Raw genomic sequence first — 115,343 nt, 5'->3', positions numbered from 1 at the left:
TTGCTGCCAATCATCAAGCAGAATTCGCTGAAGACACCAAACTCAACCGGGATGTCTTATCCGTTATGAACGATGATAGTCACATGAAAGAAGGAATAAACTGCACCAGTGGCTATTTTGAGATTAACACGGATAGTAAAATGCTATGTATTGAAACGACGGCCACAACCACCATCCCCTAATTAGGGGGCATTTTTAACTAATCTAATCGCCCTAATCGCTTTAACACTAACATTAACGCAGCATAGGCTCGACCTTCGCTAAACTCCGGTTGTTGAATCAACCGGTGCCAATCAGATAATGGCCAATAAATGACTTCTAAAGGCTCTGGCTCATCACCTTCTGCCTCACTGGGGCACAAATCCTCGGCTAAAATGATATGGGTTTGATGAGACATATAACTGGCCGCCAAAGTCACCGAATCCAGTAAAGTGACCAGGCCTGGTAAAAACCCCACTTCTTCTTGGCTTTCACGCAGCGCTGCCTCTCGCCAAGTTTCACCTGGGTCAATTTTTCCTTTTGGAAACCCCAGTTCATAACGTTCTACCCCCGCTGCATATTCGCGAATCAAAACCAAACTGTCATCGATAATCGGTACAATAAGCACAGCCCCATGCTGGGAGCTCACCAACCGCTCAAACTGAACTTGGGTTTGATTCTCAAATAAGAGTTCGAGCCCTTCCACCTGAAAGAGCTTTGTTTTCGCCAGTGCGGTTTTTGAGAGGATAGTAGGATTTTTTTTCATAGTTTAAATCATACGGAATTAGGCCTAAGAATGCGAGATAATTTGCCCCAGATGACTGCCCACAATATCCCTTGGCATAAGATTGATACCGTTTTGCTCGATATGGATGGTACGCTACTCGACTTGCATTTTGACTATCATTTTTGGATGGAGTTCGTTCCGAGTGTCTATGCCAAACAAAACAAATTATCATTAGAGCAAGCACAGCAGTTTATTACTGAAAAAATTCACTCGCAACAAGGCACTTTAAATTGGTATTGTTTGGACTATTGGACAGATCAGCTACAACTTCCCATTGCTCAACTCAAGCAAGAACTCAAACACCTCATTCAAGCCCATCCGGATGTCATCACTTTTTTAAAACGCCTGCAACAGCTTAACAAACAGGTGATTATGGTAACCAATGCCCACCCTGATAGCTTGGCGATTAAATTGGAAATGACCGAAATTGGGAACTATTTTGATCAGATGATTTCTTCTCATGACTTTGGCATTCCTAAAGAAGAGGCTGCCTTGTGGCAAGCGATTCAAGATCAATATCCATTTGATCCGACAAAAACGCTATTGATTGATGATAATTTACAAGCGCTCACCTCTGCACAGGCCTTTGGCATCGCTTATCCTTTGGCTGCGATTCATGTCAGCCCTAAAATGGATAAAATCGATCCTGGCAAATTTCCGTATTTTGAACATTTTTCAGAGATTATCCCTGATTGACTTTCCTTAAAAAACACTCTAACAAACTGAACAAAAATCAGCTTAATTGGAAATGGCAATCACATTATTAACATCATATCCGGTCAAAGCGGCTTCAAAGCAGTCCTCTAAATGTTCATCCAAAACAGCAACAACGTCCGAGTCGATTTTATGATTTTCAACCATTTGCTTCATAATGGCTAACGCTTCTTTTGCCGACAATGCTTTCCGGTATGGCCGGTTTTGCACCAATGCCTGAAAAATATCCGCAACCGCCAAAATACGGGCTGACAGCGAAATTTGTTCTGCCGATAAGTGATAAGGATAGCCGCTGCCATCTAAGGTTTCATGGTGCTGAGAGGCAAGCAACGCAATATGTTGGAACCCCGAAATTTGTTGCAAAATGATATTGGAATCAAACCCATGCCGATTCATTTGAATGCGTTCCCCCACATCCATCGCCGCCGGTTTATTTAAAATTTCGTCAGGCACCTTTAATTTCCCTAAATCATGGAACAATCCGGCTAACTCCAAATCATTCTGCTCTGATTCACTCAACCCTAATTGACTGGATAGTACACGGCTTACCTCGGCCACCCCAATTGAATGGGCTGCCGTATAAGGACTTTTAGCATCGACTGCCGCCGCAAACAGATAGGACAGTTGCTTTGCCTGCTCAAAGCTGAATTCAGTAGTTGGCGCATTGGCAATCCAACTGTGAAAATAACTTCTTAAAGCAAACTCTTCTAAAAAATACCAAAAGGCATCGTCTTCTGCCACCTGACAAAAAGCTTCAACCAGCTCTGGTGAAAAATTGACGCCCTGTAACCGCCTGAGCGTTCCAAAAATATGGATCCGTTTTTCAATTAATGGCGCTTTTGAAGTGGCCTGTAACGCATCGACTCTATCCACAAGGTATATTAAATTGGCATAGATAGCGATTGACTCATCCAAATCATCGGGGAGCGCATCCCAATGCGTATGATGATACCGAACCGGTAACGCACAAGCTTCATAATGGGCAACCTTCTTTAAAAGGAGGTAGCCTCTTTCGGCATGCCCTTGCGCATGCGTCCAGTCAAATTCATTAATCAAATGCCCATGTACTTTCGATGAAGACACTCCGCAATCGTGAAGCATTCCAATAAAAATAATGTGATCAATCAAATCAGGTGTCCAGCGAAGAGCCTCTCCAACCTTTGAAGCCATATAAGCGACACGCTTACCATGCAGTGTATCGTCAATTCCGACAAAATCCAAAGCTTCTGAAAGGGTAAAAGTCGCTTCTCTTAAATTGAGTTGATACATTAATGCTCCCAAGTTTATCGATGCTACTCAATAGCATCTAATTTTAGGCGTTTAATGATGGATGCCTATTCTTTATCCAACGCACTCAATAATTGTCGCTCAGTTGTTAAAGGTGTTCCTGCTTTTCTTGCTATGAATGCATAAGCAACGGGCACCAACAACAAACTAATCAAGGTAGAAAAACCCACTCCCCAAAGCAAAACAATACCTAAAATCTCGCGGGTTTCAGCCCCAGCACCCGATGACAATATCAAAGGTACTGCCCCCACCATAGTGGTCAGGGTTGTCATTAAAATAGGCCTTAATCTCAACTGCGTGGCCTTAACCAAAGCTGCTCCCATTGCCAACCCAGTATCTCGTAGTTGATTAGTAAACTCAACAATCAAAATACCGTTTTTGGTGGCTAAGCCCAATAGTAGCACTAAGGCAATTTGACTGTAAATATTTAAGCTCAACCCATAATAATGGAGTGCAAATACCCCGCCTGCAAAAGCCATCGGCACCGTCAACATAATCACCAAAGGCTGAATAAAGCTCTCAAACTGTGCGGCTAACACCAAATAGACAACCACTAACCCAAATAAAAACACGAAAAAGACCGAATAAGAAGCGGTTTGAAAGTCCTTAGACTGCCCTTTGTAGTCGATCATCGCATGCTCAGGTAGGGTGTCACGCGTTAGGTCATTCAGATAGGCTAATGCCTCCCCCAACGCCAAGTCATCATCCAACTTAGCTGATAACGTAATCGCTCTGACACGATTGTAACGATTTAAACTAGAGGCGCTGGCTTGATGAGACAAGGTCACCAGTTCTGATAAGGGAACCATCCCATCCTGTCCGGCAACGCTAAAATAAATTTGCTCTAAATCTGAAGGAGACTGGAACCACTTGGGGGCAGCCTTCAATAGCACATCGTACTCTTCGCCTTGTTGTTCAAAAGTCGTGACTCGCTTTGAACCCAATAATACTTGCAGTGTTGCCGTCACATCTTGATGCGAAACACCTAGTGCTCGAGCACGCGCATAATCCACTTTCAATCGCAATTGCGGTTTGGTAGGCTCATAATCCCAATCTAAATTGGTCAATCCAGGGTTAGTTTTTTCAATCGCTTCATTCATTAATCGTTGCCAAGACTCGAGCTCCTGATAGCTACCGCCTCCAATCACAAACTGCACTGGACTTTGAATACGTCCTCCAATACTGGAGCGCATCACTGGAATCGCCTTTACGCCAGATAAATCGGCCAAAGACTGACGAACTTCCTGCATAATCTCAAAGCCATTTCGCCGCTTCGCCCAGTCCTCCAATACAACGATCACAAAACCTGAATTAAACACCTCACTGGTTCCAAAAGAGCGCGGCGTTCGCACCAATAATCGCTTCACTTCGCCTTTTTCAACCAACGGCATTAAACGAGATTCCATTTCGGTCAGATAGCTTTGCATATAGTCAAAAGTAGCCCCTTCTGGGCCTTTCACCATAATAAAGAAGACACCTCGATCTTCTTTGGGCACATACTCCTGAGGCAGTTTTTGTCCCAGATAAATCAAACTCGATAACACGATGGAAAATAACAATAAAACCCACAGTGGCTGGCGAAGATTGGCTATCAATAGTTGTTGAAAGAAATGAGATTGACGCTTGGTTGGCTTGACCCTAATTTGAGGTGGCATCCGAATGGCATGGCTTGAAAGAGATCTAACCGGTTTTAATAGCTTAGAGGCCAGTGCAGGGGATAATGTCAAAGCGACCCAACTGGAAAAGATCACAGCCACCGCAAGCGTAATCGAAAACTCGGAAAACAGCCGACCAATATTACCCTCCAAAAACCCAATTGGCACAAATACCGACACTAATACCAAAGTGGTCGCCACCACAGCAAACCCGACCTGACGAGTCCCTAAGTAGGCAGCTGCAATCGGCTCAAACCCTTTATCTAAATATCGCTGTGTATTTTCTAAGACGACAATGGCATCGTCCACCACCAAACCAATCGCCAAAACCAGTGCCAACAAGGTCAATAGATTCACTGAAAAACCGAGCATCCACAACACCCAAAAAGTCGCCATCAAGGATACCGGCAGGGTCACGGCTGGCACCAATGCAGCGCGAATATTCTTTAAGAAAACTAACATCACCAAGACGACAAGTCCCAGTGCAATAAAAAGCGTTTTAAATACTTCGTCTACCGCTTGTTGTACAAAAACAGAAGCATCATAGCTGTCTTCCAGTGAAAGCCCCTCAGGCAAATCTCGGTTGACCAATGCTTTGCGTTGCCGTGCAAATTCAGCCACACTCAGCGTATTGGCATTCGACTGTTTAACAATGCCAATACCGACCATTGCATCTCCATTACCCCGAAACAACCGTCGACGCTCTATGGCGCCCATTTCCACCGTTGCAATATCTCCTAGGGTTAGCTGACCAATTTGACGATCTTGCTTAATAACCAGGCCTTTAAAGTCGTCTACCGTCCTTAGAGGTTTGTCCGCTTTGAGCGTCAACATGACATGACGCCCCTGCAATGCCCCAACGGGCAATTCGATATTGGACGCACGAATTTGCGTTTCAATATCAGACGCTGTTATTTGATATAACGCCATCTTTTGGGGATTTAACCAGATTCGCAGTGCAAACGACTGCCCGCCACCGACTCGCACCCGCGCCACACCATCCAACACGGAAAATCGATCCACGATATGACGCTCAGCAAAATCGGTTAATTCAGGGATGGTCAAGCGGTCGCTGGCAAGGTTAAACCACATAATCGGGCTTTCATCGCCTTCCACCTTTTCGACCTCAGGTGCATCGGCTTGCTCAGGCAAATTATCAACAATGCGCGACACCCGATCCCGAATATCATTTGCCGCCGCATCAATATCGCGATTGATACTAAATTCCACTTTTATTCGAGAACGGCCATCAGTGGATGTCGATGACATATAGTCGATACCGGAAATCCCAGCGATACGATCTTCAATGACTTTAGTAATCCGCTTTTCCACCACTTCTGCAGAAGCACCAAGATAATTGGTATCAATGGAAACAATTGGCGGATCGACATTAGGATATTCCCGAAGGCTCATTCGATCAAAAGCCATCAGCCCAAATGCCAACAGTAATAACGACACTACTGCAGCCAAAACAGGACGTTTTACGGCTGTATCAGACAACCACATTAGCGTAGGGTTCCCTTAAGCGACTTTTGCAATAAGCTTGCCTGATCCTGCCCAGTCTGCATCGCTTTTATAACGACTGGGCGTTTGAGCGAAATCCCCATCAGCCCCTGGCTAACGATTTTATCGCCTGCGGCTAAGCCTTGTAATATCTCGGTTAAGTTATGACCCTTCTGTCCTGTTTCAATCTCAACTTTCTCTAACCCATAAGATTCTGTTCCATTGGGTTGCAAACGATAGACAAATTGACGATCTCCCAGCATTTCAATAGCGCTATTCGGTATCTTTAAGCTGGCTTGTGCCTTTAAAACCAATTGTGCCTCAACCATCATATTGGTTTTCAACTTCGCCTTTGGATTATCCACCATCGCTCTGACTTGCACCATTCGCATCACCGGATCAACTCGCGGCGAAATAGCAGAAACGTGCCCTGTAAAGACCTCAGCGCGATAAGCTTCGGTTCGCACTTCAATCGGCTGTTCAAGATGAATCCCACTCAAATAACGTTCGGGCACCAATAAATCCAGAATCATTTGGCTGGTGTCGTCCAAACTCACAATTTTGGTGCCCGCTGTAACGAACGCCCCCTCGCTAAGTTGACGAAAGCCCAACTGTCCAGAAAAAGGGGCATATATTCGTCTATCAGCCACCTGCGCCTGAATGACCTTACGTTTGGCGGCTGCCGTTTTCCATAATCGGTAGCGCTCATCGATCAAAGAAACGGTCACACTCCCTTTACCTTCGATTCCCTTAACTCTATCGTACTGACGCTTGGCTTCGGCCTCTAATTCTTTTGACTCTTCAAGCAGCGCCAATTCTTCTTCTGCATTTTGCTCAACCAATAAAGCACTTTTACGAACCCATTCCCCTTCTTTGAAATAAATTGCAGTAATCACATCGGTTGCTTTCGCCACCACATCAATCGACGATTTTGCCTCTAAAGACCCCAATAACGTTTGCTTCACTGGGGAAGCGGTTTCAATAACCTCATAGGCGATAACCGGAACCGGAAAATGTGTTTTTGGTGCCGCTGTGCCGAAGGAAAGCCAAAGCACTCCAATGCCGAATACCCCCCATTTCAAAGCAAATTTCATATCTACTTTTCTCATTATGATTCACCCATGTGTTCTAAGCGGTCAACACCAAAATTCGTTTGAGCGTTATTATCAACCAATTTCACTCGAAAATATGAAACAAAAAAGAATATATCAGCAGTATGAATCATAGTGACAGCACTCATTCAAACGGTTGATCCCAATAAGCATTATCTTTAAGCTGTTCAACCAAAAAATCAATCAAGACCCGAGCTTTCTTGGAAAGAAACCGGTTTTGAGGGTAAAGGGCACAGGCATATTTCATTGGAATCTTATAGTCCAATAAAACCGGTTTAACTTGCCCTTGAGCTAAAGCTTGCCAAGCAATAAAAGTAGGCAACAATACAATACCATGACCCGATATGGCCATCTTCAACAAGAAGTTACCGTTATTGGCTATTAAACGACTGCTAAAGCTCCAGTTGATGCTTTCCCCCTGCGGAGAAATGAAACGCCAACTACTGGCTCCCTGCACGCCATATTGCAACAATTTATGCTGATGAAGATTCTCCAGTGATTTGGGGGCGCCATATTGTGCTAAATACTCAGGACTGGCACACAGTACAAACTGAATAGGCGCTATTTTTCGTGCCTGCAAGCTGGAATCTTTTAATTCAGTAATACGAAACGCTAAATCAAACCCTTCTTCCACCATATCCACTTCTCGATCTGAAAAGTCTAATTGCAATGTCAAATCAGGATGCCGTTTAGCGAAACGGTCAAATAGCGGAGATAAGTGCTCTAAACCAAAAGACAATGGAACCGCTAATCGCAAGGTCCCCGTTAAGTCGTTATTACCATTCGTTAGCGATTGATTCATTTCCGTCACACGATCCAACACGTCCAACGATTGTTGATAATACAATTGCCCCGCTTCGGTTAGGCTCGACTGACGTGTTGTGCGATTAATCAACTGCGTTGATAGCCGACTTTCTAAGTCCGCCAAACGTCGACTCACTGCTGATTTTGCCAAATGAAGTTGCTCAGCCGCCTTGCCTATTCCGCCGGCCTCGACCACCCGCACAAACACTTGCATATCTTCAAGCTGCCCCATCTTTAAGCTCCTTAAGGAAGTATTATTTTTCTAAAAATCAGAACAATCTTTTTAGATTTTGGCGGTTTTTTAAGCACAACACAAGCATTATGATGTGTGTTAACCGACTAACCATTAAAAGGCAACAAAATGACCATCAAAGAAATCACTCATATCACTCAGGGGATGCCGACCGCAGATGGCGCAGGTGTCAAACTGACACGTTACATTGGCACGCCTGAATTAAAAGAACTTGATCCCTTTTTAATGCTTGATTTTTTTGAATCCGACAATCCCGATGACTATATTGCTGGCTTCCCGCCGCATCCGCATCGCGGCTTTGAAACTGTGACTTATTTATTAAATGGTCGTATGCGGCACAAGGACAACCAAGGCAATGAAGGCGTTGTACTCCCCGGTGGGGTTCAGTGGATGACGGCAGGAAGCGGCGTTATTCACTCTGAAATGCCCGAACAAGAAAATGGTCTTTTACAAGGATTCCAGTTGTGGATAAACTTACCTAGCCATGCCAAAATGCAAGATCCACAATACCAAGATTTTGCGCCTGAAGCCATGCCAGTAGAACAACACCCTCACAGCCAAATTCGCGTTATTACCGGCACGACACCCAATGGCACCACTGGGCCAGTCAAGAATCATTATATAGACCCGTTGTATTTTGATGTTGAGCTTGACGCCAATCAAACGTTTACGCAGCCGTTCAAGAGTGAAGATAGCCAGGGGTTTATTTTTGTCATTGACGGCCGTCTCACCATCGGTGAGCAAAACCGACCCCTTAAACCCAAGCAGCTTGCCGTGTTATCAAAAGGGACTGAACTGCACGTATCTGCAATGGAAAACAGTCGCTTTTTGCTCATTGCTGGCAACCCGATTCAAGAACCCATTGCGCGTAGCGGCCCATTTGTAATGAATACCCAAGCAGAACTCAAGCAAGCTTTTGACGATTTCCGAAACAACCGTTTTTAACGTCAAAAACACCCAGGCCTGGTCATTCTTAGGGTAAAATAATGCCTATTTGACAACCCTAAAATTAGGATCCTTTTCCGTTTTGCAAAGCCAGCGCCAGCCCTCAAACTCACTTAGCACCGCAGACTATTTGCTGAAATTTGTTATTTTGCAGAACCAATTTCAGCAGGGCATTGGCAAGGCCTTCGCGTGGCTGGCATTACTGCTCGTGGTGTTATCCGCAAGCATCGTTATCTTGCGTTACGGCTTTGAATCGGGTTCCATTGCTTTACAAGAAAGTATTCTCTATACCCATGCCATTTTCTTTATGATGGGGATGGGCTATACCCTCCAGCAAGATGCGCATGTTCGAGTAGATGTATTTTACAGTCGTTTTACACCCCGCAATCAAGCCATAATCGATTTGATGGGCAGTTTGGTCTTTGCCCTTCCTGCTTTGATCTTTATCCTCTGGATTGGTTGGGACTATGTCAGTGATAGCTGGGCAATTCAAGAAAGCTCTGCAGAAGCGGGCGGCTTACCCTATTTATATTTACTCAAAAGTTTTATGATCATTATGGCACTATTGATGGTGTTGCAAGTGCTGTCAGTCATTGCACAAACTAGCTGCCAACTCCTTTATCCACAAGACCCAAAATTGATCCGATTCCTGGCTGAGAACCGCCCTCAACACGAGGAAAAGTTTTAATGGAATGGCTGTCACTCCTATTATTTGGTTGTGTATTCATAGCATTGCTAATGGGCTTTCCCGTTGCGCTGACTTTAGCGGGCACCTCTTTGCTGTTTGCGCTGGTTGCCGCACAGTTTGGCGCATTCGATATGGCCTTTCTTAACAGTATTCCCAATCGCCTATTCTCCATTATGACCAATGCCACCTTGATGGCCGTCCCGTTATTTGTCTTTATGGGCATTCTCTTAGAGAAATCCAAACTGGCCGAACAGCTCCTCACCACTATGGATGAGGTGATGCGAGGCTTCCGTGGCGGCTTGGGCATATCAGTTATCTTAGTCGGCACACTACTCGCCGCCAGTACGGGCATTGTCGGTGCCACCGTTGTGACGATGGGATTATTGGCCCTGCCAACCATGCTTAAACAAGGGTACTGCCCAAAACTCGCAACCGGGACCATTTGTGCCTCCGGCACCTTGGGCCAAATCATTCCCCCTTCCATTATTCTCATACTCTTGGGCGATGTTTTGTCTTCTGCCTATCAACAAGCACAGCTTAATCAGGGCATCTTTTCGCCTGAAACGCTATCGGTCGGTGATCTCTTTATAGGCGCACTCTTTCCAGGAATGTTGTTGGTTGTTGGCTATATGAGCTATGTACTCGCTATGGCCTTTTTCAAACCCGAGACCGTACCCGCCTCGCCTGAAAAACCGAATACCAGCAGCTTAGCGATCCGAGTATTAGAGAGTTTAATCCCCCCTTTGGCATTAATTTTATTAGTACTAGGCTCCATTCTTGGTGGATTTGCTACACCCACCGAAGCGGCGTCTCTTGGAGCCTTGGGGGCCTTATTGCTATCGGCTTTACGTAAGCGTCTCAACTTAGCCTTACTGCAAACTGTCATGCAAGACACCCTAAAACTCACCAGTATGATCTTCTTGATTTTTATCGGTGCCGCTTTCTTTTCACTTACTTTCCGAGGGTTGGGTGGCGACGAGCTCATTCACCAATTTTTAACCGACCTACCGGGTGGCATTTTTACCGCCGTACTATTGGTGATGGTCGTGATGTTTATAATGGGCTTCTTCCTCGATTTTATTGAAATCACCTATATTATCGTGCCAGTGGTTGCGCCAGTGTTATTGATGATGGGGGTTGACCCCATCTGGTTAGGGATTATGATTGCCATTAACCTACAAACCGCCTTTCTCACTCCGCCGTTTGGCTTTGCCCTCTTCTATTTAAAAGGGGTTGCGCCGCCGTCCGTTTCAACTGCTACCCTATACAAAGGTGTCACCCCTTTTATACTCATCCAATTAACTGTTATGGTTGTCTTAGCGATTTGGCCAACGCTGGCCACCTGGCTACCCAGCGTCCTTTAACTTTTTTTATAAAAGCCCTGCAAACCCTTTAAGATTCAGCTAATATGTAGAAATTATTGCTAATCTTTCAAACCCATACGGCATGAATGTAAATCACAATACGCCCAAATTGAGCCACGCGACACAGCAAGCACTCAAAATCATTAACCGCTTTGAAGAAGGGGTGATGATTTTAAACGAGCAATCTGAGCCGACGGTAATGAATTCCTCATTACAATCCTTATATCCCGGACTCCAGCAAACAGCAAAGCTATTTCAACACCTTTGTTTGTTTACTCAAAAACATCAAGGCCAATGCTTCAATCTCCAGGCCTGGTTAAAATCCTTATCCCTCGGTCAAGCTGCGCACCAAGATTCGGTTTGGCTAAAAACGCCAACATCCCCGTCCGCATTACCCATGCGCCTGCAGGCGGACTGGATTGAACTGGATGGTCAAGCGCACCAGTTACTCATTATGAGCAACCAAAGTTTAAACCTGAGAACCAAAGCCCACTCTCAATTAATGGAAGCCAGTGGCTCCGGCCAATTTATTACTAATCCGCAAGGCAAAATCACCCAACCCAATAGCCATTTCTGTCAGCTAACCGGGCTCAGCCAAGCAGATTTGGCAAACCTCAACTATATTGATTGGCTCAAACAGCAAGTGAGTTTTGCCTTACCATTTGATCATGTCATCAAAACCCTACTTGAACAGCAGTTTTGGACGGGAGAAATTCAACTTTATGCCACAGAGACAGCCACGCCAGCCATCCTCAGTTTATCGATGATTTTAGATGGCGCCAAAAATATTGAACACTTTGTCGGGGTTCTACAAGACAAAAGTGAATTACAATCGGCCAAACACCAAATTCAACAACTCAGCTACTACGACCAACTAACCGGGCTGCCCAATCAAAGCTACTTGCAAGAAACGCTGGACCAACTACTCACCACACCCAACACTGAGCAACCCCACTATGCGCTTCTTTTCATCAATCTTGATGAATTTAAAATGATTGATGACACCTTTGGCCGCCAAGTTGGCGACGAATTGCTGATTAAAGTCGCGAAAAAATGTCAAACCCAACTTCCCGAAAACGCTTTATTATCAAGGCTCAATGGTGGCAGCTTTGGCATTATCTACCCCAGTCATTGTCAAGATGAGGTCAATGCCAAACATCAGATTCAAGACTATTCTGAAACCCTAATTGAAATCATTAGTGACCGATATAAACTCCAGAAACACTCAATACATACCTCTGCTAGCATTGGCATTTGCCCTTTTTCACCCAATAACCCCGTCAACTTTGACAGTGAACAACTGATACGCTATGCCAATATGGCCATGCTACAAGCGCAAAAACAAGGTGGAAATCAGCCCTATATTTTTGAAGATACGTTGATTCAAAAAGCCCGTCGACGATTAGAACTCATTGAAGCCCTTAACCACTCAGAATTAGACGAAGAGTTTCAGCTCTATTTTCAAGCTCAGGTCAATGAAGCTCAGCAAATTGTCTCTGCGGAAACACTGATTCGTTGGGTTCACCCAGTTCTAGGACCCGTTCCTCCCGATAAGTTTATTCCTATTGCCGAAGAAGGCCGCCAAATCATTAAAATTGGTTTGTGGATACTTCACAAAGCGTTTATACAAGCTAAAGCCTGGAACACTCACTTTGACCCCATTCGCGTTTCCATCAATGTCAGCCCCGTTCAGTTCCATGAGCAAGGATTTATTGAAATGGTCATCGGCTTGATTAAGTTTACTCAGGTAGACCCAAGCATGATTACGTTAGAGCTTACCGAAGGCGTACTCATTAAAAACGCCCCTGTCGCACTTCAACGCATTCAGCACCTCATTAGCCTTGGGTTTGAAATTTCGATTGATGATTTCGGCACCGGCTACTCGTCATTAAGCTATTTACAAAAACTCCCCATTCACGAACTGAAAATTGATAAATGCTTTATACAAAATGTCCCAGGACAAGAAGAAGACGAAGCTTTGGTTAAAACCATTATTCAACTGGCTGAAAGTAAAAAATTGAAAGTCGTAGCTGAAGGGGTTGAAACCGCTGAACAAGCTCAGTTCCTAAAACACCAAGCGCATAACATCATTCAACAAGGCTATTATTACAGCCGCCCCATGCCTGCCAGCGACTTTGAACAAAAACTACTCCCTCGCGTTAGACGGGCTCTCAACGCCTAAAAACCACCAGGCCTGGTGGTTTTTACAGTTTTTTATTAACAAAATCAATTATCGTCACTCAAATACTGTACAATGCGCAATCTTAAAATGCCTGCCTTGGTCTGACATTCAGTTTATTTGGGAAAGCTTTACTGCGAATTTCATCATTTGCGTTGTAACAGGGTGGCATTATTTTTGACGTGTGTGCTCCAACCGTACCGTCGCTACTTATGTTTACAAAGGATTTTCCATGAATACAGAGATCAAATTTTCCGATCTAGGTCTAGCTACACCCATCTTAAAAACACTTGAAGAAATTGGTTACGAAACCCCATCGCCTATCCAAGAAAAAGCCATTCCGGTTTTATTAGAAGGTGGAGACATCTTAGGGATGGCTCAAACGGGTACCGGTAAAACCGCCGCCTTTGCCTTACCGATTTTATCCAAAATTGATATTCGCCAAAAAGACCCACAAGTATTGGTTTTGGCTCCTACTCGTGAATTAGCCATTCAGGTAGCTGAAGCCTTCCAAACCTTTTCACGCAATATTAAAGGGTTACACGTATTACCCGTATATGGTGGTTCTGAATATGGCACACAAATTCGCGCGCTCAAACGCGGCGTTCACGTTGTGGTCGGTACGCCTGGCCGTGTCATGGACCATATTAAAAAAGGCACCTTAAAGCTGGATAGCTTAACTAGCATGGTATTGGACGAAGCTGATGAAATGCTGCGCATGGGCTTTATTGATGATGTAGAGTGGATTTTAAAACACACCCCTAAGACACGTCAGATTGCATTATTTTCAGCCACCATGCCCAAAGAAGTACATCGCATTGCCAATACCTATTTGCAAAATCCAACCGAAGTGATTATCAAGCAAAAAGCGGCGACCGCCTCTTTAATTGATCAAAAATTCTGGCTGGTCAGCGGATTACACAAACTGGATGCACTAACCCGAATCTTGGAAGCCGAAGAATTTGATGGCATGATCATCTTTGTCCGCACCAAAACCGCCACCGTTGAACTGGCAGAAAAACTGGAAGCCAGAGGCTATGCCGCCGCAGCCTTAAATGGCGACATCGCTCAAAATCAGCGTGAACGTATTGTTGACCACTTGAAAAAAGGTAAACTTGACATTTTGATTGCCACAGACGTGGTCGCTCGTGGACTGGATGTTGACCGCATCAGTCACGTCATTAACTACGACATTCCTTATGACAATGAATCCTACGTTCACCGTATTGGCCGAACCGGCCGTGCCGGTCGTAGTGGAACCGCGATCTTGTTCGTTGCACCAAGAGAACGCCGTTTACTTCGCTCGATTGAAGCGACTACCAAAAAAGCCATTCCGCAAATGGAATTGCCGACCGCGCAAGAAATCAATAGTACTCGAATTACCCGTTTCAAAGATAAAATCATTGATGCTGCACAGGGATCCGACCTAGATTTCTTCCAAAAAATGGTCGAATCAATCGAATCTGACAACAATATTCCTGCCATAGAAATCGCAGCAGGCCTGGCCAAATTACTGCAAGGGGATGTGCCGTTTTTCTTAGATGAGAAGCCCATCAAGCAAAAATCTTTTGATGACCGTGACCAAAGGGATTCAAGAGGAAGAGGTCGCGGCGCCCGTAATAACGGTGACCGTGCTGAAAGAGGCGGGCCTCGAAGCCGTCGTCAAACCCCACCGAATGATGGCATGGCACGCTTTAGAATTGAAGTCGGCCGTCAACATGGCGTCAAGCCCGGCAATATCATTGGTTGCATAGCCAATGAAGCAGGCTTAGATGGCGAGTTTATTCAAAAACTCAATATTGAAGACAACTTCAGTACCGTTGATCTTCCTGTTGATATGCCGAAAGCCCTTGTGAATGAATTAAAAGGCGCATGGGTTTGTGGACAACAGCTTAAAATCGCCCCCGTCAAAGAAGGCGTACAAGTTGCCAAACGTCGTTTAAAACCCCGTAAGAAATAATCCACCTGACTCTTTAACCAGGTTCTGATCTCAGAACCTGGTTCCTTCAAACATCCCCCATAAATAATTTTATCATCTCAATTCAACAATTTAATTCAACTAAGTATTGTGATCTCATACAAAACACATTAATATCGTTTCTCTTTGCTGAACCAAAATGATATAGCTTAACAAACAACTACAACATCATCCTTGAATAGAAAAGTGTAAGTAAACACTGATAGAACAACCTAACAAGCGGCTAGATAAGATGCAAAGAAGGCCAAAACCAAATGCCTTTTGCACACTTTTGGATTATAATTTCTGTTTATTATTATCAACGATTAAACTCTATCCATTATGTCACCTTCATTTAGCACTTGTTTAAACCTATAAACTTATCCAAAGGAACGCCTTGATGCTTAAAACGATCCGCGCAAAATTGCTGGCGAGCTTTATTTTCATTACATTACTGGTCATCGGCATGTCGATTTTCAGTATTTCTCAAACCACAGACTCCGCCAATGGTTTTAAAGACTATCGTGAAATGGCTAGAGATACAGTATTGGCTGGACAGGTGCAAAGTAATATGCTCATGGTTCGGATGAGTGCCAAAACCTTTATGTCCAATCCAGGTGCTAAGGAAGTCGAACAGTTTAACCATTATTACAACACGGTTAACGACTATATTAAAACTGCCAAAGTTGAGATCCAAAAACCCGAACGTGCAAAAATGGTAACGGAACTGGATCAGAAGCTCCAAGCCTATAATGGCTATTTTGAAGCACTCCAAACACTTGCCAAACAACGTTTGGACATCATTGAAAACAACCTTAATAAGAATGGTCGATTAATCGAATTATTGATTTCTGGAATTCAACGAAGTGCTCATGAAGACAAAGAACATGCCGTAACCTATGCTGCATCTGCTAGCGTCCGAACCCTTTTACTCGGACGAATTTATGCGATTAAATTTATGGATGACACCCAAAAGTCTTACATGGACAGAGCGGTAGCTGAATTTAGAACACTGCAAAACCAACTTAAGAATCTTGAAGAGTCAATAAAAAACCCGGCTCGCAGGAAAGCTATTCAGCAAGTTTATACGTATATTGAGACCTATATTTCTGGTGTAAACGCACTTAATAAAGTATCCATCGATATTGATAATATCGTTAAAAACAATCTGGATGTCATCGGCCCTCAAGTTGCGCAGCTTGCAGAAAATATTAAAATTTCTATTAAAAAAGATCAGGATCGCATCGGGCCAGAAGTTCAATCCATGAATGACAGCATTATTACAGCCTTAATCGTCATTTCAATTATTATTACGTTGGTTGCCACGCTAATTGCGATCTTTATTCCCAAAGCCATTGCAACGGGCATTCAAAATATCCAAACCACTTTGGAAAGAATCACCGATTCGGGTGACTTCTCTGTTCGTGCAGACGATAAACGCGAAGATGAATTGGGGCACATGGGGCAATCAATTAATGCGTTACTCTCTGATATGCAAAACGCGATTATAGAAGCCAATAAGGTTATATCAGCTATTGCAGATGGAAACTTTGATCAAAGAGTCACCCTTGATCTTGCAGGTGATTTAAATACACTCAAACAAGGCATTAATAACTCCGCCGATTCCATCAATACCACTATGACAGAACTGGGACGCGTAATGGAAGCCATGAATAATGGTCAATTTAATGTTGCAGTTAATGCCGATCTGAAAGGGGACTTCTTAACCATGATGAACAATGTCCGTTCAACCATGGAAGCATTAAATGACAGTATTTCGGATATCGTCGTGGTGATGAATGCGATGCAAGAAGGTGAATTTAATAAACGTGTGGAAGCGGATGCCAGAGGAGAGTTACTCAGCCTCAAGCAAAGCATAAATCACTCAATGGATGCATTGGAAAATGCGATTGAAGATACCGTCTTTAATATTGAAGCCATTGCATCAGGTGATTTAACCCATAGTATCACCAATGAATACCACGGCCAGTTATTGCGCTTGAAAAATTCGATTAATCAATCAAACCAGCGACTCAGTGAAGTAGTCACCAAAGCACTCAACGCCACCTCAGTGGTAAGTGGTGCAGCAGAGGAAGTGTCTCAAGGTTCCATTAACCTAAGTCAACGGGTTCAGGAAAATGCTGCCGCAGCTGAAGAAACCTCTGCCACCATGGAAGAAATGAGTTCTGCCGTCACCAATAATACCGAACATGCTAAGGAAGCGACTTCTGTCGCGCATGAGGTTCAGCAGAAATCAAATGAAGGCGTTCAGGTCATGCAAAAGACCATTGAAGCCATGAATGCGATTCAGGAGTCCAGTCATAAGATTTCAGACATCGTTTCATTAATTGATGGCATTGCTTTTCAGACCAATCTATTGGCGCTGAATGCTGCGGTGGAAGCAGCGAGAGCTGGGGATCATGGCCGAGGTTTTGCGGTTGTAGCGGGTGAAGTTCGTTCTTTAGCACAAAAAGCAGCCGAGGCTGCAAAAGACATCACCAACCTTATCAATGAAAGCGTGACACGCATTGACGACGGCACAAAATTAGCCACTGAGTCTGGTGAAATGTTAACCACCATTAGCGCATCGGTTGATAATGTGACCAATATGATTGAGCAAATTGCTGATGCTTCTGCTCAACAAATGGCTGGGATTCAACAAGCTAATACTGCCATTACCCAAATTGACGAAGTGACACAACAAAATGCGGCACTCGTAGAAGAAACCTCTGCAGCGGCTGAAAGCTTGAGTGATCAAGCACGGATATTACAAGAAGATATGGCGTTCTTCACTGTCAAGAATTCAGGTCAAAGCACGGCTAGACTGGCTGCGCCAAAAGCAACACAACCCAAGGCCATCGCTCAACCGAAGCCATCTGCTTCTTTGCCAACAAAACCGGCACCGACCAGTCATGCTGACAAAGAGGATGAGTGGGATGATTTTTAATACAACCCATTAAGGCAAATATAAATAATAATTGCCTGGTTGTAAATCTAACACACTGCCTAATAACTGGCTATTCATCAGTGTCAGTTGTAGACCATCAGCTCGACTGTTAAGGGTTGGGCTGTAAGCATTGGCATTTTGATTTTTATTAAATCGATAACTCACTAATTGACAACGTTCACCTCCGCCCAATTGACAAGCTTTATTGGGCGCATCTGTTAAATAACCAACCGAATCAACCAGGCCTGCTGCCAGCGCTTGTTGACCCAAAAAGACTTTTGCCGTTTTAATGTCATCCATTTGATCCGCATTCAACTGCCGATGCTGCTGAACCAATCCATAAAACCGCTTCGCCATTTGATCAACCAGCGATTGCAAATAGAGATCATCTCCAGCTTTCGGTTGCCTAAATGGCGAGCCAATATCTTTGCTAGCACCACTGGTATAGGTTTTGACCCTAATGCCAATTTTTTCTGATAGTTCCAACACATTCGGCAAAAGCGTAATCACGCCAACCGAACCGGTTAAAGTGGTCGGTGACGCTTGAATATGATCGGCCGCTAAGGAAATATAATAGCCCCCTGAAGCGGCGACATCGAGCATTTGTACAAAGATCGCTTTCCCCGTTTGCTGCTTAAACTGCAATAATTCATGGTATAGCAAATCACTTGCCGTTACACCGCCACCCGGCGAATTAACCCGGATAAGCAAGGCCTTAATATCTGGATCTTGAGCTGCCTTTTCTAATTGCATAACCACAGAATCTAACAAGCCAGGGGCTTGTTGAAAGACCCCTGATTCTGGTTGATTTGAAATGGTGCCATCAATGGAAAGCAGTAGCACTTTCCCTTTCGCATCCTCCGGCTCTGACAGGACTTGCTCTTGCAAAGGTGCACCGTAATCAGGCCCTAAATGAATAGTGGCACAGCCATTTAATGCCATTATCAGCATGAATCCAAAGCCAGACTTTAGCCAATTTTCTATCATCATCCACTCGCCCCTCACTTTCAAGTTCTATAATATTAATCTGGATTCTTAGCAAACAGCAATAAAAAAAGGGCTAAAAAGCCCTTTTCTAAGATGAATATCAAGGAATATTATAAGCCTGAAATGTAAGCCGCTAAATCCGCAATATCCGCATCCGATAAACCGGCTGCTAGAGGCTTCATCATTGAAGACATAGGCCCGATATCACCGCCACTACGATAGGTTTGAAGCTTTTCAGTCAACGTCTCTGCAGCTTGTCCAGCTAACTTAGGACCCACACTTCCCTGAGCAGTCGCACCATGACAGCCAATACACTGTGCATAAAGAGTTTGACCGTTTTGTGCATTTCCAGCATAAGCTTGAGACGCCATTAAAGCACTTGAGAATAAAGCCGTTAAGATGATTTTTTTCATATCTGTTCTCCTAATTAAACATCAGTAATTGATTATATACTAATATATTATTTCGTCTATTAAAATTTGTTCAAAATAGCCATGCCTGGTTATTTTTAAGTCTTTTTCAATGGTTCTGTCATGATTATAGCGGGTTTTCCAGTAAAGAATCCTTGCACACAATCAACTTTTAACGCTTTTAATTTTAAAAATTGCGACTGGCTTTCCACCCTCTCTGCAACCACTTTAATACTGCGTTGATGCGCAAAGCCCACCAGGGTATTAATAACCAGCTCTGCATCCTTGCCATGGCTGGTCAGAACATCATCCTTTAAATGCGCAATCAGCTTACCATCTATTTTAATACAATCCGGCTGTAACTTTAAAAGCGCTTCAAAGTCCGTCACCCCATTTTCCAAATCATCAATCGCTACTTGAATGCCAAGCGCTTTGACCTCTTTCACAAACTCAATGGCTGCATCTAGATTTTTATGCGCCTCCTGCTCAGTAAACTCAAGTAACAACCGATCTGCACAACAATAGCTGTTACATAGATTCCGAAGATGATTCAGGATCTGCTCATTCACCATATCTTCGGCACAAATATTAATACTGAACATATCCGTTCGATCATGAAACGCTTTGAATGCCAAACTCATAATTCGCTGGCTTAACTGAGAATACAACCGGCTTTTTTTAGCGACCTCCAAAAAATAAGCGGGTTCAACCATTGCGCCATCTTTCTCCAACCGAACCAAACATTCGTAGCCCATATTTCCTTGATTTTGCAGATCATATATCGGTTGATATACCAGCAAGATACCCTTATCAGCTAATGCCTGTTTTAGGCTTTGCATCCAAATCGCATTTTCCTTATATTGATGACTGAATAAATAGGTTTCGTTTTGAGTTACAACAGAACGGCTGGTCTTTTTTGCAACTTTCAAAGCCATATCCGCTGCCGTCAGCGCACTATCTAAGCCTTCTGCAATCCCTGCTTTTAGCGAAATATGAATCGTGTGTCCGGCCACATCAAACGGCACATCAGAAAGTTCATCTACCCATTGACCAATCTTCGCTTCAAACCCCTCTACCGGCTGCTTCATCACAGAAGTCAGAGCAAATTCATCACCATGCATCCGATAAATCCGTAACGCAGGATCTTTAACCTTCGCTAAATAGTGCCCGACCTGCCGAATAAGTTCATTGCCAACCGCCATTCCAAAAAAATCATTGATCTCTTTGGAATCGTCAATATTTAACAGTGCAATTTTTTCAATCTGCTGGCCTTCTAAGTCTTGAATTAATTGATAGCGCGTCTTAAAGCCTGTCAAGTCATCCATCGTTCGATACTGTGTCAATCGCTCTTCTCGCTCAATCGCGTCGGTAATATCCTGCCGTGCCGCCAGATACTCAACCACCTCGCCGGCTTCGTTCTTGATAGGCAAAATCGCGATTTTAATCATAAAAAGATCGCCATTTTTTTTACGATTTTGCAATTGACCTGTCCACAATTTTCCAGACTGAATGGTTCGCCATAGCGCTTCATAGGTTTCCTGACTGGTATAACCGCCTTTCAAAATCGAATGCGGCTGCCCTATCAATTCATCTCGCCGATACCCAGTTGAATCTAAAAACTGGTCATTCACCTCGGTAATGATGCCATCCAAATCCGACTTAGAAACCAAACTGGTTTTACAGAGCAATTGAGCATATTGTGAGACTTGAAAAAGCTCTTGGCGTGTAGAATGCAGCTGCGTTTCGAGTGTTTGCCGAGATTGTTGTTGGGCTTCAACTTTCGTTCTAAGCAACTCATAAAAGAACCAACTTAAGCTAATAAACGCCAACAACCGTAATAAATGCCACCCCCACCAGGAGAAATCCCAAAGACTGGAAATCGCAAACGATAAATCAGAGGCCACCATCAAAAAGGCAAAGCCAGCAATCATTAAGTATTCCGTTGCATCATGTTTAAAATATTGCGCAATGAAATACACTCCAGACACCACAAACATCAATCCGGCCAACACATTAATCATCATTGCAAACAGGGTAAATTCGCCTTGACTATCGGTCATGGCGGGCACCAACTGATCAAATTGGATTGACAAAAAGGCAAATACCGCCATTACAACCAATACGGAGATTTTTCGTGGTACAGGAATTTTCCAGCTTATGCCTTGTGCAAAGACGCCAATCATCAGTAATAAACTAGCGAAAAATCCCGATATGGAATGAAACCATACAAATAAAGTTTCTACATTCATTGCCGCATGCACAAGATCTAAGATGGCTAATGCTAAAAACGCCCTTACCACCCAATGGAAAATTGGCTTCAACTGTCGATAGGACAGTGCCTCCGACATAATAACAGCCATAACGATCGCCAATACCGCCCCCATCACTTCCACTAATGAATGCAACGCAAACTGAATCCACTGACCCTCGATAAACACATAACCAAAATAATTGAAGACCAGAGGCACCCACAGGGTGATGAAAATCATAATAAAAATGTTTTTATAGTGCGTCAACATCGGCTTCTCCAGACAGGTTACTGAATAATACAACCTGATTACGTCCTGATTCTTTGGCATGATAAAGCGCTAAATCTGCTTGCTGATACAGCAGGTCGATACTGGCAAGCGATTGCAGTTTTCCTAAAGTAATGCCCACCGATATTGATAAATAACGGCTGGCAGCATTTTTGGGATGTTCAATGGCTAAGGCCAAAATGCTTTGCCTTACCTGCTCCGCAAAGGCCTTTAAATCTGATTCAGTGGTATTCACAACAAACGCCGCAAATTCCTCCCCGCCTAATCGGAAGAAAGGATGATCCGTCTGTTCACTTAAAGCCAAGCAACATTGACCGATTTGCTGTAACGCTTCATCCCCTGCAAGATGCCCACAGGAATCGTTATATTGTTTAAAAAAGTCGACATCAAGTAACACAAAACCGAGTCGTTCCACGTTATTGTGTTGCGCCACATCTTTTAGCAAAGTTTGTGATAACTCGTTATACTGATGACGGTTATACAACCCTGTTAAAGCATCGGTAATGGCTAAACGCGTAATTTTTTCTTCATTGGTACGATCCTGCCAAAATGTTTGTACTTGATGAATTTCATTTTTATCGTCCCAAATAGGGGTCACGGTGACTTCAAAATAGCGTGTATGCTGTTCTAAATCCAGCCACTCAACTCTTTCAACAGAGGTTTCACCTCTCTCAAAAACCTCTTGAATGACTCTCTTCAACTGACGCCATTGCTCCTCAGCTTTACACTGACCTGGATCAGCACATCCACACTGCAATATCCGCTCCAAAGGTTTTGTTTGCACAGCTGCTCTGTCAAAACCAAATAAGGTTAACCAGGCCTGGCTAGTTTCAGCCAGTTTGCCAGACTCATCAATGATTAAACTCGCGATAAACTGGTCCTGGATGTCATAAGATTGCTGTAGCTGCCACGCGACTCTTTGCCGTAATTCACTGGTTTCCTGTAATTTTTTTTCAATGGCTTTTTGTTCGGTGACATCGACCCCCATACTGCAAATCCCATAAATACCCGATTCCGGGCTTTCCAATAGAAAACGTAATACGAGAAAATCACGACCATAATAAGATTCTTCAAATTGCTTGGGGTCGCGACCAGAGAGTACCAAACTGTCGTGCTTACGAATCACCTGAGCTGTGGTAGGTGGAAAAATATCCAAATCATCTAATCCTTCCAAGCTCAAAGCTGATTTTCCCAATAAATCCGCTGCTTGTCGATTCACCATCGTATAGCGCCCATGCAAATCTTTATTCATAATCATCATTGGCGCATAATGCAAAATAAACCGCATCTCATTCTGGGTCGCAGCGAGATGTTGCGTTTTTTCCGCTACTTTTTCCGCCAGTTTTTCTGAATAGGCTTTAATTTCAGCTTGTTGCTCAGCCAAAAGAGCATTTTTTTTGGCTTGCTCTCGCAGCGTTTTAACCAATTGGAGTGACATATCATTAAAAACGCGACCCAACTGAGCAAATTCATTATTTCCCTTAATAGCGACTTGGTAACGTTTAGAAGCCGCCAATTGATCCGGCTTTAAGGTTTTATACGTTGAAAACCGTTTCATACCAGTCATCAATGCTTCAATCGGCTCATAGAGATAACCATAAAACAGCAAAGACAAAATACTGACAAAAATCAACGTTAATACAATCACAATGACGAAGAGTACATTCTGCTGATCCAAAGTTTTATAAACTTGATCCAGTGGCTTTTGATAGACCATACCCCAACCAAAATCGGGTAAATACGACCAAGCGGCAAAAACGTCTCCTCCATCTATTCCAATAGCTTTACCTGCCCCTGACTCGGAATGCATCGCACGTAAGATCGGTTGACTGGTTAAGGACTGAACTGGCAACGCCACCATTTGACGCCCACGGGCCATTTCAAGTGACGCTAAAATATCAACATACATCCGCCCATGCACTGCACCCACCCAAAATTTACCCGGAACGACACTTGCAGGCTTCTGTTCAAATATGGTTACCAAATCGCCGGTTTCAAGCTGTCCTGCAAAGTAGCCGATTAACCGACCATGATGAATCATCGGCATCACTAAGAAAAACCCTAACCGATCCGATGGCGGATAATAGTCGATGTTTGACATCTGAATATCAAGTAAATAGCGTGACATATTCCAAGCCTTTCCCAAAGGGGAGTCTCGCAATGGAAGTTGTGTTAAATCCTCGCCTAAGTCGGCTTCCTGCTCCAAGGTATAAAAAATTCGGCCGGTGGGTGAAATAAAAAATAAATCATAAAAGCCGCCCGATTCTTCCAAAAATTTAAGGTATTTTTGCTGGCTTAAATCTAATTGCGCCGTTACTTGCTGAAAGCTGGACGTTTGTTGCCAAATCGCCAAAGAGTCTGAGAAAGCCGTCTGCAAAGTTGGGTTTTGAGCATGCCCGACCATTGCGCCTTTCTTAACTTGTAGCCACTGTTGCAAGCGCTCCATACGATATTGCAACTCCATTTTGAATTGCAACTTGGATTCTGCTTCTATAATTGATTCGTTCTGTAGATGACTTAGCCATAACACCAATAACAATGGCACCACTGCCACCACCACAAACCAAGCGCCCAAAGGCAATACCATGTGGCGTTGAAAAAGCTGAAACACATAGCGGATGCCTGTTATCGGCTTATCCACCAGCCAGGAAAAAGCGCTACTCATTTTGCCCTCGGTTGTCACCTGGCGCTTTCATCAGTTTATAATACGGCTTGGGTTGTATTAGTCCACTTTGCCATACCACAGCGGAATGCCCCCTCTGATCATATTGTGCAATAAAATCAGATTTCCAAGTGTGGTGATTTTGGCTATCAACAAAAACCTTACCCGCTGGGCCAAAGTACCCCACTTTGGCGACCTGTTTCAGCATTATTTCTGGCTCAAAAGATTGAGCTCTTTCAACCGCCATTTTCCACAAATAGACATTGTTATATGCATTCACCATTGGAGAATTGACGGTTGCATCTGCACCATAACGTGCTTGATAACGAGAAATAAAGGCTTTATTTTCAGGTAAATCAATTGAAGGATGATAACCCCAGCTACTGTAATGCCCTGCGAATGAAATACCTTGTTCCTGCCAATAATATTGGGTTTCCGTATCTGACAAACTAAACGACATTACTGGAACAAAGCTTTCTAAATCGACTGACTGCTTCTCATTGAGCGCACTAAAAAATTTCGCATTGACTTGCCCATTTAAGGTGTTCACAATGACATCCGGTTTCAAGGCCAGTAAAGCATTTATATCAGGGGATTCATTATAGTCTAGCGGATAATAGACTTCTGCTAACACGGTCATGTCTAGCAGCTGTGCCTGAGCACGAATTAATTTATTGACAGCGCGCGGATACAGGTAATCTGACCCAACCAAAACCAGTCGTTTGCCAAGATATTGGTTGATCCAACTCAAGGCCGGAATCACCTGCTGGTTAGGAACTTCAGCCGAATAAATGATATTTGGAGAGCTTTCATTACCTTCATATTGAACGGGATAGAATAGGGCATGATGATTTTGTTCGATGACAGGGCGAACGGCTTGGCGGGAAGAAGTTGTCCAACAACCAAAGAGAGCGGAGACGGCATATTGTTGGATCAAAGATTCTGCTTGATAGGCGAACCGTTGCGGTTCAGAGGCTCCATCCAGCACAATCGCTTCGATTGGACGATTTAAGACGCCTCCCTTGGCATTGATTTCATCAATCGCCATTAAAGTTGCATTGATGACTGGACGCTCACTCACTGCCATGAACCCAGTCTGACTATGTAAAACCCCTATTTTTACTGAAGGATTTTGCGTAACGAGCACAGAGACCCACATCACTAACAAAAGCAATCCAAACCAAAAAAATTTCTGGCCGTGCATCAACACTACTTTTGACATAACTCACCTTCAAATTGATGGTAGCTATGAGGCCCTATTGAGGTCTCTACAAATTGCGAGCCTTTAAAAATGCCAGTTCCGACAAGTTGGTCCATTGACTCACTTGGGTTTTAAATGCTCGCTGAGAAGCCCACACTTTGGTTGCTAAGGGATCTTTGGCCGCCTCTTCTTCAACGACTTCTTCAGACAGATCTTTTAGCTTTTTCAACACTATATCAGGGAAATGACGCAATTGCACCTGATGTTTTTCCACTAAGGTTTGTAATGCCTGTTGATTTTTAGCCGTATATTCAGCCAACATTTCTAAATTGGCCACTTTCATCGCATTACGCACAATACTTTGTAAATCTGCTGGCAGCGCATTAAATGCTTTCTCATTAATCATACATTCCATGGTAGTGCCAGGCTCATGCCACCCAGGCGTATAATAATATTTGGCAACCTTATGGAACCCAAAAGCCAAATCATTATAAGGCCCAACCCATTCAGTGGCATCCAATGCACCTGATTGCATGGATGGGAATAGCTCACCACCCGGCAAGGTCACGGGCACGCCGCCAGCACGTTTCAAAACTTCACCGCCAAGGCCTGGAATTCGCATCTTTAGACCTTTTATATCGGCCAGGCTATTGATTTCTTTATTAAACCAACCGCCCATCTGCGTTCCAGAATTTCCCACGGGATTTGGAATCAATCCAAACGGTTTATAGGCTTCTTCCCAAAGCGCCATGCCGCCGCCCGAATAGAGCCAACCGTTCATTTCATCCGGCGTCAACCCAAACGGAACAGATGAGAAAAACACTGCAGACGGAATTTTGCCTTTCCAGTAATAGGCGCCAGCATGACCCAGTTGCGCATTGCCACGCGACACGGCATCAAACACTTCAAAAGCACCAACTAACTCGCCAGCGCCGAACACTTTGACTTCAATACGGCCACCTGATAGCTCATTAATCAATTCAGCAACACGATTCGCACCCGTTCCCAGGCCTGGGAAGTTTTTAGGCCAAGTGGTCACCATTTTCCAATGCACTGTTTCAAATGGCTTTGAAGCACTTTTCTCTGTTGCTTGAGATTCTGATTCTTTTTGACCACAGGCCGTCATCGCCGTGGCTGCCGTGGCACCCGCAACGGCACCTATAAACTCTCTTCTTTTCATTCTATCCTTCAATCCTTCAAAATGGTTTCGTACATTTACAAAGTTTCAGCCTTTGAACTTTGCTCATATAAATTGGTATAAAAGGCGTGGAATCGCTGTTTTTCAGGTTCAAGCATGTGATCGATTTCGATACCATATAACAACAACTCCTCGTCTTCCTCAAGCCGGGCAACCCGTAAACGCGTAAAATGAAACGTGTGGCCTTCAATTTGTATATAGCAATCTTTTAATTTTTGACCACTCCGAAAGTAAAATAAACCACTCTTACCTGCGTTCGGGCAATAAACACTGATTCCCACTTCAGAAACATCTCGTCCCTTAAGGACATCACCATTGAGATGAAAACTAAATGGGCGTTTCAACCTGGCCGATTTTCGTCTGTCTCGTTGATCTGGCAAGTAAACCATACGTTAAACTCTCAAAATAATCTTTTAGAAATTCTATTACAAAATACGCATTGGATGTTAAAAATCCGTCAATGCCTTGAAAAGAGGGAATTAGTCCCCATTAAAGCCAACATTAAAGCATTCGCAAAAGGGCGCAATCATGGAATACAAAGATTACTACGAAATTTTAGGTGTCGATCGCTCAGCTTCGGAAGCCGACATTAAAAAGGCCTACCGCAAACTGGCTGGGAAATATCACCCAGACAAACCCTCTGGAGATGAAACCAAATTTAAAGAAATCAGCGAAGCCTATGAGGTGCTTGGCGATAAAGAAAAACGTCAACTGTTTGACCAACTCGGCCCCAACTATCACAATGGCCAAAACTTCCAACCACCACCAGGATTTGATGATATTTTTGGTGGACAAGGCCATGGAGGTTTCGGAGGTGGACAAGCTGGCGACTTTAGTGACTTCTTCTCTTCACTATTTGGAGGGGGTGGCTTTGGTCAAGCCCAAGGCGGATTTGGCGGTTTTCAGCAATCGCAGGCCCAAAAAGGTAACGACCAAATCGTTAAGGTTTTAATTTCGCTTGAAGAAGCGGTGCAAGGCGCCCAAAAATCACTGACCATTCAAATGCCCAGTACCAATCAATTTGGCCAAATGGCGCATCACCCTAAAAACCTAAAAGTGAAAATTCCAGCGGGCGTTAAACAAGGCTCTCGTATTCGCTTAGCAGGTCAAGGTTCAGCAGGATTAGGGGGTGGCCCCAATGGCGATTTGCTACTAGAAGTTGACTTACAGAATCACCCTCTCTATAGAGTGGATGACGCCGATGTGATTTTAAATTTGCCACTTACACCATGGGAGGCGGCGCTTGGCACCAAGGTTGAAATCCCGACGTTAAAAGGCAAAGTGAATATGGCCATTCCCGCCGGTACTCAATCTGGTAGTAAATTACGCATTAAAGGGCGCGGTCTTGGCAAAGGTGATAAAGCGGGCGATCAATATATCGTCATACAAATTCACACGCCACCGGCAACGTCAGACGACGCAAAAGCCTTCTATGAAAAAATGGCGTCTGAGCTCCCATTCGATCCCAGAAGCCACTTTTAACTGCTCAACGCTCTTAAAAACCACCAGGCCTGGTGGTTTTTCAATGATTAAACGTATTTAAAACTCTAAGCGTGCTTTTAGCTGAAAATTTCTACCCGTATTGAGGGTATAGCCTTTATAAGTATTTAGGAAATCAACATAAGCAGTATCAAAGACATTATCCACCGATGCCGCAAGAGAGAGGGTCTGTTTATCTAGCGTCACTTGTGCTTGATAGCCTAAGTTCCACACAGTATAAGCATCCGTTGACGCCGTACCAAATGGCAAGCCATCAAATTGTGAAAATGGCTCGTAAAGGCCAGCAGCATTTTGGCTATCGACCCATTTCAACCCCACCGTGAATTTTTGATGATGTAAACCAGCCAAATCTTGAGGTTGATAATACAGTTTGATGCGAACGTTATTGGCTGGCATCAGAGGTAACGCTTGGTGATTTTCAATATCACGCCCTTGAATCCACTCCAAAGCCAAATCAGATGACCAGGCCTGGTTGAATTGGTGATTTAAGCTGAATTCAAAGCCGTTAATCACGGCATTGGTTTGCTCTGATTTCATTTCCGGAATACGATTTCCTGCCTCTGAAATGACGGTATTACCGGTATTGGCCAAGTATATATAGTTATCGACCCCGTTTTGATAGACTGTGGCCATCATTTGGCTTTTTGTGGTTTGCCACCTGAGTGATAAATCGGTATTGAATGACGTTTCCGCTTTTAAATTAGGATTACCCACTTGATAGGCCTGAACACCACCATGCTCTCCCCCCGCATACAATTCAAAAATACTGGGGGCACGGAAACCGGTGGCCACATTAGCGGCCAAAGTCCATGCTGAATCAAGTCGATAGCTTGACCCCAAAGAGCCACTAAACACCTCAAAGCTGCGACGATTGTTGGCACCATTAAAAATACCCTGTTCTACAAACTGAGTATTATTCCCGTCAAGGGGAGCTGATACAGTTTGCTGATCATAACGCGCCCCCACTTGAACTAGCCACTGATCGTATTTCGCCTCTTCAAACAGATAAACAGCGCGCTTACGCTCCTTAGCCGATGGCGTCAGTTCACCAGAACGTAAGTCCTGCTGTTTGTCACTCAAATCGAAGCCGAGTTCCCCTTTAAAATCGCCCATTTTAGGGTGTTCTAAAGCCAACTTCACATCATCTCGCTTGACCAATAAATCTAAATAGTGAGGCGTTCCTTTATCCTCTGCCATGCTTTCATACGGCAAATCATGTGAGGCTTCACGCGCATTCCGCGTATGCGTATAACTGGGCTTCACCACCCAATCATTTTCTAAGAACCATTCCACTTTTAACTGAGTTTCATCATTTTGCAACTGTTGCCCAGCCGGTAGTGCCTCTCGGTTATCATCAATGCCTAAATAATTCTGCTTTGACAGCCATTGTGTATGTCGTAATGCCACCGCTCCCCAATCTTGCTGATAACCAATGCCAACATTGGCTGCTGTGTTTTCAAAATTGGTAAAGGGTACATCACCCACGAATAGCGGACGACTGTCTTCAGCAATCGTCCCGGTCGCTATCGAAGTATTTGGCACGGTAAAATGATCCGACGAGCGTGTTGATAGGCCTGCCTGTATGGCAAAGTCTTTTGCGCCCACCCCCACTTTTGCCCCCCACATGGTTTCTCGGTTATTGCTGTTATATTCTGCCGCAGCTTCACCTGATAAGCTTTCACCATAAGGCAATTCTGCTTGAATCACATTGACAATACCACCCATCGCTTCAGCCCCATATAAAACACTTTGCGGGCCACGAATGACTTCAATGCGTTCAGCAAGATAAGGATCAACATTCGGTAAGTGCCTTGTCCCATAGGCTTGATAATCGGTAGATTGCCCATTCGATAAAATTTTAACGCGATTACCCGTCATTCCTCTGACGACTGGTTTTCCAGACTGTGTGCCAGCAGATTGATTATTAACCCCAGGAAGATGTTCCAACATTTGTCCTAAAGAACCACTTTCCGCAGCCATTTTATCCGTGCCCACCACCGTATTAATTTGCGATGGCACCTCAAAAATTTCATGTTGATGAACTGGAGAAGCTGAAACAGTCACGGCGGACAAGACGGTTTTTTTAACGGGTTGTGGTGTTAAGTTGTCGGCTTGCGCATATGCAGACACAGATCCACTGGCAATCGAAATCGCCAACGATATTTTTTTTAATGACATGATTTGTTCCTAATTGTAATTTTAACGGCAGTGCTTAGACGCGGCTCATGACGTGTACAGTCATCAACTCAAAACGTTTTGACACAACAAAAAAGTTAAATAAGACAATTAGGCTATTGGTGGCGCGCGACTTGAATAAACCGTTTCTGGTTTTTGAACAAAGGAGGTGAAGGGAGCAATCTGCCAAAACCCAGTGAGTCTTTTTGGCAAAACGATGGAAAAAGCTAATGCAACATCACTGGATTGATGCTCTACGCCATAAAAGACATCACACAGTTCACTGTGCTCATGGAACGGGTGAATCTCACTATGAACTACCGTTGCGAACTGAACTAACACCAACAATGCAGAAAGCAAAAGCAAGCGCCATTGGCTAAACAAAATTCGCTTAGAAAGTTTATGAGTCATGATCTGTTTGGCTTCGCATAGACAAGATTTGGCCTGACATTGTACAAGGGCTTTACCTTTTATACAAGCTAGCAAAAACCCTAAAAAAGAAATTGTTTTTAATCAAAAATCTATAAAAAGTCATTGCTTTGTAGCAAATTGGCTATATATTTTTGTCAAAAAAAAGCACAAAATGTGGGGATGAAAAGTATTTATGATATCCGACGGTTTAACGCACAGCTTTTGAGTGAATATTGTGGCAACATGGCATCGTTTTCTGAACGGATAGGTCGTGCACAAACTCAAGTGAGCCGACTCATGGGCAAAAACCCAACCCGCAATATTGGTGATAAATTAGCACGTCATATTGAGCGGTGTTTTTGCCTACCGGCCTACTGGCTAGACCGCCAACATCACCATGACATTGAAAGCCTTAACAGCAGTTTACAAAACTTCCTATTAAACGAAAATAAATTTAAAGACCTTAACATCATTATGGAAGTGATTCGTGGCGCGATTGATGCCGGAAAAGTCGATGAAGTGGTGTTTACCCAACTCGAAGAGATCGCCAAAAAACTTGAATAATCCTAAGAGTTTCGTTTGCGCCCCCTTTTCTCTCAATTCTCAGAACCCGAAATACAAATTTTTCACTTTATGCCATTTAGAATCCATGACGTTTGGTTTATGATGAACCTATTTGGCTCAAAGGAAAATCTACATGGCACTGTCTGAACTGGCTGGCAAACTAGCCCCCACCTCTCTCCTCGAAAACATCCCCAAATTAATGACTGATTACTACAACCTAATTCCCGATGCCGGTAATCCGGATCAAGCGGTTAGTTTTGGGACATCAGGACACAGAGGATGTGCCAGTCAAACCGCCTTTAACGAAAACCATATTGCTGCCATTGCCCAAGCCATCGTTGAATATCGTGACCAACAGGGCATCAGTGGCCCCATTTTCATTGGGATGGATACTCATGCCTTATCAGAAGCGGCACATGCTACCGCTATAGAAGTGTTTGCGGGCAATAGCCTCAATGTCATCATTCAGGGCAACGGTCGTTACACACCAACGCCAGTAGTTTCTCATGCCATTTTGACCTACAACCAAAATCGCACTCAAGACTTAGCCGATGGTGTCATTATCACCCCTTCGCACAATCCGCCGCAAGATGGGGGCTTTAAATACAATCCCCCCAATGGCGGGCCAGCCGATACCGATGCGACATCAGTCATTCAAGATCGCGCAAATGACATTTTAATAAATGACATGAACGCCATTAACCGTATGCCACTGGCAGAGGCTTTAGCCTCAGAGTTTGTTTCCGCTAATGACTTAATCATGCCCTACGTCAAAGACCTGGAAAACGTCGTTAACATGAAAGCCATTAAAGAGGCTGGACTCAAACTGGCGATTGATCCTATGGGCGGTGCAGCAGTTGATTACTGGCGACCAATTGCTGATTATTATGGGCTAGATTTAGAGATTATAAATCCAGATGTGGATGCGACCTTCCGCTTTATGCACGTCGATAAAGATGGCAAAATTCGCATGGACTGTTCATCGCCTTACGCCATGGCGGGATTAATTTCACTCAAGAACCGATTTGATCTCGCCTTTGGTAATGATCCAGATGTCGATCGCCACGGCATAGTCACCCAATCGGTTGGCTTAATGAATCCAAATCACTATCTAGCGGTTGCCATTCAATACCTTTGCACCCATCGCCCACAGTGGGCAGAGTCAGTCAAAATAGGCAAAACCTTAGTCTCTAGTTCCATGATTAATCGGGTCGTTACTGCCCTGGGCAAGAACCTATCGGAAGTGCCGGTTGGCTTTAAATGGTTTGTCGATGGACTCGTTTCCGGTGACTTTGCCTTTGGTGGAGAAGAATCCGCGGGTGCTTCATTCTTACGGATGGACGGCACCACCTGGAGCACCGATAAAGATGGCATTATTATGAACTTGCTTGCAGCCGAAATCACCGCCGTCACCGGCAAAGATCCAGGACAACTGTATCAAGCACTGACCGAACAATTTGGCAATCCTGTTTACAGCCGTATTGATGCACCTGCCAATCGCGAGCAAAAGGCTATTTTGAAAAATCTATCTCCTGAAATGGTTAAAGCAGATGCCTTAGCTGGCGAACCGATTTTGGATAAACTCACCCATGCACCCGGCAATGGTGCGGCAATTGGCGGTTTAAAAATTACCACCGAAAACGGTTGGTTTGCCGCCCGGCCTTCTGGCACAGAAGATATCTACAAAATCTACGCTGAGAGCTTTAAAGGCCAAGTTCATTTAGACCAAATTTTAAAGGAAGCCCAAGCCATTGTCTCAGCAGCTTTAGCAGGTTAATCACAACATTAACTTGATATTGTCAAAGCTCACCAAGTTGTTAAATGCACTCAGATCATCGGAGTGCATTTAACAAACCTCGAATTTTTTTCATTGAGTAAGCCTGCTTAAAGCACAATAAAATTTTGAATCATAGCCAACGCAAAACTGACCCATCCAACAATCAACACTAAACTCCCAATCAGAAAAGCATTACGCCTTCTTATCAGAAAATTACTTCCCAAGTGCTCCCAAGCATGCCAAAAACGCGTAACAACAAATACACAAGACAAAAACAACTGCCAAACGGTTACTTGCTGAGTGACAAAAAGCGTTATAACCAATAAATAGAACAACACCGGCAGCTCAAATAAATTTTGGTAGTGTTGCTCACACTGAATTAAATATGGCGGAAGCTTTGCGCCCCGATTAAACTGAAAATATTGAGGAACTAAACCATCCTGTTTAACCGCTTTCACCCTTAAAAAAAGCATTCTGACACCCACATAAAAAGTGAGGAACACAAGCAGTAAAAGCGGAAAGAAAATCAGTGGTTGTGCAATTTTTTGGGAAAATAATTGGGTAAATACGGCAGACATCTTAGGTTATCCTTTTAAATTAAAAACACACCAATGAAGTCTATTTCAATCCACAATATGTTCAAGATCATATTGTCACGTCTTGTAAGATAAGATGGAAAAACAACATTGAGAGGAAATAACATGGGATGGCCGGCCAATAAAAAACCACAAACACGCCAAAGGATTGTCGAAAGTGCTGCTCAGCTTTTTACAACTAAGGGATTCGATAATGTGTCGATAGATGAAATTATGAAAATGGCACAATTAACTCGCGGAAGCTTTTATAGCCACTTTCCTTCCAAGGAGGTGCTTTATGCTGAAGCCATTACTTCAGCTGCAACGCTAAGTGTCAGAGCTAAAATGCCTAATGAAGTGTTGAATGAAAAAGCCCTTTTACAGGTTCTAGTCAAAAACTACCTTAGCGAAACGCACCTCAATGATGAGCAAGTCCCATGCCCTCTAGCTTTTTTGACATCCGATGTAGCACATCAGAATGATGAAGTTCGTAATGCTTATACCAAGGCTTTTAGGCGGCTTTTAATTTATATCGCGCAACTAATGTCTGAATCGCCTAATAGTGAAAAAGTGCTTTCTCTAACCGCAATGATGATTGGCGGCGTCGCCGTTGCTAACTCACTGAATGACAAACAGACTCGCCAGAATTTACTATCCGCATGCGAAAAAAGCGCACAATCTATCATAAGAGAAAACGATTAATTTACAGAGGATTGACCTTGACAGAAATTATCACAAAACTGCCCAATACTGCCTGACAAGCGTGCTTACCCTCGCTTTTTCTGCAACCCAATATCTTGAAAAATCAGATCGCATTCAACAAGGAAATTTGACCAGGCCTGGGCGTTTTTTAGCTATAATCACAAGCTTTAGTTAAATTTCTAGCGAATAAAAACTGTACCCTATGTCGATTAAACTCACGTTCCACCAAATCACCGATGCCTTTGATGCCGGAAGCCTTACGCGTGGGAAAGCCTTATTTCGTGAAGGAAAGGCCAATCGCTATCAGGCCAGCCAGTCAACGCCAGAAGCGGGTTATCGACAGCTGCAATTAAAAGCAGAAGTGATTGGCAGTCGAGGACAAATTTATCAAACCGACATTTCCATTATAGAAGACGAAGAAACCGCACATATTCGCAGTGAATGCACCTGCCCCGTTCACATCAATTGCAAACATGCTGTCGCCGTCATTTTTCAGTATATACAAGACCAAAGTCAAACCAAGACGCATAATCAATTTGACAGTTGGTGGCAGTCATTAAATGCGGTTAGCACCTTGCCAGATCAACGCGAAGAATGGTTTAGTTTTCACCTTTTTAACGGCGAAGAAGGTTTTTATAGTCCCACGCATCTTCGTGGAAACCAAATTGAAATTCTGCGTCATCACTATACGCCCAAAGGAAAGTTAGCCAAACCCAAGCCTTACCGTTCTGAAACTTTTATTAACCGCATTGATCGTGGCGTGATGCCGATGGAATATCGTGCTATCGCAGAATTAATGCGACTGTGTGCCGAACATTTTTGGAACCCCAGCCATATCCGACTTCAAGGTTCTGCGGGTTTTTTACTGGCCAAAATGATGATTGAAAAAGGGGAAAGCTATTTCCAAAACCAACCCCAACCCTTGAGATGGCACCCAGACAGCTATCCGCTTGAACTCGGTTATACCTCCGATAAAGAACAACAAGCGAAATTAACGGTTTCGATACCCGATCAGCATTTTTTAATACTCAGTGAACCCCCTATTTTAATTGATATTAAGCAACATCGTGCGCAGGCAGTCGATTGCCCGGTTTCCACTCAAACGCTGGAACAACTTTTAAAGATGCCGTTTGCCAATACTCAGCAACTGGGACAATTAATGGAGCGCATTGAACAGGAACAAATGCTCCTTCCACAGACCAGCAAAACAGTGTCACTGCCCAAAATTCCCGGTTTGGAAACGCGAGAAATCCATACTTTGCCAACGCCTTACCTAGAAATGATTCAACCGCTACCGAATCCTGTTTTTCACTTTGTCTTCAAATATGGCGATTTTTATCTCAACCCTGAACCGCGTCAAGCCATTATTCAAGAACGTCATCAAGGAAAGAAAGTCATAGTGCATCGCAATTTAACCTTGGAGGATGCGGCCTTAAGCCAGCTGTTGCCGTGGCTCTCGGCGATGGCACCAGAGCAAGTTGATCCACCATCTCAAGCGACACTCTTTCAACTCAAAGCGGGCAGCACCGATAAGGCTGAAGGATTAGATAACTATATTGCCTTACAACAAGCCTTGCCAGATTTAGAAGCGCAAGGCTGGCTTCTCTCTGGCTTTGACGACCATCAAGTCGACATCGTTAAAATTGATCATATTCAAGTGCATTCCAAAACCCACTCAGATTGGTTTGAACTCAGCTTTAATATGACCCTCGGCGACCAAGTCATGCCAATGGCACCTATTCTACAAAAGCTACTCACAAGCTATCAAAGCAGTGATGATATGCCTGACCAGCTGCACTTTATCAGCAATGACCAAACTGTTTTGCAATTTGAAAAGTCACAACTCTCCCCGCTATTCAATAGCCTTATCCAACTTTATCAAGGCCGGCCCGTAACCGACAAGCTGCACTTAACCCCTTTTGATGCCCACTTGGTTGCAGGATTAGCCGATACGTCCTTAGAATGGATTGGCGCTCAGGACAGCCTGGCACTGGCACAAAAACTGAACGATTTTAAAGGCATCACCGCCACGAAGCCCCCCAAAGGACTGAAAGCGACCCTTCGCCCTTATCAACAATTTGGCTTGGATTGGCTTCATTTTTTACACCAACATGGTTTTAATGGCATTCTCGCCGATGATATGGGGCTGGGCAAAACCGTACAAACATTGAGCTGGTGTTTAACTTTAAAAGAAAACGGTCATTTAAATCAGCCGATTTTGCTGATTGTGCCCACATCATTGATTGGTAATTGGAAACGAGAAGCACAGCAATTCACCCCCGATTTAAACCTCTTAGCCTTGCATGGCTCAGAACGGTTTAGTCAATTTGAACAGATTAAATCAGCCGATATTGTTTTGACGAGTTATCCACTAGTTCAGCGAGATGAAGACCTCCTCAGTGAATTTGAATTTGAGTACCTCATCCTTGATGAAGCGCAGAAAATCAAAAACCCCCGCACCAAGCTTTATCTCGGCTTACAGTCGCTCAAAAGCCGCCATCGCCTGTGCTTAACAGGCACGCCTGTAGAAAATCATTTAGGCGAACTTTGGTCGATTTTTAACTTTTTAATGCCAGGGTTTTTAGGCAACCTCAAACAGTTTAAAGCGCACTATCAAAAGCCCATTGAAATTGACCGGACACCAGGAATACAGTCACAGCTGAACCAAAAGGTGGCGCCTTTCTTACTCAGACGCACCAAACATCAGGTCGTCAAGGAGCTGCCTGATAAAACCGAGATTATTAAAACGGTCGAATTTGAACAAGACCAAGCCAACCTATATGAAACCATCCGCTTAACCATGGAAGACAAGGTTCGCCAAGCGGTTGCGGAAAAGGGGTTGGCACAATCGCAAATTACTTTGCTAGATGCTTTACTCAAACTGCGTCAAGTGTGCTGTGACCCAGGCCTAGTTAAAATTGACGCGGCCAAACAGGTTAAACACTCTGCCAAACTTGAATTACTGATGGATCTGCTCACTGAGTTATTAGAAGGCCAACACCGTGTCATTATCTTTTCACAATTTGCTGAGATGCTAAAACGCATTGCTTCCGAACTGAACAAGCACAAAATCGAATATAGCCTGCTCACAGGCCAAACCCACAAACGTGAAGAAGCGATAAATCGCTTTAAAGACGGTGACGTCTCTATCTTTTTAATTAGCCTTAAAGCCGGTGGGGTTGGGCTCAATTTAACCGAAGCCGATACGGTAATTCATTATGACCCTTGGTGGAATCCGGCGGTTGAAAACCAAGCAACGGATCGCGCCTATCGAATCGGTCAAAATAAGGAAGTGTTTGTCTATAAATTAGTGGTTGCCAATACGATTGAGCAAAAGATTTTACAAATGCAAGCCAATAAGCAAGCCTTGCAAGATCAACTCTATCAGCAAAACCAAAGCGATGAGGCTGGACAGATCCACCTGCAAGCTCAAGACCTACTGAACCTGCTCACCCCCATTTAACCAGATACGTTTGCTGTCTGGCGCTTGTCATTTTTTGGTGACAAACTTGTCATATTCTGCTCATCCGGCTGTCATCTGCTAGTCAACTTCAGTCGTCATAATAAGCGCACTTGTTATGATGGATTGACTGTTATGTTAGATATTCAAAAGACTATTCTTGAAAAATACCCCGATTTCCCCTCCAAGCCGGGGGGTAAGAAGTTAATTCAATTCTTACAAAAACTCACATACGAAAAGGAAATCAATCAATTCATTGAAGAAAATCAACATCTTCGTGGTTTTGCGTTTTTAGATAAGTGTCTGAATCACTTCAACTTTAGTTACCAGGTTAACCATCGTGCTTTAGATGCTATCCCTTCTGAAGGCAGAGTCATTATGGTTGCTAACCACCCCATCGGTTCTTTAGATGGACTGGCTCTCCTTAAGATGATCAGAAGCATTCGACCAGATGTGCGCATTGTCGCCAATGAATTGTTAAGCCATGTTGAACCATTTCAATCGCTCTTTTTAAGTGTTGACAATATGTCTTCCAAAGCCAATCACAAAGCGCATTTTAAAGCGATGATTGCCGCATTGGAAAACGAAGAAGCCGTCATTATTTTTCCGGCTGGCGAGGTATCGCGTATTCGACCCAATGGCGTGCGAGATAGCCAATGGAAACATGGGTTTTTAAAACTGGCTAAAAAAACACAGTCTCCCATTTTGCCTATCTATATTGATGCACGTAACTCTATATTATTTTATGGACTCTCCACTCTGTATAAACCACTAGGCACCTTGATGCTCGTTCAAGAGATGTTTAATAAAAAAAATCAGCAAGTTGCGTTTCATGTCGGCGCACTGGTGCCGTGGAAATCGTTAGCAGACTGCAATTGGCCCTATCCTAAAATGGCCAAATATTTCCGCAAACACATTTATCGTCTCAATGATCCTCAGGTGGCGGCTGAAAATTTTGTCTTTAAAACCGAAAATACCCTAGCGCACCCTGTTAATCGAACCGCTCTGAAGAAGGACCTAAAAAATGGCGAATTACTCGGTGAAACAGCAGATGGCAAAAAAATATTCCTATTCGATTATGAAGCCGATTCCGCAGTGATGCAAGAGATTGGCCGTCTACGAGAATTGACTTTTCGCACGGTTGAAGAAGGCACAGGCGATGCGTTTGATTTAGATAAGTATGACGCCAGTTATCGCCATCTGGTGTTGTGGGATGAAGAAGATTTAGAAATTGTAGGTGCTTATCGGTTGGGTGACTGTCGTAAGATTGTCGAAGAAAAAGGGCTTTCTGGACTGTATACCAGTACCCTTTTCACTTTAAAACCCGAAATGACGCCTTATCTAAACAATGCGTTAGAACTTGGCAGAAGTTTTGTGCAACCCCGTTATTGGGGAAAACGTAGCTTAGACTATCTCTGGTATGGCATTGGGGCTTATGTCAATCGTCATCCCGAAACGACATACCTGTTTGGCCCTGTCAGCTTATCGGATGCCTTCCCTACCCGAGCAAAAGAACTGATTGTTGCCTTTTTCCAAACGCAAATGGGCTCAAAACAGGATTTGGCCATCGGCAAACGCCCGTTTATTCCCAGCCCAGAAATCAAAGCCATTGCCGAGCAAGATTTTGATGAGGATTACAACACCAGCTACAAAAAGCTAAATATTCTCTTGTCTGAAGAAGGCGTCAAAGTGCCAACCTTATTTAAACAATACGCCGATCTCTGCGAACCGGGTGGTTGTCGTTTTATTGATTTTAGCGTTGATCCTGACTTTAATGATTGCATCGATAGCTTGATCCTAATCGAAATTGATAAAATCAAACCCAAAAAACAAGCCCGTTATTTGAAAAACAATGCCACAACGCTGAAGACTGCATAATGCAAACCGAACATACGCCGTCATTTCTCAAGCATTCAGAGATTGATTAATTCCTAAAAATCGAGCAAAATCTTTACGGGTGAATTTCCATCCAACCTTCTTGCTTACATAAGGAACACATTATGAAAAAACTTTCCATTTGGCTGTGCTCTAGCCTACTCTTACTCGCTCACTTTTCCGCACATGCCCAAACCGCGGCTGATGCCATTGAAGTGGATGATGCTTATGTCAGAATCGCACCGCCAAATGCACTAGCGACCGCTGCCTTTATGGAATTGGAAAACGAATCTAATGATGATCACGCACTGGTTTCAGCAAAAACGACCATTAACCAAACAACCGAATTGCACACCCATATCAATGATAATGGTGTCATGAAAATGCGTCAGGTCTCACAAATCGACCTTCCTGCAGATCAAGAAGTCAAATTGCAACCGGGCGGATTTCACATTATGTTAATTGGGCTAAATGCGCCTATCCAAGAAGGCCAGCACATTCAAATCGAGTTAAAATTTGAAGATGGCTCAACCAAAACCATTAGCGCCAAAAGCCGCTCTATGATGAAAATGGATGAAATGAACCATAGTCACGACCACGAACATCATCACTAAAACACCCAATGCAAACCGTTACATACCTTTCTAGTCGGTGTAGCGGTTCCTATGGAAACGCCCTCTCAACACCATTCCCTTATTTTTCCAAGGATATAATTCCACACGTAATTAGTGATTATTGATACCCCTGATAAATTTTTTTTGTTTGATAATTATCCTTCGTTACGCATAATGAATCGACTTATATTATTGGCGCTAGACCAAATATATAAATAACATCATTTCAAAAACATCAATCATTAAATAGCGAGAGATCTATGAAAAAAATGTATTTATCCCCTTTATTTGTTGCCATGTTTGGTTTGACCGCATGTGGTGGTACTTCAAGCTCAAGCACCACTGACGCTGCAGCTGATGGTCATGCAACACATACTTCAACATGGAGTTACGAAGGCTGGAACGGGCCAACTTACTGGGGAGATTTAATTGGTCATGACGGGACTTTATACCCAACCTGTGGTACAGGAACCACGCAATCGCCTATCAACTTAACGGCTGCGGATCAACAAGCCCTAACCAATATCACTTTTAACTATACAAATAATACTGATACGGTTATCAATAATGGTCACACGGTCCAAGTGAACGCGTCTGATACAGCAACCAGTTCAATCACGGTTGATGGAAAAACCTATAAGGTTTTACAAGTGCATTTCCATTCACCCAGTGAGCACGAAGTGGATGGCAAATTGGCTGATGCCGAATTCCATATTGTTCACCAAGCGGATGATGATTCTTTAGCGGTTGTTGGGATCTTACTAAATGGCGGTGCATCAACTGAAAATGCTGGCTATGCTTCATTAATCACCCAGTTTGCTGAAACAAAAGGGCATGAATATTCTGAAGTGAATCTAACCAGTGCCATTGACTTTAACGACCTGCTTCCGGCTGCTGGCTCAAGAGCAACTTACCGTTACACGGGGTCTTTAACGACTCCACCTTGTAGCGAAAATGTTAAGTGGCACGTAATGACCTCTGCGATTGATGTTACTGACGCTCAAATTACTGCACTTAAAGAGTACTTTGATGGTAATAACCGTCCAGTTAATGCAATCGACAAACACGTATTGATTCAAGATACCACTGCAGCACAATAAGCTGACATCCTTTTCCTTTGCCCAGTCAGTACTGGGCAGGGAAATTTTCAAAATTTCACCAGGCCTGGTGAAAAAATATAAAATTTCTTCCCCCCTCCCTTGAATTTTTCAAATCACGCCTCAAAATTAAACTGTTAAACCCGTTAGTAAACCAACCCATGGAGGGATTTAAAATGAGTTTATTTTTAAGAAGCTTAGAACCCTTTAAAGAACTCAGGGACATCGAAAACCGTTTAGCACAAATATCTCCAAAATCGACCACGGCCAATGTGGCTGCTTTTACACCGACTGTCAACACTCGCGAAGGCGATTATGCCTATCACATAGAAGTGGATTTACCCGGCGTCAACAAGGAAGATATTCATGTTGAAGTCAAAGAAAACCGTTTGACTATCTCTGGCGAACGCAAGACCAAAGAAGAGGTCTCAGAAGACAACTATCATCGCATTGAAAGTAGCTATGGAAAATTTGAACGCAGCTTCACCTTGCCAGAAGATGTCGATGCTGAAAATGTGGATGCCAGTTGCGAAAATGGGGTTTTAGAAGTAGTGCTTCCTAAAAAAGAGCGTACACCCAGCAAAATGATACAGGTGAAATAACATCATCTTACCTCTCCTGTGAATTAAGCCACCCTTGCGGTGGCTTTTTTATATCAGCAAGCGATTCAATTTGAAATTCATCTCATGACGATTTAAGCTAGCATGGCATATCTTATAAAGGCACCCCGATATGACACTTAAAATCACTAGTTTGTTACTTGTCTTTTTATGCTTGTTATGGATATTTGCTTACTTCTGGGCACCTTATCAGTGGCAATTTCAACATCAACGTTTGCTTGATCAGCTCTCACTCTCCAATACCGATTTTGACCATGATCAATTTGATCCGAAGCAACTCGAAGCATTACCCGCACCCGTTAAACGGTATTTCAATAAAGTCCTCAAACCGCGACAACCGATAGTGACCTCAGTCAAACTTAGCCATGATGGCCAATTCAATATGGGCGAAGCTGTCGACAACTGGAAACCTTTCCAATCGGAGCAATGGATTTCAGTTCAGAACCCTGGCTTTTTATGGGATGCTCGCATTCGGTTTTTGCCTGGAATAAACTTCTTTGTTCGTGATGGCTATATCACTGGAAAAGGCCTTTTAACGGCTAAACTATGGGGCGGCATAACCGTTATGTCAGCCCCCTCAACCCCAGAATTGAATCAAGGCGAATTAATGCGGTATCTAGCTGAAGCGGCTTGGTATCCAACGGCATTACTGCCCAGTGAAGGCGTTCATTGGCAGGCAATTGATGCGCATCAAGCTCAAGCCACCTTAAAACAAGGCGAGACGGAAGTCACATTGGTTTATAGCTTTAATGAAAACGATCTAATTGAAACCGTTAGCGCAGCCAATCGTTATCGAGAAATAAACGGTCAACAAGTTGCCACACCCTGGCAGGGCCGATTTTGGGATTATCAATGGCGAAACGGCATGCTGATTCCCTTGTCTGGCGAAGTCGCTTGGCAACTGCCCGAGGGCAATAAACCCTATTGGCGTGCTCGTATTCAGGAGATTACCCACCAATTTACACCTTAAGGGAATGGTTGGCTTGCACGCAAGCCATCGCGCTGACGGAAGATTATTTTACATTGCACAAAAGTGTTGGATTTTCTTCAGCTGACAGGGCAATTTTTTCAAGTGCATTTTGCACTTCATCGCTGGCATGTTCCATCTGCTGTAAACAAGCAACACCCTTGTCATAATCCTCAGCTTCATAATACTCTAGAGCTTGCCGACCTTGACTATGAACTTCCTGATGCACCGTTTCAAGTTCCTTATAACCCGGCAATTTTGAATAACAATGCACGCCTTCACCTTGGTAATACCATTTTCCTAAGCGGCAATTATGGTGATCCGACAAGTCATTCGCTTTCATATGAGACACGCCCATAAAGACTTTATAAATTTCCATTTTAAAAACCATGTGATCCACTTTTGCGGAACTCACAAAGCTACGCAATGCACTGGTAGAAATAACCTCTTCCATTCGGCTATTGGTATTAATGAGTTTAGAAATGCTTTCATTGGCTTGGTCACCTTGACTACAAAGCGAACGCGCTTCATTCGACAACGCCAAAATATTTTCTTGAGAGTCTTTCACTTCATGCTGAATCACCGAAACCAACTTTGAAATATCCGAAGTCGCCTTGGCCGTTTTCGAACTCAAGACGCGAACTTCGTCGGCCACTACGGCAAAACCGCGTCCAGACTCACCTGCTCTGGCTGCTTCAATGGCCGCATTCAACGCCAATAAATTAGTTTGCTCGGAAATGCCTTCAATCAGCGAAACGATACCGCCAATTTCTTCAGCTCGATTCTCCAACGCTGCCACTAGGTTAGACGCGCTGAGTGCCACTTCGCTTAGATGGTTTATGCCCTGAGTAATAATGGATAAATCGGATTGTGCCGACTGGCTAACGCTAATCGACCCCATCACATCTTCATGGCCCGTTTTTAAACGTTCGCCCAGTTGTGACATGGTTCCTTGAAACATCACCACCCCTTTTGCATAGTGATCCAACGCATGAAACAGCGACTGGGCACTATCGGAAAACCGAGTTTGATCTGTTTGAGATTGGTTCGTTTGCAATTCAGCCTGGGTTGAAGATAGCTGCGCTCTTAATGCCTGAACATCATTTTGCAATGCGTTTACTTGACTCTCTTTTTCATCTAATTGCTGTTTTAACTGCGTAATTTTTTGTTTGAGTGCGTTATTTTGAAACAGTCCGAACATAATGGCTTCTCCTTGTAATGGCAGGCTTAAAGCAAAACAAGTGCCATTTCGACCAGGCCTGGTTATTTTTCAAGATAATGAGCACGAATGCGCGCGATTAAGCCACGATAGTCGGTTGGTGCTTGCGTTGGCGACAGCAACCATTCAAATAGCTGCTGATCATTTTCCAATAACAACCGTTCAAATAACTGACATTCCTGAAGCAGACTCCTATCGTCTGTCGGTTTATTGGCAAGTTGTTGCCAATATGCCATCAATAAGACTTCCACTTCAGCCAACCCGCGTCGACAATTCAGTTGCATGGCTTTGAAATGCAAGGGATGTAGCGTCTTTGACACGGTTAATCCACTTGCTTTTTGAGCATTAAAGACTTGAGTTCTTGAATGGCCTGACTGGGGTTCAACCCTTTCGGGCAACTGGCCGTACAGTTTTGGATATTACGACATCGGAAGGTTTTATAAGGATCATCCAGGTTTTCAAGACGCTCCCGAGTGGTAATATCTCGACTATCCACCACAAAACGCCTAGCCGCCAATAATGCTGCTGGACCATGAAACTTGTCAGGATTCCACCAAAATGACGGACAACTGGTACTACAGCAACCACATAAAATACATTCATAGCTGCCATCCAACTTTTCCCGCTCTGCTGGGCTTTGTAACAGCTCGTGATCTAAATCAATCGAAACACCCGCTGGGGTTGGTTTTAGATATGGCTCTACCGCATGATAATGTTCATAAAACAATGTCATATCAATCACCAAATCCCGAATCACTGGCAAGCCTGGCAAAGGTCGAATCGTCACGGGTTGTGTTAATTCGGACACCCGTGTGATACAGCTAAGCCTGTTTTCGCCATTCACATTCATACCATCCGACCCACAAACCCCTTCGCCACAAGAACTTCTAAAGGTTAAGCTGGGATCTTGTTCTCGCAATTTCTCCAATGCGCCCAGCAACATCATTTCATCACCAATTAACGCATCGTCTAATTCATAATCCTGACAATAAGGTTGTTCGTCCGCTTCAGGATTGTATCGATAAATAGAAAAACGCATAATCAGCTCCTCAGAAAACAATTAATCATGGCTTAATAAACACGAGCTTTGGGTTTAAAACCCTCTACCGTCAAGGCGGTTAAAGTCACAGGTTTATAACGCACTTGATGGTTTTCAATAAAATATAGGCTGTGTTTTAGCCAGTCGACATCATTTCGTTCGGTAAAATCAATCCTAGAGTGAGCGCCTCGGCTCTCTTCTCGCAACACTGCACTGTGTGCCGTAGCGTAGGCCAATGTCATCAAGTTTTCCAACTCCAACGCTTCAATACGATCCAAATTAAACGCTCGGCTATGATCTGACAGCACCGCCTGATGAATGCGGTGCTCAATCGGTTCCAGTTTGGCTATTAAAGCCTGCATGGTTTCAGCATTTCGAAACACCCCACAGCCCTCTTGCATGGCGGCTTGTAGATCTGACTTAATCACCCCTGTCGGGTCTTTAACGTCGTTACTCGATTGATTTTCCCATTTTTGTAAACGGGCGGCAATCCGGCTTAAATCCAACGGTTGATCAAAAAAGTCACTGGGTTTCTGATTTTGTAAAACACGGTCTATCTCTTGCGCTGCCGCTCGCCCAAACACCACGATATCCAATAACGAATTCCCCCCCAACCGATTTGCACCATGCACCGAAACGCAGGCACATTCTCCGACTGCATACAACCCTGTCACAGGGATGGATTCCCCCTGCTCATTCAATGTCAAAACCTGACCTTTAAAGTTGGTCGGAATCCCACCCATCATATAATGTGCAGTCGGATAAACTGGAATGGGATCGGTACACATATCCAATCCGGCAAAGGTTAAGGCAAGATCCCGAATCCCTGGTAAGCGTTTTTTAATGATCTCTGCATCCAAATGCGTTAAATCCAATAACACATGATCTTTATTGGGTCCGCATCCTCGACCTTCTTTAACCTCAATCGCTATCGCTCGTGCCACGACATCACGGGACGCTAAATCCTTAACGTGTGGCGCATAGTTCACCATAAAGGCTTCACCCTGTGCATTTCTTAACACTCCGCCTTCACCACGCGCCGCTTCGGATAATAGCATGCCTTTATTGGCAACGCCTGTTGGATGAAATTGCCAAAATTCCATATCTTGCAGTGGCAGACCAGCTCTTGCGACCATAGCCAAGCCATCCCCAGTATTAATTTTGGCATTGGTATTGGTTTTAAAAAGCTGGCAGGCCCCACCTGTGGCGATCATCACTGCGTGGGCTCGAATCAATTGATATTCACCCGTTTGCATATTCATCACCACCATACCCGCAATGCGCTGCGGGTCATCTTTTACCAAATCGATGGCAAAATATTCATTAAAAAAGGTCGTGCCAGCTTGGATATTTTGCTGATAGAGGGTTTGTAAAATGGCATGCCCAGTACGATCCGCCGCCGCACAGGTTCGTGATGCCTGACTTTCCCCAAAATTTCGGCTTTGTCCACCAAAAGGACGTTGATATATTTTGCCTTGATCGGTACGGGAAAAAGGCACGCCAAAATGCTCTAACTCACGCACAATCTCTGAGGCCTCTCGGCACATAAACTCAATCGCATCTTGATCGCCTAAGTAATCGCTGCCCTTAATGGTGTCATACATGTGCCAATGCCAGTTGTCTTCCGTGTTATTACCCAAGGCCGCATTAATGCCACCTTGTGCGGCTACTGTATGGGAACGTGTAGGAAACACTTTTGACACCACCGCCACTCGTTGAGACGATTGAGACAACTGTAACGCAGCACGTAATCCAGCCCCACCTGCACCGACGATGACAACATCAAAATGAAAGCTATCGATATTTTCAAACGCAACCATATTTGGTTTAACCTCTAGTTTTTCATCAAATAAAGGGTTAAATATAACAAGTTCAACAAAATAACCATTAGACCCAATCCCAAAACACTCAACCCAGCTAAAACCGCTTTACGAGGTAAGTAATCCATCAAGACATCTCGCATCCCCACCCAAGCGTGAACTAACAGCAGCAATAACGCTAACAGGGTCATTACCCAAAATTCGACAGCGAAAACTGCCTGCTTGAACGCTGCCAAAGTGGCAAACGATTGCTGACTTAAATACCAAGCCGCTAATGGAAAGTAAATTAATAAATAGAAAGCACTGATACGCTGCCATAAATGCGCTTTTAAGCCCGTTAAAATGCCCGACATTACCACAGCCTCCAAATCACCCAAACCGACCAAATGACAAAAATGACCAATACCCCTTGTCCTGACAATCTCGAACGATCCAATCGCGTCATCAATTGCGCAACATCATGCTCCATTAACAAATGCCGTAAACCTGTTAACCAGTGAAAACTCAAGCCCAATAATCCAGCAGTCGCCACAATTTTGCCAAGAGGATGACTCAACCAAGCCCTAGTTTGTTGATAAGATTCTGGTTGAAGCAGTAACAAATTCAACCACACTAATCCAAGAATCAGACTCATAAGAACGAAAACACCACTGATACGATGCAAAATAGACAAGATAGCATTGAGAGGAAATCGGAAAGCCCGTAAATTCAAATAAACAGGTTTATTGCCAGGATGATGATACATGGGAGACTCCTAGAATAATGCGACATTTCTGCTTGAGTATACCGCAATCAGCCAGACAATAATGAACGATTTTTGGAGCATATTCCCCCTAAAACACGGCTATTTTTTTAAGAATACTTTGCCAGAATACAGTAAAGTAAAGAAACAATAATCGGCAAAAAACGATCATACCCAAAGGGCACGACGAGCCCGATCATTTTTATGGAGAATTGGCATGAAAGCATCTGACCTATTTATCAAAGCCTTAGAAGCCGAAGGCGTTAAAATGATTTTTGGGATTCCAGGCGAAGAAAATCTCGACCTGTTGAATTCAATTAAAAACTCCAACATCCAACTTGTGCTCACTCGCCACGAGCAAGCCGCCGGATTTATGGCGGCCACTTATGGTCGATTAACGGGCAATGTCGGCGTGTGCTTATCAACGCTCGGGCCAGGGGCTGCCAATTTAGTCACCGCTGCAGCCTACGCAAACCTGGGGGCCATGCCCATGCTGATGATTACAGGACAGAAGCCTGTTAAAACCAGTAAGCAAGGCCAATTTCAAATTGTGGATGTGGTGGATATGATGCGTCCCATCACCAAGTACACTTATCAAATTAGCAGTGGTCATAATGTCGCCGCGCGAGTTCGCGAAGCCTTTCGTATGGCCAAAACCGAACGACCCGGTGCTACCCACTTAGAACTCCCCGAAGATGTTGCTCGTGAAACTTCATTGGGTCATGTCATCGAACAGGGTGAACATCGACGCCCCATTGCCGAAGCCAAAGCCATTCGCAATGCCATTCAAATGATTGAACAAGCCAAACGCCCACTGATTTTAATTGGCGCAGGTGCAAACCGTAAAACCGCAGGGCGGATGATCCGACAATTTATCGACAAAACGGCCATTCCTTTTTTCACCACCCAATTGGGTAAAGGGGTGGTTGATGAGCGTCATCACCTATACCTTGGCTGCGCCGCATTATCCGATGGCGACTTTTTGCACAATGCCATCCGTGATACCGATTTAATTATCAATGTGGGTCATGATGTGGTCGAAAAACCGCCATTCTTTATGACCGAAAATGGCTTCAAAGTGCTGCATATTAACTACACCAATGCCCAAGTTGATCCGGTCTACTTTCCGCAGGCTGATGTCATCGGTGATATTGGCAATAGTCTTTATCAACTCAAGGAAGCCATCACACGTCAAGCACATTGGGATTTCAAGCCTTTTTTAGCTGCTAAAATTTATATTGATGAGAATTTGCAAGAAGGCTCAGAAGATGACCGGTTTCCAGTTTATCCGCAACGACTGGTCAAAGATATCCGTCGAGTTATGCCAGAAGAGGGCATTATCTGCTTAGATAATGGTGTCTATAAGATTTGGTTTGCTCGTAATTATCTAGCCTACCAACAAAATACCGTGTTACTCGATAACGCACTTGCAACGATGGGCGCAGGACTGCCCTCTGCTATTGCTGCTAAACTGGTCTTCCCTGAGTCAAAAGTCATGGCTATTTGTGGCGATGGCGGCTTTATGATGAATTCTCAAGAAATGGAAACTGCTGTTCGTCTCAAATTGGATTTGGTGGTACTGGTTTTACGAGATGATGCCTATGGCATGATTAAGTGGAAACAAGCTAATATGCAGCTGGATGAGTTCGGACTTGATTTTGGCAACCCCGACTTTGTGCTTTATGCACAAAGCTATGGTGCTCACGGTCACCGAATTCAGAGTACGGACAACCTTATTCCCACCATTGAACACGCCTTTGAATGTGGCGGTGTTCACCTCATAGAGGTTCCAATGGATTATTCCGAAAACGACTATATTTTGAACACCCTAATTAAAGAGCAAAGCCAACAACGCTATCAAGAAATCCATAAGGCCCCATGAGAATCTATTTTTTTAAACCTTAACTCTCACGTTTTTCAATTGGCGTTTCCGGCTCATTTCCTGCAAGGTCAATCGTTTCTGAAACGGTTGGCGTCGTAGGCGCATTTGGCTTTGGCCAATCCCCCATCGGATAAGGCTGCTGTTCAGTGTTATACGTCAAAAACAATAATATTTGGTATTGATATTGGCTCAAACTATCGCCGAATGTCAGTAATTTTTGGTTAGTATCAGACGTAAAAACAACATTTACAAACTGTACTAAAACAACCACAAAAGTCACAAATTTTGCGATACCCAAGAAAAACATAAAAATCAGCATATACAACCCGCGCATCCAAACACTGCGATCTTTATAAGGCTTTGAAGAATCATCACTCATGCCACACTCCTTTGGGATTATTTCAACCTCGCTCTAGACTGAAAGTATAACACTGTTATTTGATTTTCTTGATAACAGATGCCGGAAACAATCTCACAGATCGATAACCTCTACTAGATTAGCTTGGTATCCTCATATCTACAATGGCTAGCTCCATTTATAACACTTTTAGAGCGACTTTAAACGCAGCCGGAGTGCATTGCCGATAACACTGACTGACGATAGTGACATGGCGGCGGCGGCAATAATGGGCGACAATAGTATGCCAAAAAACGGATATAGGATTCCGGTCGCCACCGAAACACCAATCGCATTATAGATAAAGGCAAAAAACAAGTTTTGGCGGATATTGCGCATGGTGGCCACGGACAATTTTCGTGCGCGCACAATGCTGGTCAAATCGCCTTTTAGCAAGGTGATGCCAGCACTTTCCATCGCCACATCTGTCCCGGTACTCATCGCAATACCAACATCAGCTGCCGCCAAGGCAGGGGCATCATTCGTGCCATCTCCAGCCATCGCAACCACACGCCCTTGCTGCTGTAATTGCTTGACAATGCGCCCCTTATCATCGGGCAAGATTTCGGCTTCCACTTCTTCGATATGTAGGGTTTTGGCAACCGCTTCAGCGGTATGACGATTATCCCCTGTCAATAAAATAATGCGAATACCCAAGCTGTGCAAAGCGTTGATGGCACTGGGCGTCGTTTCCTTAATTGGGTCAGCAATCGCTAAAATCCCAGCCAGTTTCCGATCCACCGCCATATAAATCACGATGGCGCCTTCCGCTCTCAATCCCTGAGCTTTCTTAGACACGGATGATACATCAACCGACTGTTGTTTCATTAGTTGCGCACTCCCTAAAACAACCTCTTGACCATGAATACGTCCAATGACACCCAGCCCCGTTGGTGCCTCAAAATGTTCTGCAGCGCTTAAATCCAGTCCTTTTTGCTTGGCCGCCATGACAATTGCATAGCCCAGCGGGTGTTCACTCCCCTGTTCAAGTGATGCAGCGAGCGCCAATAACTGTTCTTCAGAAAAATCGCCCACCGTCTCAATGTGAGTTACCGTCGGCTTGCCTTCGGTTAAGGTACCCGTTTTATCAATCACCAAAGTATCGACCTTTTCCAAACGCTCCAAAGCTTCGGCATTTTTAATCAATACGCCAACTTGCGCACCTTTGCCGACGCCTACCATAATCGACATAGGGGTTGCCAAGCCAAGTGCACAAGGACAAGCGATAATCAGCACACTCACCGCAGCGATCAAAGCATAACTCAATGCCGGATCAGGCCCCCAAACCAGCCAAGCCTTAAAGGTCAAAACCGAAACCAAAATCACCGTTGGCACAAACCAACCAGCAACCTTGTCAGCCAGCTGTTGAATGGGCGCTCGGCTACGTTGCGCTTCTTCAACAGAATGCACAATTTGCGATAGCACCGTCTCCCGACCGATGCGCTCGGCTTTCATAATAAAACTGCCGTTTTGATTCAGGGTGCCACCGATCACTTTCATATCCTGCGATTTTTTAACAGGCATCGACTCACCGGTGATCATGGATTCATCAACCGTACTGCTACCTTCTGTCACCACCCCATCTAATGGCACCTTATCTCCAGGGCGAACTCGTAGTAAATCCCCTAGCTGTATTTGATCTAAACCGACCGTTTCTTCATCTTGCCCATTAAGTCGATGGGCGGTTTTAGGTGCCAGATCCAGCAGTGCTCTAATAGCGCTGCTCGTTTGCGCACGAGCTTTTAACTCTAAGATCTGGCCTAATAACACCAGCACAATAATCACCGCTGACGCCTCAAAATATACAGGGACCACGCCATCCTTCAAGAGCGTTTCAGGAAAAAATCCCGGCAGTAAAGTTGCCACCACACTGTAAATCCAAGCAACCCCCGTCCCTATTGCAATCAGTGTAAACATATTGAGATGGCCCGATTTCAATGATGCCCAGCCACGTTCCAAAAAAGGTTCCCCTGCCCATAACACTACAGGCGTTGCCAAGATCAGTTGAATCCAATTGAACAAAACGGCACTGATGAAGGGGTGAAAATCAATAAAATGATTGCCCATTTCTAATAGAAACATCGGCAAGGTTAAGATCAACCCGATCCAAAATCGATGTCGAAAATCGGTCAACTCAGGGTTTTCGGTATCGTCACGGTAAGTTTTAGCTTCTAACGCCATGCCGCAAATAGGACACGTTCCCGGCTCATTCTGGCGAATTTCAGGATGCATCGGACAGGTAAAAACCACATTCATTTCGGATGACGTTGTCACTGATTGTTGACAGCTTTCCTTGGAATGACAAACCGTTTGTTGTGAATGGTGATGATGCGGTACGGACATAACAACCTCCTTTACCATTGGTTAAGGTGTTCTAGCGCGTTTGATGCAAAAACCACCAGGCCTGACCCAGTGCGATGCCACCGTCATTCAGTGGCGTATTTTGTTGAAAATAGAACTTTTGAGATTGATTCTCAAAATACTTTATAAGTTGTTGTAGTAACACTTTATTTTGAAAAACTCCACCGGAGACGACTACCGGTAAATCTGGATTTTGTTTGGCCAAATGAGCGACTAAATTGACCTGCATATTGATAAATTGGCTGACCATCCTTGACTGACTGATCCCTGCTTGCTGATCGAATAGTAGGTGTTCAACCATCTGGCTTAGGTCAATTTTCTGATCGCTTACCTTAAAATCATACGCCTCTTTGATTGAAAAATCATACTGTTCTGCCATAAGCAATCCATTCTGACCTTCATAGCCTAACTGTTGTTTCAAGCCAATCAAACTGGCCACGCCATCCCAAACTCGCCCCATCGAACTGGTCATCGGACAATTAATCTTTTGTTGATACAACTGATAAAGTTGGCGGATTTCCAATTCGCTAAAGGCTTTGAGCGTTGGCAACTTCATATCCAACACAGTTTCAAGCGCATATCGTTCAAATAGCCAAGCCAAGGCGATGCGACGCGGTTGACGAATAGCCTTTTCACCCCCCAATAACACCATTGGTTGTAAATGACAAAGCCGCTCAAATCCTTGGATGGACGCGAGCATTACTTCTCCACCCCAAAGGGTTTTATCCAAACCATAGCCGCTGCCATCCCAGCTGAAACCCAACACTGGCTCAGTCAGACCATGTTCTGCCATGCCCGCCAACAGATGCGCATAATGATGTTGCACTTTATTAACAGAATGCTCAGATTCGGCCTGTTGTTGTGCCCATTTAGAGCTGACATAATTCGGATGCGGATCACAAACCCATGTTTGAGGTGCAACGCCTGTCCATTGACTCAGCCGATGAATTTGGGTGTTGAATTGCTGTTGCGCCGCTAGAGCATGCAGGTCACCCCCTTCGACAGATAATAAAACCTGGTTATTGCGCCCCATCGCAAAGGTGCTTTTTTGTTGTGCCCCAACAGCCAAAAATGGCCAGGCCTGTCGTGCCCCGTGGGTAGGGTCGTTTTTCGCCGGAATGGACAATGAAAAAGGCGCTAACCCCCGAGCCATTCGCAAGGTCACCGTTTTACCCGCAACACTTTGCACCACACTGTCATCACAGGGATTTTCAATGTCACGGTTAAAGTCTAAAACCCCATCCACCAGTGACGTTTGGCCGAATTGCCGAAACACCGCATCGGCATGCGTTAAGATCGGCTCGCCAGATAGATTGGCACTGGTCGCCACCAAGGGGGTTGAGACAGACTCGAACAATAACTGTTGTAGCGGCGTACAGGCTAAAAAGAGGCCAATACATGTCAACCCTGGCGCAATGCTATCACTGAGCGACTGTGCTAACACCGAATCTTGACGACGTTTCACTAGGACAATAGGGTGGGCTGGCGAACACAACAAAGATTTTTCGTGCGCCGACATATCGGCCAATTGTTGTGCCATTTCCAAATCACGACACAAAATTGCAAACGGTTTTTCTAGACGGTGCTTGCATTGGCGTAATTTTTCAACAGCCACCGTTTGCGTCGCATCCGCCAATAAATGAAAGCCACCAACCCCCTTAAAAGCCACCAGGCCTGCTTGTTCTAATCTATTTTTGAGTTGCAGAACCGCCTCTAGGCCTTTGTAAATTAAGCACTGTTTCGCATTATAATAAGCCAGCTCTGGCCCACAATCTGGACAGCAAATGCCTTGGGTATGAAAGCGGCGATTGGTCGGATCTTGATACTCCTGTTGGCAGCATTCGCACAATGGAAACGCCACCATAGCGGTATTGGCGCGATCATAGGGCATGGCACGCAACATCGAATAGCGCGGCCCACAGTCCGAACAACTGATAAAAGGATCTTGATAACGACGATTCGTTGGATCATGAAACTCTGCCAAACAGGCATCGCAGAGTGCTAAATCGACTGGAATTTCTAGCGAAGACGGTACGGATTCATCGGATTGACTGGGTAAAATTTGAAACTGTTGAAAGTCTGCCAGCGGTAAGGCCTTTTGCGATATCTGGTCAATCTGAGCTTGCGGCGGTAGTTGGTGCTGTAATCGTTGTTGAAATTCGTCCAGCTGACTTTCCAACCCTTGCAGGTGTAATACCACCGATTGTCCAGCATTATAGACTGATCCCAACAAGTCTAACTGTTGCGCCTGTTGAAAGACCCAAGGCCGGAACCCCACGCCTTGAACCTTACCGGTCAGAATAGTGTATTGGTGTTTAACGTCATTCACAGGCAAGCGGTGGTTTTAAACTGATTTAAGGTTTGATAATTTTCAAGAATCTCCGCTAAGCCATGGCTGGACGGCTTGGAGGTCACGGCAATATGCCATTGACGAAGTTGTTCTTTTCCTGTCTCGATTAAATGCAACAGGGTATTTTCAACCGCCTCAGTCAAGCCAATCGCCACCGAATCAATATCTTCAGGCACCATTGCGATAATTTGAATCTCAGCCATACCGCCCACTAAAGCGCCCATTTCCAGAGTTTGAAGCACTTCTACTTCATGTGCCGTTTGTCGACAAGCGCCCATTGCTTGTAGCTCTGAGGCGGGCATCGAATAAACCGTACCCGGTGGAGAATCGTCACTAACACTGAGCGCATCCAACACTATGACCCGTTCATAGCGTTGGAAATAACTTAACAAGTTCATTCCCAGCGTACCGCCATCAATCACGTCTACCCCAGGTGAAAAATCATAGTTTTCAGCCAAAAACTGGCTGGCATAAATGCCTAAACCGTCGTCTCGGAATAGAATATTGCCAACCCCAATAATGGCAACCTTAGCGGCATTTTCCATGCGTTAGCTCAGTGCTGGCACACGATATTCAGCCAAAGATTGACCACGTGCATCCATTACATGCACCGCACAGGCCAGGCAGGGGTCAAATGAATGAACGACGCGCAACACCTCCAAAGGCTGTTGTGGGTCGGCTAGGGTTAACCCCACAATTGACTCCTCATAAGGCCCGCGTAAGCCCTGGTGATCTTTTGGCGACGCATTCCAAGTCGTCGGAACCACCGCCTGATAATTTTTCACTTTTGCTTCATCAATACACACAAAATGGCTCAAGGTGCCACGTGGAACCTCTAAAATTGCACGACCTTGCGTTTGTTGTGGCAAGTCTTCAAATACATATTTTGCCCAGGTTTCTTCATCATAATATTTAATATTTTCAGCCAGTTCACTAACAAACTTAAAAACCATATCACAAACAACTTCAGCTTCAACCGCCCGAGCCGCATTGCGACCAAGGGTACTAGAGAAGTCGAGCAAATGTATTCCGGTTGCATCCATAAATTGCTGCATATAGGGTTTGATATAACGTGCGTTTTGCTGATATCCAATAATCATCCGCGCTGCTGGCCCCACTTCCATCGGTTGCCCTTGATAACGTGGAGCTTTAATCCAGCTATATTTGCCTTCGGTTTTTAAGGTGCCATCCGCATTTAAATCCGTATAGTCCGGTTCGGTGGTTTCGTCATAAGGCGAAGTCGGCCCGGCATCTTGATACCAAGAACGCGAGGCTTCTTCGGTAATATGAGCATCATTAAACGGCTCAACCTGGTCAAAATCATGCCCCCAAATCACGCCACTGGCAAATAAGGGTTCACCATCAGCAAACGCATAACCGCCAGAACTCATAAAATGGCCATGACCTCGGCCTTCGCCAGCTTTCATCGAATCTTGATAAGCGGCGGTTACCATTTTCATATCAGGCAGATAAGCCCGTTTAACAAATTCCTGAGTGTCTTTAATCACAAATAAATAATCATTCAGCCGTTGCGGGTTAAGCATATCCATCACACTGGTAACGCCACCCACAACCAAGTTTTGCGGGTGAGGCGTTTTCCCTCCAAAAATGGCAATCGCCCGACTCACCTCACGCTGAACGCGTAAGGCTTCTAGGTAATGATTCATATGAATCAAATTTTCTTCCGGCGTGAGCTTATATTGAGCATGCCCCCAATAACCATTGGCAAACAAGCCCAACCGACCTGCCGCTACGAAATCCGCTAATTTTTTCTGAACCGCTTTAAGGTCCCCTTGACTACAATGATAAGGATGATCATGCCACTGATGTGCAAGCTGACTGGCTTTTTCGCAATCCGCGTCTAAGGCGCTGACCACATCAACATAGTCGAGCGAATGTAAATGATAGTAATGAACAATATGATCTTGCACAAACAACGCCAATGACACGAGATTGCGCACAATTTCAGCGTTTTTTGGGATTTGAATTTGATAGGCATCTTCAACCGAACTGATCGATGCACGATAATGTGAATTCGTACACACCCCACAAATCCGCTGTGCAATCAAGCCTGTGTCACGAGGGTCTCGCCCTTTTAAAATGGTTTCTATGCCTCGAAATAATTGCCCTGAAGCCCAAGCTTCGGTTACTTGATTATTTTCGTCCACCTCGACTTCAACCCGCAAGTGCCCCTCAATTCGGGTCACGGGATCAATTACAATTTTTTGGCTTTTAGCTGTTGGCTGAGTCATTTTACCGCCCCCATAATTTTGTCAATGTTAATCACCTTACGGTTATTTGCCAACTCATCAAAAGCAACCTTACCTTTACCACAAGCAATACAGCCGTGCCCGACTTGCACTGGCCAAGACGTGCCTTCATTGAATTTCACCATGGAACAATTGATGTCGGCATAAGGCCCTTTACAGCCCATTTCAAACAAACACCAGCCTTTTTTAGCCCCTTCATCACCCCACTCCAAAACAAATTCACCAGCATCATAATGGCCTCGTCGCTCGCAGTTATCATGCACCCTCGGCGCATAAGCCCATAACGGTTTATTATTGTCATCCAGCTCCGGCATTTCGCCAAACATGACATAATGCAGTAACGTCCCCACCACATTTATCGGATTCACTGGACAGCCAGGCAGGTTAATCACATCACTACGACCGAGCGCTTCGCCAACTCCGACGGCACCCGTTGGATTCGGTGCGGCCGCCACGACGCCGCCATCCAACGCACAAGACCCCACTGCAAAAATGGCACTGGCTTTTTGTGCCACACGCTTCAGTAAATCAACCCCCGTTTCGCCTTTGGGACCAATCCGCAAATATTTACCATCCATCCCCAAAGGCACTGCACCTTCAACCACCAGCATAAATTCGCCAGCATCTTGTTCCAACAATTCATCCAGTCGATCTTCAGAATGCGGGCCGGATGCGGCCATTAACAACTCATGATAGTCCAATGAAATAAACTTCAGAATCAGTTCATCAATGCTGGGGTTCACCGTTTTTATAAAGGCTTCCGAATTCCCACTGCAATCCGCCAATTCCAACCAAATCACTGGAATTTTATTAAGCTGTTGCACACCTTGCTTTACTGCGCCATCAAAGCTGCTGGGCAAATCGAGATTCAAGGCCATCATCGAAACCCAGCCATTGAAATCCTGCACCTTATCAAACGCTTTTAAAGCGGTATCTAAATCCGCATTTTCCAAATTTTGGTCTGGGTGCAATCGCTTAAATTTATCCAGCCGTTTTTGAACCTTTGCCAACTGTGCGGCTTCCTTCTCCGCGGCACGCTGTTGTTGTTTACACTGAACGGCTGCCGCATCCACATGGGCACAAGCGACTAAATTCGCCACGTCTTTTTTACAGCGCCCACACACCCGACCCGCTTGGCTAAAAGCCTGCAACTCACCAAAGTTGGTCACCGCATTGTCTTCAATCACACCAATCAGATCATTTTCGTAAGCACCGGTACAACTGCACACCAAACGCCCTCGGCCACTTTCATGGCGATTGTTATATAAATAGGCGGCATCGACATCTTCTTTTTCAATAATCAGTTGTTTTAAATAAAGCGCATCCACATTTGAATTCACACCAATAAAGCGCATCAGCTTTTCATTATTCAAAATATATTGATCAATGCGACCTTCTTTTTTGGAGCGCAGTAACACCACTTCGTTATTCTCATCGCCAATATCATAGTCGGGCGCCCGCACGTCGGTAAAATGAAACGACCCGACTTTTAGACCATCAATCGCTACTTCCCGATGATAGGGTTCGGGTGTTTTGTTAAAAATATCCGCAACCGCCACATCCGCCTGATTACGACACTCCAATGCATGTCCTGCAACGAAGCCGCTTTCATCAATTTGCGCGGCTTCACCCACTGCATAAATGAACGGATCGGAAGTCCGCATCATTCGATCCACCAATATCCCGCGATCACAGCCTAAAGTAGCTTTAGCAAATTCAATATTGGGCTGAATCCCAATCCCAAAAATCAAAAACGGATTTTCAATACAGTGCTTTTTCGTCTGAAGGGTGACAATGTGTCCATCTTGGATATCTTGTTCGACAATTTCATCTTCAAAAGAAATGACAATGCGCGGATCGGCTTCAAAGGTTTGTTGCATCAACATTACGCTGGAAGGGTCTAAGTCGGGTGAATACAGACTGGTATCTCGAACCAGCAGATAAACCTTTTTCGGTTGAGGCATGCCCATGAGCGTATCCAGCAATTCCAAACCAATCGGCCCAGCTCCGACAATCACCAGCTCGCGATTTTCCATGTTCTGAGCGATTTTGAAACTGTCATCCGCGCTGCGAAAGGTGACCGCATTATCCAACCCATCAATATCAAACAGGGTGCGAGGTAAAGAACCGCTGGCGATAATGACATAATCGTAGTCATAACGCCGTTCCCCACAAATGACTTGCTTATTTTTAGGGTCTAGTCCCGTGGCGGCATGATCCAACTTCACCGTCACATTCGGGTTTAATTCTAAGGTAATGTCCTGAAGATTAGACTCCCCGGAAACCAAATCACATAAGTGAATACGGTCGTAAGGTGCGTATTGTTCTTTAGACAGAATCAACACCTCGACACTGTCATCTTGCGCCAAAATCTGATTTGCCAAATAATCTGCGGCAATTCCTCCGCCAATAATCACAACCCGCATCACTCCCCCCTTTTGCCCCGTTAGGAATCCATTTCCAATTTCATTAACATGAGCGCATCGCCATCCACAATCGTTAGCAGACTGTCTTTACAAGTTGCACATGACTCGCCAAACCCGCTCATTTCATAGCGTTCACCGCACTGTTGACACTGCCCAACTAATGACTGGTGCTGTAACACCAATTGGGCTTGCTGACAAAGTACGCTACTTTCTTTAAACGTATCAAAGGCGGTTTGCAATAAATACGGCTCTACCCCACTCAATACGCCGATTTTGACCTCCACTCGCCGAATGGTGGTGGCCTGATGCTCCGCCGCTAAGCTTTCACATTGTTCCATTAGCGCTTGCACAATGGAATATTCATGCATTCATATTCACCTGAGTTTCCACCCTAACAAATCCGAGGCAGAAGTTCACCTTGAGGCGGCTCTAATACCCGTTGAGCGCCCCAAGGACTGGTTAAAATGACCAGGCCCGTCGTGCCCTTTGGGTATGGTTGGAATTCCAGCACCTCACCAATCATAGCTGCATTTTTACAGAACGCAAATTGATGCAATATCGCCAACGCCTCATCCGCCACCTCGGCAGGGACACTTAAAACAAATGTCCCCTCATTGGCAAAATCAAACGCTTCAAATCCCAGCAGTTCACAAATGCCTTGAACCGATTCCGAAATCGGCAATTTCGCCTCTTGGACGTCAATCGATACCGCTGATGCCTGCGCCCATTCATTCAACACCGCGGCCAAACCACCGCGTGTTGCATCGCGCAGCGCATGAAGCGGAATACCCGCCGCCAATAAAGCAGCGACCGCCGGCCAAACACTATTGCAATCACTTTCAATGGGGGCTTGTAGCTGTAAGGTTTCTCGCTCTGCCAAAATGACCGCACCATGACGACCAATATCCCCTGAAACCAATATCACATCCCCAGGTTGCAACCCTTGCGCAGACGGTCTAATTTGATCAGACATTAATTCCCCAATCCCTGAGGTATTAATAAACAGTTGGTCGACCGCCCCTTTGGGCACCACTTTGGTATCGCCACAAACTACCTTTGCGCCCGTCTTTTTGAGTTCCAGCGCCATACTGCTGACAATCCGTTCTAAAGACTGAAAAGGCAACCCTTCCTCAATCATAAAGGCACAACTTAAATATAAAGGCTTGGCCGCCATCATCGCCAAATCATTCACCGTGCCCGCCACCGCCAACTTGCCAATATCCCCGCCTTTAAAAAAAATCGGGCTCACCGTAAAGCTGTCAGTGGTAAACGCTAAGGCACCATTGGCTTCAAAAACGGCGGCATCTTCTGCTTGCCTTAATAACTCATTATCAAAGTGCGCATAAAACAATTGTTGTATCAGCTGTTGCGTCTCAACACCGCCACCGCCATGGCTCAAACTAATATGACCTTTATTCATCTTGATATCTCTTGTGCGCGGCTAGGCATCTTCGGTACATTCGCATAGCGATAATAAGCATGGCAAGCCCCTTCACTAGACACCATACAACTACCCAATGGTCGTTGCGGGTCACAGCCTTTACCAAAAACCCGGCAGTCTTTCGGCTGGGCAATACCGCGCAGAATATCACCACAAATACACAATTTATGATCGTCCAAAGCCTCGTTAGACAAATGATCGGCAAAGACCTGTTCCGTATCCCACTGTGCAAACTCAGGTCGCAATTGCAGTGCACTGTTGGGAATCTCTCCCAGCCCTCGCCAGCGAAACGTCGCTCTTGGTACTAAAAACTGTTCAATCAATTGCTGTGCTTTTAGATTGCCTTCCCAATTAACCGCTCGGCTATATTGAATCTGCAAGTGCGGCTTGTTCTCCAAAACCTGCTCAACAATCATTAATAAACTTTGCATCACATCCACCGGTTCAAAGCCACTCACCACTATGGGTAACCCATAGCTATCCACCAACGGTTGATAAATTTTGGCACCCGCAATCACACTCACATGAGAAGGCCCAATCAGTGCCCCAATCCGACAATCGTCATCACCCAGCAAAGCCGACACCGCAGGCGGTACCAAAACATGATTTATATGAAAAAATAAATTGGTCAGCCTCAGTTGCTGCGCCTGTTGCAATACTGCCGCGGTCATCGGCGTGGTAGTTTCAAACCCAATCGCAAAGAAAATAACCTGTTTATCTGGGTTCTGCTGGGCAATTTGAATGGCATCCATTGGCGTGTAAAGCGCTCGCACATCATGCCCTTTTGCGCGCACTTTTGCCAAAGACGTTTTAGACCCTGGCACCCGAATCATATCGCCCAACGTCAGCAAAATGGTGTTATCCATTTTCGCTAACGCAATTGCCTGATCAATTCGCTCCTTAGGCATAATGCACACAGGACACCCCGGGCCATGAATAAACTCAATCTGCTCTGGTAAAAGTGACTTCAACCCATATTTCATAACGGTATGCGTATGCCCGCCGCACACCTCCATCACCCGCAAGGGGCACGACAACTGTTTCGCCTTTTCGGCAATTTGTTGCGCCAAAGCATGCATGGTCTGCGGATCACGAAACCCTTGATACAATTGCTGCAATGCTAAAGTGTGCCCCTTAGTTTGACTCATGCGGTGCATCCATTAAAGCGATCATCTCTTGATACAAGGCCAAACTTTCCAACGCATCGGCTTCATCAATTTTATTCATCGCAAAACCGACATGAATCAACACATAATCGCCCAATTCAACGGCTTCCGGCATCAACGCCAAACTAACTTGGCGCTGCACACCCATCGTCTCGACAGTCGCCGCGTCGCCCGCATGAATTTCAACGACTTTTGATGGAACCGACAAACACATTTGTTACCCCTCCCAAGGGATCGACACGCTCTGATTATCCGCGCATTTTTCGTTTAAACTCAATCCAATCTACCAAGCGTTTCGTTGCCTCTTCATCTCGATGAGACCATTCCAAAATATCCACATTCGGCTTCAAACGTCTGGCCATTGCCTTGGCCGCGGCCACATCAAAATCAAAGTGTGGCAATAAATCCACCTTTGTCAAAATCACCAAATCCGCCTTATGAAACATCACCGGATACTTCTCAATCTTGTCATCGCCTTCCGGTACCGACAGCAAGACCACATTCAAATGGGTTCCCACATCATAACTGGCCGGACACACCAAATTGCCGACATTCTCAACAAAGCATACATCCAAGTTCGCTAACGGCATGTGGTGCAAGCCCTTATGCACCATAAACGCATCCAGATGACAGGCTGTGCCCGTTTGAATTTGAAACGCCTCTATGCCCTTCGCCTTCAAACGATCCGCATCTCGCGCCGTTTCCAAATCGCCTTCAATCACCCCAAACTCAAAAGGCCTTTCAGAAAACGTCGCTAAGCTTTCAAGCAAACTGGTTTTACCACTGCCTGGGCTACTCATTAAATTAATGGCCAACACCCCTTCCTTCTCAAAATGGGCGCGGTTATGATCGGCTTCATGGTCATTCTTATGTAAGATATTCTGAATCACCGCCACCGTATTGGCATCATTCAATTGCGGATTATCATGAACAGGATGAAACGGGGTTTGTGGCGACAGCGCCTCGCGATCGGTTAAAGAACAACCACAATCTTCACACATGCAACATTCCTTTATGTGTTTAAAACTCTATTTGATTTGTGTGTCTACGACTATACATTGAAGTGCCGATTAATGCGCTAGAAAAGCGCATAACTCGTTTAGTGTAGCATTTTGATGAAGTGAATCAAGTGACATATTTTGACAATGGGAACTGGCACTTTATCGCCCACATTAAGCGCAATTAAAGTGCCAAAGATTTAACGATTTAAGAAGACTCCTTACCGCCTTTTATCAACAGCCAGACCGCAAAAGACATTTCGCCGAAAATACTCGGAATCGCAACCAACGCCAAGAATATAGAAGCATAATCATCATAGTTCGGCATCATAAAATGCGCAGCCGTATCCACCATATACATCACCCCCGCAATCACGAGAAATATTGCAATGATTTTAGGTCTGCCAATAATATTGCCCAACAGAATCAGATGAACGCCAAAAAAGAACAACCCGATCAGCCAAATCGTATTAAAAATATCAACCTGCCTGAGAATTTCTGCACTCTCAGTCGCCGCTAACGCCATTGGCAATGCAAAAATCGCCGCCCCCATAATGGCCGCATGCATCATTCTAAATAACGCACTCAACCCAGACAAAGGATGCGATTTAAATAACTCATAAAGCACCCAAGCCACAACCACATCGAAGACGACCGTAATCATAAACGCCAAAATGCCCGCGCGAGCAAAAGTTCCATTTTCAACAACCGTATTCACTGGGTCATTCAACAGAGATTCGATCACAAAGAAATTCGCAAAGATGGCTGCGAAGAAAATAATAAAGTAACTGACACCGCCAATTAATGAAAGTGTTCTAGCATTTAACGTGGTATTCATCCTGGATTACCTCAAAAATATGGAAACATCATTTTAATAAATAACAACAACTTATATAATTAATTTTCGCTTTATTAGTTTAATTGAACCTGCGATATTCCTAACAATTAAAAAATTACTGACGTTTATGGTTCTCTAATAATTAAAAATGCGATACATTCAGCATTCCATTCGTATATGGAACACTTAATAGGTGACTTTAATAGACGATTCGTCTTGACAGAAGAACCGCTTTTGACATGAAAACCAACCAGGCCTGGTCAAATTAACTTGATCTTACTCTGAAATCAATCACTTCTCATTTTGAGTTATGTCTTTACGCCTGCTTGACCAGTTGTTGGTAAAGCTCGAATAGATGTTTTACCCGATCCAGTGGGGTTTTGAAGCCTTTGGGGTTGTAGAGTTTATCGACAGCTTTATCCAGCGCTTTATGAGCTTTTCGTAAAGCAGACGGCATCAAATCAGGATCGTATAAGTCGGCACGACTGGTATTGGAGTCTTTGTCAAATTCTGCTTGGCGCGCATCCAGTATCGCTTGTGCCAGCTTTTCGATTTGCTCTTTTTGTTGGTCGTTAGTTTGCGGCCAAGGGAAATTGTTGTACACCAGTTTAGCTGAATAACGATAATCGCTTTTTAAGCGTCCTGCGACAGTGCGCATCCAGTCCATATGTATCTGGCTAGTTAAAATTCCAAATTCATAAAGTGTGGCATTGGGAATCATTTGGTTTGCATCACTGCAGATGGTGTCTTGATCAAAAAAACCCATTGGCACATAAGAACGACGTTCAGATGAAACTCTTGGCAGAAGAATATAGGTTCCATCAGTTGGCTGGCGAACTTCATCAAATAACCAAGGTATTTCAGCTGACTGTTGGGTTTTTGCTTTGGTACTGGCTAAACGCATTTTCTTAACACCATCAATACGTTGCTTAACTTCAGGGATTTGCATTAAATCACGTAGTTCTTTGGTGCTGGCATTGGCAAACCATAAACAATAACGTTCGCCATTATTTAAAAACTCTTGTGAACCCAGAATCGGTTTTATCCATTGCAGCAGGCCTGGTTGTTTAGCCAATAAGTCATTTTTTTCGTCAGGAGTTAAAAACAAAAATCCGCCATCTACAGGTTTGTTGCCATACACCATCGGGCTTACATCGACTAATGGCTTGCTTCGTCCGAGCACAACTGCATTAGGCGCATCCACCAAATAAGGATTAACGTTCTCTACGGTTAAGCGATTTGGCGCCCCCTTTATGTCAGGATAGTCATAAAGCCATTTTTCAGAACGGTCAAAATGGGCAAAACCAACAATAATGCAATGTACCGACGCTTTGCCTTTGGCATCGTTATCCCAAGCAAAAGTGCGGTGCGCAAAATTGATTTTAATACCCATGTCTAACATGGGTTGCCATAACACGCCCGTTTGTTCGCCCATGCAAATGGAATTGGTCGAAACAAAGGCAGTTTGAATTGTTGTGTTATTTGTAAATTTAGCGGCCTTGTAAAACCAACCAGCGACAAAATCGAGTGACTTCCAGCTTTTAACCTCTGGTAAAAACACCTGTTGCTGGCTGGCTTCTTGAGTCTTGTTGCGGAAGTTTTTACCCACAAACGGCGGATTGCCAATAATGTAATTGAGGTTTTGTGGTTCAACCACCTGCGACCAATCCAGTTCCAACGCATTCGCATGATGAATATTGGCGTGTTCTTTGAGTGGGAGTAAATCGGGTTCTTCGCCAAAGGTTTTGGCGAATTCGACATTCATTTGGTGTTGGGTCAACCACATCGCCACTTCGGCAATGCGTGTCGGCCATTCGTCTATTTCAATGCCATAAAAGTTATTCAGAGGTATGCTGGGTTGGATTTCTAGCCCTAAGGCCATGGAACCGCCGTGTTGTGCGTGTAACACTTTGAGTTCTAAGCGGCGCAGTTCGCGATAAGTAATAATCAAGAAATTGCCGCACCCGCAAGCTGGATCGAGAAAATTGAGTGAACGTAATTTATTAGAAAATTCAATCAGACGATCATTGCGTTTTTTCTGTTGTTTGAGCTTGAGAATATCATCGAGTTCGTTTTTTAAATCGGTAAGGAAAAGCGGTTCAATCACCTTGAAAATATTTTATTCGCTGGTGTAGTGCGCGCCAAGGTTTCGACGGGCTTGCTTATCCATAATCGATTGAAACAAACTGCCGAATACTGCCGGACTGATGTCTTTCCAATTGAAATAACAGCACTCAATCAGCTGGGTGCGCATTTCGGCATCAAAACTGGGCATGTCGATACGTTCGCGAAATAGGTGACCGTTTACATAAGGGAAAGCGGCTTGTTCATCTGGCAGGTTTTTATTGCGCTGATCATCGGGCTTGTCCAAGACCTGAAAGATTTTTTGCAGATGCATTTCGGTGTCGTTGCCAGTGTCTGCGGTAAAACGCAGTAGATAGTGAATAAACTGGCGAGGATTAAACACACCCGTGTCTTCGGCAAACATACAGAACAGGATGCGCACCATAAAGACTTGTAAGTCATGGCCGACATAGCCGCTTTTTTCGAGTGAGTCATGCAATTGTCCGAGTAATAGAGCGGCACGTTCGTTAAGTTCGTACTCGGTGATGTCTTGCTTTTCTTTGCCGAGCATAAAACTGAATAAGTCGAGGTTATCGACTAGGTCGGCTAGTTGAATGGTGTAGTCGTGTTTTTGATCCAAATCGTAAAGTTTGAAGGTGTTGAGGTCACAAACCATGACATAACGTGGCAGTTCTTCATCTTTTAGACCTCTAAAATAACCCATGCCTTGTTGGTAGGCGCTTTCTAGGTTTTGGCCTTGGGATTTCATTTCAACCAGTAATACGCCTGGCCAAAATAAGTCGATGCGTTTGGTGCCTTTTTCATCCACTTTAACTGGACGTTCAAAACTGGCAACACGGCGGCGCGGTATACCAAAGATTGCAAAAAAATCGTTGAGAAAACTTTGCGATTCAGCGTTTTCTTTTTGAGCTTCGGAATAGGTTTGAACAAACCTATGTGCGTTGGTGCGCATATCGCGGATGGAAAGAGCCATGAATAATCCAGATTTAAAATAAGGGTTAATGTTAACGCTACTGTTAGATTTATGCTAGTTAAAGCCTCATCCAATATGAAGAGTTAAATGGCGATCATGCAAAAAGCACTAGTTGTGATGTTAATGCCGTTTTAAAGTGTAGCGTACTACCTGTTCTTACATTTGAAAGCTGATTTCGGCGAATAGGCGGTCATTGTTTTTGATTAAATCCCACATCAAATGATCTCCGCCTAAATAGTCAATGGCGCCGACGCTGATTTTATGGGCATCGGTTAGGTCATAGTCTAGCCAAATTCGGTGGAACCCACCTTCTTGTCCTTCATTGCCAAACAGCGTTATTAAGTAGGTGAGTTTGGCTAGGTCATGATTAAAATCGCGCGACGCACGAAACGCCGTTTGCCAGTTATGCTGTTTGACCATATCGGGAAACGTCTGCATGGCGGAGTCATAGTCTTGAATCCAACGGTCGGCAATTTCCAGTGAAAAACTCCAATCGGGAATGCTTAAATATTCAAACCCGATTAGGGCATCAATTCGGTTTTTTCGTTGACTCACGGTGTTGTATTGCAAGTTTTGAATCAGCGCCATTTCGGTTTTGAGCAACCAGTCTTGCACCACTACATTGGTTGCGAATCCGGTCATTTGAATATTGCCGTATTCGCGCTGTTGTTTGTTATCGGTAAAGTGCCAACGACTGTCTTGCACTTCGGCGGCGTAGAGTGATAAATCCCAGCCACTGAACCGCCCTTCCACTGCTGCACCGAATGTGGTTTGCCAACTGGATTCCGTTGAGATACCCGGATAGGATTGCGCCGTGGGCAGTTGCAGGTTTTGTATTGGAAAAAACTCCCCCTGAATAGCGGCTTCTTTGGGAGGGCGCTGCTCATGCATGGCTAATAGCGAAAAATCCCAATCCCCCCAAAAATAACTGAGTTTGGTCATGGTCACCGGCAATCGCAGGTTTTCAATATCGGTTAGGCCGGGTTGGCGATTATCTAATGGATTGATGACGTCGGTAATACGAATATTGTCAGACGTCCCCCAAACTTCAATTTGGCGACCGACTTTAAGGTCTATCTGGTCAGAAAGTTGACCTTGCAGATAGGTATCAAACAATTCGATTTCAGACTCATACCTATCGAGTTGATCTTTAGAATAATCATCTCTGCCTTTAAGGGTATAAATTGGATCATAAAAGCCTTGCAGCGTCATTTTAGCCTGCCAAGTGTCCCAGTCTTTTTCTACGGCTAGCTTACCTTGAAGTCGCGCTTGGTTGAGGCCACTAAAATCCATTTCATTGGCGTTAGGGGCTTTATGCGCATAAGCCAGTTGAGTTGAAAACAATAGCTCTCCAGTCACGAGCCAATCATTTGATGCGGCGGGTGCATCCTTTAAACCTTGAGTGGATGCTCTTTGTGTCGCTAACGCATCAAATCCGCCTAATGCTTGATCGAGTTCATTCATCTCTGGTTCGACATGACTGTTGTCAAATCCGCCCAGCGCATTTTCGAGGTCGTTATCGGCCGTTTGAGCAGCCTGAGCATAGATTGGAGCGATTAGTAGCTGACCAATCAATAGCACGCTAGCGCCCTTTAACGCAAACTTCATGGGTTATAAGCCTTTTTCAATACGACGCACGGTGAACATTTCATCACCAAACGCTTGATTAAATAGCACATTTTGAAAGCGTAAAAGAGTTTGATGTAAGGTCACTTTATTTTTGGTGGTGGCCATACTAATCTCGGTGCCAACCCAAATCCCATCAATCTGCTCCAGTTTTTTGATGTCCATATATTTAATTTTGCCATCGGTTTGAAAATGAATGGCTCTGACCACTACAAAGTTATCTTTGCGCACAAACATATAGGACTTTTGATAGCCAGTTTCGTCAATGGTTCTTTGATGTTTGGGAACAGCTTCCATAATCCACACGGGTTGCCCGCGAACCTCTGACTCTTTGGCGATTCGATATTGGTAATCGGCAATATCTCTTTGGGTCATATCCGCATAGGTAAAATCTGATCCCATAAAGGAGTTGCTTTTATCGCTGCTGACAATGCGTTTGGTTTTGCGTAATTCCGGCAAATACAGCCATTGGTCATCGTCTTTTTCTGAGTCGGCATAATCGTAGGTTAAAAATGCACTGTTGCGAACATCGGCGGGTGCAGTAAAGAAAATGGCACTATGGGTATCTTCACCCACATCCATTTCAAATTTTTGCATCTGCCGAGTACGTTTTTGGCCTTGTTGGTCAATCAGGATCATTTCCATTTCAGCCGTGCCTTTGTCACCATCATCACGTTGATCGACCTTGTGTGCAATTTGATCAGCGGTTAATGCAAATGCCAGGCTACCATAAATAGCCAATAGCATGACTAAACTCGTTTTCATTAGGGTTTTCATTAGGCTTTCTCTCCATTACTCTCTAGCGTTTGTGAAGTGGGGGTTTCAGGGCAGGTTAGTGCCATCAATGCCGGAGCCAATAGGAAAACGGCAATCAAGGCAACGGCAAAGGCAATGGCTGTTAACAGACCGAATAAAAACAGATTCGACATACTGGCAAACAAATACAACATAAAGCCGATAAACAATACCAGGGTGGTAATCATCATTGCGCGCCCGCTAGAGGTTAAGGTCATTTCGACGCTCTGACGATTGGAGTAGCCCTGCAAATGATAACGCCGGAAGTTGTGCATAAAATGCACGATATCATCCACGGCAATCCCGATAACGATGGCACCAATCAACATGGTAAATAAATCCAGAGGCAGGCCAAATACCACCATCACCGCTAGAATAAATAACACGGGCAGCAAGTTGGGAATCATTGCCAATAACCCCAGTTTCACGCTCGATAGCAATAACATCAGCATGGCGGCAATTACCACAAATGCAATCACATAGCTTTCTCCCGAACTGGTCACCGCCGCAGAAGACGTTTTTGCTAAGAGTGGAATCATGCCCGTTGCGGTCACAGTAATGTCTGCGGGCAAATGCTGTTTTAGCGTTTCAGACACTTGTTGCAACAAAGCATCATAAGCAAAGGCATCCACCCAAGGCGTTTTCACCGTTATTCTGGCTAATGAAAATTGGGAATCAACGAAATCCTGCAAATCATCCGACCCAGAGTTTTCAAACAACAGGATTTCTTGCGGAATCAGTTTTTCGTTTTCCGCCAAGCGATAATATTCTGGTCGATTTTCATTTAGGGCCTGGTGAATTTCTTTTAGCACGTCCACTAAACTCAAGGCTTTTCCAACGGAAGCATGATCGGTTTGAAGGGTTTGTAAATCGTTCACAGAGGCTTCAATCGCTTTTAAAACGGCTAAATTGTATAGACCATTTTGTTGATGGGTATCCAGTAACAATTCCAGCGAGATAGAACCTTGCATTCGATCATCAATCGTCTCTGTTGCCACACGCGTTGGGTGATTTTCTGGGAACCAAATCAGTGGATTATGTGAATAGCTGACCTTGGAAGCCAAACCAATACTGGTCAGCATAATCAACAGTGACACTACCACAATCGACTTGGCATGATCTTGTGAAAAATTGGCCACCCATTTTAAAAATTGATCCAATCGGTCGTGATGCTCCTTGTGTTCAGCCACTACTTTACGCCGAATCGGCAAGGCCAAAATCAATGCCGGCAATAACACCAAGGTAAAGACCAGCGCAATCATCACCCCCAATGCTGAGAAAATCCCTAAGTCGGATGCTGGTGCAACCGAAGATGGCGCAAACGAAGCCATCCCTGCGGCGGTGGTTAATGAAGTCATAATAACTGCTAAACCGGAATGTTCCAGCGTATGGACAATGGCGGCTTTTTTATTACCGTAGACATCAAAGTGTTTATAAAATATCGCTAAAATATGGATGGCGGCACCGATACCGACGGCCAATAAAAACGAGGGCATTACCTGAGTCATGACTTTAATCGGCGTACCACTCCAAGCCATTAAGCCTAGCGTACCCAGCACCGCTAAAAACACACTAAATAGCGGTAAGACCACACCGGAGACCCGTCTAAATAACAAGGCAAGGATTAAGGCGATAGCACTCAAAATCATTACAATAAATTTTTGCATATCGCCCATAATTGAACTTTTCAAAAAAGCAGTAACCGACGGCGAACCCGCTACATAGATTTTAAAATCGTCTGTTTCGTATTGCTTAACGATGTCTGCCACCGCAAGCACCATTTCACTGTTTTCTTTATCGCTGATAAAGTCAGGTTTGTTTTGTGTGCTGGTTGGCGCACCGTTCACGTTAGGAACCGCTTCATCAAAGCCTGCAAAGGCATCTTCTAAATCCAAATTCTCGGTTGACATCGGCTCGGTGTCACTGACTTTTTGAGTATTGCTTTCATCACCCTTTGAGGTATAGGTATTCGATTCCAGAACCAGCACCGTGAAATTTCCGGATGGGTTCACTAATAAGTTTTGATACAACGGATTAGCTAATGCCTGTTGTTTAATGACATTAGCCTCATGTTGCGTTTGTGGCCACTCTGCCATTAAATCGTCCACCACCAATCGATCACCCTGCCCTTGGGTTTGGCGCGCATTAATAAGAGAGGTGATTTCAAACAAATGCGGAACTTGTGTTTCCAACGCATGATGCAAATCACGCAGCTGGGTCAGATGATCAAGCTGAAAAATGTCATCGGTTTCAATGGCTACCACAATCTTCTCATCCCGACCAAATTGATTACGAAACGCATCATAAGCAATGCGAGCAGGATCAGATGCATGCAAGAAACCTTCTGTTGAGGTATCCACTTTCATTTGCGGTAGGTGCGATGCAGAAATCGCCACCATTAATAAAGAAAGCACCACAAACAGCTTTGGGTATTTCGCCAATAAAACCCCAAAACGACCCAATTGTTTTTCAGTGTAAAGATTCACGCGTTTAATCATTTTTAGTTTTCTCCAAAATATAACCAAATAGTTTAACTATTTAGTTATATTTAAGCAATAACGATTTTTACGATTTTTTTAAACTGCAAAAAGCGCAGCGCAAAGAACCGCGTTTTACGACAATATATTAGGCTTTTAACAAGGCGTTTCGTACAAGCGTCGAAATTTCGACAATGGCTTGGTCTAAACTCGGGTCAACTTGAATGTCAGAATCGATGCTGCGGCGCATCGGTTCGCTGGTATTGAAAAAGCAGATACTGCCAATAATCATAAAATGAATGGTGAGCGGATTAGCCGAATGAAATAACGCAGCCTGTTCTCCGGCATCCAGGATTTGCTTCAAACAGTGTAGCAGTCGCTGCATTTGTGCTCTCGCAGGAACGGGCATGTGGGTGCCACCTGATGCAATTTCACGCATCAGCGCAGCAGGCATTTGTTTGTTTTGATAGGTGGCTTTGGCAAAGGTTTCGATCAATGCATCCAGTTTAGCAACCAGGTCTTTCTCTGCATCCACCGCTACGATGACTTGATCCACAATCGTTTGAAATAAGCGTGTTAATACCACTTCATATAGATTGGCTTTGTCTTTAAAGTGATAATAAATACTGGCTTTATTGGCACCACTTCGGGCACACAAATCATCCATTTTGGCACCATCAAACCCCTGTTCTGCGAACAATTCGGTTGCCGTCTCTAAAATTTTTAAGGCCGTCTTATTTTTGGGGATCAACAAAGGTTTGTCCTCTTTTTTATTGGCTCGGTTAAATAACCAATCAGTTACATTGGCTAAAATCATACCACCCCAACCCGACTTTTCAAACCGAATCCGATTTCACTGCCGACAAAGCTTGCCGTATTTATGGCAATATCGTATCCTCAGTGTAATGAGAATTGAATCGAAATGAATGATAGAGTGATCTTTTTTTGATGACGCTAAAAATATTAGTCGCAGCCTTGTTCTCGGCGATTTTGATCTGGTTTTACAGCAGTGGATTAGAGCAACTTTTAACCCCGCCAAGTAATCTCAGCTCGGTTAAGAGTGCGCCAACTCAAAATACCGAGACCTCTCCAACCGTTTGGTCTGAAACTGAAATCCAGCGCCAAGAGCAACACGCTATACAGTTGATCAACCAATTGCGCCAATCGCTAAATTTACCGCCATTTGCACCGAACCCAATCTTATCGAATACGGCTCGCCAACATGCCTTGTATAGCGTGCAAAATGACCAACAAAGCCACCAACAACAACCAGGCCTGGCCAATTTTAGCGGCGAAACACCCAAACAACGGGCGTTTTCCAGCGGCTACCACAGTCCTGTTCGAGAGGTCATTGCCTACAACAAACCATCTGCCGATTTGTTAATTGGCGACTTAATGTCGGCCATTTATCATCGCTTAACGCTGTTAAACTTTACCCACACCCAAATCGGTCTGGGTATAGCGGATGATCAACATGGCAAAGTCAAAACGGCTTTGGTTGCGCAAACGGGCAATGCCGACTTGAATCAACTGTGCCAATCGCCCCAAGCGGCAAAACTCGGTCGTTATTATTATCAAGATCTTTGTCAGTCGGGAATCAGAGTCAGCCAAAAAGCCTATCAAATGGCGCTTAATGTGCCGGCCATGGCCGCACCTAAATTAATTCATTGGCCAGCAAACCATGCGGAGGTTGCCCCGGTCTTTTATGAAGAAGAGCCCGACCCGCTCCCCAATTGCAATGTTTCCGGTTATCCGGTGCATGTGCAAATCAATCCCATTTATAAAGGGCGTATTCAGTTTATTAACAACAGTTTTAAGCTTTATCAGCTTAGTGATTCCGGAAAACGCGCCGTGACAGCGGAGGCCATTTTGACCAATCTAACGGATCCGAATGATCGCTATCCGCACCTTCAAAATTCGAAACCAGAATGGATTGCTTTGTTTCCCAAACATCGGCTACATTGGAATCAAACCTATCAAGCAGAAATGGATTGGCAAGAAGGTGGTCAGCGCCATCATTTGCACTGGCAGTTTCACACCCCAAAACAACCAGGCCTGGTGATTATTCCGTCCACCTCACCCAAATCCGTGTCTGTTTCAATTTCGCCAGGTCAAACCCGCACTTTGTATTTTGCGCCAGCAGGCTGTCAGGGCGAACCACAAGCCAGTATTAAAACCCGAACGCCAAGGGGGTTGCAGCTTAAAACCCACTTTGTGGATGGCGAGACGTTGCAAGTGCAATTGGTTTCAGCCAATCACGGCGAGCGGTTTTCGGTTTATTACCAACCAACCGACACCTGGGTTCACTTTCAGGTCAACCAGCGTTAGATCCATTAGACAGAACTCGACCTTTGTGCTAAATTTCTAATACATTGTTATTCATTCTTATTCAGACAAAACAAGCCGACACCCTTGACGCTCAATACCCAAAACTGGTCTGCCCAACTGCACCAACAACTTCAACGCCATTATCATCGAGCGTGTGTAGTGGTGTGTGGAGATGCGTCCTGGCGCTGGCAACAACTGCAAGATTTAATTCCCACTGGCCAACAGGGATTGATTGTCGGTGAACCCAATACGGATTCTTGGCTATCCAAGCTGCCGCAAGCAAGTTCCATCGGGGTCAAGTCTCTCAAACATCAACTTGGACAAGAAACTGACTTTGCGATTTTTGATGCTGAACTGGGGTTTGATGCCGATGCTCTAGCCATCATCATCGGCATGATTCGCGCGGGGGGCTGTTGTTATATTTGTTTACCGCCGAAAGCGGCATTTTTATCTCAACCGAATCCGGCTGTACGCCCCTATTTAAATGCGCCCTTATCACTTGATGAGTCCTTAAAAGGCTTCCAAAGCTACTTATGGGATAACTTGCAAAACCGTGCGCTTTGGCTATTTCCAGAAACCGATCTGCCGGATTTAAGCCATTGGGTTGACACAACGACACCGTCGAAAACACCCCTACCGACTAACGACCAACAACAAGCAATTAAAGCCATTCATCACCTGGCATTTGGTCATCGAAAACGGCCATTGGTATTAACAGCAGATCGTGGTCGAGGTAAGTCTTATACCTTAGGGTTGGCGTGCTTAACATTGCTGACAGAAGGGAAACAGCATATCACCCTGACCGCGGCAAGACGCCCACAATTGGAAAACGCTATTGTTGCCATGGAAGCAAGCTTGAAAATCCCCAATAATTCATGGTCAACAAAAGGACTGACATTCGTAGAAAAACGCCCATACCTAAAGGGCACGACGGGCCTGGCTGTTTTTAGTTTAAACGGCCAGCGGTTAACGGTGCAGTTTCAAGCACCCGATGCGCTATTAGCTTCCCAAACCCCTTTAGCAACCGATGTATTGATGGTTGATGAAGCTGCGCATTTACCTTTACCGATGATACAGGCCTTACTACACAAACATTCTCGTGTCCTACTTTCAACCACCCAACAAGGCTATGAAGGCTCTGGACGCGGGTTCACTTTAAAACTCAGTGAATACCTGCAGCAACATTTCCCTGATTGGAAATCCATCACTCTGACACAACCGATTCGCTGGAACGCACAAGACCCTTTAGAAGACACCCTAAACCAATTACTGGGCTTTCAAAATGGTTCTGCACAACCTTCAACTGACCTCAAAACGCCCAATATGGCCTCTGCCGCCCCTCAGTTTTATCCAATCACCCCCATGGCGATTTTAGATAAACCAGATGGGCATGCTTATCTTTACAGCCTATTCCAACTACTGAGCCAAGCACATTATCAAACCCGCCCTAATGACTTGATGCAATTGCTTGAAGTGCCCAACCAACAGCTTTGGGTTGCCAAAACGGATAATGATCTCATTGGCGTATTGCGCGCCCTCCATGAAGGGAATTTACCGGTATCTAGCGCTCAGCAACGACAACAAGGTCATTTGTTTCCACAACTGATGGCGAAGAACAGTCACCAAGCCCAATGGCTCAGCTTAAAAACCTTACGTATCCAGAGGCTTGCCATTGACGCTGAATGGCAAAACCAAGGAATGGGGAGCCAACTGTTAACGCATTTTATGTCCGCTTTGCAAAACGAAACGAAGTTGGATGCTTTTACCACCAGCTTTGGAGCCAGCCCAGGCCTGGTTAAATTTTGGGGGAAGGCGGGGTTTGTGCCGGTACATTTAGGGGGTCAAAAAGACAAAGCCAGCGGCTTTCACAGCGTGGCGATGATTGCGCCTTTGTCTACATCCGCAAACGCCCTCACACAACAATGCGGGTTTGCACGCCAGTTTGTTTGGCAATTAACGGATGGATTCCAGCAACTCGATTTTGAACTGGTTTATGAACTACTAATGCTATTGCAACCGTTTTTGCCGCAAACAGAGTCCTTTCCAGAGAATTACTTGGCAGGGCAACCTTTTGAGGCGATTTCATGGCGGTTGCGGGAATGGACGTTATCAAATCCAAGTTGTTTAAAACACCCAGGCCTGGGCGATTTTTGGTGTCAAAAGGTGTTACAAAACCACCCTTGGTCAAATCTGCCAATGCCTCGTAAGGCATTGGAATCGCAATTCAAAGCCGCGTTATTGGAAATGCAAACAGCCGCTGACTAGTTACCAAATACCACGGTTTTATTGCCATGAATCAACACTCGATCTTCTAGATGATAACGAAGGCCACGCGATAGCACGGTTTTTTCAACATCTCTACCCAAACGGCGCATATCTTCAATCGTATGTGAATGGCTAACGCGAATCACGTCTTGCTCAATAATCGGGCCGGCATCTAGGGCTTCGGTTACATAATGACAGGTGGCACCAATCAATTTGACCCCGCGTTCATAGGCTTGATGGTACGGTTTAGCACCGACAAAAGACGGTAAAAAACTGTGATGGATATTAATCACCTTGCCCGCATAATCGACACACATTTTGGGTGGTAGAATTTGCATATAGCGCGCTAAAACAATCACATCAATGCCATACTGTTCAACTTGAGCTTGGGCTTCAGCAAAGGCGTCCAGCTTGGTATCAGGCGTAACCGGAATGTGATGAAACGGAATGTCATACCATTCGACCATGCGTCGTAAATCATCGTGATTGGCAATCACACAAGCCACTTCGCCTGGCAGATCTTCTTCATGCCAGCGATACAGTAAGTCGGCTAAGCAGTGGGATTCTTTGGAGGCAAACAGCGCGATTTTTTTCTTTTGACCCGAGTCGGTGACTTGCCAATCCATATCGAATTGTTCGGCAATCGGGGCAAACTTCTGTTTAAACCCTTCCAAATCACTTTTTAGCGAGGAAGCCAAGATTTCATGGCGCATAAAAAACCATTGATTAATGGCATCGGTATGATGATTGGCTTCAACAATGGAACCGCCTTCAGAGGCGATGAATCCGGCAACTTTGGCCACAATCCCCACTTGATCAGGGCAAGAAATAATCAGGCGAAATACACGACTCATAACAGACTTCTCAATATTAGGATGCCTCACAAACTGGCACAATTAATTTAAGGTCGTTATCTTACCAAATTCTTGACTGAGGGTTGGTGACATAATGTCTGCCAAAGTCACCCCTTCTAAATATTGCAGGTATTGTTGAGTGGCCTGTTGCAAGTGTTTTTTTAATTGGCAATGACTGCGAATAAAACAAATGGGCTCATTACAATTGACCGCTTCAAGATTGTTTTCCATTAATTCAACAATTTCACGCAACTGAATTTGGTGAAGCGGCTTTGCCAATCTTACCCCGCCTTTTTGGCCACGCACCGCTTCAACATAGCCATGATGAACCAGTTTTTGCACAATCTTGGTGACATGACTTTTTGAAATTTGAAAGCGGTCAACAATCTTTTGAATCTGTAGTAATTGCGGGCTGGGCGTTGCGGCCAAGGCCATGAGCACACGAAAGGCATAGTCAGTTTGTTTGGTCAATTGCATAATGGTCGCTCATAGTGTGATTCGATTCAGGCAAGGTCTGTTCTTTAAGCAATTATAGTTGACAAGCCACAAAAGATTCAAATAAGATGCACCTTTAAACATTCATATTAAATGAATCTTTTATTATTATCTTTTAATCGAGACCTAAATGACGATCAAGACTGGCTATTTTTTTGAACGCGCCTTCCGCCCTTTTTTCTTAGGTGCTGTCACCTTTGCGGTTATCGCCATGCTGACTTGGTGGTTTCAATCTCCTAGCTTTAGTGGCGCATTTTCAAATATTGAAGCGATTCACTGGCATGGTCATGAAATGGTATTTGGCTATGCTCTGGCGACGGTCACAGGGTTTTTACTGACAGCAGTTATGAATTGGAGCGGCATGAATAGCGCTTCTGGCTGGCCGTTGGCGATGGCCTTTCTGTTCTGGTGTTTGGCGCGTTTAGGGTTATTATTTTCATTGCCAATCGCGTGGATCGCATTGTTTGATTTGGGGTTTAATTTGTTATTGGTGGCGTTATTTGCCTGGCCGGTATGGCAAAAGTCATTATGGGCACAGACAGGCTTGTTGAGCAAGTTTACGCTACTACTGCTGGTCAATATGCTGTTTTACGCTCAAGCATTGGGGTGGCAAACATCTCCAATTTGGGGCTGGCAACTGACCTTGTCCAATACCGTGATTATGGGATTATTTCTAGTTATCGCCATTAACCTCACCATGATCGGTCGCACTCTGCCCTTTTTTACCGAAAGAACCCTACAGTTGTCGCCCCTATCGGAAACGCGATGGCTCAATCGTTTAGCGTTGATTGGATTGATTGGCGTCCTTATCTGCGCCGTCATTGCCCCTAACCACTGGCTCATGACAGCTATCGCCTTGCCAACCGCAATGGTTTTTGCGCTGCGAGGCAACCACTGGTATCACCCAAACATTTGGAAAGCACCGCTATTATGGCCTTTGCATCTAGCGTATGGTTTTATGACACTCGGGATTGCGCTTTATGGTCTTGCGGGACTCAATATCATCCACCCGACCTATGCGCTACATGCCATGACCGCTGGCGGCATCGGATTACTGTGCTCAGCGATGGTCGCGCGCATCAGTTTAGGCCATACCAACCGCAATGTATTTGAGCCTCCCAAGGGCTTAAAGTGGGTCTTCATTAGTTTGGCTATCGCCGCGATGTTTCGGGTATTACTCCCCGTAATCAGTCCCGAGTTTTTGAGCCTTTGGCTACAACTGAGTCAATGGAGTTGGATACTGGGATTTGGGTTGTTATTATCGCTCTATTGGCGCGTCCTCAGCCAACCCAGTTTGAGAAATCCACACAATTTATTTTAAACGCACGATTTGCTCTCAGGAGGTATTTATGAAAACCTTAGCACCCTATTTTATGCTTGTTTTATGCTTTATTTCGACCCAGGCCTGGTCAGAATCCACTGATGATCGCGAGATTATCTGGGTCACCGATGCTGAAAAAACCGCATTGTTAACGGAAATGCGCAACTTTTTAGGTGCCAGTCAACAAATTCTTGCCGCCGCCTTATCAGAAGAGGTTGATGCGATTGAAGCGGCAGCACGCCCTGTTGGCGTTAAGCTTATGAAAAATACACCTGATGCATTAAAAGCAAAGTTACCCAAGGGCTTTGGCCAGCTAGGCTCCAAAACGCATTTAGGATTTGAAAACATTGCCGATGAAGCTTCCGGCATGGGCGATACCACCCTTATTCTTCAGCAACTGGCAACATTGCAAACCCACTGTATCGCTTGCCATGCCCGTTACCAATTTAAGGTGGCACAAATCAAAAAATAACTCGATGACTTCAGTGAATTAAGCAAGGAAAGTGACAAAGTCTTGGTTTATATCTAAACGTCGTTATAATCATCGATAGGTGATTCAATATAGCTATTCAGGAGACCATTATGTCGAATGTCACAGGCAAGCAGATAGATATTCCAGAGAGTTTTATTCTTAGTACTAGCACAGATCTAAACGGCGTTATCGTTTCTGCCAGCCCAGACTTTTGTACCATTTCCGGTCGAACCCCAGAAGAAATGCTGGGACAGCCCCATAGCATTGTTCGTCATCCTGATTCCCCATCACAAATTTTTAGTGACATGTGGTCAACCCTGTCGAAAGGCCACCCTTGGCAGGCTGCCGTTAAAAATCTGGCTAAAAGTGGTGATCACTATTGGGTAGTAGCCAATGCCTCACCGATCTTTGAAAATGGTCAAATTACCGGCTATATCTCGGTTCGTCGTGCAGCAACCCCCGAACAAATCCAAGCAGGTGAACAAGCCTATCAAGACATAGCTGCTGGTAAAAAGAAATTAAAGGGGGGTCATCTTGTCCCCGCCAAAATGCCTTTACGTGAACGTTTTTCACTCTTCACCCACTTCAAGGTCAGTGTCGCCAATAAATTTTTAATGGCCTTTTTACCCATTCTACTGTTGGGTGTTATTCAAGGCGGTATGTCTCTTTACACGGCTTATGAACACAAAGCAGAGTATGAGTTGACCAATCAACAAATGCCACTGGTCACTTTAATTAGTGAACTCACTCACGAATCGCAAAAAGAACGTGGGGCATCCGCTGGTTATTTGGGTAGCAAAGGAAAAAGTTTTAAGGATGAATTGGCAAAACAGAGACAACTTTTTGATCAGAAAAACCAAGCCTTACAAAAAACGCTGGCAGAATCTCCTGAATTGGTTACCGACCAAATAAGGAACGTAATTGAAGCATTACAGACGCAAATTGCGCTTGTCGAAAAAACTCGACCACAAATTGACCAGTTACAAATCAATCCAGCAAAAGCGATCGGCAATTACAGCAAACTCAATAGCCATTCCATTGAAATCATCAGCCTCCTAAGCCGTAACGTCAAAGATAAAGATGAAGCCAAAATGCTCTATGCCATGCAAACGATGGAGCAGTATAAGGAGATGGCAGGCATTGAAAGAGCCGTGCTCTCAAATACCTTTGCCGCCAATCAGTTTGCGCCAGGGTTTTATGAAAAATTTATAAAATTAATGGGTAATCAAGATCGTTATGCTAAAACCTTCCAAGACTATGCCCCCAAGACGCTCGCAAACTCCTTAAATGATTTAACACACTCTGCTGAATTTAAAAAAACCCAAGCCTATCGAGATATTGCATTAAAGCAGAATTATAGCGGTAATTTTAATCAATCCGCGACCGACTGGTACCAAGCGCAAACTGCCAAAATCTCGTTATTGAATGCGTTTGTGCAGATTTTAAATTTGAATATTTCTGAATTAACGGCGCAAAAAGCGGCTGAGCAGCAAAATGTTTTTTGGTGGACCTTTAGCTTAGTGGTGTTAGCGGTCATGCTATCTCTTATTATCGGCTATCAAGTTTTCAGAACGGTGATTGGAACCCTACGTCAAATTAACCGCGTGGTCAGCGAGATCATTGAATCTGGCCGCTTAGCCGACCGAGTTCGCATCCAAGATACCGGTGATGAACTCTCCGCGGTGGCCAATGCCTTTGATAATATGATTGGTAATATGGAAAGATCGATTTTTGCAGTCAGCGAAGTAATGGATCAAATTGCCCGCGGTCATTTTGACCACCGAGTGTCTGATCCGCTAGTAGGTGATATGGACACTTTGAAACGCGGCGTCAACCATGCCGCAGACAGTGTGGAAAAAACCATGCAAGCGCTACATGAAGTCATGGGCGGCTTAGCCAATGGTGACTTTAGCGTGCGCATGGATGACCGGGTTCCTGAAAATCTGCGAAATTCGGTCAATGGCACCTTATCGACGATGGATACCGCTATGCAATCCATGGAAGAAGTGATGACCAAGCTATCACAAGGTCACTTTAATGAGCGCATTAATCTGAATCTGAAAGGTAGCTTTAAAAATCTTGCCGATAATATGAATCGTTCACTGGATGAACTACAGGGTGCGATTACCGAAATAAACCAAGTCACCAATGCCTTGGCTCAAGGCGATTTAACCGCACAATCAACAACCACCCTTGGCGGTGACCTAGAAACCTTACGCCAAGCGGTTAATGGGGCGGTTCAGGCGTTAGCTGTCACCATTCAAGAGATTCAGCAGGCCACACAACAAGTAGCCCAAGCCTCAAATGAAGTAGATTCCGGCACTCAAAGCCTAAATGACCGTACCCAACAACAAGCGGCTTCTTTGGAGGAAACCGCAGCCAGCATGGAACAAATGACCAGCTCAGTACAGCAATCCGCTGAAAATGCAGGAGAAGCCAGTGAGTTGGCTTCGGCTCTAAAAACCAAGGCGGAAAACGGATCAAAAGTCATGCAGCAAACCATTGATGCCATGTTTGGTATCCGTGAGGCCAGTGAAAAAATCAATGACATTGTTGGCTTGATCGATTCGATTGCTTTCCAAACTAACCTCTTAGCACTGAATGCGGCAGTTGAAGCGGCTCGCGCGGGAGATCATGGGCGAGGATTTGCCGTTGTTGCAGGTGAAGTTCGTAGCTTAGCTCAAAAATCAGCCGATGCGGCGAACGACATTAAACGCTTGATCGGACACACCACCGAACAAATCAGCTCAGGTTCGGAACTGGTTGAAGCCTCCGGTGCGGCACTGGATGAAATCAATCATGGCATTGAGTCCGTGACCCAACTGGTTGCCGGCATAGCGGAAGCCGCAAACGACCAATCGAAAGGGATTGGACAGGTCAATATTGCGATTAGCAGTATAGACAGCACGACTCAGCAAAATGCGGCCTTGGTTGAAGAAACTTCGGCTAATACTGAAACGTTAAAAGAAAACAGTCAACGCATGGAACAAGCCGTATCACGCTTTAACTTAACCAAAAAACTAACTTAACCCTAACAACACCAGGCAACTAAAAATTGAGTTGCCTGGATAACGTCTTACAGCCCTACGCTATCGCTTAACCCCTAAAGCGCTATAGAACCAATTCGGGTCAACACCTTGCCCTCAGCACAGTTTCTGCTATACTCCCGACTAATTTTATTTCTTAAACTTATTGAATTTCCTTATGAAAATTGTGTCTTTTAATGTTAACAGCGTGCGTATGCGCATTCATCAGCTCCAAGCTTTAACCGATCAGTATCAACCTGACATCATTGGTTTGCAAGAAACCAAGGTTCAGGATCATGAATTTCCGATCAGCGATATTGAACAAATGGGCTATAAAGCGGTCTTTATGGGGCAAAAAACGCATTACGGAGTCGCGTTACTGTACAAAGCCGACCTTGAGTTGGTTGATTGCCAATATGGTTGGTCTCATGATACCGATGACGCTCAGAAACGGATGATTATCGGTGATTTCAAGGATGCCTCGGGTAATGACATTCGAGTGGTCAATGGCTATTTTCCTCAGGGAGAAAATCGCAGTCATCCAACTAAATTTCCAGCCAAAGAACGCTTTTATCAAGACTTAATGGCCTACCTAAATGATTCTTGTAGCCCAGACCAAAACCTGGTGGTCATTGGCGACTTTAATATCTCTCCGGAAGATATTGATATTGGTATTGGCGAACCCAACCGTAAGCGCTGGTTAAGAGACGGAAAAACCAGCTTCCTACCTGAGGAGCGCGAGTGGTGGTCAACCCTTCTTGAATGGGGGCTAAAAGATAGTTATCGCGTTATTCATCCAACCGAAGACCGTATCTTTAGCTGGTTTGACTATCGCTCAAAAGGATTTAATGATGACCCGAAACGTGGTTTAAGAATTGATACCGTATTAGCTACCGCACCTTTAATTGCCAAAACCACTGACAGCGGCGTTGCTTATGACATTCGCGCGATGGAAAAACCTTCTGACCATGCGCCGGTTTGGTCTGATTTTAATTTATAAAACACCTTTAGAGAATTGACCCATGACAAAACAATTTGAAATGGCCAGCACGGCTTTACAAAAAATGACTTTAGTTCAAAGTGAAAAACTGACTGACAACACCTTAATGATGCTGCTCAAGCCTTTTTCTTCTTTTGCGTTTCAAGGGGGTCAATATGTAATGATGGGCATGGATAAAGAAGAACTAAAGCCCTTCTCCATTGCGTCTGCCTGTCGAGACGATGAATTGATCGAACTGCATATACGTGACACTGATCATTCTGAATGGATGCAAAATTTATTTGCCTTAGAAACTGGTGCCGTTTTATGGGTTTCGGTCGCCACCAATCAATACGAATTGGCCTCTCCTAAGAAACTAAAAGACAAAACGGTCATTTTGATTGCAGGGGGAACCGGCTATGCTCCAATGCGAGCGCTATTGGATGAATTATTGAAAAGACCCAACCCGCCTAAAGTGGAATTTTACTGGGGCGCAAAAACGGAAGAAGAGCTCTATCGAGATGCTGACATGAAACAGCTAGCTGACCAACATGAGAATGTCACTTATATCCCCGTATTATCGGGCATTCAGGGTGTTGCAGAAAGAGGTGTTCACCGTCGAGTTTTAACCGATCACCTTGATTTAACTAATGTCCATATCTATTTATGTGGACCTTGGGCGATGTTCGAAGCCGCCAAAAAAGACTTTATTGCGGCTGGACTGACGCCTGAGCAATTTAATTAATCATTTAGCCTTTCTTAGAGCGAATGCGCAATGTTTGCAATTGCTCTAAGGTCATCCCTTCGACTTCAACTTTACCACTTTCTATTGCTTTGATGGGAACACCTTCTTTCGGCAATTTCGGCAGTTCAAAATGCGTTACCCAAGGCACATTATGCTGATACATATAGTGTCCTTCTTCTAATTCGATAGCTGATAAATTGTAAATCAACTCAAAAACGTGATCGGCAAATTGTGGCTCAACAATGACCTTCAACATATCCATTTCTTGCCAGGCTTCTTCCGCTACCAACGCATTTTGATTTCGAATCACTAAGGTTTCTGTCAGCAATATATTCTCATCAAACAGCTGCTCAACAATGGACTGGGCTGCACCTCTCCCTAAAATACAGACGATGAGTTTCGCTGGGCGACAGTGGTCTTGATTTAACACATCCTTCCCCTATTCTGACAACACTTCTGCTACATTAAGCTTTTGATGGGACTTAGCGCGCCTTTGTTCAATCTTTTCAAGCACATGTGGAGGAATATAAGTCGCGGCCTTTTCTAAAGGCGTCACATAAATAATGCCCATGCCTGGGGTATCCAGTTTCCCGGCAATAAACATTTCTGTAAAAACCTCTTCCTCCTGCTGCTTTGAAACCATAATCTGAACCACTTCTTTTTCAGCATCCACGGTAATACTTAATAGCCCTAAGCGTTCACGAACCCCTGCACCACGCCCATAATGGATAGACGCGCCCTGTGCACCAGCCCCTCTGGCTGCTTCAACCACCACATTACCCTGCCCTCTTGGCACCATACAGGTAATCAATGACACTTCCGTCAAAATGGTCATTTCTTTTTGAAAACTCATTTGTCCCCCTTTGATTTAGCCTGACTCGTCACATTTTTCAGCAAACCGTTATCCAATGTCACGGAACTTTCAATAGCCTCTTTTTCCAAGCGGTAACTGCGATATCGCGTCCATAGACCAACAATCAGCACACATAAAATCGGACCAATTGACGCCATCGCCAAAATGCCAAATCCTTCTATTGCTCCAACCGCTTGGCCCAACCCCAAGCCCATTGCTAAAACCAATGGCACCGTAACAGGACCGGTGGTCACGCCAGCACTATCCCAAGCCACATTTACAAATTCTTCAGTGGACAGCAGGGTCAGCAACAACGCGAATAAATATAACGGCAATAGCATCCAAGCTAAAGACCAGTCAAAAATGATTTTCACCACCCCTAACGCGATACCACCACCGACGCCCAAAGCGACGGCCATCATTAGCGTTTGTTTTTTAAAGGCCCCATTGGTGAGCCGTTCAACCGTCAACCCCAATGCATTCAATGCAGGTTCGGCAATCGTCGCACCAAACCCTAAAATAAACGCGAAGATAATGGTAATGGCAATCCCTAAACTAAACCAATATAAGGGGGAATCGGAAATGGCATCAATGCCGGTAAAGGCAGCCGGAATTAAGGAACCGGCCTGTGTTCCCAAAGCTGCTAGGCCATAGGTTAACCCCAAATTAAATATCACCATCCCTATTACCGAAAAACCAATGCCCAATAAAACTACTTTCACATCGGGAATTCGATCTTTTAACAACAAAAACAACACAAGCCCTAAAAACAACACTAATGGGACGATGGCTCGAATACCGTTAATCACTTCCACAAACGGGGTTTTTTCATACCAAGCCGGCGATGAAGCTTGAGCCATTTGTACGCCTTGCAGTATCTGATCTAGTGGAACCGTTTCATAAATATAAATTCCTAAGAGTTGCACACCAATAATTGGGAACAATGAGGCCAAAGTGACAATCCCAAATCCGGACAATGACTGGTTACCACTCCCCGCCGCCGCCGCGATCCCGATCCCCAATGCCAAAACCAAAGGCACAGTCACTGGACCGGTGGTCACAGCGCCACTATCCCATGCCAAACCCACAATACGACTGAGTTCGGGAATTTGCATCGAATAAAGCGTAATCAGCAATGTCGGGATCACTGATAACAAAATCAACGGCTTCAGGCTCCAATCAAAGATAAACCGCAAGGTGCCAAGCACTGCAGCCAACCCAACCCCTCCCCCAACGACGAGCACCAAAATATCGGACCAATCAGTTAATAACGTATATAAATAAGGCGCTATCATGGGATCGACATTAGAGCCTGCTGTCTTTAAAGCACCGATTGCGGGTTCGGCAAATGTCACACCAATCCCTAATAAGAAGACAATCAATAACACCACCGGCAAGGTAGATTTTTTGGGTAGCTTATTACCAATGGTTTCACCAAATGGCATCAACCCTAACCGAAGACCTTCCATAAACAGCATCAACCCTAAAATGACTGCCAGTAAACCGCCCACAACCAAAGAGGCATCCATAATATGCTGGCGTAATATCAAGGTTTGAAATAAAACCAAATATAAGGCCAGGGGTAAAACGGCCTTAAGTTGTTCTGACACCTTTTGCTTCAGGTAAGGGGTGAGTAACCGTTGGACATCGGTTCTCGTCACCTCAATTTTTTGATAAGCCGCTTCGGGGGACTTTGTCAGTTCATTATAGGTTATGACTTTGGTGTTAAAGCGTTCCTGCTGAACCAGTTCGTGAAAAGGGATTTTCTTCATGAATCTTCAACTCACTGTTTCAATTGTATCACCAGTTGCTCAATCGCTTGAGCACGGTGACTAAGAGAATTTTTTAATGATTTTGATAATTCAGCTACCGAGCAACCTTGGTCAGCCATCCAAATAATGGGGTCATAACCAAATCCACCCGTGCCCTTAGGTTCGCTCATAACCGAACCACACCATTTCCCCAATCCAATAACAGGGGTAGGGTCTAAAGGATGACGAACAAAAACCATTGCACAATAATAGCAGGCTTGACGATTCTGACTATTCGATTGCGCCAATTCGGCTAACAATTTTTCATTATTACGTTGATCTGACGCTGGTAAGCCTTGATAGCCTTCCGAGTAACGTGCTGAATAAATTCCAGGTTGTCCGCCTAAAGCATCCACCTCTAACCCAGAGTCATCGGCAATCGCCGGAAACCCGGTTTTTTCACTGGCAAACCGGGCCTTTATCAAAGCATTTTCAATAAACGTCAACCCATCCTCTACCGCTTCTTCAGTAAAAAACTGCTTTTGCGGCACTATCGCCATTCCTAACGGGGACAATAGCGTTTGCATTTCGGCCAACTTGCCAGCATTTCCGGTTGCCAATACCACAGTTTGCATTTATGCCTCCAAACAGGCTTTTTGTATAGAAATTAACTCAGCAATGCCTTTTTGCCCCAAGGCTAACATGGCATTCATTTCCATCATTGAAAATGGTGCCGCTTCGGCTGTGCCTTGTACCTCAATAAATTCACCCTTTTCTGTCATTACCAAATTCATATCCGTCTCAGCGTTAGAATCTTCTGCATAATCCAAATCCAAAACCGGGTGACCTTGATAGATACCGACCGAAACAGATCCGACGCCATGCAAAATAGGAGTTGTATTCAATAACCCCTTTTCCAATAGCTTTTGAATGGCCAGTGATATCGCAACAAACCCACCGGTAATGGATGCCGTACGGGTGCCACCATCCGCTTGAATCACATCACAGTCTACCAAAACGGTTCTTTCACCCAGCGCCGTCAAATCCACAGCAGCTCGCAGGGATCGACCAATCAAACGTTGAATTTCAACCGTGCGCGCCCCTTGTTTTCCAGCACTGGCTTCTCGGCGCATGCGGTTATCGGTAGAACGCGGTAACATCCCGTATTCTGCCGTAATCCAACCTTGTGATTTTCCACGTAGAAATGGGGGCACTTTTTCTTCGACAGTTGCATTACAAATAACCTTGGTATCGCCAAACTCAACCAATACCGATCCTTCCGCATGCTTGGTAAAATGCTTGGTAAATTGAATTTGCCGTAACTGATCTAATGCTCTCCCACTTGGCCGCATGCACATCTCCTAAAATTGTTACTATAACCATATTTAAAAACGAAATAAATTATACATTAATGCATGACTCGGACATGGCTTTCCCCCTACAGCGGGTCATAAGCTTTATTTCTTGACATCAATCAATATTTTTATTTGAATTTTTCCTTAAACGTCAGTATAGTTCGGAATGTTGTCAGGAATAACAACTTATCAGAGGAAATATAAATGAGCAATTTAATACAAATGATTGGCGTTCTAGCAATCGCAGTTGTCATCCCATTACTTGTTTTATTGGGTATTTGGGCAGACGTTTTACCTCAATCTTTACAAGTCGCAATTGGCATGTTCGGCGTCATTTTCGCAGCAACATTTATTGTTGGCGGAAATCTATACCTTATGTATAGTGACATCAAAACCAAGCGCTATTCAAAGTAAAATTGCGCTGTGGATCAAAAAACCCAGTTTTACTGGGTTTTTTTTCACCTGCAGAATGGAGATAATATCTAAACCTACCTTGTCACTCTCCTCAACACCAGTCAAAACTTTTGTATAATACGTTCGATATATATTTTTTCTAACTCTAGTGACCAAATTGTGAGTCCAAAGCCCTAAATGAACGCTGACACGCCAGAGCAACCAACGCCCCCCCCAAAAAAGCCGAAACGCCGTTTTTTTAGACGCTTATTTTGGTTATTTTTTTGGTTTGGGATGGTGTTAACCCCCCTTGCAGCAGGCACGGCCTATTATATTAAAATTTATCCTACCTTACCGGATGCGTCTGAACTTGAAGATGTCACTTACCAAGTCCCATTAAAAATCGTAACCCAAGATGGGAAACTGATTAGTGAAATCGGTACAAAAAAACGCATCCCACTCACCTATCCCGAAATCCCACTAACGATGACCCAAGCGATTATCTCAGCAGAAGATGAAAACTTCTTTAATCATGGCGGAGTGGATTACAAGGGGATCGCGCGTGCAGTCTATGAACTCATTACGACAGGTAGTAAAAAATCTGGCGGTTCGACCATTACCATGCAAGTTGCGCGCAACTTTTTCCTCAGTAAAAAGAAAACTTACTTAAGGAAGTTCAATGAAATCGTGTTGTCTTACAAGATTGAACATCAGATCAGTAAGCAACAAATCCTAGCACTGTATCTCAACAAAATCTTTTTGGGCTACCGCTCCTATGGGGTTGCCGCCGCAGCGAGAACTTATTACAACAAAGATCTAGCGAACCTTTCATTGGACGAGTTCGCGATGATTGCCGGTTTACCAAAGGCACCGTCACGCTATAACCCAATCTACAACCCCAAAAGAGCTCAAATTCGTCGTAATTATGTATTAAGACGCATGTATGACAATGGCTATATTTCTTTGACCGAAATGCAAGCCGCCCAGGCGGTTCCAGTTCATGCAAAACTCTCCAGTGCAAACATCGACATTGAAGCCGGCTATGTTGCTGAAATGGCACGCCGATTTGCGCTTGACCGATTTGGCAAAGAAGCCCTAAAAAATGGCTTAACTGTTATGACGACAATTGATAGTCAGCTTCAAGCCGTCGCCAATTCAGCCATCCGAGACGGTTTACAAGACTATGAACGTCGTCACGGTTATCGCGGGGTTATCCGTCATCTGCCACCAACCTTACTGACCGATCCAGAACAGTTGCTAGATGAGCTAGATAACACTGAAAAATTTGGCTCACTCGAAGTTGGCGTGATCAAAACCGTGGCGACCGAAACAGCCGAAGTCATGATGCAAAACGAGCAAATCATTACCTTGCAGCTTGAAGACATTCAATGGGCGGCTCCCTACATTGACACTAATAAAACGGGCGACACGCCATCCGACCTTAACAGCATATTTAAAGCGGGCGATGTTATTTATTTACAATATTTAAATAATCACTGGCAACTGGCACAGAACCCACTCACCGAAGCTGGCCTGATTTCAATCAATCCCAAAGATGGCCGCATTTTTGCACTCGTGGGTGGCTTTGATTATTTCAAGAGCAAGTTTAACCGCGTCACCCAAGCCCATCGCCAAGTCGGCTCTAATATTAAACCCTTTTTATATTCCAGTGCGTTAGAAAAAGGATTTACCGCCGCCAGCATTATTAACGATGCGCCTGTGGTGTTTCACGATGCCGCTTTAGAAGAATCTTGGCGCCCTGAAAACTATTCTGGACGCTTTTATGGCCCGACTCGGTTGCGCAATGCTCTAGCCCATTCTCGAAACCTGGTTTCCATTCGGTTATTACAACAAATTGGCGTTGGCTACGCACTGGACTATTTTGCCCGTTTTGGCTTCCCCGAAGAACGCTTAAATGCCCACCGTGACCTCTCTTTGGCTTTGGGGTCGGTTCAGCTTACGCCTTGGCAAGTAGTCAAGGGGTATGCCGCATTTGCCAATGGTGGCTACGGAATTGATCCCTATTTAATTGATACCATCACCGATTTTGATGGCAATATTCTCTATAAAGCACAGCCACTCACTGCTTGTGAAAATCAATGTTTTGAGGGCATTCCAAATAATGCGCCGAGTATCATTACCCCACAGAATGCTTATATCATGACCACGCTCATGCAAGATGTTATCAATTTTGGGTCTGGGCGCAAAGCTAAGGTACTGAACCGCAATGACATTGCCGGTAAAACGGGCACCACCAATGATCAAAAAGACGCTTGGTTTTCAGGATTTAGCCCAGATATTGCCACCACCGTTTGGGTAGGCTTTGATCAACCCAAAAGCTTAGGTCGCTCCGAAGTGGGAGGGCGCGCAGCCTTGCCGATTTGGATTGACTATATGCGTGAAGCCCTTCAACCTTATCCTAATGCGCCATTTGCCATTCCCGAAGGGCTGGTTAATATCCCGATTGATCCTGCGACAGGCCAAGCCGTATTAGCCGACGAACCGAATGCCTTTTTTGAAGTCTTCCGTGAAGCTTATGCGCCAGTGATTCCCGACCTTTCTGAAAAACGTATTGAAGAGATGACTCAAGAACTATTTGAATAGAAAAATGTAACTTTCCGTAATGAGGTAAAGGCAATGGATTGGACACGACTTAGCGAAACAATCAGTCAAACACTTCAAAAACCTTTTCATATTGTCAATGCAAGCGAACTCAGTGGCGGGGATATACACGCTGCATACCGATTGCATACCTCGGATGGCGATTACTTTTTAAAACTCAACCAACTCAATTGCGCTCCCTTATTACAAACCGAAGCGACCAGCTTAAAAACGATCTTACAAACCAATAGCATTCATGTTCCGAAGGTTATAGCCCAAGGCACTTTATCTGGGAGCCCCCCGCAGGCCTGGTTACTTTTGAGCTATATTGCGTTATCTCATAAAGGAGACGACGCTCAGCGCGGTAAAGATTTAGCGTTATTGCATCATCAAATTAACCCGGATCGTCAATTTGGTTGGTTTGAAGATAACTATATTGGTCGGACTCCTCAGCCCAATACTTGGCACGATAACTGGGTAGAATTTTATGGTCAGCAACGCCTGCTGCCCCAACTTAAGCTGGCCGCCAAAAACCAAGCACCCAAACCGCTATTGGCCGATGGCGTTGAACTCATCAAACAGTTACCCCATTTTTTTCAAGCTTACCAACCCGAAGCGTCCTTGCTACATGGTGACCTTTGGGCGGGAAATAGTGGTTTTACCCAAACAGGTAATCCTGTTTTTTTTGATCCAGCCAGCTATTACGGCGACCGAGAAACTGACCTGGCCATGACGGAACTGTTTGGGGGCTATGGCACCGAATTTTATCAAGGCTACCAACAGGTTTTCCCGTTGAACCCAGGCTACGAGCAACGTAAAACGCTTTATCAACTGTATCATGTCCTCAACCATTTCAACCTATATGGTAAAAGCTATTTACACCAAGCTGAGCGAATGATTCAAAGCTTGCTTAACGCATGCTAAAATACCACCGAATTTTACGAATTAACTTCTTTTAATCATGGACGCAACTATGAAATTTATTCTTCTTGGCGCACCCGGCGCAGGTAAAGGCACCCAAGCCCAATTTTTAACCAAACAATTCAATATCCCCCAAATTTCAACGGGAGACATGCTTCGTGCCGCCATCAAAGCACAAACGCCGATGGGAAAAATGGCCAAAGAATTTATGGATGCGGGTAAGCTGGTGACAGATGAAATCATTATTGGTCTGGTTCAAGACCGTATTCAAGAAACCGATTGCGCGAATGGTTTTTTGCTTGATGGTTTTCCAAGAACGGTTCCGCAAGCCGATGCCTTAAAAACAGCGGGCGTTGAAATTGATGCCATTATTGAAATTGACGTGCCAGATGAGGAAATTGTCAATCGCATGGCCGGTCGCCGTGTTCACCCTGGTTCGGGACGCACCTACCACTTAACCTATAATCCTCCAAAAGTTGCCGGTAAGGATGATGAAACCGGTGAAGACTTGATTCAACGGGATGATGACCAAGCAGAAGTGGTATTGGATCGCCTTAAAGTCTATCATGCCCAAACAGCACCTTTAGTGGATTATTACCGTGCTGAATCAGATCAAAATACTCACTTAAAATATATCAAAGTCGATGGGACTCAACCCATTAGTGATGTCGAAAACGCCATCTTAACATCGCTTAACTAAGACTGAGCAAAGACCTAAAAAGGGCGTCAAGGCGCCCTTTTTTATTTTAATTGTTCCTCTATCCGCAACACTCATTCCCCGCAATCGTTGTTTTTAGCTGAGTCTATTCTACCTATAATGAAGTTTCTCTAGACATTTAAAGGAACGCTCATGGCAACTCTATTACGGATTGACAGCAGTGCACGTCAACAAACCTCTGTTTCTAAAAACTTGGCAGATCAAGCTGAAAACAGCTGGCTAAAAAAGCACCCTAACGGCATTATCGAACGCCTAGATACCAATTCAGCACAAATCCCCCATATCACGGAAACCGTGATCAATGCCATGTACACCCCCAGTGACAAGCGTAGCGCCGACCAACAACACGCTCTGGCACTCTCAGATCAATTAATTGAACAGCTGAAACGTGCGGATACCCTGCTCATCAGTACCCCTATGTACAATTTTTCCATTCCTTCCAGCCTGAAAGCCTATCTCGACTTGGTGTTGCGCGTTGGCGAAACGTTTGTCTATACCGACCAAGGGCCAAAAGGATTACTGCCAAATAAAGAGGCCATTATTGTGGTGGCCACTGGTGGCAATTACACGCGCGCCCCCCTCAATGAGATGGACTTTGTAACGCCTTACTTAAAAGTTGCAATGAACTTTATTGGCATTGAACAGATATCAACATTTGTGGCGCCTGGTCAAGGGGGGGCGGCTGAAAAAGCACAAGCAGCTCAACAGCAGGCGCTTTCAGAGATCATCACAGCAATGGAGTCCGATCTCTAAAAGCCCTTTTCTATTCGTTCAAGATTATAAATCTAACTGGCATTTAAACGGGTTTCGTATATAATGCAACGCTTTAATAATTGACTTGAACCCAAACTGGGTGCAAGCGCTTTTATTTGCCGAGGGGTGGCCAACCGGCCTGAGATCCAATTTGGGGAACCCTTAAACCTGATCCAGATAATACTGGCGTAGGAACAGGCTGCATCTCTACTAACTTGTTATAAAGTTATGTCTTTTGCTTTCCTGTCCTTTTTTGATTTTTTTCTGTAAGAAACCGTTGTTTTTTAATCCACGCATTGACTTGGATTACGGTTTCATAATCAAGGATAGATAATGATTTTTCGTAATACCCAACTTCCAGCAATTTTACCGCTGACCTTACTGTTCACTGGCTTAAGTTCCTTAACCACGCTTCAAGCCGCGGATACCGACAAGCCTCTCATAATGGCGCCCGTTAAAGTTGAAGCTGACCTTCGTGGCACTGAATCAGATAACTTAGCCGCCAGTCATACGATTATTGACGCTCAGACCCTTCAACAAGAAGGTGCCAGTCACTTTGATAATATATTGCTGCAAACGCCAAATGTGAATTTTTCCGGTCAAAGCTCACGTGCACGTCACATTCAAATTCGAGGCATGGGCGAGTTAGATGATTATACGGGGGCCCCCAACCCGAGCGTTGGTATGTCGATTGATGGGATTGATTTCAGTGGCATTGGCATGACGGCCACTCTATTTGATGTCAAACAAGTGGAAGTGCTCAGAGGCGCACAAAGCAGTCGCTATGGCAACAGTGCCATTGCCGGTCTGATTCATATCCAATCAAACGATCCCACACCTTATCGTGAAAGCCGTATTGAAACCACGGTTGGTTCAGATCAATTACGTGAAATCGGACTCGTCACCAGTGGTCCTTTTTCCAGTGCCGAAAACAGTGGTCAATATCGTATTGCCGTGCAAAAACATCTTAGCGATGGCTTTATGAAAAACGATTATTTAAACCGTACCGATACCAATGGCAAAGACGAACTGAATGTTCGGGGTAAATTACGGTTTTTCCCAAGTGAAACCAGCCAATTGGATGTAACGTTGCTGCATGCTAACCTGGATAATGGTTATGATGCCTGGTCTTTAGATAACACCTTTACCACCCATTCTGACGAGCCCGGCAAAGACACTCAAAAAAGCAATGCTGGTGCGATTAAATACCAATGGTTTGGCGACAAAATGACCTTGGTCAGTATCACTACACTCGGCCAATCCGATATGACCTACAGCTATGATGGCGACTGGGCATACAATGGTTACCATGCCTCTGGGGATAACACCTTTTTCTATCAAAACTTAAAAGATCGCCAAACCTTAAGCCAAGAAGTTCGTTTGATTTCTGAACCGAAAGCCAAGCTGTTTAACGACAGCACTGACTGGTTAGTCGGCGCTTATATTGCCAAAATGGATGAAGCCAATCACACAACGGATAATTACGGAACCGATTTAAGCAGTGATTATCAAGTGATTAAAACGGCTGGGTTTGGACAATTGGACACCCAAGTCGCCGAAAACACCACCTTATCAACCGGCTTGCGTATTGAACAGCATCAAGCTCAATACGATAATAACAATGCCGAATCTTACCGTCCGAGTGACAGCATGGTCGGCGCCAATGTTAGCCTGACTCAGCACTTTAGTCCACAGCGTTCGGCTTATATCACCTTATCTCAAGGTTATAAAGCGGGCGGGGTAAACACCGGACTGGCGATTGCTGAAGAAGCCTTGCGAAACTTCGATAGCGAAACCGTGATCAATACCGAAATTGGCTATCAAGCCAAAGCTTTTGATAACAAGCTATCGACCCATATTGCCTTGTTCCACATGAACCGCAAACAACCGCAATTCGAAGGTTATACCTATGTTGGCACCAACTATGTGTACTACACCGAAAATTTCGATTCGGCGACCAATAGTGGTTTAGAAGCGGACTTGAAATGGCAGATGACGCCAAAATGGCAACTTTTCTCCACGCTAGGCTTGCTCAACACCACCGTTAAAGGCACTTCCGCATCAGGCGCCTTTAGCATCAGTAACCGCGAACAGGCACATGCGCCCAATTATCAAGCAACGATCGGCACCCACTATCGCCATCCTACTGGCTACTTTGCGCGCTTAGAAGCGACGGCGGTGGATGCATTCTATTTTGATACCCCGCATTCACAAAAATCTCAACCTTATCAATTGGTGAATGCACGTATTGGTTATCAAACCAAAGAATGGGAAGTGGCACTTTGGGCCAAGAACTTGACGGATGAGCGTTACGCAACCCGTGGTTTTTACTTTGCTAATGAACCCACCTGGAGCATCACCGAACAATATATTCGCCTAGGGAATCCGCGTCAGATTGGTCTGACCGCCAGTATGAACTTTTAGGCATAGCAGGATAAAAACGACAGGCCTGGTCGTTTTTATCCTATTTTGGGTTCAAACTTAACCAACAATCTGTGAGAAATACAACATGAAAGCTTCTATCGACATCAGTATGTACCCGCTTCAAGATCACTATTGTCCTGCTATCTTGGCCTTTATTGCCGACCTAGAAAAACGCCCCAATATTCATATTGAAAGAAATGCCCTTAGCACACAAATCTTTGGGGACTATCGCACGCTAATGAATGCACTAACCGAGGATGTTGAATGGGTGCTCAAACAAAACCCTAAAACCATTTTTGTGATTAAACTGCTCGGCACCGACCGATCCAAAGCGGATATAGATAACTGTGGAAACAGCTAATCTAATCGATGAAATTCTAACCGTACTTAAGGCACTTTCTGGTTGGGAAGCCATTGCAACCCTGCTTGGCATTGCCTATGTGATTTTAGCCATTCGCCAATCCATTTGGGCGTGGCCCAGTGCCTTTGTTAGCACGCTAATCTATACCATTTTATTTTGGCAAGCCCAACTGCCTTTGCAATCGCTACTCAACGCTTACTATCTGGCGATGGCGGTTTACGGTTTCTGGCTTTGGCATCAACCCCCGCAATCCGATAAAGCCATCGCCGTTCACACCCAGAACTTTGGGTTTCACCTATCCTTTTTATTGCTCGGGTGTTTGCTCACTTGGGGAATTGGGAGCTATTTGCAAAGTGGTGACTATTCAGCGTCGCCCTATTTGGATGCTGGAGTCATGATCTTTTCGGTACTGAACACCTACTTGATGGCACGCAAACTCCTCGAAAACTGGCTATTTTGGCTGGTGATTAACTCTGCCGCCATGTACCTTTACTGGCTGAGTGGCTTCTATCTAACCATTGTGATGTTTATGCTCTACTTTGTGCTGGCCATCATCGGTTATCTCACTTGGAGAAAGGAACTTCACACCCATCAAACCGCTTGATTAATCAAACCAAGTGGGTAAATCCAGCCAGGCCTGGGCGTTTTGTTCGCCAAATACCTGTAACTGGGAGAGGACGGCTCGATAGACTTGACGCACAGGCGCAAGGATGGGAGGACGACCTGGGTAAGCTTGAAGAAACCAACGCGCTTGTTGTTCCGTCAATAAGCCTTCTAATAACACCCACTCTAACGCGACAGGGCCAAAAACCACTGCATCCAAATCAGTTAGAGCTAACTGCCCATCGGCCACCAAAAACTGATCCCAGCGTAAATCCGGCATAATCACACCAAACTGTTCCGGCATAAACGCTTCTGGCTGTTCGCTCAATTGTTGCAGACTTTGCTGTTTGAGTTGCCGATCCCAGTTTGATGCCTCCGGTAAGGTTTGCAAATAGTCATGCAAGTGCGCAGGCCAGCTCTGGCGTTCGCCTTGTGGCTGTTGTATGCAACCAAATCTGGCGTTGGAAAGTTGGTGCCAACTATAGAGATGCTTTGCAAGCTGTTCGACTATCGCCTGATCAACTTGTTCAGTTTGAACCCCTTGCCCAGCTAAAAAACTGGATCGAACGGCATCGGCCTGACCTTGGTCATTAAAAAACGTCTCTAACCAACGCGGTAACCGGATAGACGTATGCTGCGCCAACCAAGGATAACTGGTTTCAAAAAGGGCAATTTGCTGGCTTAAGCTGACACCAAATAAGCGGTCGATTCCTTGCCAAAAAGGGCTTTGTTGAGCCTGATCTCTCAGCCCTTTGACCACTTCAATGCGATCACCGAACTTTTGCAATACAATATGATGACTGCTGTCAGAAAACGGACTGGGCAATACGTTCAAAGTATTCAGCTGATCGCTTTGCAATCTTTCGGTAAGCTGTTTTAGATTCATCTTGTGTTCTATAACTCTTAAAGCTAGCAGGCAACAGTAAAGGATGATGTTTTACCTTATAACACGTTACAATAGCAAGTAGTTATCGAAAATTCGGCATGGAAGAACAAACCAGTGAAAGACATGAGTGAACCTTTAACAACGGCACTGACAAGTTTACCGGAACTGCTAAAAAAGGATTTAGACCAACCACTATGCGTCTGCAACCAGGTCATTAAACTGGATATTATCAAAACCATTGTTGCGGGTGCAAATACCCTTGAACAAGTTCAACAACAAACCTATGCCTCTGATGGAAACGGCTGCTGTCGCCGTCAGGTTGAAAGCTTGCTAAAACACCTTTGTGAAAGAGACTCTGCCGATGCCAACTGCTGCTAACCCCTCCCCTGTTTTTCAAGTCAATCAGATTACCAAAACCTATCAGATGGGGGAAGTTGCCGTCCACGCGTTACGAGGCGTTTCACTGGAACTCTTTCAAGGCGAACTCTCCGTTCTATTAGGTGCCTCAGGCAGTGGAAAGTCGACATTACTCAATATTCTAGGTGGCCTTGATACCCCCACTCAAGGCCAGGTGCTTTATCAAGGTAAAGAACTGTCACTTGATTTAAGCCTAGCAACCGAAACGGAGTTAACTGACTATCGTCGCTTTCATGTCGGCTTTGTCTTTCAATTTTATAATCTGATTCCCAGCCTAACCGCCGCAGAAAATGTCGCCGTTGTCACCGAAATCGCCAAAGCGCCGATGACTCCCTCTGAAGCACTCGAGTTAGTGGGGCTGGAAAACCGACTCAACCATTTTCCAGCACAATTATCCGGTGGGGAACAACAGCGCGTGGCCATTGCGCGCGCCATTGCCAAAAACCCAGATGTATTACTTTGTGATGAACCCACAGGGGCACTCGACTCCAAAACGGGGATCAAGGTTTTAGAAGCCTTGGCGAAAATTAACCAAGAGCTGGGCACCACCACCAGCATCATTACCCATAATGCCGGTATTGCCAGTATGGCAGATAGAGTTATTAAATTGATCGACGGTCAAATTGTCGATATTCAACAAAACGATTCGCGCATCCAAGCGCAAGACCTGAGCTGGTAGCCAATCATGAGAGCCATTGACATCAAATTATGGCGGGAACTGTGGGATATGCGCATGCAGGCGCTGGCGATTGCCATGGTGATTGTCAGTGGCGTTGCCATTTTTATTATGTCACTCAGTACCTATGACTCGCTTAAAGAAACCCGAGATAGCTATTATCGGGTTCATCAATTTTCTGATGTGTTTGCTAACCTGACCCGAGCCCCTATGTCGTTGGCACAGCGTATTGAAGCCATTCCTGGTGTCGCCAAAGTCGAAACGCGCGTGGTGACCTATGTTAACTTGGACGTTCCGGGCTTTAAAGACCCCGTCAGTGGTCACATGATTTCATTGCCGAGGCATCAGGAAAGGCAGATGAATCGGTTGTTTCTAACCCAAGGCCGATTGGTCGATCCCAGCCGCGATAATGAAATCGTCATTAGTGTGGAGTTTGCCAAAGCACACCAACTCGAACTGGGAGATAAAATCTGGGCGATTATCAATGGTCGTCGCCAAGCCTTAACCATCGTCGGCAAGGGCATGTCGCCAGAATATATCTACCAAATTGCGCCTGGGGCGATGTTTCCGGATTATCAACGCTACGGTGTGATGTGGGTGGCCCGTAAACCGCTGGCCAGCGCCTATGATATGGAAGGCGCCTTTAATAATGTCACTTTGAAGCTCAATCGAAACATTGAGCCAAAAGCCATTATTGAGCAGCTGGACAATCTACTCAAGCCCTATGGCGGTACGGGAGCGATTGACCGACACGACCAACTATCACATCGTTTTCTGGATGAAGAACTGAAACAATTGCAAAATATGGCAACAATGTTTCCCATTATCTTTTTTGCCGTAGCCGCTTTTCTACTCAATGTGGTCGTGAGTCGGCTGATCAGCTTACAGCGGGAACAAATAGCTATTTTAAAAGCGTTTGGCTATAGCAACCTAGCGGTTGGTGTGCATTACAGCAAATTGATTTTAATGATTGTGGTCATGGGAATTTTCATTGGCACTTTTCTTGGCATCTGGATGGGCACCAGTATGAGTGAACTCTATAGCCAGTTTTACAGTTTCCCCTATTTGGTCTATGAACTCAAACCTTGGGTATTGGTTAGTGCGGGGGTTGTCAGCATTGGTGTTGCGTTAGTCGGCACCCTTTATGCCGTGCGCAAAGCGATTAAACTGCCCCCCGCTGAGGGGATGCGCCCAGATCAAGTGGCGATTTACCGCCCAACCGTGGTCGAGCGCTGGGGACTACAAACCCTCTTCTCACAGCCCACGCGCATGATTTTGCGTCACCTGGAACGCCGCCCCCTCAAATCACTACTGACCAGTTTAGGCATTAGCATGGCATTTGGTATTATGATGGTTGGCGGTTTTCAGGAAGGCGCCATCAACCACATGATTGATGTGCAATACAAGCTTAGTCAGCGGGAAGATATGATGGTCTTTTTTGTGGAGCCGAGTGCAGAAGATGCACTCTATTCACTGAAAAGTTTGGAGGGGGTTCAACACACAGAAGGCATTCGTATGGTCAATGCCCGCTTAAGACATGAACATCGCAGCTATCGTACTGGGGTTCAAGGCATTGAGCCCGATAGCGAGTTAAGACAATTATTGGATGCCAATCTATCGCCGATCCATATTCCCAAAGACGGGGTGGTGATTACCGACTATCTAGCACAGAAATTACACCTAAAGCTCAATGATCTAATGACCATTGAGGTATTGGACGGCAAACGCCCAGTATTACAAGTCCCTGTTGCAGGCATTGTTAAAGAATACGTTGGACTCAACGCCTATATGCATCGAGATACCTTGAACCACCTACTCAAGGAAGGCAATGTCATTTCTGGTGCTCTACTGACCGTTGACGAGGACGCGCAACAATCTTTATATGCCAAACTCAAAAACATGCCAAAGGTGGTTGGGGTGGTGGAGCAAAGTGCCGCCATTGACGGTTTTAACGAAACCATGGAAGAAACCATTTTGTTCTTTACCTTCATCAGCACCCTGTTAGGCGGCAGCATTGCTTTTGGGGTGGTCTATAATAGTATGCGGATCGCCCTTTCAGAGCGACATCGCGAATTAGCAAGCCTAAGAGTTCTCGGCTTTCGGCGCAGTGAAGTGGCCTTTATTTTACTGGGAGAAATGGCCTTACTAACCTTCATTGCCATTCCGCTAGGCTTTTTAATTGGCTATGGGTTATGCGCCTATTTGGCCTTTAATTTTGATTCGGATTTATACCGTATACCACTGGTTTTGGGCATTGATGTTTATGCCTTTTCTGCACTGGTAGTCATCGTTTCCTCTCTGATTTCAGGGAGTCTGATTTGGCGCAACCTAGCCCATTTGGATATGGTTGCTGTATTAAAAGCGAAGGAGTAATCATGTACCAACTAATACGAAATCACCCAGGCCTGGCCGTTTTTATCCTGCTTGGCTTGGGGTTATTGGTTTGGGGATTCTGGCCACAGCCTATATTGGTTGAAACGACACATGCAAAGCAGGCGCCGCTGACAGTTTCGATTGAAGCGGAAGGTCAAACACGGGTGATTGATCGCTATGTTATTTCTGCCCCAGTCAATGGCATGACCTGTCGTTTGCACCTAAAAGTCGGCGATGAGGTGATGCAAGGTCAAGTGTTAATGGGGATCACGCCTCTCGCCTCGCAAGTGTTGGATGCGCGTAGCCGCGCACAAGCGAAAGCACAAGTTGCAGCGGCCAAATCAGCCGTATTGGCTGCGCAAGAGCAAGCCAGTGCTGCTGAAGCGGCGAAACAATTAGCACAAGACAAACTCAAACGTTACCAACCCTTACTCAAAAAGAATCTGGTGTCAGAGGAAGCCTTTCAACAGGCCAAAACTGAAGCCTTAACCACTGCTGCGGCCAAACGTTCTGCCGACTTTAACGTTGAAGTCGCTCGCTACGAATTAGAAGCGGCCTTAACCACCCTGGAATATTCAGCGGCCACTGACCAACAGTCGCCAACAGAGCGGGTCAAAGTCACCTCACCGATTGATGGCAAGGTGCTAAAAGTCAGTCGCCAGTGTGAAGGCCCTGTGCAAACGGGTGAAGCCTTACTGGAAGTTGGCGACCCGTCAGCATTGGAAATTGAAATTGATGTGCTGTCGGCCGATGCGGTCAAGATTCGCCCAGGCATGACCGTTTATATTCATCGCTGGGGCGGTGACAAAACCCTTTCAGCCATCGTAAAACGGATTGAACCCATTGGCTTCACCAAGGTATCAGCCTTGGGTGTTGAAGAACAACGCGTATTAATCATTTGCGACTTTACCTCCCCTGAAGAAACGTGGCAACGCTTGGGCGATGGTTATCGCGTTGAAGCCGAATTAGTACTATGGCATCAAGAATCGGTCTTACAGGTTCCATCCAGTGCGATTTTTCGTCATCAAGACGGCTGGGCGGTCTTTACAGTTGAAGACGGACTTGCCAAGCGTAAACCGGTCACGGTTGGCAAACGTACCGGACTGGCAACCCAAATAGTATCAGGGCTAGCAGAAAACGACGTTGTGATAAACTACCCAAGTGATTTGATTGAAGATGGTACAGCGGTCACCAGCCGCAACTAGTGTCGTGTATTCAATTGATTGTCGGTTGAATACTCGACACTAGCCCAACTCCATGACCCCACTTTAAGTAACGGATACCAAAATGTCATTTTATCAATCCATGCGAGGCAAGCTAACGCTCTTTTTATCGTTAGCCGTTCTTATGACAACGCTCGTGCTAGCAGGTTATTTTGCGCAAGTCTCCATTCAAAAAATGCAGCAAACACGGCTAGATTTATTATCTCAACTCGCAAAAAGCATGGCCTATCAACTGGATAAAGACATGAACAACCGAGTTCATGAAATACAATTGCTCAGTGCCATGCAATCCATCCGTTCGCCACAAACACCGCTTGCTGAAAAGCGAGCCTTATTTGAACAACTGCGATCTAGCTATCCGTATTATGCTTGGATTGGTATGACTGATGCGCAAGGCAACATTCTGGTCGGTACCGATAACTTATTGGTTGGCAAAAATGTTCGCCAACGATCCTGGTTTGTGAAAGGTTCACAAGGCATTCATTTAGGCAGTGTCCATGATGCCTTCTTATTGGCTAAGATCATGCCAAAACCCAAGTGGGATGACTTGCCATTAAGGCTGGTTGATGTATCGGTCCCCGTTCACGATGACCATGGACAGCTTATGGGTGTGATTTGCGGACATTTAGGCTGGGACTGGGCTTTTGAAATGCGTTCGAAACTGCTCAATTCACCCTTATTGAAAGACGTTGAGCTGCTGGTTTCCAAACAAGATGGTAACCTATTAATGGGCACCCCTCAAATTCCGTCAACGTCAATACAACTAAACCATCTACAGGCACTGCAAGATGCTGTCGATGCCGGACAAGGACAAGCGACTGAAACTTGGCCAGATCAAAACACCTATTTAACAGCCGCTGAAAACATCGGTTCACCGTCAAATGAGATGTTGCAATGGGTTGTCATTGCGCGCGAGACGTTTGACCATATTCAAGCAGGCCTGGTCGTTTTTGCACAGAACTCACTCATGGTGCTTGCCGGCGTGATGTTCTTGTTGGCTTTGCTCATTTGGCGACTGGTATCCAGTGCAACTCAACGGCTAGAAGCCTTAACGCAATCAGCCAATGATATTAGCTTGCAAAGCACCTCTCAACCCCACTTGACGGCTTCATCATCTCCCCAAACAGTTAACCAAAGCTTCCCCCTCTATAATTCCGAAGATGAAGTGGGCATCCTTTCGCATGCGCTTCATCAGATGGTTAACGACTTAAAGCTACTCAGCACTGTTTTCACCGATAGCCGACTAGGCGTGATGATCACGGATGACCGCCGAAAAATATTACGGGTTAATCAGGCTTTTACCAAAATTACGGGCTACACCTTGCAGGATGCTCAAGGGGAAAAGCCCTCATTATTAAAGTCTGGTCAGCATAATCGCGCCTATTATGAAAAACTGTCTCGAAGTTTAAATCAGCATGGTCGTTGGCAAGGTGAAATCTGGAATCGAAGAAAAGACGGTAGAATCTATCCAGAATGGCTTAATATCAGCGTCATTTATGATCAGGATGGTCATCCATCACATTATATCGGCATTTTTTCAGATATCAGTGATCGTAAGGAATCGGAACAAAAACTGGTTTTCTTAGCGAATCATGATGTATTGACCGGACTCGCAAACCGCGCCTTACTCAATAGAACCATTGAAAATCGTTTGGAAGAGCTTCAGCAAACCACTTCAGATTCTTTATTGGGCATACTATTCTTAGACTTAAACTTCTTTAAATCGATCAATGATTCATTAGGACATGTCATTGGCGATAAGTTATTGGCGGTGATTGCCAAACGGCTTGACCAAGCCTTTTCCGCACCCAGTTTGGTTGCACGATTTGGTGGGGATGAATTTGTGATTTTTATGCCCTCTCTCAGCAATGAATCAGAACTCAGCGCAGCCGCCGAACAGGTACAACAAATTTTTGCTTCGCCCTTTGAAATTGACAACTATACACTTCAGGTGGCCGCGAGCATTGGCTTAAGCCTCTATCCGCGCGATGGCAGCACGGCCGACAGCCTCATCCAAGCCGCTGATACGGCCATGTATGACCTTAAAAATCATCAAAAAGGGGCCTTTCAATTCTTTAGCGAAACCATGCGACAAGATGCCGTTGAAAAACTTCAACTACAGCAATCTTTAAAAACGGCCATAGCAAACCATGAATTTAGCCTAGTGTATCAGCCTCAAATTTGTTTAACCGACCAACGACTGACAGGATTGGAAGTGTTATTAAGGTGGTACCCCGCGAATCAACCGGTCGTTTCTCCAGCGGTCTTTATTCCGATTTTAGAAGAAACCGGGTTAATTGATGCCGTAGGGCTTTGGGTGGTTGAGCAGGCTTTTCAACAATTTACAAAATGGATTGATGACCGCTTATTAACGTCAGAAACCCTCTCTATCAACTTATCGGCAATACAACTTCGCAATCCCAAACTGCCTCAGCAGTTAGTTGCGTTAGCAACCACTTACCACATCAATCCAGCTCAAATTCTGTTTGAAGTGACCGAATCGGTGATGATTCATCAGGATTATCGTGTGCTTGAAACCTTTGAAGCAATTCGTAGCGCGGGTTTCCATTTTGCAATGGATGATTATGGCACGGGTTATTCCAATCTCAGTTACATTGATCAAATGCAATTTTCCGAACTGAAAATTGATCAGCGTTTTATCCGCAAGCTGTTAACCGATCCAACCGATCAACTGATCGTTAAACATACGATTGAGATGGCCCAAGCATTGGATATGAAAGTGGTTGCAGAAGGCGTCGAGACCTTGGCCGAACTGGATGTTTTAAGCCGCTTTAGCCAGCTGATTATTCAAGGATATTATTTTGACCGGCCATTAGCCGAAGACGAGCTTAGCCAGAAACTGAGGCAGGCCGAAACGAAAAAATGGCCACCAGCCGGTTAACGAATATTAAGCTTCAAAGTCTTCATATATTCTTGTCCACTTAGATCGGTTTGTGTAAAAGTTAAGCTCAATTGACTGACTTTCCTCGCCACCAACTTCAAGGTCTGAGGGTCAACCACTTCAACTGTTAGCTCTGGCGTTTGTTGGGTATCATATTCATAATTTGAAGTCCATTTATTGGCATTCACCGTGCAATTTTCTGGCGGCACATAGATATAAAGCGTTTGCCCGAGATGATAATCATATTGTGCATTATGATAGAGCGTGACCATTTCACCATCCAAGCTTGGGGTCAAAAATTGCCAAGTTTTAGTCATCGTTTGACCACCATACAAATAATCAAAACTGGCTTCATAAAGGGTTTGCCACTTGAGTCGCTGTTGCGGAAAAGCCGCAAACCATTCTTTCTCGGTCGTTTTCCAATGAGCGGCTTCCGCATCGGGCTGATCCGTTACATTCGATAACACCCGATTCAAAACTATTTCTGTGCCAGTCACCTTTTCAATCAACCGAAACGTATCGGGCAACAATGTATAGTCTGCTAATTTTGACGGATTGACTTGCACACTGACCGGGTTGCCAGACACCTTACAATCCGGCAAAGGATCTGGCGTCTCTTCATAAAATGTCGGCAGCACTTGGCTATTGGGCGCTGGCCACACCACCATATCCGCTGCTTTTTGTGCCAAGGCATCCAGCTCTGATTGATAACGATCCGCTGAAATTCTGGCATTGTTATCACACAGATAGCCTATCCGACCATCGCCACCCGCTTGACATAATGTCTCCAGCGCAGACACACCGGCATTGGTCACTAAGGCACTCCAAACCGGATCATCGTCCTTATTGGGCACAGCAGACTCTTTATATGCGATGCCAATTTCATCTTTTTGAAAATCCAATAAACTCATTCGATGATAAACAGCCGTCATCAGCTCATCAATCAACCCAGTAAAATTAGACTGGTTATAACTGATATTTTCCGATACACCAGGCCAATTATAGCCTGCTGAGATGGTACGATTTTGTGGCGTTTTTCCGGTGAAATATAGCGCATTTTGTGGGTCTTCGATATGGCCTAACGCATTATGATGCAACATATAGTCAAGGTGCGCATTGGCCGATTTAAGCAAGGTGGCATTCTCAACATAGGCAGGCAACTGTACATAAGCGCGTAAGTAGTTTAGATAACTTAGAGCCGAATCGGTTGCGGGGTTAAAATTTGATGCCGCGGTGGCTTGCGCCTCACTGTCTACCAGATTGGTACTGGCACTCAATGTGGGCGTCTCAGAGTCCAGCGCCGATGTCGTATCAGAACCACCGCCGCCACAACCCACTAAACCAACCGCTAATATCCACGCAATAAAAACTCGTTTAAGCACCACGATTGCTTCCTTTTATTTTCATTCGCTTAGGGCCTTGCAAACCTCAACACGAAGTCATAATTTACCCAGGCCTGGTCATTTTAACACTGAATTAAACAATTCACCTGCCCGATAAATTATCTTGCACTGACTCTTAAAGTGAATTTTTACGCTTATAATAAGAGGTCATTACAACAGAAATGCACTCATTTTATGAATGATTTTCTTCAAAAGCGTCAATGGGGAGCTTATGCAGATTTTAAGTAAAATTTGGCTCGGATTCATGATGATTTGGACACTGGCTGGCTGTACGAACGTACCTGAAAAGGTCACGCCGGCCAGTGATTTTGAACTCCCCAAATACCTGGGAACTTGGCATGAGTTAGCGCGACTGGATCACAGCTTTGAACGCGGACTGACAAAAGTCACCGCTCATTACAGTATGCGAGAAGATGGTGGCGTCAAAGTCATTAATCGTGGATTTGATGCCAAATCGGAGAAGTGGAAACAAGCAGAAGGTAAAGCCTACTTTGTTGAAAGTGCCGATATTGGACGCTTAAAGGTTTCGTTTTTTGGCCCCTTTTATGGCGGCTATAATATTGCCAAACTGAAACCCGATTATTCTATGGCCTTGGTGATTGGCCCCAACCTAGACTACGCTTGGTTATTGGCGAGAAGCCCAAATCCTCGTCAACAAAATTGCCAGCCCTTTTTAGAGGAAGCCAACCGGATTGGCATTTCACCTGATCGTTGGATTTGGGTCAATGCCTGTGACAAACAAGGTGCTGACTAAAGCTTGCCACAGGTAAATTTCTTTAAGGTTGTTGAAAGCCCTAACTACATCATGGGGTAAATAGACACCAGCTTTTCAAACTGTTCCGCGGTAAGCACCTTTTTCATATTATCGCGGCAATCCAGTTTGGTAGCAGCAATTTGTGTACGAATGGTTAGGCTTTCCTCGAACTTAGTCATATATTCAGTTTTAGACGTGCCTGCTAGGGCTTCCTGAATAAGCGATTTTTCCAAAGTGGTTAGCTTTTCAAACAAACTTTGCATTTTATCGCCGTTCTGATTGCGCCACGCTTTTAGCTGACCAATTTGATCTCGGCTTAACCCCAGTTCTGCTGCATTTTTTAAGGCTATCCCCGTTAAGTTAGGGGTTGCTGGGTTTGCATGTAAGACCCTTAGCATAGGATGTTGATTGCGGCCATTGCTTAATTGTTTGCCCTGCATCATTCTCATACCACCCATCTGGGGGCAATTGGCCATGCCATTCATTTTACCAGCACCCATTCTCATGCCTTTACCCATTGGCACTATGGGGCGTCCAACTGCCTCAACCGTTTTGGTTGAACCGTCATCAAAGGTCAAATCAAGCTTGATTTTCTGACCTTCCTGAACGGGAGCATTCAAACCAATCAACATCACATGCAACCCACCTGGCTGAAGTGCCGTCGCTTCACCCGCTGGCAATTCAATTTTTTCAATCCGACGCATCCGCATCACACCCTTATCGTGAATATGGGTATGCAACTCAGTGGTCTTATTGATATAGGCTTTGGCTGACAGCAACGTATGGTCTTGACTGTCATTATTTTTGATTTGCATAAAGGCGGCCGTTACGGGTGCGTTGGGCGGAACCATGCGCACATAAGGATCCATAATTTCAATTGAATCAGCCACTGTCGCCGCCCAAGCTTGCCAGCTCAAGGCACTCCCTAAAATCATCGCAAACATAGAAAACCGTTTCATAAACAACTCCTTGGTAATCAATTTATTAACCTAGTGCTGAATTATTATAGCCCTTTATTTTTCCAGCATTTCTATTTTGGTCAACACTAACTAAACTATGATGAAAAAGGCCTGCACTCTATGGGGATGGAATGGTGTAGGATTGATGAATTCGTTCAATTTCTTGAAGCAATTCATCTGACAAAGTCACGTGAATAGAGTCAATATTTTCGATTAACTGCGCCATCGTCGTCGCGCCAATGATATTGGCAGTCACAAAAGGGCGGCTGTTGATAAAGGCCAAAGCCAACTGAGCTGGCGTCAAACCATGGCCCTTTGCCAAGGCAGCATAAAGTTCAGTGGCTTTAATGGCATTAGGCGAGCTATAGCGGTCATAGTTTTTAAACAACGTTAACCTCGCGCCAACTGGTTGTTGACCTTTCAAGTATTTACCACTCAGCACACCAAACCCAAGCGGAGAATAGGCGAGCAACCCGACCCCTTCTCGATGACTGACTTCGGACAAACCAACCTCAAAACTGCGATTGAGCAGACTATAGGGGTTTTGCACCGTGACGATTTTTTCTAAGCCCAGCTTTGCTGCTACCTGGATAAACTTCATGGCACCCCACGACGTTTCATTGGACAGCCCTATAGACCGGATTTTACCTTGCTCGACCAACTGAGATAAAGCCATCAACGTTTCTTCCACAGGCGTCAAATCATCTGGGTCGGGTTGGTGCTCAAATCCTAACTGTCCAAAATAATTCGTACTTCTTTCTGGCCAATGGAGTTGATAGAGATCAACATAATCGGTTTGCAATCGTTTTAAAGAACCTTCCAGCGCAGCTTGCAATTGATTCGAATTGAAACGCGTTTTGCCCCCCCGAATATGACTGACAAATTGACCAGGCCCGGCAATTTTGGATGCCAAAACCACCTGAGATCGCTTGCCTCTGCTTGCAAACCAACGCCCAATAATCTGCTCGGTAGCGCCATAGGTTTCCGGCTTAGGCGGGATGGAATAGAGTTCGGCCGTATCCCAAAAATTCACACCTTGATCGAGTGCATAATCCATTTGAGCAAAAGCTTCCGCCTCAGTATTTTGCTCCCCCCAAGTCATGGTCCCGAGGCAAATACGACTGACTTTAATATCCGTATGACCTAAATAAGCATATTCCATTTCCATGTTTCCCAATAATAAAACCAATGTTTTAACGAACTAAAATCCCTGTAAGATATTGATTCCCTAGAAGTACGCATCAATGGTTAAATAGAGCGCAGAAAAGTCGGTTTTGGCAATATCCCCATCTCGACCAAAGTAACCATCTTGGGACAAGTATTCCGCATAAATCCAGCCTGGACCATAGTCATATTTTAGACCCGGCGCATAAGCGGTAATCATACCCGTACTATTACCTTTGGTCTGGGTCGTAGCAGCCGTGATATCAATATAGTAAGTCCAATTTCCTTGTTGACGCCCTAACTCAAAGGCATAACGCGTGGTGTTAATGTCTCTTTCTGTTGATGCTTGAGCAGCATAGTTTTTTGGCAAGGTTCTATTGGCCAAAATGATTTCAGCTTTTGCAAAGCTATTATCGTACTGACCTTGATAACCAACCACCGTGGCAAAATGACTTCCACTTAAGGTACCATTGGTGAAGTCTTGTAGCTTTCCTCGCTGAAGCCCCAGGCTCATGGTTTGATCCGACGATAACTTATAATCCAGATTACCAACAAATGTTTGCACCTTTCGATAGGTACTTGAACTCCCCCAGTGACCATTATCATCGGTTGAATCGGTACTGGTTCTTCCCCAGTCATCTTGGTGGTAATAGGCTAATTGATAGTCATATTTTGGCTGACTGGCGGCCAAATTAAAGCCAACGTCCATCTGATCGCCATAGCCCGCTTGATACATATCACCCGGCCAGAAGTTACTGGTTTTCCAGCCAAATGGCACCTGCGATTTACCGACTATTAATGATTTTTGATCGGGTAGACTAAATTGTATCCAACCTTTATGCAGCGTCGTATTGTCATTCGTTGAGTTATTTACCTTATCGGTAAAACTGCCGGGCCCCATTCGCCATTCAAACGAATAGCTTCCAGACAGTTGCTGATCAAATTTCCCATCCGCATAGAGCACCAGCGCTTCACTTTCGATGCTACCGTTATTAATTTCTTTTGCGCCCTGAGTAGTATTATTGGCATAGTTAAGCCAAACGCCCCCCGAGATGTCAGGTGATGCGTTTACACTCAGCGTAAACATCGAAAAAGCACTTATTAATAAAAGGTTTGATTTCACATATCGAGTCATGTTTCATCTCCTATATTATTAATCGGGAAGCCCCTTTAGATGGGCCGATTATTATGAAACCCTGACGGTTTCAGGCATAAAATTTGAAGTATGACCCAAATCAATATCGCTTGGGCATCGTTGAAAAACTGAAAATAAACTTGGCTGGCGCAACAACATTTTGCTGCCACCCCTGAACACCAAGCTAAATAAATAAGAAGGTACCTGCTATGCGCAGGAGACACTGACAAGATAGTGCGGGCTTATTTAGTTATTACTCTATCAAGCCCAGCGCCTAAAAACAAGACTGGTTTTGCTGACGTGTTAACGACTACTTTTTAGAACCTTGCTGAAGCGCCATTTCATAGTCGTCAGCAAGTTTTGATAAATGCTTTTTAATATTTTTAAGTGATTCTTCAATTGACACCGCAACAACGCCTTGGATTTGATCGATATTATTGAGCACCATTCTCGCCTGATTATCACGCACATCAATTTGCATCGTAAACTGGTAGGCATCAACCAACTCCATCGAATTCTTCATCGAAATAAGCCCAGTACCAATGATCTTACCGTTTTGATGATAATTAACCCTAATGACTGACTTAGTATTTTGTTGCTTCTTCGCTGCCCAAGCCAAGGTTTTTCTCATTAGCTCATCTTGCGAACCTTCAACCTGAAACTCACGATCTATGCCTGCAGAAGATTGGATTGGGTTCGAACTACATGAAAACAAAAAGAATGTTACCAGTAGTAAGAATAGATAGTTAATATGACGTTTAAACATGTTTTTTCCTTCATAAAATTTAACGACTGATTATAGCCGATTGTGGTTGGCGGCAATAAAAAATTCCCATTTTGAATCAAAGCGTTCGTTATCTATACACATGACAGTCCTTCCTCTGCATTCAGTTTTATTTAAGATTATGACAATATCATGCTTACGTTTACTTTATAAAACCACTTGATATATTGACCTGGGAGACGGCTCATGCCAGAAACGTATAAGTTTGATGAAAAAATCCTGTTTATAGGTAAGGATCGAAATTCAGGAAAGCAATTTATACCTGCTGACTGGGCAGAACGGTTAGCGGGTTCTGGCGCATCTCAGCGACAAAATAAACGCTACATTTATTCAAAGCTAGTCTTTCCGACACCCATTGATGGCATTCCCAGCTTAGTCGTTAGCAAATCGCTTGAGAGAGATGATCCGCTTCTCTATCAATTTTTATTAGATTTTGTTGAACAAAATAAGTTAACGATACTTTCTGATAGAAGGCTGCCAATCAATCAACAAAAAGATGTCAAAAATGATAAAAGAGAATCGCCATCAAGCTTATCTGCTTAAATGGACAGGTCATTACAGGTTTCTAAGAAGACTTATCAGAATGCGCCAACACCACTTGCTTACGACCTAAAGACTTTGCTTCATACAAAGCACTATCAGCGAGTTTCAAAGCAAGTTGAAAGTCAAAACCACTGAGCAAGCTACTGTGAAAAACCCCCATACTTGCCGAGACATTGATGACTTTCCCCTTGCTCTTAAAGGAATGTGACTGAATATAGTCGCCAAGTGATTTCATTCGTTTCATGAGCTCTTTCAACGAAATACGATTCATTAATAAAACGAACTCCTCGCCGCCTGCTCGATAAACTTGGTCAGAGCTTCTAACGTGTTGCTCAAGGATATATGCAAACTCAACCAGTACTGCATCACCAAAATCATGTCCATATTGATCATTGACACTTTTGAACCAATCAATATCTAGCATCACCAACCCAAAATCTTGCTGATGGGATTTAAAGGCTTGAATAGTATCTCCAACATCCTCTTCCATTGTTAGGCGATTTTTCACACCCGTTAAAGGGTCATGAGATGCCGCTTCTAATAATTTTTGGTTTGCCTGTTCCAACTTAATGGTTCTCAATTCAACCTGGTCTTTCAAACTATTTAGTACTTCACTCACTTTTTTCTCAGCATTCAACACGGATTTAGCCATTGGCCTGAAAATAAACAAGACTTCAAGCATCAACGTAAACAAAGTGAATAGCAACAAAAAGGTTTCCATGTCTGAAATCAGCTCTAAACGATCCTCTCCTTCTTTTTGGTATTGAAAAACCACCTTATTCAAATCAACCAACAAACCTTCCGAGACTTGATCAATCTGCTCAATCACCTTCTCAGATTGATCAAATGTTTCTGCTGCAATGATTTTCAGTGCGAGATGGGTATAATCGTTCACCCGCTGAGAAAGATTCATTTCACCAAAATACATATCACGAACGATTTCAGACAAAGGCATAACCTGGTTTTCAGCAAGACTTCCTGATGACAATCGTTTATTCGCTGCAACCATCTCAGCAACACGAGACCTTATGCTGTTGATATAATAGAGATTTTCTGAATAGTCATTGCGAAATCTTTCTCTATGAATACGATGAACATCCAAAGCGATATGCTGGCTGAGCATCCTTTGCTTTCCTGAAATATTGACCACAAGCGCGGTACTGTCAGAATCGTTTAAAGCCGATTTAAGCGCAACAAAAGCACCAGTTGATAACAAAGCAATAATCAGCACAGCTGTCAAATACCGCCGAGTGATCAATCGCTCTATACGTTTAGCATGTTCCAGCTTTTTCTTATCCATTTGGTTCCAGCCATTAATCTCAACTAGAGAGTCGTTCTGTATTTAAAGTACAAATCACTATTCGTGATCTCAAAAATTTACAATCAGAAAAATAACTACACTCAAATGAGTTCCTGTAGCTTGCTTGGCTATAATTGTGATTTCTTTGTGGCCATATAACCGGAAACCTATCCTTCCATTATGGCATTGAGTTTAACCAGAATTTTTTTATGTAATCTTACTATTTTGTCAACACCAGCCTGTTTATCTTTTTTATTTGAACGTAACAGTTTTTCGGCGTAATGATGTAATTCATCATGAATTTCTTTTAGCTCATTAAATTCTGGATGCTCGCGTTGTGCTTTAGAGGACTCATTAATAAGCCAATTGCCTAAATAACATTGAGATGAATTAAGATTGGGTAGCTCAGAGGTTCTGTTTTGTATAAATGCCTCTATGGCGTTAATCCAATTTTTATGCTCAACTTCGGTGTGTAAAATAGCGCGATTTTGCGGGTTCAAAGGCTTTACCTTTTCCCATGAAGAAAACCCCTTCCATGATTGAATCCAATCTTCAACTTCCTGTGCAGGCATTGCTTCTGAAATGGCATATCCTTGTGCTATTTCACACCCTAATTGCAATAACACTTCTCCAATCTTTTCCGACTCTACGCCCTCCGCAACTACATGACTATTGAATGCATTGGCTAGTCCAATGGACGCTTCTACAATAGACATGTTCTGGCTTGAAGTCAGCAAGTCAATGACAAAGCTTTTATCAATTTTCAGTGTGTTTTTAGGAAGTTTCTTCAGATAGTTTAGAGAAGCGTATCCAGTACCAAAATCGTCTATCGCAATACTAATTCCCATGCTTGAACACTGATTTAAAATATCTGATGTCAGTTCAAAGTTCTCAAATGCTAAAGTTTCTAATATTTCAATTTCAATCAAATTTGGCTTAATATGGTGATGTTTGGTCAACAGCTTCTGCAAAACTTCAACGAAGTTTTCATGTTGAAGCTCATGTGAACTGACATTAATACTCAACGAAATATCTAAGCCCGCTAAAAGCCAAGTTTCAAGTTGAGAAAGCGCGGTTTCTAACACCCAGTGTCCAAGATCTATCATAATACTTGAATCATGCTCAACTAAAGAGAGAAAGCTTTCTGGGTAAACAAGTCCATTTTGCGGATCATTCCAACGTAAAAGGGCTTCGA

At 44.5% G+C, this 115,343-nt stretch carries 95 protein-coding genes and 1 riboswitch (1 of these 96 running past the window's edge); of the genes, 41 read left to right on the top strand and 54 right to left on the bottom strand.

Annotated features, from left to right (window positions below; genetic code table 11):
* Positions 1-182, top strand: the final stretch of a protein-coding gene (locus CYQ88_RS05710; RefSeq protein WP_101840394.1) for a hypothetical protein. The gene continues 1,042 nt to the left of window position 1, outside the view; 182 of the gene's 1,224 nt are visible here — the last part of the coding sequence; its start codon lies off the left edge, out of view; its stop codon occupies positions 180-182.
* Positions 183-199: 17 nt separating this feature from the next.
* Here the strand turns inward: CYQ88_RS05710 and nudE are convergent, their stop codons facing one another.
* Positions 200-745, bottom strand: coding sequence for an ADP compounds hydrolase NudE (gene nudE, locus CYQ88_RS05705; protein WP_101840393.1), 546 nt, complete (start codon positions 743-745; stop codon positions 200-202).
* 30 nt (positions 746-775) lie between these two features.
* On the opposite strand from nudE, the gene yrfG reads away from it, so the two are divergent.
* Positions 776-1,462 carry a GMP/IMP nucleotidase gene (gene yrfG, locus CYQ88_RS05700; RefSeq protein ID WP_233188818.1) on the top strand — a complete coding sequence of 229 codons (687 nt, stop codon included), beginning with the start codon at positions 776-778 and terminating at the stop codon, positions 1,460-1,462.
* Positions 1,463-1,504: 42 nt separating this feature from the next.
* Here the strand turns inward: yrfG and CYQ88_RS05695 are convergent, their stop codons facing one another.
* From CYQ88_RS05695 to CYQ88_RS05680, 4 genes are all read right to left on the bottom strand, one after another.
* Positions 1,505-2,749 (bottom strand): HD-GYP domain-containing protein, encoded by a 1,245-nt coding sequence (locus CYQ88_RS05695; protein WP_101840392.1) that lies wholly within the window; start codon positions 2,747-2,749, stop codon positions 1,505-1,507.
* A 65-nt stretch (positions 2,750-2,814) separates the two neighbouring features.
* Positions 2,815-5,928 carry an efflux RND transporter permease subunit gene (locus CYQ88_RS05690; RefSeq protein WP_101840391.1) on the bottom strand — a complete coding sequence of 1,038 codons (3,114 nt, stop codon included), beginning with the start codon at positions 5,926-5,928 and terminating at the stop codon, positions 2,815-2,817.
* Entirely contained in the window at positions 5,928-7,034 is a 1,107-nt protein-coding gene (locus CYQ88_RS05685) for an efflux RND transporter periplasmic adaptor subunit (protein ID WP_101840390.1), read from the bottom strand. The genes CYQ88_RS05690 and CYQ88_RS05685 overlap by 1 nt, the downstream gene beginning before the upstream one ends.
* Positions 7,035-7,161: 127 nt before the next feature.
* On the bottom strand, positions 7,162-8,073 hold the full coding sequence (locus CYQ88_RS05680; RefSeq protein WP_101840389.1) for a LysR family transcriptional regulator: 912 nt from the start codon (positions 8,071-8,073) through the stop codon (positions 7,162-7,164).
* Positions 8,074-8,202: 129 nt separating this feature from the next.
* Here CYQ88_RS05680 and CYQ88_RS05675 point away from each other — a divergent pair, with 129 nt between their 5' ends.
* From CYQ88_RS05675 to CYQ88_RS05650, 6 genes are all read left to right on the top strand, one after another.
* Positions 8,203-9,039, top strand: a complete 837-nt coding sequence (locus CYQ88_RS05675; protein ID WP_101840388.1) for a pirin family protein — start codon at positions 8,203-8,205, stop codon at positions 9,037-9,039.
* 82 nt (positions 9,040-9,121) lie between these two features.
* Positions 9,122-9,727, top strand: coding sequence for a TRAP transporter small permease subunit (locus CYQ88_RS05670; RefSeq protein WP_101840387.1), 606 nt, complete (start codon positions 9,122-9,124; stop codon positions 9,725-9,727).
* The gene (locus CYQ88_RS05665; RefSeq protein ID WP_101840386.1) at positions 9,727-11,091 is read left to right on the top strand and encodes a TRAP transporter large permease subunit; all 1,365 of its coding nucleotides are present in this window, start codon (positions 9,727-9,729) and stop codon (positions 11,089-11,091) included. The genes CYQ88_RS05670 and CYQ88_RS05665 overlap by 1 nt, the downstream gene beginning before the upstream one ends.
* An 82-nt stretch (positions 11,092-11,173) precedes the next feature.
* Entirely contained in the window at positions 11,174-13,273 is a 2,100-nt protein-coding gene (locus CYQ88_RS05660; protein ID WP_101840385.1) for a bifunctional diguanylate cyclase/phosphodiesterase, read from the top strand.
* Between the two features lie 229 nt (positions 13,274-13,502).
* Positions 13,503-15,230, top strand: a complete 1,728-nt coding sequence (locus CYQ88_RS05655; RefSeq protein WP_101840384.1) for a DEAD/DEAH box helicase — start codon at positions 13,503-13,505, stop codon at positions 15,228-15,230.
* A 397-nt stretch (positions 15,231-15,627) separates the two neighbouring features.
* On the top strand, positions 15,628-18,174 hold the full coding sequence (locus CYQ88_RS05650) for a methyl-accepting chemotaxis protein (protein ID WP_101840382.1): 2,547 nt from the start codon (positions 15,628-15,630) through the stop codon (positions 18,172-18,174).
* Positions 18,175-18,183: 9 nt separating this feature from the next.
* On the opposite strand, the gene sppA is transcribed toward CYQ88_RS05650, so the two are convergent.
* The 7 genes from sppA to CYQ88_RS05615 form a co-directional block, all read right to left on the bottom strand.
* Positions 18,184-19,164 carry a signal peptide peptidase SppA gene (gene sppA / locus CYQ88_RS05645; RefSeq protein ID WP_101840381.1) on the bottom strand — a complete coding sequence of 327 codons (981 nt, stop codon included), beginning with the start codon at positions 19,162-19,164 and terminating at the stop codon, positions 18,184-18,186.
* 107 nt (positions 19,165-19,271) lie between these two features.
* Positions 19,272-19,574 (bottom strand): c-type cytochrome, encoded by a 303-nt coding sequence (locus tag CYQ88_RS05640; protein ID WP_101840380.1) that lies wholly within the window; start codon positions 19,572-19,574, stop codon positions 19,272-19,274.
* 95 nt (positions 19,575-19,669) lie between these two features.
* Positions 19,670-22,090 carry an EAL domain-containing protein gene (locus tag CYQ88_RS05635; RefSeq protein ID WP_158236013.1) on the bottom strand — a complete coding sequence of 807 codons (2,421 nt, stop codon included), beginning with the start codon at positions 22,088-22,090 and terminating at the stop codon, positions 19,670-19,672.
* Positions 22,074-24,773, bottom strand: coding sequence for a diguanylate cyclase domain-containing protein (locus CYQ88_RS05630; RefSeq protein WP_101840378.1), 2,700 nt, complete (start codon positions 24,771-24,773; stop codon positions 22,074-22,076). The genes CYQ88_RS05635 and CYQ88_RS05630 overlap by 17 nt, the downstream gene beginning before the upstream one ends.
* Positions 24,766-25,992: an urea ABC transporter substrate-binding protein gene (locus tag CYQ88_RS05625; protein WP_101840377.1), complete on the bottom strand. Its 1,227-nt coding sequence runs from the start codon at positions 25,990-25,992 to the stop codon at positions 24,766-24,768. Before CYQ88_RS05625 ends, CYQ88_RS05630 begins: the two co-directional genes overlap by 8 nt.
* Before the next feature lie 46 nt (positions 25,993-26,038).
* Positions 26,039-27,151, bottom strand: coding sequence for a TRAP transporter substrate-binding protein (locus CYQ88_RS05620; RefSeq protein ID WP_101840375.1), 1,113 nt, complete (start codon positions 27,149-27,151; stop codon positions 26,039-26,041).
* Positions 27,152-27,186: 35 nt separating this feature from the next.
* The gene (locus CYQ88_RS05615; protein ID WP_101840374.1) at positions 27,187-27,558 is read right to left on the bottom strand and encodes a PilZ domain-containing protein; all 372 of its coding nucleotides are present in this window, start codon (positions 27,556-27,558) and stop codon (positions 27,187-27,189) included.
* A 139-nt stretch (positions 27,559-27,697) separates the two neighbouring features.
* On the opposite strand from CYQ88_RS05615, the gene CYQ88_RS05610 reads away from it, so the two are divergent.
* Positions 27,698-28,651, top strand: coding sequence for a DnaJ C-terminal domain-containing protein (locus tag CYQ88_RS05610; RefSeq protein ID WP_101840373.1), 954 nt, complete (start codon positions 27,698-27,700; stop codon positions 28,649-28,651).
* A gap of 57 nt (positions 28,652-28,708) precedes the next feature.
* Here CYQ88_RS05610 and CYQ88_RS05605 read toward each other — a convergent pair whose 3' ends face one another.
* Both CYQ88_RS05605 and CYQ88_RS05600 read right to left on the bottom strand, forming a co-directional pair.
* Positions 28,709-30,847 carry a TonB-dependent receptor gene (locus tag CYQ88_RS05605; protein ID WP_101840372.1) on the bottom strand — a complete coding sequence of 713 codons (2,139 nt, stop codon included), beginning with the start codon at positions 30,845-30,847 and terminating at the stop codon, positions 28,709-28,711.
* A gap of 108 nt (positions 30,848-30,955) precedes the next feature.
* Complete coding sequence (locus CYQ88_RS05600) at positions 30,956-31,255, bottom strand: hypothetical protein (RefSeq protein ID WP_101840371.1); 300 nt, start codon at positions 31,253-31,255, stop codon at positions 30,956-30,958.
* A 180-nt stretch (positions 31,256-31,435) separates the two neighbouring features.
* Here CYQ88_RS05600 and CYQ88_RS05595 point away from each other — a divergent pair, with 180 nt between their 5' ends.
* Both CYQ88_RS05595 and pgm read left to right on the top strand, forming a co-directional pair.
* Positions 31,436-31,819, top strand: coding sequence for a hypothetical protein (locus CYQ88_RS05595; RefSeq protein WP_101840370.1), 384 nt, complete (start codon positions 31,436-31,438; stop codon positions 31,817-31,819).
* A 133-nt stretch (positions 31,820-31,952) separates the two neighbouring features.
* Positions 31,953-33,596 (top strand): phosphoglucomutase (alpha-D-glucose-1,6-bisphosphate-dependent), encoded by a 1,644-nt coding sequence (gene pgm, locus CYQ88_RS05590; RefSeq protein WP_101840369.1) that lies wholly within the window; start codon positions 31,953-31,955, stop codon positions 33,594-33,596.
* Positions 33,597-33,703: 107 nt separating this feature from the next.
* Here pgm and CYQ88_RS05585 read toward each other — a convergent pair whose 3' ends face one another.
* Positions 33,704-34,174 carry an MAPEG family protein gene (locus tag CYQ88_RS05585; RefSeq protein ID WP_101840368.1) on the bottom strand — a complete coding sequence of 157 codons (471 nt, stop codon included), beginning with the start codon at positions 34,172-34,174 and terminating at the stop codon, positions 33,704-33,706.
* Positions 34,175-34,297: 123 nt separating this feature from the next.
* Between CYQ88_RS05585 and CYQ88_RS05580 the strand changes: the two genes are divergently transcribed.
* The 7 genes from CYQ88_RS05580 (at position 34,298) to CYQ88_RS05550 (ending at position 43,509) form a co-directional block, all read left to right on the top strand.
* Positions 34,298-34,873 carry a TetR/AcrR family transcriptional regulator gene (locus CYQ88_RS05580; RefSeq protein WP_101840367.1) on the top strand — a complete coding sequence of 192 codons (576 nt, stop codon included), beginning with the start codon at positions 34,298-34,300 and terminating at the stop codon, positions 34,871-34,873.
* 202 nt (positions 34,874-35,075) lie between these two features.
* Positions 35,076-38,336 carry a DEAD/DEAH box helicase gene (locus CYQ88_RS05575; protein ID WP_101840366.1) on the top strand — a complete coding sequence of 1,087 codons (3,261 nt, stop codon included), beginning with the start codon at positions 35,076-35,078 and terminating at the stop codon, positions 38,334-38,336.
* A gap of 132 nt (positions 38,337-38,468) precedes the next feature.
* Complete coding sequence (locus CYQ88_RS05570; protein ID WP_101840365.1) at positions 38,469-40,211, top strand: lysophospholipid acyltransferase family protein; 1,743 nt, start codon at positions 38,469-38,471, stop codon at positions 40,209-40,211.
* A 122-nt stretch (positions 40,212-40,333) separates the two neighbouring features.
* Positions 40,334-40,822, top strand: coding sequence for a copper chaperone PCu(A)C (locus tag CYQ88_RS05565; RefSeq protein ID WP_101840364.1), 489 nt, complete (start codon positions 40,334-40,336; stop codon positions 40,820-40,822).
* 260 nt (positions 40,823-41,082) lie between these two features.
* Positions 41,083-41,922 (top strand): carbonic anhydrase, encoded by an 840-nt coding sequence (locus tag CYQ88_RS05560; RefSeq protein WP_101840363.1) that lies wholly within the window; start codon positions 41,083-41,085, stop codon positions 41,920-41,922.
* Between the two features lie 173 nt (positions 41,923-42,095).
* Positions 42,096-42,521, top strand: a complete 426-nt coding sequence (locus tag CYQ88_RS05555) for an Hsp20/alpha crystallin family protein (protein ID WP_101840362.1) — start codon at positions 42,096-42,098, stop codon at positions 42,519-42,521.
* A 130-nt stretch (positions 42,522-42,651) separates the two neighbouring features.
* Positions 42,652-43,509 (top strand): DUF6544 family protein, encoded by an 858-nt coding sequence (locus tag CYQ88_RS05550; protein WP_101840361.1) that lies wholly within the window; start codon positions 42,652-42,654, stop codon positions 43,507-43,509.
* A gap of 43 nt (positions 43,510-43,552) precedes the next feature.
* On the opposite strand, the gene CYQ88_RS11695 is transcribed toward CYQ88_RS05550, so the two are convergent.
* The 6 genes from CYQ88_RS11695 to sdhC form a co-directional block, all read right to left on the bottom strand.
* Entirely contained in the window at positions 43,553-44,707 is a 1,155-nt protein-coding gene (locus CYQ88_RS11695; protein WP_101840360.1) for a methyl-accepting chemotaxis protein, read from the bottom strand.
* Between the two features lie 62 nt (positions 44,708-44,769).
* Complete coding sequence (locus CYQ88_RS05540; RefSeq protein ID WP_101840359.1) at positions 44,770-45,045, bottom strand: succinate dehydrogenase assembly factor 2; 276 nt, start codon at positions 45,043-45,045, stop codon at positions 44,770-44,772.
* Positions 45,046-45,047: 2 nt separating this feature from the next.
* Entirely contained in the window at positions 45,048-45,770 is a 723-nt protein-coding gene (locus tag CYQ88_RS05535) for a succinate dehydrogenase iron-sulfur subunit (RefSeq protein ID WP_199170169.1), read from the bottom strand.
* 26 nt (positions 45,771-45,796) lie between these two features.
* A complete protein-coding gene (gene sdhA / locus CYQ88_RS05530) occupies positions 45,797-47,584 on the bottom strand; it encodes a succinate dehydrogenase flavoprotein subunit (RefSeq protein ID WP_101840357.1) in 1,788 nt (595 codons plus the stop codon).
* A 14-nt stretch (positions 47,585-47,598) separates the two neighbouring features.
* Positions 47,599-47,937 carry a succinate dehydrogenase, hydrophobic membrane anchor protein gene (gene sdhD / locus CYQ88_RS05525; protein ID WP_101840356.1) on the bottom strand — a complete coding sequence of 113 codons (339 nt, stop codon included), beginning with the start codon at positions 47,935-47,937 and terminating at the stop codon, positions 47,599-47,601.
* Positions 47,937-48,329: a succinate dehydrogenase, cytochrome b556 subunit gene (gene sdhC, locus CYQ88_RS05520; protein WP_101840355.1), complete on the bottom strand. Its 393-nt coding sequence runs from the start codon at positions 48,327-48,329 to the stop codon at positions 47,937-47,939. Before sdhC ends, sdhD begins: the two co-directional genes overlap by 1 nt.
* A gap of 214 nt (positions 48,330-48,543) precedes the next feature.
* Here sdhC and CYQ88_RS05515 point away from each other — a divergent pair, with 214 nt between their 5' ends.
* Positions 48,544-50,208, top strand: a complete 1,665-nt coding sequence (locus tag CYQ88_RS05515; RefSeq protein ID WP_101840354.1) for an acetolactate synthase large subunit — start codon at positions 48,544-48,546, stop codon at positions 50,206-50,208.
* Between the two features lie 19 nt (positions 50,209-50,227).
* On the opposite strand, the gene CYQ88_RS05510 is transcribed toward CYQ88_RS05515, so the two are convergent.
* The 18 genes from CYQ88_RS05510 to CYQ88_RS05430 all read right to left on the bottom strand — a co-directional run bounded on the left by CYQ88_RS05510 (position 50,228) and on the right by CYQ88_RS05430 (position 73,228).
* On the bottom strand, positions 50,228-50,587 hold the full coding sequence (locus CYQ88_RS05510) for a DUF4389 domain-containing protein (RefSeq protein WP_101840353.1): 360 nt from the start codon (positions 50,585-50,587) through the stop codon (positions 50,228-50,230).
* 168 nt (positions 50,588-50,755) lie between these two features.
* Positions 50,756-52,948: a copper-translocating P-type ATPase gene (locus tag CYQ88_RS05505; RefSeq protein WP_101840352.1), complete on the bottom strand. Its 2,193-nt coding sequence runs from the start codon at positions 52,946-52,948 to the stop codon at positions 50,756-50,758.
* Between the two features lie 31 nt (positions 52,949-52,979).
* Positions 52,980-55,295 carry a carbamoyltransferase HypF gene (hypF, locus tag CYQ88_RS05500; protein WP_158236012.1) on the bottom strand — a complete coding sequence of 772 codons (2,316 nt, stop codon included), beginning with the start codon at positions 55,293-55,295 and terminating at the stop codon, positions 52,980-52,982.
* Positions 55,292-55,861 carry a HyaD/HybD family hydrogenase maturation endopeptidase gene (locus tag CYQ88_RS05495; protein ID WP_101840350.1) on the bottom strand — a complete coding sequence of 190 codons (570 nt, stop codon included), beginning with the start codon at positions 55,859-55,861 and terminating at the stop codon, positions 55,292-55,294. Before CYQ88_RS05495 ends, hypF begins: the two co-directional genes overlap by 4 nt.
* 3 nt (positions 55,862-55,864) lie before the next feature.
* The gene (locus CYQ88_RS05490) at positions 55,865-57,568 is read right to left on the bottom strand and encodes a nickel-dependent hydrogenase large subunit (protein ID WP_101840349.1); all 1,704 of its coding nucleotides are present in this window, start codon (positions 57,566-57,568) and stop codon (positions 55,865-55,867) included.
* The gene (locus CYQ88_RS05485) at positions 57,565-60,012 is read right to left on the bottom strand and encodes a hydrogenase small subunit (RefSeq protein WP_101840348.1); all 2,448 of its coding nucleotides are present in this window, start codon (positions 60,010-60,012) and stop codon (positions 57,565-57,567) included. Before CYQ88_RS05485 ends, CYQ88_RS05490 begins: the two co-directional genes overlap by 4 nt.
* A gap of 20 nt (positions 60,013-60,032) precedes the next feature.
* Positions 60,033-60,380 carry a hydrogenase maturation nickel metallochaperone HypA gene (locus tag CYQ88_RS05480; protein ID WP_101840347.1) on the bottom strand — a complete coding sequence of 116 codons (348 nt, stop codon included), beginning with the start codon at positions 60,378-60,380 and terminating at the stop codon, positions 60,033-60,035.
* A 23-nt stretch (positions 60,381-60,403) separates the two neighbouring features.
* Positions 60,404-61,432 (bottom strand): hydrogenase expression/formation protein HypE, encoded by a 1,029-nt coding sequence (gene hypE / locus CYQ88_RS05475; RefSeq protein ID WP_101840346.1) that lies wholly within the window; start codon positions 61,430-61,432, stop codon positions 60,404-60,406.
* On the bottom strand, positions 61,429-62,601 hold the full coding sequence (gene hypD / locus CYQ88_RS05470; protein WP_101840345.1) for a hydrogenase formation protein HypD: 1,173 nt from the start codon (positions 62,599-62,601) through the stop codon (positions 61,429-61,431). The genes hypE and hypD overlap by 4 nt, the downstream gene beginning before the upstream one ends.
* Positions 62,588-62,833, bottom strand: a complete 246-nt coding sequence (locus CYQ88_RS05465; RefSeq protein WP_101840344.1) for a HypC/HybG/HupF family hydrogenase formation chaperone — start codon at positions 62,831-62,833, stop codon at positions 62,588-62,590. Before CYQ88_RS05465 ends, hypD begins: the two co-directional genes overlap by 14 nt.
* 34 nt (positions 62,834-62,867) lie before the next feature.
* The gene (gene hypB / locus CYQ88_RS05460) at positions 62,868-63,620 is read right to left on the bottom strand and encodes a hydrogenase nickel incorporation protein HypB (RefSeq protein ID WP_101840343.1); all 753 of its coding nucleotides are present in this window, start codon (positions 63,618-63,620) and stop codon (positions 62,868-62,870) included.
* A gap of 205 nt (positions 63,621-63,825) precedes the next feature.
* On the bottom strand, positions 63,826-64,455 hold the full coding sequence (locus CYQ88_RS05455; protein WP_101840342.1) for a DUF4386 domain-containing protein: 630 nt from the start codon (positions 64,453-64,455) through the stop codon (positions 63,826-63,828).
* Between the two features lie 316 nt (positions 64,456-64,771).
* On the bottom strand, positions 64,772-66,562 hold the full coding sequence (locus CYQ88_RS05450; RefSeq protein ID WP_199170167.1) for a DNA methyltransferase: 1,791 nt from the start codon (positions 66,560-66,562) through the stop codon (positions 64,772-64,774).
* 12 nt (positions 66,563-66,574) lie between these two features.
* Positions 66,575-67,513 (bottom strand): type IIL restriction-modification enzyme MmeI, encoded by a 939-nt coding sequence (locus CYQ88_RS11565; protein WP_199170166.1) that lies wholly within the window; start codon positions 67,511-67,513, stop codon positions 66,575-66,577.
* A gap of 156 nt (positions 67,514-67,669) precedes the next feature.
* Positions 67,670-69,121 carry a DUF1302 family protein gene (locus CYQ88_RS05445; protein ID WP_101840341.1) on the bottom strand — a complete coding sequence of 484 codons (1,452 nt, stop codon included), beginning with the start codon at positions 69,119-69,121 and terminating at the stop codon, positions 67,670-67,672.
* A 3-nt stretch (positions 69,122-69,124) separates the two neighbouring features.
* Positions 69,125-69,904, bottom strand: coding sequence for an outer membrane lipoprotein-sorting protein (locus CYQ88_RS05440; protein ID WP_199170165.1), 780 nt, complete (start codon positions 69,902-69,904; stop codon positions 69,125-69,127).
* Between the two features lie 11 nt (positions 69,905-69,915).
* Complete coding sequence (locus tag CYQ88_RS05435; protein WP_101840339.1) at positions 69,916-72,432, bottom strand: RND family transporter; 2,517 nt, start codon at positions 72,430-72,432, stop codon at positions 69,916-69,918.
* A gap of 127 nt (positions 72,433-72,559) precedes the next feature.
* Positions 72,560-73,228 carry a TetR/AcrR family transcriptional regulator gene (locus CYQ88_RS05430; RefSeq protein ID WP_101840338.1) on the bottom strand — a complete coding sequence of 223 codons (669 nt, stop codon included), beginning with the start codon at positions 73,226-73,228 and terminating at the stop codon, positions 72,560-72,562.
* Positions 73,229-73,359: 131 nt separating this feature from the next.
* Between CYQ88_RS05430 and CYQ88_RS05425 the strand changes: the two genes are divergently transcribed.
* On the top strand, positions 73,360-74,739 hold the full coding sequence (locus tag CYQ88_RS05425) for a CAP domain-containing protein (RefSeq protein ID WP_101840337.1): 1,380 nt from the start codon (positions 73,360-73,362) through the stop codon (positions 74,737-74,739).
* A gap of 84 nt (positions 74,740-74,823) precedes the next feature.
* Positions 74,824-77,004 (top strand): GNAT family N-acetyltransferase, encoded by a 2,181-nt coding sequence (locus CYQ88_RS05420; protein WP_143483766.1) that lies wholly within the window; start codon positions 74,824-74,826, stop codon positions 77,002-77,004.
* On the opposite strand, the gene purU is transcribed toward CYQ88_RS05420, so the two are convergent.
* Together purU and CYQ88_RS05410 are read right to left on the bottom strand one after the other, a co-directional pair.
* Positions 77,001-77,858 carry a formyltetrahydrofolate deformylase gene (gene purU / locus CYQ88_RS05415; protein ID WP_101840335.1) on the bottom strand — a complete coding sequence of 286 codons (858 nt, stop codon included), beginning with the start codon at positions 77,856-77,858 and terminating at the stop codon, positions 77,001-77,003. The genes CYQ88_RS05420 and purU overlap by 4 nt on opposite strands.
* Positions 77,859-77,900: 42 nt before the next feature.
* Positions 77,901-78,335 (bottom strand): Rrf2 family transcriptional regulator, encoded by a 435-nt coding sequence (locus tag CYQ88_RS05410; RefSeq protein WP_101840334.1) that lies wholly within the window; start codon positions 78,333-78,335, stop codon positions 77,901-77,903.
* Between the two features lie 148 nt (positions 78,336-78,483).
* On the opposite strand from CYQ88_RS05410, the gene CYQ88_RS05405 reads away from it, so the two are divergent.
* From CYQ88_RS05405 to CYQ88_RS05385, 5 genes are all read left to right on the top strand, one after another.
* Positions 78,484-79,674 carry an NnrS family protein gene (locus tag CYQ88_RS05405; RefSeq protein ID WP_101840333.1) on the top strand — a complete coding sequence of 397 codons (1,191 nt, stop codon included), beginning with the start codon at positions 78,484-78,486 and terminating at the stop codon, positions 79,672-79,674.
* Between the two features lie 28 nt (positions 79,675-79,702).
* Positions 79,703-80,146, top strand: a complete 444-nt coding sequence (locus CYQ88_RS05400; protein WP_101840332.1) for a hypothetical protein — start codon at positions 79,703-79,705, stop codon at positions 80,144-80,146.
* 110 nt (positions 80,147-80,256) lie between these two features.
* A complete protein-coding gene (locus tag CYQ88_RS05395) occupies positions 80,257-83,175 on the top strand; it encodes a nitrate- and nitrite sensing domain-containing protein (protein WP_101840331.1) in 2,919 nt (972 codons plus the stop codon).
* Positions 83,176-83,350: 175 nt separating this feature from the next.
* On the top strand, positions 83,351-84,172 hold the full coding sequence (xthA, locus tag CYQ88_RS05390) for an exodeoxyribonuclease III (RefSeq protein WP_101840330.1): 822 nt from the start codon (positions 83,351-83,353) through the stop codon (positions 84,170-84,172).
* Positions 84,173-84,194: 22 nt separating this feature from the next.
* Entirely contained in the window at positions 84,195-84,896 is a 702-nt protein-coding gene (locus CYQ88_RS05385; protein WP_101840329.1) for a hypothetical protein, read from the top strand.
* A gap of 4 nt (positions 84,897-84,900) precedes the next feature.
* On the opposite strand, the gene CYQ88_RS05380 is transcribed toward CYQ88_RS05385, so the two are convergent.
* From CYQ88_RS05380 to rph, 5 genes are read right to left on the bottom strand one after another with little or no spacing between them, the layout of a single operon-like run.
* On the bottom strand, positions 84,901-85,326 hold the full coding sequence (locus tag CYQ88_RS05380; RefSeq protein WP_101840328.1) for a hypothetical protein: 426 nt from the start codon (positions 85,324-85,326) through the stop codon (positions 84,901-84,903).
* A 9-nt stretch (positions 85,327-85,335) separates the two neighbouring features.
* On the bottom strand, positions 85,336-85,749 hold the full coding sequence (locus CYQ88_RS05375; protein ID WP_101840327.1) for a P-II family nitrogen regulator: 414 nt from the start codon (positions 85,747-85,749) through the stop codon (positions 85,336-85,338).
* Complete coding sequence (locus CYQ88_RS05370) at positions 85,746-87,521, bottom strand: DUF1538 domain-containing protein (protein ID WP_101840326.1); 1,776 nt, start codon at positions 87,519-87,521, stop codon at positions 85,746-85,748. Before CYQ88_RS05370 ends, CYQ88_RS05375 begins: the two co-directional genes overlap by 4 nt.
* Positions 87,522-87,532: 11 nt before the next feature.
* Complete coding sequence (rdgB, locus tag CYQ88_RS05365) at positions 87,533-88,135, bottom strand: RdgB/HAM1 family non-canonical purine NTP pyrophosphatase (protein ID WP_101840325.1); 603 nt, start codon at positions 88,133-88,135, stop codon at positions 87,533-87,535.
* The gene (gene rph / locus CYQ88_RS05360) at positions 88,136-88,852 is read right to left on the bottom strand and encodes a ribonuclease PH (RefSeq protein ID WP_101840324.1); all 717 of its coding nucleotides are present in this window, start codon (positions 88,850-88,852) and stop codon (positions 88,136-88,138) included.
* 207 nt (positions 88,853-89,059) lie between these two features.
* Here rph and CYQ88_RS05355 point away from each other — a divergent pair, with 207 nt between their 5' ends.
* The 8 genes from CYQ88_RS05355 (at position 89,060) to pnuC (ending at position 97,630) form a co-directional block, all read left to right on the top strand.
* Positions 89,060-89,269 carry a hypothetical protein gene (locus CYQ88_RS05355; RefSeq protein ID WP_101840323.1) on the top strand — a complete coding sequence of 70 codons (210 nt, stop codon included), beginning with the start codon at positions 89,060-89,062 and terminating at the stop codon, positions 89,267-89,269.
* A gap of 177 nt (positions 89,270-89,446) precedes the next feature.
* The gene (locus CYQ88_RS05350) at positions 89,447-91,852 is read left to right on the top strand and encodes a penicillin-binding protein 1A (protein ID WP_101840322.1); all 2,406 of its coding nucleotides are present in this window, start codon (positions 89,447-89,449) and stop codon (positions 91,850-91,852) included.
* 33 nt (positions 91,853-91,885) lie between these two features.
* Positions 91,886-92,773, top strand: a complete 888-nt coding sequence (locus tag CYQ88_RS05345; RefSeq protein WP_101840321.1) for a fructosamine kinase family protein — start codon at positions 91,886-91,888, stop codon at positions 92,771-92,773.
* A 49-nt stretch (positions 92,774-92,822) separates the two neighbouring features.
* Positions 92,823-93,470, top strand: coding sequence for an adenylate kinase (gene adk / locus CYQ88_RS05340; protein WP_101840320.1), 648 nt, complete (start codon positions 92,823-92,825; stop codon positions 93,468-93,470).
* Positions 93,471-93,620: 150 nt separating this feature from the next.
* Complete coding sequence (locus CYQ88_RS05335) at positions 93,621-94,241, top strand: FMN-dependent NADH-azoreductase (RefSeq protein ID WP_101840319.1); 621 nt, start codon at positions 93,621-93,623, stop codon at positions 94,239-94,241.
* A 112-nt stretch (positions 94,242-94,353) separates the two neighbouring features.
* Positions 94,354-94,454: riboswitch (TPP riboswitch) on the top strand.
* A 120-nt stretch (positions 94,455-94,574) separates the two neighbouring features.
* Positions 94,575-96,665 carry a TonB-dependent receptor gene (locus tag CYQ88_RS05330; RefSeq protein ID WP_101840318.1) on the top strand — a complete coding sequence of 697 codons (2,091 nt, stop codon included), beginning with the start codon at positions 94,575-94,577 and terminating at the stop codon, positions 96,663-96,665.
* Positions 96,666-96,750: 85 nt separating this feature from the next.
* Positions 96,751-97,026: a hypothetical protein gene (locus tag CYQ88_RS05325; protein WP_101840317.1), complete on the top strand. Its 276-nt coding sequence runs from the start codon at positions 96,751-96,753 to the stop codon at positions 97,024-97,026.
* The gene (pnuC, locus tag CYQ88_RS05320) at positions 97,013-97,630 is read left to right on the top strand and encodes a nicotinamide riboside transporter PnuC (protein ID WP_199170164.1); all 618 of its coding nucleotides are present in this window, start codon (positions 97,013-97,015) and stop codon (positions 97,628-97,630) included. Before CYQ88_RS05325 ends, pnuC begins: the two co-directional genes overlap by 14 nt.
* Here the strand turns inward: pnuC and CYQ88_RS05315 are convergent, their stop codons facing one another.
* Positions 97,631-98,515 carry a hypothetical protein gene (locus CYQ88_RS05315; RefSeq protein WP_101840316.1) on the bottom strand — a complete coding sequence of 295 codons (885 nt, stop codon included), beginning with the start codon at positions 98,513-98,515 and terminating at the stop codon, positions 97,631-97,633.
* 123 nt (positions 98,516-98,638) lie between these two features.
* On the opposite strand from CYQ88_RS05315, the gene CYQ88_RS05310 reads away from it, so the two are divergent.
* The 5 genes from CYQ88_RS05310 to CYQ88_RS05290 all read left to right on the top strand — a co-directional run bounded on the left by CYQ88_RS05310 (position 98,639) and on the right by CYQ88_RS05290 (position 106,106).
* The gene (locus CYQ88_RS05310; protein ID WP_101840315.1) at positions 98,639-98,893 is read left to right on the top strand and encodes a (2Fe-2S)-binding protein; all 255 of its coding nucleotides are present in this window, start codon (positions 98,639-98,641) and stop codon (positions 98,891-98,893) included.
* A complete protein-coding gene (locus CYQ88_RS05305; protein WP_101840314.1) occupies positions 98,877-99,611 on the top strand; it encodes an ABC transporter ATP-binding protein in 735 nt (244 codons plus the stop codon). The genes CYQ88_RS05310 and CYQ88_RS05305 overlap by 17 nt, the downstream gene beginning before the upstream one ends.
* Before the next feature lie 6 nt (positions 99,612-99,617).
* Positions 99,618-101,981 carry an ABC transporter permease gene (locus CYQ88_RS05300; protein ID WP_101840313.1) on the top strand — a complete coding sequence of 788 codons (2,364 nt, stop codon included), beginning with the start codon at positions 99,618-99,620 and terminating at the stop codon, positions 101,979-101,981.
* A gap of 2 nt (positions 101,982-101,983) precedes the next feature.
* Positions 101,984-103,186 (top strand): efflux RND transporter periplasmic adaptor subunit, encoded by a 1,203-nt coding sequence (locus CYQ88_RS05295; RefSeq protein ID WP_101840312.1) that lies wholly within the window; start codon positions 101,984-101,986, stop codon positions 103,184-103,186.
* 82 nt (positions 103,187-103,268) lie between these two features.
* Positions 103,269-106,106 carry an EAL domain-containing protein gene (locus CYQ88_RS05290; protein ID WP_101840311.1) on the top strand — a complete coding sequence of 946 codons (2,838 nt, stop codon included), beginning with the start codon at positions 103,269-103,271 and terminating at the stop codon, positions 106,104-106,106.
* Here the strand turns inward: CYQ88_RS05290 and CYQ88_RS05285 are convergent.
* A complete protein-coding gene (locus CYQ88_RS05285) occupies positions 106,103-107,491 on the bottom strand; it encodes a CAP domain-containing protein (RefSeq protein ID WP_158236011.1) in 1,389 nt (462 codons plus the stop codon). The two genes, CYQ88_RS05290 and CYQ88_RS05285, sit on opposite strands and share 4 nt — an antisense overlap.
* Positions 107,492-107,720: 229 nt before the next feature.
* On the opposite strand from CYQ88_RS05285, the gene CYQ88_RS05280 reads away from it, so the two are divergent.
* The gene (locus tag CYQ88_RS05280) at positions 107,721-108,263 is read left to right on the top strand and encodes a lipocalin family protein (protein ID WP_101840309.1); all 543 of its coding nucleotides are present in this window, start codon (positions 107,721-107,723) and stop codon (positions 108,261-108,263) included.
* A gap of 44 nt (positions 108,264-108,307) precedes the next feature.
* Here the strand turns inward: CYQ88_RS05280 and CYQ88_RS05275 are convergent, their stop codons facing one another.
* From CYQ88_RS05275 to CYQ88_RS05260, 4 genes are all read right to left on the bottom strand, one after another.
* Positions 108,308-109,222, bottom strand: coding sequence for a copper chaperone PCu(A)C (locus tag CYQ88_RS05275; protein ID WP_101840308.1), 915 nt, complete (start codon positions 109,220-109,222; stop codon positions 108,308-108,310).
* A 118-nt stretch (positions 109,223-109,340) separates the two neighbouring features.
* Positions 109,341-110,384 (bottom strand): NADP(H)-dependent aldo-keto reductase, encoded by a 1,044-nt coding sequence (locus CYQ88_RS05270; RefSeq protein ID WP_101840406.1) that lies wholly within the window; start codon positions 110,382-110,384, stop codon positions 109,341-109,343.
* Positions 110,385-110,450: 66 nt separating this feature from the next.
* Positions 110,451-111,521, bottom strand: coding sequence for a hypothetical protein (locus tag CYQ88_RS05265; protein WP_233188817.1), 1,071 nt, complete (start codon positions 111,519-111,521; stop codon positions 110,451-110,453).
* A 310-nt stretch (positions 111,522-111,831) separates the two neighbouring features.
* Positions 111,832-112,287 (bottom strand): DUF4468 domain-containing protein, encoded by a 456-nt coding sequence (locus CYQ88_RS05260; protein WP_101840307.1) that lies wholly within the window; start codon positions 112,285-112,287, stop codon positions 111,832-111,834.
* Between the two features lie 204 nt (positions 112,288-112,491).
* Here CYQ88_RS05260 and CYQ88_RS05255 point away from each other — a divergent pair, with 204 nt between their 5' ends.
* The gene (locus CYQ88_RS05255; protein WP_101840306.1) at positions 112,492-112,848 is read left to right on the top strand and encodes a DUF3579 domain-containing protein; all 357 of its coding nucleotides are present in this window, start codon (positions 112,492-112,494) and stop codon (positions 112,846-112,848) included.
* Positions 112,849-112,870: 22 nt separating this feature from the next.
* Here CYQ88_RS05255 and CYQ88_RS05250 read toward each other — a convergent pair whose 3' ends face one another.
* Positions 112,871-114,148: a GGDEF domain-containing protein gene (locus CYQ88_RS05250; protein WP_101840305.1), complete on the bottom strand. Its 1,278-nt coding sequence runs from the start codon at positions 114,146-114,148 to the stop codon at positions 112,871-112,873.
* A gap of 167 nt (positions 114,149-114,315) precedes the next feature.
* Positions 114,316-115,343, bottom strand: a 1,028-nt coding sequence (locus CYQ88_RS05245; RefSeq protein WP_143483765.1) for an EAL domain-containing protein, incomplete at its 5' end; no start/stop codon positions are given.

The organism is Hydrogenovibrio sp. SC-1, from assembly GCF_002848135.1.
Classification (GTDB): Bacteria; Pseudomonadota; Gammaproteobacteria; order Thiomicrospirales; family Thiomicrospiraceae; genus Hydrogenovibrio.
The sequence above is the reverse complement of the archived record's forward strand: the minus strand, read 5'-3'. Positions and strand labels throughout refer to the sequence as shown.

Excerpts from the sequence above, each read along its gene's own strand:
- CYQ88_RS05575 (WP_101840366.1), top strand. The coding sequence starts at position 35,076 with ATGTCGATTAAACTCACGTTCCACCAAATCACCGATGCCTTTGATGCC.
- CYQ88_RS05345 (WP_101840321.1), top strand. The coding sequence starts at position 91,886 with ATGGATTGGACACGACTTAGCGAAACAATCAGTCAAACACTTCAAAAA.
- CYQ88_RS05510 (WP_101840353.1), bottom strand. The coding sequence starts at position 50,587 with ATGAGTGATGATTCTTCAAAGCCTTATAAAGATCGCAGTGTTTGGATG.
- CYQ88_RS11565 (WP_199170166.1), bottom strand. The coding sequence starts at position 67,513 with ATGGCTCTTTCCATCCGCGATATGCGCACCAACGCACATAGGTTTGTT.
- CYQ88_RS05300 (WP_101840313.1), top strand. The coding sequence starts at position 99,618 with ATGAGAGCCATTGACATCAAATTATGGCGGGAACTGTGGGATATGCGC.
- CYQ88_RS05315 (WP_101840316.1), bottom strand. The coding sequence starts at position 98,515 with ATGAATCTAAAACAGCTTACCGAAAGATTGCAAAGCGATCAGCTGAAT.
- CYQ88_RS05290 (WP_101840311.1), top strand. The coding sequence starts at position 103,269 with ATGTCATTTTATCAATCCATGCGAGGCAAGCTAACGCTCTTTTTATCG.
- CYQ88_RS05505 (WP_101840352.1), bottom strand. The coding sequence starts at position 52,948 with ATGTCCGTACCGCATCATCACCATTCACAACAAACGGTTTGTCATTCC.
- CYQ88_RS05400 (WP_101840332.1), top strand. The coding sequence starts at position 79,703 with ATGAAAACCTTAGCACCCTATTTTATGCTTGTTTTATGCTTTATTTCG.
- nudE (WP_101840393.1), bottom strand. The coding sequence starts at position 745 with ATGAAAAAAAATCCTACTATCCTCTCAAAAACCGCACTGGCGAAAACA.
- CYQ88_RS05410 (WP_101840334.1), bottom strand. The coding sequence starts at position 78,335 with ATGCAATTGACCAAACAAACTGACTATGCCTTTCGTGTGCTCATGGCC.
- CYQ88_RS05275 (WP_101840308.1), bottom strand. The coding sequence starts at position 109,222 with ATGAAACGGTTTTCTATGTTTGCGATGATTTTAGGGAGTGCCTTGAGC.
- CYQ88_RS11695 (WP_101840360.1), bottom strand. The coding sequence starts at position 44,707 with ATGTTCGGACTGTTTCAAAATAACGCACTCAAACAAAAAATTACGCAG.
- CYQ88_RS05260 (WP_101840307.1), bottom strand. The coding sequence starts at position 112,287 with ATGTTTAAACGTCATATTAACTATCTATTCTTACTACTGGTAACATTC.
- CYQ88_RS05620 (WP_101840375.1), bottom strand. The coding sequence starts at position 27,151 with ATGAAAAGAAGAGAGTTTATAGGTGCCGTTGCGGGTGCCACGGCAGCC.
- CYQ88_RS05570 (WP_101840365.1), top strand. The coding sequence starts at position 38,469 with ATGTTAGATATTCAAAAGACTATTCTTGAAAAATACCCCGATTTCCCC.
- CYQ88_RS05335 (WP_101840319.1), top strand. The coding sequence starts at position 93,621 with ATGGCAACTCTATTACGGATTGACAGCAGTGCACGTCAACAAACCTCT.
- CYQ88_RS05405 (WP_101840333.1), top strand. The coding sequence starts at position 78,484 with ATGACGATCAAGACTGGCTATTTTTTTGAACGCGCCTTCCGCCCTTTT.
- CYQ88_RS05355 (WP_101840323.1), top strand. The coding sequence starts at position 89,060 with ATGAGCAATTTAATACAAATGATTGGCGTTCTAGCAATCGCAGTTGTC.
- CYQ88_RS05430 (WP_101840338.1), bottom strand. The coding sequence starts at position 73,228 with ATGATTTTAGCCAATGTAACTGATTGGTTATTTAACCGAGCCAATAAA.
- CYQ88_RS05305 (WP_101840314.1), top strand. The coding sequence starts at position 98,877 with ATGCCAACTGCTGCTAACCCCTCCCCTGTTTTTCAAGTCAATCAGATT.
- CYQ88_RS05635 (WP_158236013.1), bottom strand. The coding sequence starts at position 22,090 with ATGTTGACGCACTATAAAAACATTTTTATTATGATTTTCATCACCCTG.
- CYQ88_RS05350 (WP_101840322.1), top strand. The coding sequence starts at position 89,447 with ATGAACGCTGACACGCCAGAGCAACCAACGCCCCCCCCAAAAAAGCCG.
- CYQ88_RS05610 (WP_101840373.1), top strand. The coding sequence starts at position 27,698 with ATGGAATACAAAGATTACTACGAAATTTTAGGTGTCGATCGCTCAGCT.
- sppA (WP_101840381.1), bottom strand. The coding sequence starts at position 19,164 with ATGATGATAGAAAATTGGCTAAAGTCTGGCTTTGGATTCATGCTGATA.
- CYQ88_RS05310 (WP_101840315.1), top strand. The coding sequence starts at position 98,639 with ATGAGTGAACCTTTAACAACGGCACTGACAAGTTTACCGGAACTGCTA.
- CYQ88_RS05625 (WP_101840377.1), bottom strand. The coding sequence starts at position 25,992 with ATGTCAAAAGTAGTGTTGATGCACGGCCAGAAATTTTTTTGGTTTGGA.
- hypB (WP_101840343.1), bottom strand. The coding sequence starts at position 63,620 with ATGTGTGAAGATTGTGGTTGTTCTTTAACCGATCGCGAGGCGCTGTCG.
- CYQ88_RS05680 (WP_101840389.1), bottom strand. The coding sequence starts at position 8,073 with ATGGGGCAGCTTGAAGATATGCAAGTGTTTGTGCGGGTGGTCGAGGCC.
- CYQ88_RS05595 (WP_101840370.1), top strand. The coding sequence starts at position 31,436 with ATGAAAAGTATTTATGATATCCGACGGTTTAACGCACAGCTTTTGAGT.
- CYQ88_RS05650 (WP_101840382.1), top strand. The coding sequence starts at position 15,628 with ATGCTTAAAACGATCCGCGCAAAATTGCTGGCGAGCTTTATTTTCATT.
- CYQ88_RS05630 (WP_101840378.1), bottom strand. The coding sequence starts at position 24,773 with ATGAGTAGCGCTTTTTCCTGGCTGGTGGATAAGCCGATAACAGGCATC.
- CYQ88_RS05465 (WP_101840344.1), bottom strand. The coding sequence starts at position 62,833 with ATGTGTTTGTCGGTTCCATCAAAAGTCGTTGAAATTCATGCGGGCGAC.
- CYQ88_RS05295 (WP_101840312.1), top strand. The coding sequence starts at position 101,984 with ATGTACCAACTAATACGAAATCACCCAGGCCTGGCCGTTTTTATCCTG.
- CYQ88_RS05495 (WP_101840350.1), bottom strand. The coding sequence starts at position 55,861 with ATGGAAAATGCCGCTAAGGTTGCCATTATTGGGGTTGGCAATATTCTA.
- yrfG (WP_233188818.1), top strand. The coding sequence starts at position 776 with ATGCGAGATAATTTGCCCCAGATGACTGCCCACAATATCCCTTGGCAT.
- CYQ88_RS05445 (WP_101840341.1), bottom strand. The coding sequence starts at position 69,121 with ATGAAGTTTGCGTTAAAGGGCGCTAGCGTGCTATTGATTGGTCAGCTA.
- CYQ88_RS05490 (WP_101840349.1), bottom strand. The coding sequence starts at position 57,568 with ATGACTCAGCCAACAGCTAAAAGCCAAAAAATTGTAATTGATCCCGTG.
- CYQ88_RS05665 (WP_101840386.1), top strand. The coding sequence starts at position 9,727 with ATGGAATGGCTGTCACTCCTATTATTTGGTTGTGTATTCATAGCATTG.
- CYQ88_RS05555 (WP_101840362.1), top strand. The coding sequence starts at position 42,096 with ATGAGTTTATTTTTAAGAAGCTTAGAACCCTTTAAAGAACTCAGGGAC.
- CYQ88_RS05325 (WP_101840317.1), top strand. The coding sequence starts at position 96,751 with ATGAAAGCTTCTATCGACATCAGTATGTACCCGCTTCAAGATCACTAT.
- CYQ88_RS05695 (WP_101840392.1), bottom strand. The coding sequence starts at position 2,749 with ATGTATCAACTCAATTTAAGAGAAGCGACTTTTACCCTTTCAGAAGCT.
- CYQ88_RS05270 (WP_101840406.1), bottom strand. The coding sequence starts at position 110,384 with ATGGAATATGCTTATTTAGGTCATACGGATATTAAAGTCAGTCGTATT.
- CYQ88_RS05615 (WP_101840374.1), bottom strand. The coding sequence starts at position 27,558 with ATGGTTTACTTGCCAGATCAACGAGACAGACGAAAATCGGCCAGGTTG.
- CYQ88_RS05675 (WP_101840388.1), top strand. The coding sequence starts at position 8,203 with ATGACCATCAAAGAAATCACTCATATCACTCAGGGGATGCCGACCGCA.
- CYQ88_RS05265 (WP_233188817.1), bottom strand. The coding sequence starts at position 111,521 with ATGACTCGATATGTGAAATCAAACCTTTTATTAATAAGTGCTTTTTCG.
- CYQ88_RS05480 (WP_101840347.1), bottom strand. The coding sequence starts at position 60,380 with ATGCATGAATATTCCATTGTGCAAGCGCTAATGGAACAATGTGAAAGC.
- CYQ88_RS05280 (WP_101840309.1), top strand. The coding sequence starts at position 107,721 with ATGCAGATTTTAAGTAAAATTTGGCTCGGATTCATGATGATTTGGACA.
- CYQ88_RS05565 (WP_101840364.1), top strand. The coding sequence starts at position 40,334 with ATGAAAAAACTTTCCATTTGGCTGTGCTCTAGCCTACTCTTACTCGCT.
- purU (WP_101840335.1), bottom strand. The coding sequence starts at position 77,858 with ATGAGTCGTGTATTTCGCCTGATTATTTCTTGCCCTGATCAAGTGGGG.
- CYQ88_RS05600 (WP_101840371.1), bottom strand. The coding sequence starts at position 31,255 with ATGACTCATAAACTTTCTAAGCGAATTTTGTTTAGCCAATGGCGCTTG.
- hypE (WP_101840346.1), bottom strand. The coding sequence starts at position 61,432 with ATGAATAAAGGTCATATTAGTTTGAGCCATGGCGGTGGCGGTGTTGAG.
- CYQ88_RS05640 (WP_101840380.1), bottom strand. The coding sequence starts at position 19,574 with ATGAAAAAAATCATCTTAACGGCTTTATTCTCAAGTGCTTTAATGGCG.
- CYQ88_RS05440 (WP_199170165.1), bottom strand. The coding sequence starts at position 69,904 with ATGAAAACGAGTTTAGTCATGCTATTGGCTATTTATGGTAGCCTGGCA.
- CYQ88_RS05395 (WP_101840331.1), top strand. The coding sequence starts at position 80,257 with ATGTCGAATGTCACAGGCAAGCAGATAGATATTCCAGAGAGTTTTATT.
- CYQ88_RS05580 (WP_101840367.1), top strand. The coding sequence starts at position 34,298 with ATGGGATGGCCGGCCAATAAAAAACCACAAACACGCCAAAGGATTGTC.
- CYQ88_RS05585 (WP_101840368.1), bottom strand. The coding sequence starts at position 34,174 with ATGTCTGCCGTATTTACCCAATTATTTTCCCAAAAAATTGCACAACCA.
- CYQ88_RS05660 (WP_101840385.1), top strand. The coding sequence starts at position 11,174 with ATGAATGTAAATCACAATACGCCCAAATTGAGCCACGCGACACAGCAA.
- CYQ88_RS05370 (WP_101840326.1), bottom strand. The coding sequence starts at position 87,521 with ATGAAGAAAATCCCTTTTCACGAACTGGTTCAGCAGGAACGCTTTAAC.
- sdhD (WP_101840356.1), bottom strand. The coding sequence starts at position 47,937 with ATGTCGGGCATTTTAACGGGCTTAAAAGCGCATTTATGGCAGCGTATC.
- pgm (WP_101840369.1), top strand. The coding sequence starts at position 31,953 with ATGGCACTGTCTGAACTGGCTGGCAAACTAGCCCCCACCTCTCTCCTC.
- sdhA (WP_101840357.1), bottom strand. The coding sequence starts at position 47,584 with ATGGTTGCGTTTGAAAATATCGATAGCTTTCATTTTGATGTTGTCATC.
- rph (WP_101840324.1), bottom strand. The coding sequence starts at position 88,852 with ATGCGGCCAAGTGGGAGAGCATTAGATCAGTTACGGCAAATTCAATTT.
- CYQ88_RS05425 (WP_101840337.1), top strand. The coding sequence starts at position 73,360 with ATGACGCTAAAAATATTAGTCGCAGCCTTGTTCTCGGCGATTTTGATC.
- xthA (WP_101840330.1), top strand. The coding sequence starts at position 83,351 with ATGAAAATTGTGTCTTTTAATGTTAACAGCGTGCGTATGCGCATTCAT.
- CYQ88_RS05550 (WP_101840361.1), top strand. The coding sequence starts at position 42,652 with ATGACACTTAAAATCACTAGTTTGTTACTTGTCTTTTTATGCTTGTTA.
- CYQ88_RS05385 (WP_101840329.1), top strand. The coding sequence starts at position 84,195 with ATGACAAAACAATTTGAAATGGCCAGCACGGCTTTACAAAAAATGACT.
- CYQ88_RS05685 (WP_101840390.1), bottom strand. The coding sequence starts at position 7,034 with ATGAGAAAAGTAGATATGAAATTTGCTTTGAAATGGGGGGTATTCGGC.
- CYQ88_RS05455 (WP_101840342.1), bottom strand. The coding sequence starts at position 64,455 with ATGAATACCACGTTAAATGCTAGAACACTTTCATTAATTGGCGGTGTC.
- CYQ88_RS05255 (WP_101840306.1), top strand. The coding sequence starts at position 112,492 with ATGCCAGAAACGTATAAGTTTGATGAAAAAATCCTGTTTATAGGTAAG.
- CYQ88_RS05485 (WP_101840348.1), bottom strand. The coding sequence starts at position 60,012 with ATGCGGGTTGTGATTATTGGCGGAGGAATTGCCGCAGATTATTTGGCA.
- sdhC (WP_101840355.1), bottom strand. The coding sequence starts at position 48,329 with ATGTATCATCATCCTGGCAATAAACCTGTTTATTTGAATTTACGGGCT.
- CYQ88_RS05330 (WP_101840318.1), top strand. The coding sequence starts at position 94,575 with ATGATTTTTCGTAATACCCAACTTCCAGCAATTTTACCGCTGACCTTA.
- adk (WP_101840320.1), top strand. The coding sequence starts at position 92,823 with ATGAAATTTATTCTTCTTGGCGCACCCGGCGCAGGTAAAGGCACCCAA.
- CYQ88_RS05250 (WP_101840305.1), bottom strand. The coding sequence starts at position 114,148 with ATGGATAAGAAAAAGCTGGAACATGCTAAACGTATAGAGCGATTGATC.
- CYQ88_RS05515 (WP_101840354.1), top strand. The coding sequence starts at position 48,544 with ATGAAAGCATCTGACCTATTTATCAAAGCCTTAGAAGCCGAAGGCGTT.
- CYQ88_RS05690 (WP_101840391.1), bottom strand. The coding sequence starts at position 5,928 with ATGTGGTTGTCTGATACAGCCGTAAAACGTCCTGTTTTGGCTGCAGTA.
- CYQ88_RS05655 (WP_101840384.1), top strand. The coding sequence starts at position 13,503 with ATGAATACAGAGATCAAATTTTCCGATCTAGGTCTAGCTACACCCATC.
- CYQ88_RS05375 (WP_101840327.1), bottom strand. The coding sequence starts at position 85,749 with ATGAGTTTTCAAAAAGAAATGACCATTTTGACGGAAGTGTCATTGATT.
- CYQ88_RS05605 (WP_101840372.1), bottom strand. The coding sequence starts at position 30,847 with ATGTCATTAAAAAAAATATCGTTGGCGATTTCGATTGCCAGTGGATCT.
- CYQ88_RS05435 (WP_101840339.1), bottom strand. The coding sequence starts at position 72,432 with ATGATTAAACGCGTGAATCTTTACACTGAAAAACAATTGGGTCGTTTT.
- rdgB (WP_101840325.1), bottom strand. The coding sequence starts at position 88,135 with ATGCAAACTGTGGTATTGGCAACCGGAAATGCTGGCAAGTTGGCCGAA.
- CYQ88_RS05560 (WP_101840363.1), top strand. The coding sequence starts at position 41,083 with ATGAAAAAAATGTATTTATCCCCTTTATTTGTTGCCATGTTTGGTTTG.
- hypD (WP_101840345.1), bottom strand. The coding sequence starts at position 62,601 with ATGAGTCAAACTAAGGGGCACACTTTAGCATTGCAGCAATTGTATCAA.